The sequence below is a fragment of the Streptomyces sp. NPDC087859 genome, from assembly GCF_044742595.1.
GTDB lineage: Bacteria > Actinomycetota > Actinomycetes > Streptomycetales > Streptomycetaceae > Streptomyces > Streptomyces canus_F.
In genome coordinates this window covers 1-115,343 of record NZ_JBIUUU010000027.1, presented here as the reverse complement: position 1 = coordinate 115,343, position 115,343 = coordinate 1, and the positions used below count along the sequence as shown (strand labels likewise).

Genomic DNA, 115,343 nt, shown 5'->3' with positions numbered 1-115,343 from the left:
GTGTCCGGGGTCCGGGCTGCCGGCGGCGACGAGTGCGGACAGGGTCGTGATGTCGCGGGGGCCGCGGGACATGCCGACATGGGACCCGGTCGACTCGGTGCCCGCCTCGACCAACCCGTGGATCACTTCCTCCAGGCCGGTGGCGAACCCGTCGTCGGCCGAGGGGCCGTGCAGTGCCGGCATCAACTGGGCCCAGGCCGCGACCAGGTGGTCCGGACGGTCCAGGTCCGCCCCCGGCAGCAGCTCCGTCACCTTCGCGGTGAAGGCGGCGGGCAGATCGGCGGAGGTGACCGGACGGTCGAGGAAGTGCTCCTGCTTGTTGATCGTCATGGCCTGGACCGTGCGGTAGATCTGCGGTCCCCGTTCGAGCTTGCCGGGGCGCGACCGCCTGGCGTGCGCCGCGAGCGCGAAGAGCCTGTCCACGAGCGGCAGTTGTTCCGTGGCGGCGGTCACCTCTCCTTCGTAGGAAGTGATCTTGGCGCGTATGAACGCCTCCAGGCGTCCGGCGGTCAGCTGGGTGCCGCTGAACTCCTCGGTCCTGGAAGGGGTTCCCGAGGCGATGAGCGCGGACATGCAGACGACGAAGACGGCGTCGTGGGCCGTCCACCGCTCGACCGGCACGCCGTCGATCCCGTTGAGCCGGCACTGCTCGGAGCCGGCGGAGACCGACTTGCCCACCAGATTGCTGTGTTCCCGGCCGAGGTTCGTGTAGCAGTGGTCGCCGATGTACACACGCATCGGCCCGACATGGGTCAGGGTCCGGCGCAGGTCCGCGACCATGGTGTCCACCGTGCCGGCCGGGCGGGCGCGCAGCCATGCGTGCAGCGTCAGCGACTCGGCGTCCTCGGCGCGCTGTTGCTCGTCCCAGCGCCGGTCGAGGTCCGCGGGGCGGCTGCCGTCCCAGTCGACGCGGCCGATCTCCAGCACCCCTTCCGGCGCGGGCTCGCCGTCGCGCAGAACACGCAGGCGTCCGGTGCCGGTCAGCACCATGCGCTCACCCACCGTGTCCCGCACGAGGGGGAGATGGCGGCGGGCGCCGGTGCTCCGCAGCTCGGCGAGCGCGACCGACTCGCCGCGGCTCAGGGCGCCGAGGCCCACCTCGGCCTTGAGTCGGCCGCCGAGCGTCGCGGCGTGCAGGGCCGCGGTGTACGCCGAATCCAGCGTGTCGGACTCCTCCGCGACGAGCTCCAGAAGCTTCGTGAATCCCTCTGTACGAAGGAGACCCAACGTAAGACACCTCGTTCCAGTGCGGTGACAAACAGTAAGAAAAACGGAGATAAAGGGCGTTGAGGGGCAGTCGTGTGCCCGGGGGTGTGGGGTGTGGTCAGGACTGCGGGGCTCTCGACCGCGTCAGCGCGCGATCGGGACCGGGACCGGGGCCGGGGGCCGGGAGGCGAGCAACGGCAGGGCCGCACCGGTGGCGGACAGCAGGACGGCGAGCCCGGCCCAGCCGGCCCAACCGCCCTCCAGACAGGCGACGACGAGGACGTACGGGGCGACGATCTCGGCCACCCCCATACCGAGCCCGAACACGCCCTGGTACTCGGTCATCCGCTCCTCGGGGGCCAGCCCGTAGCTGAGCTCGGAGGCACCCGCGGCGTGATACAGCTCGCCGGCCGTGTGCAGCCCGACGCCCGCCACCAGCAGGAGCACGGCGGGCACCGCGGCCACCTGCCCGGCGAGCAGCAGTGCGGCCAGGCTGACCAGGAAGAGCGCCCCGGAGACCCGTACCGCGCGGGCGGCCGCCGCGATCGTGCGGGCCCGCCGGCTGACCCGGATCTGGAAGAGCGCCACCAGCACCATGTTGAGCGCGAAGAGGGCGGGGACGACGGCTCGGGGCGCCGAGGTGTGCTCGTCGACCCACAGCGGGAGCACCAGCGTGATGACGAAGTACTCCAGGCACATCACGCCGTCGGCCAGCGTGACCGCCCCGTAGCGGGAGTCCCGCAGCGCCGAGCCGTACCGGTTCCGCCCGGCCGTGGCCAAACGGCCCGTGACCCGTATCGCGGGCACCAGCGCGGCGGCGAGCAGAAAGGTCACCGCGTCGGCGTGGACGAGGAGTTCGTAGGCCCGGTCGGTGCCGCTGACCACGGCCGCGGAGGACAGCAGGGCCCCGGCGGCGGTCCCCAGGTTGTTCACGGACCGCGAGACGGCCCGTACGTCGGCCCGGCGGGCGCCCGCCACCTGTCCGATCAGCGCGTTGTTCACCGCGCGAGCGCTCTTCTGCCCGGCGGCCCCCAGGGCGAGGACGGCGATGAGGACCCCGAACGACCGGACCGTCGGCAACAGGGCCATGGCCACGGCCTGGACCATCAGCAGCACACCGTAGGCGGCGCGCAGCGAGCGGCCGTCCAGGGCCCGGGTCACCGGCACGCTGGCGGCGAGCCCGAAGGCGGCGGCGACGGCCAGGCCCACCCCCATGCGGAGCGGTGACAGGTCCAGGACCTGGACGAAGAACAGCGTGCCGGCGACGGTGAAGAGGCCGTTGCCGACGGCGTTGACGAGGGTGACGGTGTGCAGGACGAGTTCGGCCCGCCGGGGTCCGCGCGCCACCGCGGCCCACCGGGAAACGACGGTCACGGCGCCTCCAGCGGAGCGGAGAACACGTCCAGGCGGGCGGCCGTGGTGTTGCTGAAGCCCGCCTTGAAGTGACCGATCGCCCGGAACTTCTCCGGCAGGTCGGGATACATGCCCGGGTAGAGCTGTTCACCGAGTTCGAAGTGGACACAGCCCAGCGCACGGGCGTGTTCCATGGCCCGCCACAGCACCCGGTGGCTCAGTCCGCTGCCGTAGCTGTCGGCGTCGTTGACGCCGGAGGCGTAGAGGCAGTAGCGGTCCGACACCGCGAAGTAGGCCATCGACACCGGCCTGTCGTCCTGGCGGCCGACCACCATGAACCCCTCGTCGGCACGGACCGAGGCCAGGATCGAGTCCCACGAGGCCCGCGTTCGCAGGGTCTTGCCGAAGAACTCCAGATGCAGCCGGACGAAGTCGTCCAGGTGCGCCCGGGTCACCTCGCGTGCGGTCACCACGTCGAGTGCGAAGCCGCCGCGCTCCCTGCGCAGGATCTTGCGGAAGTTCTTGCGCAGTTCGGCGAAGCGCTCCTCGGCGGGCGGGCGCAGGTCGACGGTCTGGGTGAAGTGGTGCCGGCTGACGCCCCCGTGCCGGAGCAGCACCTCGGTCAGGGGCGAGATCTCCCCGCCGACCAGGTAGTCCCTGGCGTGGTAGCGCTCGGCGCCGTAGTGCTCGGTGAGCTCCTGGAGCCGGGTGTGGATCGCGGCGGCGGCCTGTCTGCGCAGCCGTGCGGGTGCCGTGCGGTCCTCGACCAGCATCAGCGGCCGCCCGTAGGCGGACAGCCGGTGCCGTCCGGGCAGTACCTCGACGGTGAGCGCGAGTCCGGCCACCGGGCCGTCGGGGCCGGACGCCAGCAGGTGGTGCGGAACGAACCGCTCGGCGCACGGCCGGTACTCGCTGACGTCGCGTTCGGCGGGGAGGTAGTAGAGGCGGGTGTAGTGGGCGGCGCCGACCGCCAGTGAGGTGACGGTGTAGTTGGCGTGCTGGTGGTCGTCCGACCGCCACAGCCGCAGCCAGTCCTTGTCGGCGCTCAGGTCGTCGACCTCGGTGAGGATCACCGGCGCTGCCCTCCTCGTGGGTGTCCGACCGCGTCCACGACGTCCTCGAGCTCCGCCATGAGCGCCTCGGCGCGTTCCGGGGCGACGAGGCCGGGGAGGAAGGCGAGTTCGAGCGCGATGTCGGCGCCGTTGTCGCCGGCCCGGAGGCCGAGGGCGAAGGACGGCGTCAGCGCGATGTCGACGCGGACCGCCCGCGAGGTCACTCCGTCGAGCTCCAGCCGGTCCAGGCCCGAGCGGTCCTGGCTGCGGACGTTCAGGAACGCGTAGCGCGCGCTGCCGGCGAGGTCCTCGTGGCCGGGCAGCATCGTGGCGAGCCAGAACGGGAAGGGCACGGCCTCCCGCTGGGCCGCACGGCCCACCTCGCGGGCGGCGCGGTCGATCATCTCGGCGGGCGACAGACCGGCGGCGCGGCCCAGGAACACCGGGACGTTGTTGGCGAAGAAGCCCACCGAGCGGTCCGCGTCCGGGATGGTCCGGTTGGCGAACGTCGAGACCAGGGCGACCTCGTCGCGTCCCGACCAGCGGGCGAACGCGGTCGCGTAGAGCGCGGTGAGCACGGAGCCCATCGGGTGCCCGGTGGTCCGGGCGAGCTCGTGCACGGCCGCCGTGCGGTCAGCGTCGAGCCGTCTGCGGATGAGTGTCTCGCGGGCGTAGTGCGCGGGCGGGCTCGGCTCGATCGCCGGATAGAGCAGGGCGGCGGCCGGGTCCTCGGGCACCCCGGGCCGGCGGCCGAAGTCCGCGCGGAGGCGGGCCGCGAGGTCCTCGCCCAGCCAGGCGTTCTCCGCGCGCGCCCAGTCGAGGAACCTCAGGTCGGGCTCGGCCGCCGGCGGTGCCTCGCCGCGCAGGGCCGCGCGGTAACAGACGGCCAGGTCCTCATTGAGCACCCCCACCGACCAGCCGTCGAACACGATGTGGTCGGCGCACAGGAACAAGTGGTGCTCCCGCTCGGCGATCCGGATCAGCGTCGCCCGCAGCAGTCCGTCGTACGCCGTTCCGCTCCGCACGAAGGGGCGCTCCGCGTCCTCCTGGACGAGGGCCAGGGCCCGCTGCCGGGCGGCTTCGGCGGACAGCTGCGGGTCGAGCCGCACGATGCGCAGCGTGGGCGTCCAGTCGGTGAGCCGCTGGCGGTGCGCGCCCGGAGTCTCGTCGATCTCCAGGGCGAGCGCCGGGTGCCGGGCGACGAAATGCCGCAGCGCGGTCTCCAGGGCACCCGCGTCCAGTTCCCCCTGGAGGTGGTACGCCATGGGGACGTTGCTGATGCTCGGCAGTCCGTGCCGGGCCCGCCAGGCCTCCCGGTTCATCCGGTGCGCCTGGGTGAGGGCGACCGGCAGCCACGCGCCGCGCTCCGCGTCACCGGTGGCGGGACGGGGCCGGAAGTCGTCGTTCGCCTCGGTGGCCTCGAAGAAGGCGACACACGCGTCGAACTCCGGGCGCAGCAGCAGATCACCGACGGAGATCTTCCGCGCGAAGTGCCGGTTGAGCTCGACGACCAGGCGGACCGCGGTGAGCGAGTCGCCGCCCACGTCGAAGAACCGGACGCCGTCGGGCACGGCCCTGCCCAGGGCCCGCTGCCACACCGCGCGCACGGTCTCCCGGGCGCCCAGGGGCGGGCCGTCCTCGCCGGCCGGTGCGGGGGTGGCCCGAGCGGCGAGAGCGCGCCGGTCCACCTTGTTGGTGGCGGTACGGGGCAGCGTGTCAGCCGGCAGGAAACGCCGGGGGACGGCGTGTGCGGGCAGCAGCCGGGCCGTGAAGGCGCGCAGCCCGTCCTCGTCCGGCGTCGTTCCGCGGCGTGCCACCACGAAGGCCACCAGGTGCCGGGTGCCGGGGCCGTCCCCGACGGCGACCACCGCCACCTGGCCGACCTCCGGGTGCGCCGACACGGCGGCCTCGACCTCGCCCGTCTCGATGCGGTGCCCGCTGATCTTCACCTGGTCGTCGCGCCGGCCCCGGTAGTGCAGGACGCCGTCCTCGACGATCCCGAAGTCTCCCGTGCGGTACAGCCGTCGGATCCCGTCGAGATGACCGGCGGCGACGAATCTGCCGCGGGTGCGGTCGTCGTCGACGGCGTACCCGTCGGCGAGGGAGATCCCCGCGACGCAGATCTCCCCCTCGGTGCCCTCGGGCACGGGCGTCAGGGAGTCGTCGAGGAGCAGGACCGAGCAGTTGTCGAGGACCTCGCCGAGCGGCGGCACCCGCGGCCAGTCCCACGGCGATCCGCGCAGCACGCTCTGCGTCGCCGCATGGGTCTCGGTCGGTCCGTACTGGTTGGCGAGGGTGGGGTTGCCGGTGAGCTCGACGAAACGCTCCAGGGCGGGGGTGACGATCGGCTGCTCGCCCGCGGTGATGATCTCCGTCAGACGCGGCAGGTCCTGGTCGCCGTCGAACGCCCAGTCCGCCATGGACTGGAGGACGGCGAAGGGCACGAAGATCCGCTGTACGCCGTGATGGTGGGCCAGTTCGAGGACCCTGGCCGGGTCACGCCGGTCCTGTTCCCCGATGAGCACCAGTTCCCCGCCGCTGCACCAGGTCGAGAAGATCTCCTGGAAGGAGACGTCGAAGCCGATCGGCGCGAACTGGAGGGTGCGGGTGCCGATGCCCGCGGTCGAGGAGGCACGCTGCCACTCGATGAGGTTGACCAGCGGGCGGTGCGGCATCACCACGCCCTTGGGCCTGCCGGTGGATCCGGAGGTGAACAGCACGTACGCCTCGGACGAGGCCTGCGGGCGGGGCCGCCCCGGGTACGCCGCGACGCTCTCCCCGGACGGCCGCGGCGCCGTGATCACGGCGCCCGGCGGCCGCGGGCCCGTGTACGCGTCGTCGCTCACCAGCAGTTTCAGCCCGGCGTCGTCGATCATGCCGCGCAGCCGCTGCTCGGGCAGTGCCGGATCCAGCGGCACATAGCAGCCGCCCGCCATGAGGATGGCGAGGACGGACACCATCTGCGGAATCCCGCGCCGGGTGGCGAGGCCCACGCGCAGCCCGGCCCCCACCCCGTGACCGTCCGCCAGTGCCGTCGCCATCGAGGCGGCGGCGGAAAGGAGTTGGCCGTACGTCAGTGCCCGGTCGCCGTGGCGCACGGCCACCGACTCCGGATGCCTTTCGGCCTGCCGCACCACCAGCTCCACGACCGTGTCCGCCGTGAGCCGCCGGTGCGCTCCCGCGCGCACGGATGCTGTCGTCGTCATCGCCTGTCCCCCCGTCAGAATCGGTCGCCGCCGGCCAGAACCGCCTTCATCACCGAGCCGCCGGCGACGGCCGCCAGTGCCTGCCCGTGGTCCGCCAACGCGTACTCCGTCACGAGGTCCGCCAACGCGAACCGGCGCGTCAGGGCGGGCAACAGCCGTACGTACTCGACGAGATGGGCGCCGGTGAACGCCCAGGAACCGACGACGTCGAGCTGCCGGTACACGATCTGGTGCGGATTGATCAGGGTGTCGCCGCTGTCGGTGTACTGGCCGACGATCAGGTACGAGCCTCCGCGCCGGGCCAGTCCGAGCCCCTGCCCGACGGCCCCGGGCACCCCGGTGCACTCGACGACGAGGTCCGCGCCGGCTCCGCCCGTGAGGCGTTGGACCTCCGCGAGCGCGGTGCCGGTGTCGGCGGCCTCGACCAGATTGACGTGGTGGTCGCCGATGCCCGCCTTCGCCGCGAGCTCCAGCCGCTGCGCGGGGCCGCCGACGAGGATCACCCGGGCGGCTCCGGCGAGTTGGGCGAGCGCGGCGGCGGCGAGGCCGACGGGACCGGATCCCTGGACGACGACCGTCTCGCCGACGCGGACCGGCCTGCGCTCGTAGAAGGCGTGCACCATGGTGGGTCCCGCGCAGGCCAGCGACATCGCGGCCAACGCCCCCACCCCGTCCGGGACCTTGACCACGGTGGTACCGGGGTGCAGCACGATGTGGTCGGCCCAGGACCCGGCGAGGGGATACGTACCGGTCGCCGGCCGGTTCACCCCGTAGGTGCGGCGCTGCTCGCACAGCGTCGGCTCGCGGTGCAGCCGGCAGGGCGGACAGGTGCCGCAGGCGAGCGAGGACGCCCACATCACCTCGTCGCCGGGCGAGAGGGGAGCACCGGAGGCGTCGAGATGAGTGCCGGGGGCGAGGGTGTGCACGGTGCCGAGCCCCTCGTGGCCCAGGACCAGGGGCACCGGTACCGGCAGATGCCCCTGCTGGAGGTGCAGATCCGTACCGCAGATCCCGCCGTACCGGCCGGCCACGACCATGCCGCCCTCGGGCGGTCGCGGCAGCTCGAAGTCGCGCAGGGCGAGCGGGCGTCCGAACTCCTCGAGCACCACGGCGCGACTGCGTCCCCGCTCGGTCACACCGCCTCCCCGACGCCCACGAGAACGGGTGCCTCGTCGAGGACGCGCAGAGGAGTGGTGTCCCGGCACACGACATAGTCCGGCCGGGGCTCGCCCAGCGGCCGGGGCTCGTTGGTCACGTCGTTGTACGTGAGGATCAGCAGCCTGCGGTCGAACGGCGACATGTTGGGCGCGGAGCCGTGGACGATCTCGGGATCGAAGAAGATCACCGAACCCGCGGGGCCCTTGGGGCTGTCCATGCCGTGCTCGGCGGCGAGCGCCACCATGTCGGCGGGCCTGAGCGCGATGTCGTCGGGGTCCAGGTGCTGTGCGGACCTGGCGTCGGACCGGGTGCGGCCGCTGCGCACGAGACCGTCGCGGTGCGAGCCGGGCACGAAGATGACCGGGCCGTTGAACTCCGTGACGTCGTCGAGGAAGACCCCCACGTTCACCAGGCGCGGCGCGGGCAGGTTGTCGGCGATGCGCCAGGCCGCGAAGTCCTGGTGCCAGGCCCAACCGCCGCCGCCCATCGCCGGCTTCGCGTTGATCTTGAATTGGTATACGTAGACCTCCGCCCCCAGCAGCCGGCGTACCGGCCCCAGGACTCCCGGGTGCCGTACCAGGGCCGCGAACTCCGGCTGCCGCCGGTGGGAGGCGTACACCGCGCGGACGGCGCGTCCGTCGTCCTCGACGATGCGGTGCTCGCCGGGTATCTCACCGTCCCTGCGGAAGGACTCGCGCAGCGAATCCACCTCGTCCGGGCTGAACAGGGAGTCGACCACGACGAATCCCCGGTCCCGGTATTCTCTTTCCTGCTCTTCACTGAGAAGCATGTGTCTCCCGCCCCACATTCGTTTTCTGCTCGTCCACGGTGCCTTTCGTGGTGTTACGGCGTGGGCGTGGGCCACGAGGTGTCGAGCAGAACGGCCGACGGCTGCGCGGCCCTTACGTCGGTCGCGGCGGCGGATCCGGAATTCGCCGGAGTGGCCACGGCGAAAATCGCCAGAGCGAGCCCGAAGGCCGCCGTCCACGCCGACTTCTTGCTGTTGTTCTTGTTGCGGCTCTTGCGCTGATCCACGGCAGGCGTCCCTTTGTCTGTCGTACGAATCCTTCGCTCGAAATGCTGGCCGACCGCCGCATCCGCGTCCAGGGATTCGGGTTGACCGCGTGCGGCCATGGCCACTCCAGGTCAGTCCTGCCTTTCATGGCCGGCGCGCATACGGAAGACCCCGGCGGCCCAGTGGGCCGCCGGGGTGCGACGGAGGTGCGAGGGGGTGGCGGGGAGGGGCGGTGAGGGCGCGTCAGTCGTGCGGAGCGGCGTCCAGCCAGCCACGGGCCGTGGCCTCGACACCGGCCTGGAAGCGGCTCTCGCAGTCGAGCCGACGCATCAGGTCGGCGATGAGCCTGCGCAGCGTACGCGGTGAGACGCCCAGGTCGCGGGCGATGGCCTCGTCCTTGAGCCCCTTGGCCATGAGCCGCAGCAGCGCCTGCTCACGGCCGGTCAGCCGGTCGCCGCCGCTCTCCTCGGCCGCCTCGTCCTCCCCCTCCACGGCGCCTTCGACCCCAGGAGTGAGAGGGACCGCCTCATGGTCCCAGAGGTGATCGAAGAAACGGGTCAGGATCTCCAGGAAAGCGCCGCACTCCAGACGTAGCGCGGATCCTTCCTGTTCCATGGAAGGGGTCGAAACCAAAGCCACCCGGCGGTCCGCGATAACCAGCCGGGCGGGAAGTACCGCGGCGATACGGACACTTGCTCCCGCGCTCTCCAGATCCCGCAGATGGGCCGGACCGAACGAGGTGCGCAGCATCGCCGTGAGATGCATGGAACGCATGGCCACACCACGGTCCAGCAGTTTCTTGTTCCGGATCCGGCCTTCCGCGAGCCGTTCCGGAGAAATCGGAATACCGGGATGCATTCCGATCACCTCGGAACGGGCCAGACCCACGGCTTCTTCCAACGCGCGGGATATCTCCGCCGAACCGTTCAGCACGGTCGCCTGCGCCGGATCCGGCTCGCCTACGCGGGCCACCGCCAACCGGTCGACAATGTCGGAGAAGAGGCTGCGCGCGTGCTGCACTTCCGAGAAATGCCGCTCGAGAGAACGCTGCTGGGAGTCGAGCATCTCCCTGAGGGCCACCTCGGGGGACAGGACCGCGCCGTCCTGACGCGCGTCTGTCCAGTTCTGTCGGTGCATGTCCGCCCCATCGCCGAGCCCCCCAGCTCACGGCGACGGTGACGTGATGCTCCGTGGGCACGGCTGCCTCGCCAGGCCCTGCGTAACCATAGGGTTGCCCTCAGGCAACCTCAAGGGGCCGTCTTGTCATACGAGATGGAACGTGTCACTCCGGCCCCGATGATCATCTTCCCTGGCCAGACGGCCTTCACCGGGTCGGTGCCCCGCGCCCTGAACACCGTGTCCGGACCTTGAAGCACTGGTGAAAACCCTGTGGAAGCGGTGTCGGTGGTGCCCTTTATGCTGCACCGGACGATCACGCGGGACCAGGGGAGGGCGCGGCATGTTGGGCAAGCTGTTCGGGAGAAGTGCGGAGAGACAGGCGCACCCGCATGCCCTTCCGTCGCGCAAGCAGAAGCACGGGACGTACGCGTTGCGCGCGCTGGGGGACGCTCGGGTGCTCGCGCTGGTCGAGGCGGCCGACGCGGGTGACTGGGCGGCGGTCAAGGCGGCGCTGGCCCCCTTCGACCTCGGCCGCGAGCAGGCGGTCCTGGGGCAACTGACCGATGTGGACGGTGTGGAGGAGTGGATCGTCCGGGCCGCCGAGGAGGACAAGGACGATGAGGAGCTCCGCGCGACCGCCCTGCTGATATCGGGTGCGCGCCATGTCGCCTGGGGCTGGGAGGCGCGCACGTCCGCCCGTGCCGTGGACGTCGGCCGCGAGCAGTGGCAGACCTTCTACGAGCGGCTGGGCATCGCCGAGGAGCATCTGCTCGAGGCCGCCGAGCTGCGGCCCGGCTGGGTCACACCGTGGCGCCATCTGCTCACCTCGGGACGCGGCATGTCCGTCGACGACAGTGTCCAGGAGGCCCGGCTCGCGGCGGGTCTGCGCCGTGATCCGCTGAACCTGGACATCCATCTGGAGTGGGTGTCGCACCTGCAGCCTCGTTGGGGCGGAGAGCCGGGCCAGGCCACGGAGTTCGCCCAGAAGGCCTTCGCCGCCGCGCCCGACGGGCACCGTCTCGGCTGTGTCATCGCCATGGCACGTATCGAGGAGTGGGTGGAGTCCGATGACCGCGAGTGCCTGCAACAGCCGCGGATCCGGGCCGAGTTGAGAGAGGCCGCGGAGCGCAGCATCCTGCATCACGCGTACGAGCGCCGCCTGGGCTGGCAGGGCGACTACAACATCTTCGCCATGGCCCTCTCGCTGGCGGGCAGCAGCACGGCCTCCAATGTCTTCCGCGAGCTGGAGGGCGTGATCACCGAGTGGCCGTGGACCTTCATGTCGGACCCCGAGAAGGCGTACGCGCGCTTCCGCAAGGCCTTCTGAGCCACCGGCCACACCGGCCACACCGGCCACACCGGCTGGACGGGCCACGCCGTCGACGCCTGTCTCGGCCGGTCCGGCGGACCACCGCCCACCCCTGCCGTTCCCTCGACCCCGGACAACCTCATGCCCCTGCGCGACACCTCCGCCCACCAAGCCGCCACCGACCGCACCTTCCAGGTCGACCTCCGCGGCCTGGTGGACCTCCTCTCCCACCACCTCTACTCCAGCCCCCGCGTCTACCTGCGTGAACTGATGCAGAACGCGGTCGACGCCCTCACCGCACGGCACGCCATCGAGCCCCACGGCGCCTTCGGCATCCGCCTGTACGCGGACGGCTCCGTCGTACGCGTCGAGGACGACGGCGTCGGTCTCACCGAGGACGACGTACACACCTTCCTCGCCACGATCGGCCGCAGCAGCAAGCGCGCCGAGAAGATCGCCGAGCAACGCGCGGACTTCATCGGCCAGTTCGGCATCGGCCTGCTCTCCTGCTTCCTGGTCGCCGACGAGATCCACGTCCTGAGCCGCTCCGCCCGCACCCCGGACGCCCCGGCCGTGGAGTGGCGGGGACGCGGCGACGGCAGCTACACCGTGCGCACGCTCCCCGCCTCCGCCCGCCCCCGGCCGGGCACCACCGTCACACTGACGCCGCGCGCCGACGCGGGCGAGTGGACCCGCCCGGCCCAAGTGCACGCCCTGGCCCGGCACTTCGGTTCCCTGCTGCGCCATCAGGTGACCTTCGACGACGGCACGGGCGAGAGCGCACCGGTCAACCCCGAGCCCGCGCCCTGGTCGCGTACGTACCCCACCCCGGGAGCCCGCTCCCGCGCCCTGGCCGCGTACGGCGAGGAGGTCTTCGGCTTCACGCCGCTGGACACCATCGAACTGGACCTGCCCGCCGTGGGTCTGAAGGGCATCGCGTGCGTGCTGCCCGAGGCGGTCCCGGCCGGACGCCGTCACGGCCACCGGGTGCACGTCAAGGGCATGCTGCTGTCCGAGCAGGCCGAGGAGATCCTGCCCGAGTGGGCCTTCTTCGTCCGCTGCGTCGTCGACGCCGAGAGCCTGCGCCCGACGGCGTCCCGCGAGTCCCTGTACGAGGACGACACCCTCGCCGCCGTCCGCGACGCCCTCGCCGAGCGGCTGCGCGCATGGATCGCCCGGGCCGCCGCCAGCGACCCGGACCTGCTCCACCGCTTCCTCCAGGCCCACCACCTGGCCGTGAAGTCGCTCGCGGTGCACGACGACGAGATCCTGCGGATGCTGCTGCCCTGGCTGCCGTTCGAGACCACCGACGGCCACTGCACCCTCGACGAGTTCGCGCGCACCCACCGCACGGTGCTCGTGACGTCGAGCGTGGAGGAGTTCCGGCAGGTCGCGGCGATCGCCTCGGCGGCCGGACTGGGCGTCGTCAACGGCGGCTACACCTACGACCGTGAACTGGTCCACCGGCTGCCCGAGATCAGGCCCGAGGCCAGTGTTGCCGACCTCGACCCGGCGACCCTCACCGCCCATCTCGACCCCGTCGACCGGGAGACGGAACTGGCCGCCGCGGCCTACCTCGCCCAGGCCCGCGACGCCCTGTCCGTCTTCGACTGCGACGTCGCGCTGCGCACCTTCCAGCCCGCCTCCGCACCCGCCCTGCTGGTGGACAGCCGCGAGGCCCGGCACGAACGCACCCGCTCCCAGCTCGCCCGCGAGCAGGAGGGCGGCCTGTGGGGCGACATCCTCGGCGCCCTGCGCCAGGAGGCGCCGCGGGCCCAGCTGATCCTCAACCAGCTCAACCCGCTCGTCCGCACCGCCGTCACCATCGACGAGCCCGAACTGGCCCGCACCAGCGCCGAAGCCCTCTACGGACAGGCCGCGATGCTGTCCCGGCGTCCGCTCAGGCCCGCCGAGTCGAGCCTGATCAACCGCTCCTTCCTCGACCTTCTCGCCCACGCCCTGCGCAAGGACAGCTGACGATGCCGACCGCACCCCTTCCCCAGAACACGGACGAACTTTTCCAGGCGCTCCAGGAGAACGACCGGCGCCCGTACGGCCGTACCCGCACCGTCACCGCCGAGGAACTCGTCGACGCCGCCGAACAGTTCGATGACCCCGCCGTCCTCGTCCACGCCCTCCTCGAACTCCAGGAGGCGTACACCTACGGCTCCGAACCCCGGAAGTCGCCCGTCGTCTTCGCACGTCTGCTCACCCTCTTCGACGAGCAGCCCGACCTCTTCGACGAGCGCCTGCGTCACATGCTGTTCTGGCGGTTCAAGTGGGTGGCCCACGCCCTGCGCCAACTGCCCGAGATACCCCTGACCAGCCTGCGCCAGTGGCTGACGGAGATGCGCGACCGGTACGAGAAGGCCGACCTCGGCCTCCAGCCCTACTACGGACAGGCGTACCAGCTCGCCGTCCACGTAGGCGAGGACACCGCCCTCGCCTACGAGTTGTGGGCGGGCCGCACCCGCACCCGGCTCAGCGACTGCGAGGCCTGCGAGACCTGCCAGCGCGCCCGGTACCACCTCAGGGCGGGCGACGACGAGCGGGCCCTGCGCACCTGGGAGCCCGTCCTGGCCGGGAAGGAGTCCTGCAAGGAGGAGCCGGCCCGCTCCGCCTCGTACGCGCTGCTGCCCCTGCTGCGTACCGGCCGCACCGACCGGGCCCGCGAACTGCACCTCGTCGGCTACCGCGCCTGCCGCCGCAACCCCTCGATGTCCGAGGAGGTCGGCCGACACCTGGAGTTCTGCGCGCTCACCGGCAACGAGGCACGCGGCCTGGAACTGCTCGCCGAGAACCGGAACCTCTTCGACGAGGTCGACTCGCCGCTGGACCAGTTCGGCTTCCTCACCGGCGTGGAGGTCCTCCTCCAGCGCGTCGACCTCCTCGGCCACGGCGACCTGCCCACCGTCGGATACGCGGGCCGCACCTGGACGGTGTCCGGGCTGCGCGCCGAGGTCCGCAAGCGCGCCGACGACCTCGCCGCCCGCTTCGACACCCGCAACGGAACCACCGCCCACGCCGACCGCCGCAGGGCCCGCCTGGACCGGGCCCCGCTCCTGGACGCGCTGGAACTGACCCTGCGCCCCCGCAGCCTCGACGACGCGGCCCCGGCACCGGTCACCGTGCCCGTCGCCGCCCGTACGCCCGCCGTCGTCCCCGAAGCGCTGCCCGAACTCATCCTCAGGGCGCGAGCGGCGGAGGAGGAGGGGCACCCGGACGCAGTGGCCTGCTGGGCGCGGCTGCGCACGCTCGCGGCCGCCCGCGACTACATCCACCCCGACGACCCGGCCGTGGGCTCGCTCCTGCGGCTGCGCGCGGACCTGCTGGCCGACGAAGGGAACCGGGCGGGCGAGAAGGACGAGTTCGCCGACGCCGCCGCCCTCCACGAGGAGGCCGCGGCCCTGTACGACGACGCCGGGCTGCCGGGTCACGCGGCGCTCGCCCGCGCCTGCGCCCTGCTCGCCACCGCCGAGATCCCCGCGGAGCCGGCGGAGGGGGAGAGCGACGAAGGGGAGAGCAGCGACGGAGCCGAGGCGAAGGCCGCGGCGCTGACCGCCGCGCACGCGTCCATCGTCCGCCTCCATGAGGAGACGCCCGGACTCGCCCCGTACCAGGAGGCCCGCCTGCTGCGGCTGCGGGCGACCGCGCTCGCCCTGCGCCTGCAGACCTCGGGCAGCGAGGATCATGTCGCACCGGTCTTCGCCGAGGTGGACGCGCTGCACGCGCTCGCCGGCCGGCACGCCCTCGACGGGCAGATCTCCGGCGCCCTGCTGCTGCGGGCCAGCACCCACGCCATCTCCGGCAACCTGCCCACCGCCGTCACCGAGATCGACGCGCTCCTGGACCGGCTGAAGGCGCAGGGCCCCGCCTGGCACCTGCCCCGCACGCTCGGACTGCGCGGCCGGTTCCAGTTCGGCCTCCAGGACGCGCAGGCCGCGCACGCGGACCTGTCCGAGGCCCTGCGACTGGCCGCCGACTGGCCCGCCGACACCGTCGACACCGCCCGCCTCCACGGGGATGTGGCCCAGGCCTGCATGTACCTGGGCCGCCCCGACGAGGCACTACGGCATCTGACGCGCTCCGCGGAGCTGGAGCTTCGCCGCGGCAGCCGGACGGACGCGTTCTGCACCTACAGCAACGCCGCCCAGCTCAGCCTCGACCTGGGCCGTGTCGAGGACTGCATCGCGCTGCTCGACTCCCTGCTGGCCGAACCGGACGTCACCGCCGGAGAGCTGAACGACCGGATCGTCGCCCAGCTGCGCCTGACCCGTGCCCGCGCGCTGCACACGGGGGAGGACCTCAAGGCCGCCACGGCGGAGTTCGTCACCCTGTCCGCCGAGTCGGCCGGCTGGGACGACGACCCGGGGAGCCACGCCATGATCGCCGCGGAGACCGCCGTACTCCTCGGCGAGTCCGGCGAGTTCGAGCGGGCCCGCGAGGTCGCGGACCAGGCCCTCGCCGCCCACGCCCGGGCCCCGCGCTTCGAGCACCTCAGCAACTCCCTGCGCGAACTCGCCCGCCTCCAGGCCCAGCAGCAGGGCCCCGACGGCCTGACCGCAGCGCTCGCCTTCCTCACCGACGCGGGCCGCGTCGCCGACGAGGCGCGCGCCGCCGCGTACCAGGCCCAGGGCCGCTCCCTGGACACCGCCCTGGCCTACGAGCACGGCCGGGTCAACGCCTACGCCGGCGCGTACGACGACGCTCTGACCGCCCTGGACAAGGCCCTCGCCCTGCTCGGCGAGCCGGGACGGGACGACGACGCCGGCGAATGGGCCGAGTGCGTCCGCCTCGCGGGCGCCGTGGAAGGCCTCTACCTGGAACGCCCCGCGCCCGCCCTCACCCGCCTCGACGCGGCCGTCTCCCACCTGACCGCCCTGGGCCACACCGAGGAGACCGAGCCCCTGACCGCGTTGGCGGCCCGGCTGCGCGACGAGGAGTGACGCGACGGGCGCCCGGCGGGGACGTGCAGCGGGCACGCCCGAGCCACCGCCGGCCTCCGCGCCCTCCCATGTGAAGGGCTGTGTCCCCAGCCGACCCACAAGGAGCAGGCCGTGAACATCGAGATCGCCCCGCACGTCCGTGAGACCGCTTCCCAGCTCGGACAGGGTGTGACCTATGCGCTGAAGGTCCTGGCCGGCCGGCTGGCGGACGACCCGGACATGGGCGAGCCCTCGGCTCTGCCCGGCATCCTCACCGTGATGATCGACGGCGACCTCTTCGAGGACTGCCCCGCCCTGGCCGTCGGCTACCTTCGCGGGCCCGACCGGCAGGAACGGCAGGGGCGCCATCAGGAGCGGCCTGCCGTTCCCGGTGCCGAGGCGGTCACCGTACGGGAGGTCGCGGACGCCTGGCGGCGCATCACCGGCCGGCTCCGGGCCAACGCCCCCGACTCCACGGAGCCCACGGCTGGGGCTGCCTTCCGGGCAACAAGGCCCTGATGACCCTGGAGGCCGTGAGCGCCCTCCACCGCATGAAGACGACGGCCGCGCAGGCCCAAAGGAACCCCTCACCTCCGGCCGCCCCGAGGAGGAGCGGGTCACGGTGTGGCAGGCCACCTGGATTCCGGTGATCGCCCTCGGCCGACCAATCACACCTCGGGCCTGTATCTGGACGCCGCAACCGGCTTTCTGGGCCGTTGGTCCCGCTACCACGAAGAGCCGGACGAGGAACGCGACACCCTGGTCACCTCTCTGGAAGAGATGGCTGACACGCTGGAGTTCCCGGGCCTGGCCGCGCGGGACAAGCCGGGTCTGATCGGTGGGACGTTGGTGTGGCTCAGCAGCATCGACCCCGTGCGGGGAGACAGGTGTCAGCCCCTGACGGGCTGACACCGGCAGCCGACATCAGATCTCCGCACGTCCGGCCCGACCGAACCCGGGATCGGTAGGAGTCCCGGCAGCGAGAGCCTCGCCGCATGGACCTGCAGAGGATGCTCGGGCTGTGGTGGACGGTGCCCGCGGGGCTGGCATTGGTGGGTTACGCGTGTTCGCTGGCCGGGCTGACGCGGCCGCAGCGGGCGGTGTGGGCGACGGCCCGGGTCGTGGAGGTGCATCCGCCGGGGCACGGTGAGTCGGGGGAGCACGGGATACCGGTGACGATCGTGTACCAGGACCCCGGCACCGGACGGGAGTTCACGCTGCGGCACGAGAACAAGCGTGGCGACCGGGTGCAAGTGGCCTGGGTGGGGCAGGAGTTCCCGGTCCGGTTTCCCCGGCGGCGGCCGGAGCGTTTCTATCTCATGCTGGACAGCGAGGGGCGGACCTCCGGGGTCGGCGGACCGAACTGCACGGTGATCCTGCTGGTGTTGGGACTGGTCGTCCAGTCGTTCTTCGCGTGGGGCTGGCAGTGGGGTCTGATCTGCGTCGGTGGCCTGCTGCTCCTCGTCGTCGCGCTGAGCCGGGACGGCGAGTACGCCCGCGCCCGCGCCGCTCAACTGGCCGAGGGCGTCACCGTCCAGGGCCGCGTGGTCGCCGTCACCAGGGACATCCACTCCGACGGCGAGGGCGGCGAGAGCGTCAGCCACGCCTGCGTCGTCGCCTTCACCACCCACGAGGGCGTCGAGGTCACCGCGCTGTGCACGCAGGGCATCCGGGACATCGCCCGGTCCCTCGGCCGTGACATCCCCCTCCGCTACGCGCCCGCCGACCCGTCCCTGCTGACCGCCGACCCCGACCACGAACGCCGTGAGCGCGCCTGGAACATCAGGTTCATCACCACCCTGCTGGTCACCGGGACCTCCGCGATCGGGGTGGGCGGCTACTGCCTCCACCACCCCTGGCCCTTCACCTGACGATGCAGGTCAGGGCCGCCCACAGCAGGGGCGAGTGCTCGATCCGGCCGTCGGCGCGCCACCGGTCGAGCTGCTGCCGCTGCCAGGCGCCGAGACGGCGGACCGGGTCGTGGTCCTCGTGGGCCGCGTCCACGGCGACCACGGCCTCCGTGAGCGGCCGTACGGACTGAGGCAGACCGGCCAGACGGTGGAAGGCGAAGCTGGTGGGAAGCACCCAGCGGGTGGCGGTGACCAGGTGGGCGCCGTTGTGGATCATCGCCGTCGCCAGGCCGAAGGACTCGGCGAAACGGAGATCACCGCCGCTCTCGCAGGCGATCAGCGCGACGCGCGGCGGTGCGGGCCAGAGGTGAGCGCCCGGCACACCGTCCGCGCGCAGCGGGAGCGTGCCCAGCAGAAGGTCCTTGGCGGACAACGGGCGGTGGGTGCGCACCGGTTCGGTCATCCCCGTGGTCTCCGGGCCGCAGCACAGATGGAGGGTGACGTCCTCGCTCTGCCCGCCCTCGACGGGGGCGCCGCTGACGTGACCGACGTACATCAGGCGACGGGCACCCTTGCGCAACGCCTCGCCCAGCCAGTCGCGGTCGAGGTCGGGGCGGCGGAAGGCCTCGGCGGGGGTGGCGACGGACGGTACGACGGTGCCCGCGTCGAGCCTCCGCTGTACGAGGGACAGCAGCGCCGGGTCCGAGCCGGGCTGTCCCAGGACCGAGCCGAGCGGGGAGTCGGCGCGGAAGCCGGGGACGCGGGGGTCCAGGACGAGAACCACGGCGTCCGAGTCCGGGTCCTGATCGGTCGGCGTGGTGCCTGCCCGTCGTAGCGATGCCGGTGCGGTGGTGGCGATGTCCACGAGGTCGATCAGGCGTACGCCGCTGTCGTCACCGTCCACGGCGAGCAGCTCCCACGGGACCTGGGCGACCCGGGGCGACGGCTGGAGCCGCATCAGCGGACGGCCCAGGTGGGCGGACACCTGGCGGATCTGGTCGGTCAGGCCCGGCGGCCACAGCACCTCGGCCAGCATGCGGGAGAGGCGGCGCTCTCCCTCGTACGTGGCCAGCGCGCCGGACTCGAACACGCGCCGCATGCCTTCCGTGCCGCAGCCCGGCAGTTCGGCGGCCAGCGCGCGGACGGCCTCGTCCACGTCCCGCCCCGGGGCGTACCCGGTGCCGAAGCCCTGGGCCCCACGGACCCACGTCCAGGTCATGTGCAGGTCACCGGCGTCGGCGAGGCGGACCTGGACCACCGGACGGTTCGGGTCGGTCAGAACGTCGGCGGACAGAACGGCACCTCCTCCTCGCTCACGATCCGCCGGTGATAGCGGAACTCGGCTGCCTGGACGTACTCCTGGAGCGCGGTACGGCCGCCCGCCTCCGCCGACATCACGATCTTCGGTGGCGGTGCGACCCGCAGGCCGACGGAGGCGGCGGCCTCGGCCGCGATGCCGCCCAGCGTCAGGGGAGCGTCGTCATCGGGGGCGTACGTCTTCATCGCGGCGTCCGGGAAGACCGCCGCCTTGTCGGCGGTGGACGTACGGCTCAGCGCCAGGGAGGCGCCCGCGCACCGGTGTTCCACCAGCTCGAAGATCAGCCCCTGGTCGTTGCCGCGGAGGGCCAGGCGGAAGACCAACTGCATTGCTTCATCGGCTAGTTGCAGCCACTGGCTGCGGGCGTGGGCGGTGGCGAAGTCGTAGCGGGCCGCTTCCAGCGTCAGGGCTGCGGGCAGGGCCAGCGACAGCGCGTTGGCGAGCGAGGTGCGTTCGTGGACGCCGTGGTCGGTCCGGTTCAGGTTGTCCTCAAGGGTTTGCGCGAGCATCAGGTCCACCTGGGCGCACCGCTCGTACACCCCGCGCTCCTGGTACACGTCCCGTGCGCCCTGAGCGAGCCGCTTCATCTCGTCGATGTCGCCCCGCTCGTAGGCGTGCCGGGCGCCCATCAGCATGGTGTCGGCTGCGGCGATCGCGGCACCGACCTGCTGGAAGCGGGCCAGGCTGGACGCCGTCAGAGCGGCAGCGCCCGCCGCGTCCCCGCGGTGTGCCGCGATGGCGGCACGGGCCTGTTCGCAGACCGCCAAGTCCTCGGCCTGGCCCTGCCGTTCGAAGATCTCGGCGGCCTCCGCGTACAACTCCTCCGCGCGGTCCAGGCGGCCGGCCCGCAGTGCGGCGTACGCCCGGTGGGAGAGCACCTGTTGGCGTCCCGCGTGGTGGCCCAGCGTCAGATAGGCCTCCTCCGCACGGGCGAAGTAGTCCTCCGCCTGCTCGAACCGTACGGTCGAGGCGCAGACGACCCCCAGGCAGTCCAGGAGGTACGGCTCGGTCGGCGGCGCGTCGGTCAGCAGCGCGGAGGCCAGTTCCTCGGCCGCGCCCCACGCGCTGCGGTCCATCAGCAGATGCACCCGGCTCAGGCCGATCTCGGCGGTGCGCAGTCCCTCGAGGTCGTCGAACTCCGACAACAGGGCCGTCGCCTCGTCCATCGCCTCCTGCGCCTCGTCGAACCGACCCGTCCTGCGCAGCAGTTCGACCCTGGCCAGCAGCGTCTTCAGCAGGACCTCCTGCCACAGCCGGCGGCCGTTCGGTCCCATCGGCACGGACGCGATGCCCCGCACCAGATCGAGGGACCGCCCGATGGACAGGGCCGCCCCGGGCAGATCCGTGGCCGCGAGCTGAACCGTTCCGATGTCGGACAACAGGTGCCCGCGCAGCAGCCGTACGTCGGGAGAGTCCTCGAACGACTCTGCCATGGCGAGGAGTTCGCCGTAGACGGCCAGCGCCGCCAGGAGATCCGGGGTGAGTTGATGGCGTTCGGCGAGCGCGAAGCCGCTGTCGAAGGGCTCGCCGTAGCTGAGCCCGGCCGCCTGCCCCTCCCGTTCCGCTGCGTCGTCCGGGTCTGCCAGGTCTCGCGGGTCTTCCGGCATGGGCTAGAAGTCCTCCTCCACGGCAGCGGCGGCCGCGATCTCGGCGAGGAACGGGTCCGGGTGTGCGGCCCCGCCGGCGTGCGGTGCCGCCGCGACGCCGAGCCGGTGCCGGGCCAGGGCTCGTACTGCCTCACGTGCCGCACGGTCATCGGCACCCGGTCCCGGGTCGAACCCCGGCAGCAGGATGCCGACTTCGATGCTCGGTGTCGTCGAGGCCGGGACGTCCAGGTCCGCCCTGCCGGTCCACACGTCGTCCCGCCTGGTCAGGGGAACGCGGTTCGGCGGGCCGCCGTCCACGTGGACCTCCGCCGCGAGGCGCACCCCGCCCGCGGGGGCCGCGATGTCGGCGACGACCTCGACCTCGATCCGCCGCCCGGCGCCGAGCGCGTACGCCGTCCAGGACACGGCGTCCTCGGCCCCGTCGACGAAGCCGGGAGGACAGCGGCACCAGTCGTTGGTCCCCGAACCCCGGGCGATCACGCGGCCGGTCGCAGTGCGGGGGCTTCCTGCCGCGAGGGCGAACTCCTGCTGTCCTGGGAAGAGTTCGGCGAGGTCGAGCGGCCCGGCGGCCGACGTGGGGTCCCGTTCCAGGGCTGACCGGAGGCGTCGCAGCGCCTCCCCGTCCAGTCCGACGCTGTCGGCCGCGTCGTCGATCAGCCGTAGAACGCCGTCCAGTTGGCGAGGCGGGGCCGCCGACTGCCGCCAACGGATCAGCGGGTCGAGCGCGGCAAGGTGCTCCTCCAGCAGTTCGGCACCCTCCAACTCCCCTGACTCGTCCAGGAGTTGCTGGCACTCGTGGGTAAGCGCAGCCAACTCGAGTCCCAGCACGTCCGGTTCGAGTGCGGGAATCCCGTCCAGGTACGACGTCGGCCACCAGCGGGCCGCCCAGTGCCCGAGGGCGAGGCGGCCGGCAGTGTCGGCGAGTGCGGTCGGCCGCTCGGGCAGCGTCAGCTCGGCGGCCGGGGTTCCCGACGCGACGGCGTCGACAGCGGCGGCCGTACGCTCGCCGTAGAGCGCCCACAGCCACTGCTGGGCCTGCCCCACGTCGTGGATCTCCGCCGCCGGCAGACCTGTCGGGCCGAGGACGGGCCAGGTCAGGACGGCACCCGCGACGTCGAGAACGGCCCGGGTGAAGGGGGGACCGGCGGAGGGCCCAGCGATGCGTACGGTGCAGTCCTCGGCTCGCGTGATGGCACAGCGCCGTTCAGGCATCACGCGCTCCTCGGCTCGGCGGCGGGCTCGGCGGACGCCGACAGGGCGCGCAGTGCCGTACGGACTCGTGCGCGGTGGTCCATCATCACCGAGCGGGCGACCCCGTCGAGCACGCTCCAGGCCGATGCCGCGTCGGGCAGTGGCGCGTCGCGGACGTCGCGCCCGTGCAGCCGTACCCAAAGGCGCCGCATGTACGCGGCCCACGGGGTGCGCAGGTCCTGGGCGAGGGCGTTCAGCACGCCGCCGTCCGGATCGGGGCCGGGGGAGACGGTCATCCTGCGGGCTCGGAGGACCGAAGCCTCCCGCTGCCAGCGGCTGTTGACGATACGGTGGGCCGAGGTCGACCCCGCCACGGAGGTCCCGGCGCCCAGCGGATCGAGCCCCACCGCGAGCCGGCCGCCGAGCACGACGGTGACGCGCAGGCTCTCGTCGTACAGGCCAAGCGGGGCGCAGCTGCGGTCGACTTCCCGCCGGACGAGCTCCGGCACGGTCGGCAGTTGCTCGCGGTGGGTCGACGCCTGGAGCACGGTGAAGAGCCGTTCGAAGAGCGTGCGGTCAAAAGGCGCGGGGAGTGTGGCGGTCGAGGCGTTCCGGCCGACCTCGGGGCGCGGGGGCACGCGGTGCGCGGTCAGTCCGAGGTGCGGGGGTACGTCGGCGCGGTCCCAGACGTCGGCCGGGGGCGCCGCCCACAGGGCTCGCCCGAGCAGGCCGCCATGCCCGGCCCGGACCATGGCGGCGAAGGCCGGTGAATCGTCCCCCGCCGCACCGCAGACCTCGAGCACCTCTGCCGCCAGGCCCATATCGGCGGCGGCGCCCGATACCGCTTCGCGTCCGTCCCACGCCGCCGCCAGCTCGGCGTCGAGCCGCGCGCACCGGGCGGCGTCCGCCAGGTGCTCCTTCAGCGCCTGCACTGTGCGTCCGCCGGACGCGTCCACGACGTCTTCGAGCACCGTCCTCGCCACCGCGTCCGCGCCGGACCCCGGCGCCCCGTGCTCGGTCGCCAGCTCGAAGCACCGCTGGAAATACAGGTCCTGGGGGTTGCCCGCCACGATCCCCAGCGCCCGGCGGGTCTTCTTCAGCAGCGTGAACCACTGTGCCGTCGCTTCCAGAACCGCACCGGACTCCCGTATCAGCGCGTCGAGGCGCTCCGCCTCCCGCGCGTCGAGGAAGTCGGCGGCGAGCTCCGGACGCAGCGCGGGCCGGACGATCAGCGGCAGCACGATCAGCTTGACCGTCCGGGTCAGCGGCGCGCCACCGGGCCCGCTCAGCGCCTGGGGACCCGGCCCGAGGCCGCGCCAAGCCGTGTCGATGACCATGGCGCGCGGACGGCGCTCGCCGCTCGACGGCTGGCTCGGGGACGGCATGGGCAGAGCGTACGTCCTGGGGGAACTGGTGGTCGAACCTGGGATCGGTAGGCGCCGCCCGCCTCCTAACGTCCACACCACCAGGCAGAACGGACCGGAAGGGCAGGCACAGCAATGGGAATCTTCGGCAAGGGCAAGAGCCGCGAGGAGAAGGCCGCCAAGATCGCGGAGCAGGTGGCCGGCGGCAAGGGTTTCTACGGCCGCATGACGCGCGCGACGCTCGGCGGCGAGGACTACGCCAAGCTCCAGCAGACGATCGGCGCCTACAACTCCGGTGCCGCTGTGCGGCAGTTGCTCGCCATGGGAGTACCGACGACGCCGGCCGTCGTCGTGTCGATCAGCGACACCGGCAAACTGGTCAACTTCGACCCGGTCGTCGACCTGGTCCTCCAGCTGACCGGGGTCACCGCCGACCCGATCACGCTCCAGACCATCGTCTCGAAACTGCGCATCCCCCGCGCCGGTGACCAGGTACTGCTGATCGCTGACCCCGCCAACCCCGGCGGTTACCTCTACGCGGGAGACGGCGCGACACCGTGACGACACCGCCGTACACGGTGTCCTTGTCGTGTCGGGTTGCCTGGAGCGCAACGACCGGACCAAGCTCCATCGACCGCCGACAGCGGGCTCTTTCAGGGCGGCCTGACGGGTTGAGCATTACTGTCAACCGACGTCGAAGAGATTCGGCAGTCGAAGGAGGTAACGGGTGCGGTCGTGGCGTTTGATCCGCTCGAACTCGGGGGCCCGGTACAGCGGGGTGACGGTGCAGCGTTCCGCGGCCGAACCGATCCCGTCCAGCAGGGCGTTGACGGCCTGCCGGGCCGAGGTGTTGGCGCCTTCCATGGTGGCCAGATCGATGGGCACGGCCACATAGTCGCCGGACAGGAAGAGGTTGGGGATCTTCGTAGCCGATCGCGGACGGTGGTGGAAGGTCCCTGTCGGATGGATGAGCAGCTGCTCCTCGTTGACCGGGTTCGGAGTGCCGAGGCCGTCGACGGCCGGATCGAGGAACCAGGAGTGCAGCACGGAGTCCTTCAGGACCGTACGGCCGCTGTCATTGAGCGCCGCTTTCAACTGCGCCCACACCTCGCGGGCGACTTCGGCGCGGGTGCACTGCTTGGCGGTCTTGCCGTACAGGATGCCCGGCTGGTCCCACTCGGAGACGTCCACGGACAGACAGTCCGCGACCGTGCCGTCGCCGAAGTCGGCAGGGAAGTCGTGGCCCGGCCAGTGCTGGGCCTGGGCGATCGCGGTCAGCGACCAGGGGGAGTCGATAAGGTCGAGGTGGCCGTGCAGTATCGGCGTACGTTCGGTCAGATAGAACTGGATGCCGGTCATCCAGTCCGTCTCCAGCCGGTCGCACTCGGCCAGTTGGGGATCGGCGGCGCGCACGGCGGAGTTCCAGGTCCGGCGCGCGTGCTCGACCGGCATGGCCGAGATGTAGTGGTCGGCGGTGACAGTCCGGCGGGCACCACCCGGGTCCTCCACGACGGCGCCGGCGATCCGGCCCGCGCCCAGGATCAGGTCCCGTACGGTCCAGCCGATGTGGAACTCGACCCCGAGTGACCTCAGGTACGTCACCCAGGGGTCGATCCAGGCCTCGTTGGTGGGCGCGTTGAGGATCCGGTCCAGCGGTCCGTCCGCGCCCCGCCCGAGGAGATTGAAGGCGAAGGCCTCCAGCAGGGTGGCGACGGTACGGGTGCTGGCCTCTTCCGCCTTGGTGGCCACGATGTTGCGGGTGATGCCAATGGCGAGGATCCGCTGGTAGTCGTACGACATCCGTCCGGCCCTTACGAACTCCCACCACGGCATCTGCTCCCAGGCCTCGTCGCGGCGTTCATCGCAGCTGGTGAGGAAGACCAGGAAGCGGTTGGCGAAGTACAGGGCCTCGTGGAGGGGGAGGTTGAAGGCGGTGTCCAGGACCGAGGTGAGGGCGCGGCGGATCTCGTCGGGGGTGAGTTCGGCCGGGGTGTTGCCGGGCCACGGAAGCGGGATCCGGATGTCCTCGCGGCCGCCCGACCGGGCGAACAGCATCTCCTTGGGGGCGACGAGGTTGTCGTGGACACCGTTGGGGTTGCCGGGGAAGGGGATGCGCCGCATGGTGTCGGGCAGGTTGTGGTAGATGCCGGGGATGAAGCGGAAGCCGTGCTCCCCGGGCAGGGGCCCGCGGCCGCCCGTGCCGCTGTCCGGTACGTCCATGCTGCGCGCCTTGCCGCCCAGCGCCTTGCGTTCGTAGACCGTGACCCGGAAGCCGCGTTCGGCGAGTTCGTGGGCGGCCGTGAGCCCGGCGACGCCTCCGCCCAGTACGGCCACGGTCTGTGCGGCGCCGGCGCCGTTCCGGGCCGCGGCCCGTTGGGGGGTCGCGAGGGCGACTCCGCCGCCGGCGGCCGCGGCCGAACCCAGGAACCCTCTGCGTGTGGTGCCGCCCATCGCTACCCCTTACCGTAGGTAACCACCGGCGCACGAGGATATGGGCGACGCACCGATCCCGGAAGACGGCCAACGGAGCTTGGGCCTCTTTGGCTTGATGCCGCATCACCTCGGCGCACCCGACGGCGTGCGGCCAAGGCGTTCCAGATCCCACTGCGGTCAGCCGCATGCCGAGAGGCGGGGAAGTGTGGAGGGAGCGAATTTCACCCTGGAGCGGAGCAACGGACTCATAATCCGCTACGCGTCGAGAATCCGGACCAGCCGCGGGCCAAACGGCACCCCCGTGGCACCAATTCCGAGGGGTGTCCCCAGCGCGACTCAGCCAGGAAGCTGCGCATCACGATGGCGAGTTGCGGATGTCCTTCCCAGGATCGTGATTCGTCGTCGGGGAGACGGTCGTACAGTCCCCAAGTCGACTGCACGCACGTCCCGTGTGCTCAGCGGACAGCGCTAGGTCCCTTTCCAGCGATCGCCAGGCTTGGGCACCATTCCACTGGACCAACTTCAGCCGGAGCTCGAACTGTGACGCGAAGTGACTTGTTGATCGCGTAGGGCGGCCGCCGCGTCGGGTTGCCTGGAGCGCAACGGCGCCTCCAGGCAACCGACTTCAGGCTTTAGAAGAACCCGAGTTTCTTCGGACTGTAGGAAACGAGCAGGTTCTTCGTCTGCTGGTGGTACAGCCTCTGTACGGCCCTGATCAGCGTAAATGGGAGGGTTGGAGGTGGGTCGGCAGGTGCTGGCCCGCATATGGTCCGGATCTTGGGTGAGGGCTTGGGCGGTGGTGCTTGGCTCCGGCAATCGCGGGGCTTGCTGGTCCTGGGGCCTTGCCGTATGCAGGCACCTGCTCCCTAAGTGGTCGCCTGCTGGCCGTCCGTGAGGGCTGCGGCCATGAGCCCCGTCGGCGCCTTGCGCCGCACTGCGGCCAGCTGGTCCGGATCCATTCGACCAGAACATGCGGGACTCGGTAGGTCCGGCCGACTGTGGAGTCTGGGCTTACGGTGCGGTATACGCAAACTACCGGCCAGGACTCGTACTCCTCGTGGTCACCGGTGTGTTCGGCATTGCCCTCAGTGGTTACGGTGACTTCTTCCGGCCCCACCGAGGTGACTCCAGCGGGCCCCAGTTTGTGAAGCCCGCTCCGGGGCGACCTGAATCGGCCCCGCCGGTGACCGGCCAGGAGGGCCAAATGGGGCCACTCGAACCCGCCTTCGCGGGCGGCGGATCTTCACAGATCGGGGCCGATTCGGGACGCCTCGGTGGTCCCAAACGGCGCCGCCGTAGCCAGCCCTCAACGCCGCACAGCTGGTGGTCTACTCCGGACGGGTGGGCTTTGTCTTCCATGGCGGGCTGTGGTCCGTTGTGTACCAGGACGGGCAGGTGACGGTGTGCCGGGTGCCATCCCTGTCGTCGTAGGTCCGAGTGCGATCGGGGCTGTGGCCGTTTCGTTGGTCCGCCCGGCACATGAGGCCAGCGATCTGCTTACGGGCTGCCTCGGGCTCGCCAAGTGCGCGCTGATGTCGCTGATCAGTTCGTCGAACCTCTGCGAGATTGAGCATCGGAAGTCGCCGCCGGCGACGAAGTCCAGGTGGGTGCTTCGTTGTTGATCTGGGCCACGCGGAAGGCCAGGATGCCGTCCTTGTGTGTCTGAGTGCGTTCCTCGACCACCTAGTCGATGGGCACCTTTTTGATCTTCTGGCGCCGACCGAACAGGCCGCGGCGTTCAATGTCGTAGCCGAGTTGGTGCATGGTGCGGTTGACCGGACCTTCCAGCTTGCTCCAGCGCTGTGACGCTGATACCACAGCATCCCGCAGAGCCTTGCGTGTCCCCGTGGGGACAGGATCGGCCAGCTTCCCCATTGCCTGAAGCGCAGATTGTGCTGCGGCCTGGTTGGTCGCCAGCAGTGGCAGCATCACCCCATCCATGAGGCGGCGACGGGACGAGCCGCTGCTGATGTGAGCCTCCTCCCACAGCAACAGCACGGCGTTGCGCGCACCTTGATTGGTCGATTCCTTAAACCGCGCGATTAGCACGTCGGCCGCCGCGGAATTCGGAAGCCGCGCCCAACCCAGGTCGTCGAGCACGGTCCGGGAAGGGATGCTGGGGCCGGGCGTTCCGACCAGCGTCTGCCAGAAATGAGTCTTGTCACGGGCAGGCAAATGATTGAGCTGCTCACCCGCTATGCGAACCATCGCCCGGTCGGGGGCGGGGCGTCCGCTGCACGTTAGCGGAGTCAGGACCGTGAGCAGGTCTGCGGCGGACGGACGGCTCAGCTGGATCCATGCCGCCAGGGCGGGTCCTTCGTGGGCGGGATGCGCGAGGGCGAAGGCCTGCATCGACTGGGAGTTCGGCAAGGGATGGAGTTTCGTGCCAGCGGGCAACTCCCGGATGCTGTGGCGGGCGGTGAGGATGAGCAAGGTACGGTCGGGCTCGGCAATCCAGGAGCATTCGTCGAGGGACGTGAGGAGCTCCTGGACCTGCTCCTGCGACAGCGGATGTCGGCCATGGCTGTCGAATCCGTCGAGGCATTCGACGATCATTTCGTTGAGGTACCGCTGCAGGGGTGATCCGGATGTTGGGCTGTCGACGCCAGCGGACCGGAGCGTTTGCACGAGAGCTAGGGCCTCGTGGCGCAACACGGCGGGGTTGTCCAGCAGTCCGTTGTCGACGAACGGGCGAGACGCTGACAGGATGGCCCGCCGCTCGTCGGCTTCGGCGTCGGTCTCGGCGAACCCCTCCAGGTCGTGGATGACAACTTTAGTGAGGTCGTAGAGGTCGCCTGCAGACCGATCTCCGATGAGCCGGAGGCAGCCGACAGCGATGGGATCGACGTGCTCACCGGCCTGTGGCTCGCTGCTTCTGGCGTCCTGCCACAAGATCTCCAGCAACTGTGTGATGCCATTCGCCAAGGCGCTCGTATCCAGCGGAGCATCCAGTGCTCCGAGCCACCGGGGCCACGTGGAGAAGGGACGGCGGGCCGCGCGGGAGAGCATACTCACAGCCAGGGTGTCTTCACAGATAGCCGGGAGATCCTCCAAGACGTCCTCGATGAGGCGGTCGATTTGCGTCTCGTCCAGGTGCAGCAGCAGGTCAAGTACAGCGTGGGCGGCATTCGGGGCATGCGACGACCATGCTTGGAGAAGAGCCTGCAGCTCCAACAGCGCATCCGTCGGCCACTCTGCTTCGGGGCTGCTGGTGGGAGTGTGACCCGTCGTCGCCGTAGCTGGCGTCGTCATGCCACCGGATTGAGCGGCCTCTTTCGCCGCGTCGATGACCGTGCGCAATTCTTTGCCCAGTGCGGGAGCCAGGGCCACCATCAGCTGGTCAGCGTCGCTGGCCCCCAGGCTCGACAATGCCGCCCTGGCTTGTGCTGCGTTGCCTGACAAGAGGTGCCCACACAGCAGATCTGCCACCCGCTCGGTATCTGCGGCCAGTGCAGCCGGCACGTCCTGCAAAATTGTCGCCACCAGCTCCGCATCCTCTTCAAGAGCCGGGTGTTGGAGAACACGCGCAGCGAGCTGCCCTGCCGCGCCACCACTGCCGGCCAGAGCGAGGCACCACGCCCCACCGAGCACACGCGCATGCAGCTCATGCGGAATCTGCACGAGCACAGGCGTGATCACTCCGAGAGCGGAGTCAGCACGCTCCGGCAACGCGATACCGTCGAAGCCGCAGGCGAGGAGAACCGACTGCGCCACATTCCAGGCCTCCACCCCCATCGCCGCGCGGACTTGCTGAATGAGGAGGGAGAAAGCCGCAGACCGCTCCTCGTGCGACAGCTCCTCCAACAGCTCGTGCAACTGCCCCAATGCGGCGTTTTGCGCATGCTGCTCCAGTGCTTCGGCCGAGGCCGAAGCTAGACCGACGACGCTGCCGGTCGTCTGCATGAAGATCAAATCCTTTTGAGGCCCGGCAACAATGCTGGTCCGGCCTAGATAATCCAACAACTGCTGTCCCTGGGCGGTGCGCACTGCATTCGCATCCTCGGGGTTCTGCGAGCCGTCGACGAGAGACCGGTCCACCGGCGCCTGCTGCCCGGCGTAGCCCAAGGCGGCTTTCCGTACAGCCGGGGGAACATATGAGCCAAGATCCGCGTCAGGATTTTCCACCAGAGCGAGGACGTACTGCGGCATCCTGTGATCCAGCGTCAGGTCCCGGGCGAACAGAGGGAACTCCACTCGCAGGCAGACTAGTCGGGCGATTTCGTCCGCCCGGGCGGCGACATTGGTCTCCAGTAGCCCGGAAGCCTGCCTCAGCTGCGCGAGACGGTATGCCAGAGCGAAGGCGTTGAGGAGCGCCTTCACCCTCCTCGGACTGCGAACATGGGACGGGACGAGGATGCTCACAACGAGATCGACATCCACCTCCTCCCACATCCCGCCCCGCTTCGACACCAGATCTGCGGCGAAACGCGTTACCTGAGGCACGAGCAAGGGAGGCATGTTCACCTGGTACTGGAACACCTTGTCCAGATACCCGCTGCCGCTGCTGTAGTACGGATTGATGACGTCGGCAGGCGTGGCCTGTTCCAGGGCCTCGGTCAGGGCCTGTTCCAGCACCTGTTGATCGGCCGCCACCACGAATACGCAGCGACGCACACCCAGAAAGGTCCGCAACGCATCGAGAGTGGCCACCACGTCTTTCGGTGCACAGCGGTCCAGCTCGTCGACGAACACCACCAGCCGTTCGACCTGGGAGCGGCTGACGAGCTTGTCGAAGATCCTCTCGAACTCCTCATCGCTGTGTGCCGCATCGACCTTGTGCTCCGTCGTCAACGTCCGCGACACCAGGACGCCGAGAGACGTCAGCAAGGCGGCCGGAGCGAGCCCCGCCCGCATTGCCTCGCCAGCCATAGCGGTGAACCCTGGCCAGAACGAAGCATCTCGCACCCCCACCAACAGAGCCACAGCCCCCAATGACACCCCGCACACGAGGGCAAACATCCGCAGATACATCCACAACAGCTGACGCGCATGTTTCGCCGTGAACGAGAACTCCGCCGTGACCTTGCCGCTGTACAGATGCGCGTGGAACTGAGGGTCGGAAATCCCCAGCTCGGTAGCGACAGCAGTGATGAAGTTCCGCCGGAGAGGGTTCTCGGCGTACTTGAAGGCGTCGAACCGAACGAAGCGAGTGCGGTCGCGGCGATCGATTCGCTGTTTGAGAAGATTGGCGACTCCACTCTTGCCGGACCCCCAAGGGCCCCACACAGCAACATTCGTGGGCGTCGGGACAGACAGTACAAGGTGCTGCAGTTGCTCAGCCACGTGTAGGTGCGCGAGCCGGTCGTCCGCAGGGGCGCTCACCTCGCTGTCCTGGATGAGGTCTTCTTGACTGAGCCAGTCACCTGTCGGTGTTGCCATCGTGCCTCGATCCTTCTCTCGCAGCACAAGAGTCAGCAGGAAACGCCTCAGACGCCCCAAGCGGCCTCACAGCACAATAGGGGCACCCACTGACAGTCGGGTTCCCGTGCTACCGCCTGGCTGCCCGGCCTGCGGCCAAGACGGGTCAAAGCGGCAAAGGGGGGACTCTCGGTAGCGGTTGACATCCGCGTTGGTGGCGCCGGTTCCTGCTCGCAGCGGTCATACCGGCTTGACGGGCAAGATCCTGACGAGTTCGCCCAGCCAGTAGTTGCCGGCAGACATTGCAGAGGTGGCCGTGATTCGGCTGGCCAGCAAGTGCGGATTCCTAACGTCCGGCCAGCGGGCATATCAATGGTCCAGATAGTTGATGACCGTCTCGACGGCGGATTCGTCCAGAAGGCGGTCCAGCCCCCTCGTGGTCCAGGAGTCGCCCAGCACAGTTCACCTGGCCAGAAGCATCGTGGAGATCTGGCGGGCAGCGCATGTGCTCCGGACCGAGCGACGACAACCCCAGGCCTATATCTTCCGGCTGCTCCAACCGTGTCGGCGGTCCCAGCAAGGAAACCACTGACCGTTGAACGCCAAGAACAAGGAGGGCCTCGCCGGATTGGGGGACTGCGCGACGAGATCAGGCCGTTGGAGCGCGATCTCACGAAGGAGCAAGCTGATTGCTGCGCTGGGCGCGTACGAGGAGGCGAGGGCGGACCGGCTGGGGACGTCGGCCCGTAGTCGACGCCGTCGCCTTGGTGTCCCATCTGGGCCCGAGGCGCCTGCGGGCGGCCCGGCGAACCAAGCGAGACGCGTGATGACCGTCCACCACGAAGACGTTGCGGGACGGATTGGCAGTGGAGGCGTCAGCTCAGCCGCAGCAGGGGAAGGACCAGCGCGAGGATGAGGAACGTGCCGGAAAACGCGCCTGCGGCGGAGGCCAGTCGCTTCGCCTTGCTCGAGCCGGGTGTGGGGGCGCCTCCGGCGGGTGAAACGCGCGGGCCGGTAACGTCGTACGCAATGTATGCAGCAACGCCTGCGACGAAGACCGTGACGGCGGTAAGTGCGACGCGTGGTCCGCTTGTGGCGCCGTCGGCAAGGTCGAGGGCGGCGGCGGCGATGCATACGTCACCGAACGTGGCAATGATGGCGGCGCCGGCCACACCCCAGGCCAGGGCGTGGGGGGCGCCGTCACTTAGGGCGGTGCGGAAGCCGATGCGTGCGGCAACCGCGGCGGCCAGGACAGTGCACCCTAGAAGCACGGCAACGACGATGGACACGGCGACCCCTTGGGGCGAAGTGCATGGCAGGCACGACGAATGGGCGGGGTCGTCTGTGGTCTTCCCCATACACACTGTCCCAGAATTCCTGAGACAATGAAAACAATGCACGTCAGAGGAGGCGAGTAGTCATGAGCGAGCAGCGCGCGGGGCGTCCGCGCAAGCCTCTTCCCGCCGGCCTCTCGCCTGCGTTCAAGCGATTCACCCTGGAACTTCGTCGCCATGTCGAAGAATCCGCCCTCACAACGCGCCAGTTGGCCGTGCGTGCACGTATCAGTCCGGCTGCTACCTCCCGTGCCCTGAACGGCGAGCGCCGCATCCCTGCGCACGAACTGGACAGCTTTATCAAGGCGCTCGGGCTGAACGGCACACAGCGCGCATCCCTCGTCTTCCTCTACCAGCAGGCAGCGGACGAAGCGCACGGGGCGCGGTCAGGCCCGCGGGAGGACACTGCCGCGGGCATGGCGGGTAGCCTGGCTGAGCTCCGCCGGGAGGCGGCGCTCAGCATCCGGGAGATCTCGCACCGCCTTACCGTGGCGGGCTCCCCCATGGCGAAGTCGACCGTTGAACGTGTCCTCGTAGACCCCGAGAGGTCTCCGCTGCAGGCGCTCCAGGTGGGGTCCATCCTCATCGAGGCTCTGCCGGATCATGTACGGGGCCCGGCAGCCGAGAAGCTCCACCGGACCTTTCTTGGCTCTGTCGGCAGCACCGCCTTCTATGTAATGGGCCAGCCCGGCGCCGGGAAGTCGAAGCTGCTGGCGTCGACTTGGCCTCGCGTGCCGGCGGCGTCCGACGAGACGGTGGCCTCCTTGGCACGCAGGCTGGATCTGCCGTTCGCTGAGCTCGTGGCTCTCCGCGAGACTGCCCAGGCCGATCAGGCGCCGGGCCGGCCGATCAGTGAATGGAGCCCTCTCGAGCTTGGGGTTCATCGTGTGGCAGTGCAGAGCGGAACCAACGAGAGCGAGGAGCCGGAGCTCCCTCCCTACATTCCGCGATCACACGACGAACTGCTCGCTGACGCGGTAGGAGACGCCGCAGCAGGCCGGAGCCAGATGCTGGTGTTGACCGGAAACGCAACCACCGGCAAGACGCGTGCTTGCTGGGAGGCCGTGCAGCCGCTGGCCCAACACGGTTGGCGGCTGTGGCACCCCTTCAATCCCACTCCGGCTGAGGCGGTCTTGGACCGAATCTCCCGAGTCGAGCCGCGCACGGTGGTATGGCTCGACGATGTTGAACGCTACCTGCTGGCACCCGAGTTCGGCGAGCGGGTCGCGTCCGCCCTTCAGCGCTTGCTGCACCAACTTGACCGCGGACCGATCCTGGTCCTGGGCACCATCCCGCCTAGGGATCTGGCCCACCTATCGGCACCGCCTGAGCCTGATGTACCCGACTTGCACGAACACGCCAGACGACTGCTGTCCGGCAGGACCGTCTTGGTCCCAAGGCGTTTCGAACCGACCGCCCTGGACTCGCCCCAGGCTCAAAGCGCCATCAGGCACCCGCTCCTGGCCCAAGCTCTTGAGCAAGCCCGTAGTGATGGCCACATCGCTCAATACCTGGCCGTCGGCCCCCTGCTCATGAACCTCTACAGCACGGCGATGCCAGCCAGCGAGGCCGTATTGGACGCGGCGATGGACGCCTGCCGTCTCGGCACCAGCAATCCATTGCCTCAGTCATTCCTCACGGACGCTGCAATCGACTACCTCAGTGACTCCGCGTTCGACATGCTCACCGAGGACTGGGTGGAGCAAGTCTTCGCCGAACTCACCCGTCCAGTCGCTGAAGGAGCAAGTCTGCTCCGGCGGATTCAGTCGCTCCCGCCATCGCGTACTCCCGGCCCGCCGTCTACTCACGACGTACCCCTCCGGCCGGTCGGCCCGGCTTATCGGCTTGCGGACTACCTTGACCAGGCAGGCCGCACAACCCGCAAGTTCCTGTGTCCGCCCGCTTCCTTCTGGCTTGCCGCCTACAACCACCTCACGTTCCCGGAAGACCTCGAAGCCTTGGCTGAAGCAGCCGACGACCGCGATCGCCGGCAGTGGGCATTCCACCTGCGCCGCCGGGCTGCTGAAGTCGCCGATGGCCAGGGCCTGCTGCGCCTCACGCGACTGCATGAGGAGGCAGGTGACCGCGAGCAGGCCGAGCACTTCGCCCGTTCAGCCGCCAAGGCTGGCTATACCTCGGGGCTGCGGGAACTGGTCCGTATGCGGGAGGAAGCGGGAGACTTCGTAAGCGCGCAGGCCCTCGCGCGGCAGGCTGCTGAGTTCGGCGACAGCCTTGCCCTGGCCGAACTTGCTTGGACGCATGAGGAGCAAGGCGATTCCATTTTTGCCGAACGGCTTGCCCGGCGGGCGGCTGCCGTCGGCGACACCTTCGCATTGCGGGAACTAGCCCGAATGAGAGAGGCCTCCGGAGACATCACCAGCGCCGAGACTTTGTATCGCCAGGCGGCCGTGGACTTCGCCGACACTCCATCCCTTCTCCGCCTTGCCGAAATGCGACAGGAAGCCGGGGACCAGGACGAAGCGGAGCGCTTTGCGCGCGCCGCGGACACCAGTGGCTTCATCCCCCTCCTCGATTCAGCTCGGGCGCGGTTGGAAGAAGGAGACCGGGAAGGGGCCGAAACGCTCTATCGCGAGGCGGCCGACGCAGGTAACGCCTTCGCCCTGGCGGCCCTAGCCCGCATGCGGGAAGAAGCGGGGGACCGAATTAGCGCTGAAGCTCTCTACCGCCAGACCGCGGATGCCGGCTTGGCCTGGCTCGTCAACCCCGCACGGCGGTGGCCGCACGGCCTGGACCCTGACGGTGCTCCCACGCCTCCTTGGGAGCGAGTATGACCTTGCATTGTCAGAACAGTAGCGGTGTGAGCGCCGAGCCGGACCGGGTCATTGCCGCCGCGTTCGACGAGGCAGAGGCCCGTGATCCGCAGCACCGCCGGTGCTGGATGGTCCTGGTCGACGGCGCCGCCCACCAGGTCGAGTTGATCCATGCGGAGGCCGCACGACGAGGCGTCACCATCCATGTCGTCCTCGACATCGTCCACGTGATCGAGAAGTTGTGGGCGGCCTCACGGTGTTTCCATACCGCCACCGACCCCGCTGCCGAGACCTGGGTCGGGGCCAAGGCCGCCCGGATCCTGGTCGGCGACGCCTTGGGCGCCGTCGCCGGCATCCGCACGCAAGCCGACGGCTGGGCCTGTCCACAGATCAACGGGCCGCAGCGGACAGGGCCTGCCGCTACCTGGAGAACAACGCCGCCAATCTCCGCTACGACAAGGCCCTCGGTGCTGGCTGGCCGATCGCCAACGGCATCGTCGAAGGAGCAGCCCGCCATCTGACTGTTGGCCGACCGGCTTGATATCACCGGCAGTAGGTGGACCGTCCCTGGAGCCGAAGCCGTCCTGACCCTCCAGGCCCTCATCAGCAACGGCGACTTCCCGCACTACTGGATCTTCCACACCCACAGAGAACGCGAACGCCTCTACCGCCGGCCCAACCAGCACAACTACGAACTCCTGGCCTGACAGGCGAGCTCACGCCAGAAGACCCGCACCCTGTTCGTTTCTGCGCGCCCTTCCTCTACGCTCAAGGAGGTCATCAACTACCGCATGACATCTGCCTGGTGACGGAGTCGGCGTGGGGTGCGCGTCCCCGCTCCACGCCACCACTGGACGGCTTCAGGCGCAGCCACGGCTCGGCACATCCGGACGCCGACGACGAAGAAGTGTGGCGCGTCCCGCCGGGCGGCGAAAGGGATGCGTCGTGCCTTCGGCTACGGCGAACTACGGCACTCTGCTGCGCTTCGGGTGCTGCGGCCTTCTTCCTTCCGGCCGCTGTAGGGCGTCTGGGCATCGCTATGACGGGGATCGGCATCGTCTGGATGCTACACGCCCGCACCGGGTCGTATGCCGCCGCGGGTCTTGTCACTGGCGGGTTCGCTGTCGCGGACGCTGTCGCCGGGCCCCAACTCGGGCGTCTCACAGACCGGTTCGGGCGGGCGCGGGTGCTTCCGTACGCTCTGGCCGCACATGCCGGAGCCGTGGCGCTGCTGCTCGTCGGCGCCGTTCCGGACCTCGTCGCAGGAGTGCTCGTCGGGGCGACGCTGCCCCAGCTCAGTGCCCTGTCCGCCGCTCGCTGGTCCGCCCTGCTATCCGGCGAACGGGCGACCGTACTGCCCACCGCCTTCGCCCTGGAGGCCCTCGCCAACGGCGTTTCCTACCTGGCCGGCCCGGCCTGGCCCTGGTGAGCGTCCTCGGCGCGGCGGGCCACCCGGGCGCCGGGGTGCTGCTCGCCGCCGCGCTCGTCGTCGGCGGCGCGCTCGCCCTCGCCGCCCAACGCCGCCCCTCGCCGGCCGCGCCGAACGGCAGCACGCGGGTGTGTCATTCCTGTAGGAGTGGGGTCGGTCAAGTGGGTGTCTTGTCCGCGTTTCTTCTGGTTCCTGTCTGCTGTTGGGCAGGCAGAAGTGCGCGGTCAGGCTGAAGTGCCGTGAACACGCGTGGGGTTGAGGGTGAAGTTGTGGGTGGCGCCCCTGATGCGGTTGTGAAGGTGGGCAGGCTCGGCTGCTGGTCATTCCTTCGCAGGCGCCCGTCCGGCATGGGCCGGGCGGGCCTTGGCATGGGGCGGTTCGCGACGGTCGACGGGATCATTCAATTTCACGGCCGCACCACCGAGGCGGGGGCCAGACATACCTCGATCACGCGACGACCGTGTTCCGGCCTGCTCACGCCCTGGTCCGTTCGGCCAGGCAACGGACTTCTCCGTCGCGCAAGGCGTAGTAGACCAGGGTAAGCAGCTTGCGGGCCGCGGCGGTCTTGGCCGTGCTGCGGGCCTGGACGCCGCGGCGATCCACGATGCGGTTCCTCAGCCGGCCCATCGGCGTGTCGGCGCCGCTGCGCTGGATGGCCTCCACACAGGCCCAGCGCAACAGCTTCGATCCCTGTTTTGTGATCGAACCACGGTGGACCTTGGTGTCCGAGGCGCGGTGACGCGGCGTGAGCCCGGCCCAGGAGCACAGCTTTGCGGGTGAGGCGAAGCGATGGACATCGCCGATCTCGGCCACCATGACGGCGGCCAGGACGGGGCCGATGCCCGGAATTGCCTGCACTGCCCGGTAGCCGGGATCATCAGCGAGCAGGCCGGTGGTCTGCTTCTCCACCGCGGCAATCTCTGCGCTGAGGAACGCGATCAGACGCAGCAGCGAGTCGACGCGCAGGCGGTAGGTGCCGTGCAGACCGGCGCGGGCGAGCCACTCGGCACCGGCGCGGCCGAACAGATGATTGACGGGCACCTGGATGCCCGCCTTGCCGAGCACTGCGTGTACCTGGGCCTTGGCGGAGGTCCGCGCACCCAGCAGCCGGTGCCGGTAGCGCACCAACTCTCGCACCTCACGCACGTCTTGCGGAGCGATCCACGCCTCCGCAAGCCGTCCCATGCGCAGGAGGTCCGCCAGGTCGGCGGCGTCCCTCTCGTCAGTCTTCACCCGCCGGTAGGAGAACATCTTGACTCCCAGCGGATGCGCCAGGTGCACCTCCGCGCCCGCTTCGGCCAGGGCGTCGGCCGCCCAGTACCAGCCATAGGTGGCCTCCAACACCACCCTCGGGGCCGGACCCGCCTTGGCGATCTCTGCCTTCAAAGCAGCCGGGCTGTTGTCAATGCGTGTCCGGCCCAACCGCTCGCCCGCGCCGGTCGTCCGCACCAGCACCGAACGACAGCGGTGCAGGTCCATGCCCACGATCTCGGGCCCGGCGTAGCCTGATTGTCGGTCCATCAGGGGCCTCCTACCTGTGGACAGCGTCCTTGTCTCCTGGACCGAGCATCGTCCGCACCCGGCCGGAACGGGAGGCCCCGCTCCTACATCGCATCAATTTAACGGCCCTGTCTCACATTCGGTGGTGACAGAGCGTCATCCTTAATATGCCCGGCCCAAGCTCCGAGGAAAGCAATCGCATATGGGTCGTCAGGCGGAGCGTGCACGGTGTCGACGGTCGCTTCACGCATGCTGGTCTGGGGGTCTTACTGCCAGCCACGGCAGCTACTTACCGTTACCACCGGATGTGAGACAGGACCGTTAGATTTACACTCCCGTTTGCAGTTGTCTTGGCGCGCCCAGGTGCCTGCTACCGGTTCGTGACCCTGCCTCGAGCGGCAGTCGACGTGGCGCGGGACCGCATGCGGGATGGTGCTCCGGCACAGGCTGTCGTTTCACCGTGAGGACTCATCCTTGCCCAGCCAATCCTGTAGGGCGGCTGGTTCGGCGGGTGTGACCAGCTGCATCAGGGTGGTGCCAGGGGATTCGCCTGGGGTGTAAAGATGTGCGGCAAAGGTGGGCAGGTCGAAGTAGTCCCAGGCCTGCTGGCGAGTGAGGGCAGGCCGGCCGTCGGCGGACTTGCTCTCGAAGGTGTAGCGACCTTCGGTGACGGTCAGCAGCGCGATCCCGTGGGCTTGGGCGAAGGCCACAGCGCCGCGTTGGTAGGGCGCGCTAGACACCATCAGCGCCTTCTGCGCGCCGACACTCATGAGCTTTTGGTGCAGGACCTGCACGAGTTCCCGCTTGATGGGATGTCGGTGGTGCTTGGCCTCGACCAGGACGAGAAAGTCCATGCCGAGGAATGCGTAGCGCACTGTCGCATCGATGTCGTAGTCGCCATCCGTACCCCGGACTGTCTCGTGCGACGTCACCGTGAAGTCCAGGCCTGCGGGTTCTACCGAGCGCAGCAGCTCCACCACGAACTCCTCGAACTCCGCAGACGTCATGTCGGGCTGAGGGTAGCGGGCCGTGAAGCGGGCGACGGCGCTCTCATCCTGCTGCGCTGCACGTGCTTCCAAAACCACTCCTATCCTTGCCGGCCGCGCACGCGACCGATGCGGCACCATGGGAACGGCAGCCGTTGAAGTCGGCTTCGCGGTCGAGAAGCGCTCCCATCCTCACACGCCCCCGGAACCAATACCACGAGAGCGAATCTGCCGATGGCTGTGGCATTGCGCGCGTCCTTCCCGCAGCACATGCGCACCTCTGCCTACGCCGAAGCGGACGGCCTCGCTGTCCTCGACGACCTCGCCGATGCACGGACCAGACTGGTCCAGGCATCGGCGCCCCTCGCGCCTTTACGACTTGCGCGGCAGTAGCTCCCGAGAAGTGTCGCGCTTTCTACGGTAAGGCGGCCGGCTCTTCCCTCATATCGCCACTTGCTTCAGTTGGTGGGCATATGGTTCGCGAGGTGGTACTGCATTGGCGGGGCACGGGAGACGTGCTGCCCGGGAGACGCTCAGCAGGGGTATGGCAGTGACCTGGCGGCTGAGGCAGCGGAAGCGGGAAGAGCGGGGAACGTGGCGACGTGGTTTGAGCGAATGGCGGCCGTGCCCGGCATGCATTTCACGGGTAGTCCTGGTGTTGTTCGCGAGGCGCTGCCAGAGGCACGAGTCCGCCCGGAGGTGTCGTACGGATCACCGATGTGGCCGACTGCTGAGGGAAGTACGTCGGCAACGCCGGCCAGTCGGCATGTGCCTATAGAGGCGGGCGGAGCGGACCTGGTCGCCCAGGTCTGGAAGGCGCTGGAGCTTCCCGGTGGGGCAATGGATTACCACTTCGTCCTGCAGGGCGCGGTTGACCGCTTGTGGAGCGGCCGGCGCTCCTATCCTGAAGGGCTTGAGCTGCTTGAGGTGTTCGCGCTGCTGGACCTGGAGTTGATGGAGGCAGCCCCTCAGGCGGTGTCCTTCGACACCGGTCCCGTCCCGGAGTCGTTCGTGCATGTGACGTCCGTGTCCCGGCTCATTGTGCTGCTGGAACGCGAAGGCGCTCTCGAAGAAGCTCTTGGCGTGGCACGGCGGTTGGCCCGTTTCGGACAGGGCGAGGACGCGGTGGCCCGGCTGTCGGAGAAGGCCGGTGCGTTGGTGCAGGAAGCTGCGGTTGGCGGGGCTGCATGAGCACGGGACTTCACCAGGTGATCCCTTCGGCCTCCTATCTGGAAGAGGCGTTCTTGCGCTGGGTGCTCACTCCGGCTGCGGAGCGGGGCATCGTGGCGCACGTGCGCAGCCAGCATCCGGTGACGGTCAATGAACGCACCTACCGGCTGGACTACCTGATCTCAGGCGAGTCGCTGCAACTGGCCGTCGAGTTGGATGGGTTCACCTTCCACAGTGACCGGGGGGCCTTCACCTACGACAGGCTACGGCAGAACGACCTGGCCGCCAGGGGCTGACGGTTCTGCGGTTTTCCTATGATGCGGTGCGCCTGGACACCGCGCGCTGCGTTGCCCAGCTGCAGACGATGCTGCGCCAGGATGCGGCGCTTGCGCCGTTAGTGGTCGCCGTACCGCGCATCGAGGTCCCGGAGATGGCGGGGGATCCCTTGCGGGCGGCCGATCCGCCTCTGGGCGCCCAGCCAGCGGCCGGTGGGTCCTACTTCACCGGTGCGCGCGCTTCGGTGGCGCGGGAGCCGTTGCGGGCGTGCCAGGACGAGGCTCTGGCCGCGCTGGCCAACTACTACGCGTCCGGAGGACGGCATGCGGCCACGGTGATGGCGGTCGGGGCCGGCAAGACCGCACTGGGAGTGGCGGCCGCGTTGTCCTTCAGCAGGCGGCGGGCGCTGGTGGTGACTCCGGGCTCGGTCATCCGCGGCACGTTCGCCAAGGCACTCGATCCGGGTACGCCGGGCAATGTTCTGTACGGACTGGCGGGCGGCCCGCTGCTGCCGGGCGCGCGCCCGCCGGCCACGCTGGTCCTGGACAGGGACGACGGGCAGATCAGCCGGGTGAGCAGACAGCGGCTGCTGGCCGGGGATGTGCTGGTCACGAACTTCCACGCGCTCGGCACCGGCGACAAGGATGGGGACCTGCTGTCTAAGCTGGAGCCGGAGGATGTCGACTTCATCGTCGTGGACGAGGCACACATCGCGGCCAGCGCCTCCTACCAGCGGCTCTTCGCCCACTTCGAGGGTGCACGCACGCTGCTGATGTCGGCGTGCTTCCAGCGCCTGGACGGCAAACCGATCGACGCCGATGTCGTCTACCGCTACCGGCTGGTGGACTCCGTCGCGGACGGCTCGGCGAAGAACCTGCGCGTGCACCGGTTCGCCCCGGAGGCGGCGACGACGGTGTACGAGGCGGTGTGGCCCGACGGACGCCGCGAACAGATCATGGGCCGTGATGCCTTGCTGGCCGCGTTGGGGAACGAGCGGAAGATGGCTCGCATTACGGCGCAGTCCGAGGCGTCGATCCGGCACGTGATGACCGTGACGCGGGCCTGTCTGGATGCCCAGGCCAAGCTGCTGGCCCCGGTCAAACCCCGGGCGCTGTTCGCGGCGATGGGTGAGGCCCATGCGCAGCAGATCGCCCGGATTGCCGAAGAGCACGGCATCCCCTGCGGCACGCTGCACCACAGCATGTCGGCCTCGACGATCAAAGCCACCCGGCGGCGTTTCGAGTCCGACGCGGGAGACCTGCAAGGCATCGTCCAGCTGCGGATGCTCGGCCAGGGCTACGACTTCCCGCCCATCACCGTGGTGGTGCCGGTGCGCCCCTACGGCAGCTTCGGCGAGTTCTACCAGTTCATCGGGCGTGGTGTGCGCGTACTGAGGCATCCCGGCCTGGCTGTCGACCAGCAGTACCTGGACGTGGTCTGCCACGCCGAACTCGGCCTGGAGGACCACCTGGAGGCCATGTGCGCGGACAACGACATGGATCCAGCAGTGCTGCTCGACGTCCCTCTGATTAACCCCGGCACGCTGGAACAGGTACAGGACGGTGACGGCACTGGGGAGGCGGCCTCTGATGGCGCAGTCCCAGGCGGGGTTGATGCGTTCGTGCTGTACGAGCAGGGGCGTGTCGAACAGCGGGTGGTGCACGATCTGGGCCGGGTGGAAGCTCGGCGGGCGGAGCGGGAGATGCAGCTGATGGCCCAGCGCTACGCCGTCTACGCACAAAACACCGCGACGCCGATGCCGTTTGAACAGTTCGTCGAGTACATGCGGAGGCTGACCGGTGGCCAGTGACGAGCCGCGCTGGTGACAGCCTGTCATCGGCGCATCCCCCGAAGACGGGCTTGCCTTGGAGGCGGCTGCCGGGCAGCACCAGCGCTTCGCCGAGCTCGACGCGCTCGCGTCCCGGCTGCTGGCCGCCGCACTGAGCGGCCAGCGAGTGGCCTCGGTGATCAGAGGCAAAGGACCACAGGCTGCGGACAGCGTTGAAGTGCTTGGGCTCAGCGGGCCGGAGAAAGCCTGGTGTGCTGAGAAGTTCGGAGTGCGGGAGCAACAGCAACGCGGTGCGTGGTACCTGCCGCAGAAGCTCTCCGTGAAGGCAGGAGCAGTCAACCTGCCGCATCTGCTGCGCGAACGCGCCGCTCACGCGGTGACGTTGGCCACCGATGACACCGCCCGGGTCAGTGTGGTGGAGGGCACGGACGCGGTACTGCTGTGGGCGCTGCTGGTGCCGTTGTTCGAGACGTTGCTGGAGCCGGTCCGGGTGCGGGCAGCCGGACCGGCCGGGACCGTCGAAGACCAACAGGAACAGTGGGCCGGTATCGAGGAACGCTACCGTCTGCTGGGCTTGGGCCAGGATGAGCTCGAGGAGTTCCGCTTCGGCGGCGGCTGGCACCGGCTAGACCGGCGCGGGCAGCAACGCGCCCGCCTCCGACTCCTGGACACCCTCACCGCCACTGATCCTCTGCAGCTTGTCACCCGTCACCGGATCCAGCAGACGCAGGCACTCATTGCCAGCTTCGCCAAAAAGGCCAAGGCCGGTACCGCTCTGGCCAGACGGGTCCTGACCCGGGCGCTGCAGCCGGTGGTTTCCGGCTACTTCGCCGGCGACTGGCTGACCGTACTGGACTACCTGAAGGCGCTACCGCACCCGGACGAGGAAGTCATTACCGCGCTGCCCGGGCCGCGCCTGTACGTGGGGATGTCTGCTCAGGCAGCCGGCTTGGCCGCCGAGGCGGGCATCCCGGAGGACGAAATCCATGCCATGCTCGCCGCCTTCCTCGGTGGCCCGACCTCCCTTTCCCCCGTCGAAGAACGTGCTGCAGCCCTGCGCGACTGGTGGTCAGCCTTCGACCACACGCACGCTGTCCAAAGCTCCGGCATGCGACCGCTATGGGGACTCGTCGACAACGAGATCATGTCCTTCGCCTGGCAGGACGACCACGGCATCACCCAGCAGCTTTACCGGCAGGTGCTGCCCGCCTCCGTCAACGAGCAGGTGGACCGCCTGTGGCAGACGGTGACGCTGCAGCGCCACCCTGGCGCCATCGTCAGCAATCCCCGGCCCCACCAGGTGATGGCCCAAACGCTCGGACCCGCCCTGGAGTTCTGGCACGGTGTCGCGCTGACCGCCTGGTTCGTGTGCGAAGGCCCCTACTCCCGCGCCCCTCTGTCCGGTGTGGCCGATTACTACAGCCGCACCCTTACCGCGCTGCATGCCGTCGGCTGTCCTGTCTCGACGGATCTGTTCGAGGAACTGCGCATTGCTGAGCAGCATTTGGGGCCGGAGGAGGAGATCGTCCGAGAGCGCAGGGAGCTACCGGTGGACACGGCGATCGGTTCCTTCACCCTGACGATGAGTCACAGCAGCGGCACCCGCCGCGAAGGCTTCGAGCGGGTCCGTAACATCGTCACCCGCCATCGCCGTGCCTGGACGGAGCAGTATCTTGATGCCTACCTGCAGGGGCGGTGGCGCACCGCATTGGAAGACGTTGCCCGTGCCCATCACCGGTTCGTGGCCGCCAAGGGCAAGCCGCCAACCTTGAATCAGTTTGCCCAAATCGCCACCAGCGCGGCCAATCAATGGACCGGTGGTGACCTCGGCGCCCTGTACACCGCGATCGGCGAGCCTGCTGCCGCCCAGCAACAGCGTCCGGCTCGTCTACTGCCGAATGACGGCCACGTCTTCGCCCAGCGCGTCTACACCGCGCTCGGCGGCACCGCCGTCGACAACGACCTCCGCATGAACCAGCCTGAAGAAGCCCAACGGCAGTGGCAGCTCAGCCGCCTGGCCGAGGAAAGCCTGCGCTATGTGCAGCTCTACGAGGCCCTCGGACATCCGCCTACACCTAAACAGTTCGGCGCCCACCGCCTGGCCTGGCCCTGGCCCGGCGAAGAAGCCCAAGGCTGGCTTCTCTTCCAGGACACCCTCGCCGCGCTAACCGGTACCAGCCGACCCGCAGAGGCATCCGACGCGGATGCGGTCAAGGCTGCCCCAGAGTCACACCACGAGGCCGGGAACGCGCTGGGCAAGGGCGCTAATGCCCATCTCGCATCCGAGCGGGTAATGGTGCGCGTCACCGCCACCGGTACGCCCGTTGATGTCTCCGCCGTCCTACTCACCCGCCACGGCAAGGTCCGCAGCGACCAGGACCTCGTCTGCTATAACCATCCCCACCACGACGGAGTCCGCACCGACGGCGACATCATCACCGCGGAGCTGCCCGAGATTCCCGACGACATCCACACCGTGGCAGTCATCGCCAGCATCGACCTCGAATCCCAGCCCATGGCTGTCTTCGACCAGCACTCCACGTGGCGCGCGGACATCACCCAACCCTCCGGTGAAAGATTGTCCTTCGAGCCAGCTCCCTTCGTTTCGCGCGAGACCGTCGCCATCGCTGTGGAGGTCTATCGACATGGTTCGGGCTGGAAGGTGCGTGCTGTCGGCCAGGGCTACGACACCGGGCTGGCGGGCTTGGCCGCGGACTACGGCATCACCGTCGATTCCTAGTGCCGTTTGTCAAGCCGCTCGGGCCATCGGCGGTGTGAGCTCATTACATCGTCTGTCGCGCAGGAGAGCCCAGAGAACGTTGCCCCTGGCGGCGGGAGAGCGCCATGACGGCCTGGGTGTGGCGTTTGCCTTTGGCAGGTTGTGACCGATGGTTACCGAGTCGGACCTTGGGAGCACGTGCCGCACGCGGTACGGCCTCTTCGGATGCTGGTCAGGGTGAGCGTGATATCCGTGTTGCATCCGCAGCGGCAGCGCCACCGGTCGGTGGTTTTCCCCGGATAGGGCTCCAACGGCTCGAACCCGGCGGAGCGCGCCTCCGCGGCGGCTGTCGCGGGATCGGTTCGGCCACCGGATCGGGGGCACTTCTTGCAGCCGGTCGTTCCCGACCGGACGGATGACAGGCGCGTCATGACCTCGCTTCCGCAGGAGCAGCAACAGCGCCAACGGTCCGTGGTACGGCCGGGGTACGGCTCCAGCGGCTCGAACCCGGCAGCTCGCATTTCCGCAGAAGCCCGCTCGCCGGTGGCCGAGTTGAGGGCGCAGAACCGGCAGCCCCTTGAACCACTGTTGACGTTGGAGTAGGTGGGGCTGGTTTTGCGACCGCATGTGGTGCAGCGGCACTGCCACGGTGTACTGCTGCCTGGGTAGGGTTCCAGCGGTTCGAGTCCGGCCGCGCGCATGGTTTCGCCGGCCTTGGGCGCGTTCGTGGCGGCGCGTTTCGCCTGAGTGTCCTTCGCCCGGCAGATGCGACAGCGCTGGCCCGCGTTACGGACGGCGCTGAACGTCGGACGTCCCTCGTGCCCGCAGGTCATGCAGCGCGAGGGCCAAGTCGCGTTGGTGCGGCCGGGATACGGAACGAGTGGTTCGTATCCGCAGGCCCGCATTTCTGCGGCTGCGGCCTCCGCGTCGATGAGGACTGCGGCACGGGGTCGGTCACCGACTCGGGGCGCATAGGGTTCCGCCGAGTTCCGGGTTTCCTCGTCGACCATGGCCCAGACCTCGGCCGCCGTGACGCGGGCCGCGGAGCAGGTTTCGGTCCAGCCGTTCGGCATGACGTCGCTCGTGAGGAAGGGAATGAGCCCGGCCTGGCGCAGGCGTCCCAGCACGGCCTGCTCGACGTCGTAGGCAGCCGCGCCGGTGGCGTATTCACGGGCCTGATGCAGTTGCCAGCCCTGGCGTTCGTGTTGGATGAGGCGCGAGGTGTAGCCGGTGCAGGCACCGATGCCGATCTTGACGGCTCGCCAGTCGCGGTGGGTGATCACGTAGACCTTCGAGGGTCCTGCCAGGTCGATGCCGTGGGTGGCACAGAACTTGCATCCGCCACCAGTACGGATCTTCATGAGGGTCGGGGAGACTTCGTTGCCGCAGGTCGTGCAGCGGCACCGCCACGCCGTCATCGAGGTGGCATAGGGCTCCAGAGGCTCCAGCCCGGCCGCGCGCATGGCAGCCACCGCGATGTCCGGGTCGGTCCTTCTGCCCGCTGCCGCTTTCACGTCCGCGCAGTGTCGGCAGCCTCCCTGACCCGCCAGAATGCCGCCCAGACTCGGTGACGTCTCGCGCCCGCAGCCGTTGCAGCGACACCGCCACGCCACGTCACGACGCCCCGCGTACGGTTCGAGTGGTTCCAGGCCGGCGGCGCGCATGAGAGCCTCGGCTTCGTCCGCAGGCCAGCGGCGTCGGCCACCCGGTGAGGGAGAGCAGTACGGGCAGGCCCGAAGGCCGCGCCTGAGGTTGCTCAACCTGATCTGGACGTCTCGGCCGCACGTGAGATGGCGGCAACGCCACAGGCCGCTCGGTCCCGGGTATGACTCCAGCGGCGCCAGATCGAAATCCTTGGCCTCGACTGCGGCCTGGTCGCCGTCCGTGCGGGGCAGTTCGCGGCGATGCGCCCATGCCTGGCTGATGCCCCGCCCGGCGTTCTTGCGCCCGCACGGGCCGCAGCCCCCTTGTCCGCCCTTGATCGACCCATGAGTGGGCGTCCCGATCGTTCCGCAGGTTGTGCAGCGGCACCGCCAGGGGACGTCGGTGCCGGGGTAGGGCTCCAATGGCTCCAGACCCGCCGACCTCATGAGCGCGGCGGCCTGGGTGGGATCGACCGGAGCGTTCGGCGCGCACCATCGACACGGTCCCCCTCCGCGCCTGATGTACGAGTAGCGCGGCTTGACCTCCCGACCGCACGGCACGTGTCGGCAGCGCCAAGGCGGTGTGGCCCCGGGATACGGCTCAAGCGGTTCCAAGCCTGCCGAGCGCATCAGCGTCACAGCCTCCTCTGGAGGAATCGGCGCCGTGCCTGAGCAGTAGCGACAGCCGCCCTGTCTGCCCGCAGCGATGTTGCCCAGCCGCGGTGTCACTTCTCTCCCGCACGTTTCATGGCGGCAACGCCAGGGCTTATCACCCCCTGGATAGGGCTCCAGCGGTTCGAGCCCGGCTTCCCGCATGATCAACACCGGATCGCGCGGATCCTTCCGAGGACGTCCCGTCGCCACCCGGCCTCCCTCTGCATTGTTCACTTTCGAGGGAGGATCGCATGCGGCACTGACAACGGCCTTGTTCACGCCGGGAATCTGGGGCGGGCCGACTTCACGGCGGCCTTCCCGCCCGGCCATTTCTGCTGTCCTCTCTCGGCGGTTCGGGTGCTGCCTCCGGGCATTGGACGGGTCGCTGCGCCTGTGGGCGGGCGGCTCGCGGGGGTAACGTCCTCCGGCATATATTGGTCCGCGACTGGTCCGAGTGGATCTTCACTGGGCGCCAGAGAGTGACTGGAAGAAACCAACTGATTGCATTGGGTAGCTGTAGTATCGGGCTGCCTGGAGCGCATCGGCACCTCCAGGCAACCGACTTGAGCCTCTAGAAGAACCCAAGTTTCTTCGGGCTGTATGAAACCAAAACGTTCTTCGTCTGCTGGTAGTGCTCCAGCATCATCTTGTGCGTCTCGCGGCCGATCCCGGACTGCTTGTAGCCGCCGAAGGCGGCGTGTGCCGGGTAGGCGTGGTAGCAGTTGGTCCAGACGCGGCCCGCCTGGATGGCGCGGCCGGCGCGGTAGGCGGTGTTGATGTCGCGGGTCCAGACGCCCGCTCCGAGGCCGTACAGGGTGTCGTTCGCGATCTTGATGGCGTCGTCGAAGTCGTCGAAGGACGCGACGGAGACGACCGGTCCGAAGATCTCCTCCTGGAAGATCCGCATCCGGTTGTCGCCCTCGAAGATGGTCGGCTGGACGTAGTACCCGCCCTTCAACTCACCGTCGTACTCGATGCGTTGGCCGCCGGTGAGGATCTTCGCGCCTTCCTGCCGGCCGATGTCGAGGTAGGAGAGGATCTTCTCCAGCTGGTCGTTGGAGGCCTGGGCGCCGATCATCGTGTCGGTGTCGAGGGGATGGCCCGGCTTGATCTGTTCGGTGCGGGCGACCGCCGCCTGAAGGAAGTCGGCGTAATTGCCGCGCTGGACCAGGGCCCGGGACGGGCAGGTGCACACCTCGCCCTGGTTGAGGGCGAACATGGTGAAGCCCTCGAGGGCCTTGTCGCGGAAGTCGTCGTCGTGCGCCCACACATCGTCGAAGAAGATGTTGGGGGACTTGCCGCCGAGTTCGAGTGTGACCGGCTTGATGTTCTCCGAGGCGTACTGCATGATCAGCCGCCCCGTCGTGGTCTCGCCGGTGAAGGCGACCTTCGCGACCCGCGCGCTGGACGCGAGCGGCTTGCCCGCCTCCACGCCGAAGCCGTTGACGATGTTGACCACGCCCGGCGGCAGCAGGTCGGCGATCAGGCTCATCCAGTAGTGGATGGACGCCGGGGTCTGTTCTGCCGGCTTGATGACGACCGCGTTGCCCGCGGCGAGGGCGGGGGCGAGCTTCCACACCGCCATCAGGATCGGGAAGTTCCACGGGATGATCTGCGCGACCACGCCGAGCGGTTCGTGGAAGTGGTACGCCACCGTGTCGTCGTCGACCTCGCCGAGCGAGCCCTCCTGCGCGCGGATCGCTCCCGCGAAATAACGGAAGTGGTCGATGGCGAGGGGGATGTCGGCCGCCAGCGTCTCGCGCACCGGCTTGCCGTTCTCCCAGCTCTCCGCGACGGCCAGCGGCTCCAGATACGCCTCCATACGGTCGGCGATCTTCAGCAGGATGTCGGAGCGCTCGGTCACCGACGTACGGCCCCATGCCGGGGCGGCCGCGTGTGCCGCGTCGAGCGCCCGCTCCACGTCCTCCGCCGTGCCGCGTGCGACCTCGGTGAACGGCTGCCCGTTGACCGGCGAGGGGTTCTCGAAGTACTGCCCGCGGGCCGGCGGGACGTACTCGCCGCCGATGAAGTGGTCGTAGCGCGCCTGGTAGGAGACGATCGCGCCCTCGGTGCCGGGCGCCGCGTAACGGGTCATGCTGGCCTGCCTCCCTGCAGCAGCGCTGCCCGCCGTTGGGCAGCTCTCTGCGCGAGGCTAGGGACGGGGACGTTGCAACTACGTTGCCGTCGGCCTCAGGGGGCGAGACCGGAACGCCTCCGTTGCCGTCGGCCTCAGGGACAGGGCCGGAGTGCCTTCGGTGCCGCGGATCCCCGGCGCCGTACGCCCGGTGCCGACAGCTCCGCCTCCAGCGCCGCCAGGCGCGAGCGCGCTGCCGCCGTCGGGCGGGCCGCCACCAGGGCCCGCCACACCTCGAAGTCGTCCTCGCCCCACGGCGTGTGCGCCCAGTCCGCCAGCAGATCCGGGTCGCGGCGGGCGATCAGCGCGGTACGGAGGCCGTCGGCGAGACGGCGCCTGAGCCGTACCACCGAGGGGGCCTGGGAAGCGGGCAGCAGCGGACCGGAGTACGCCGTCGCCGCCGCCGTGACCGCACCGGTCTCCAGCCGCCGTTCCACGACGGAGACATCGGACTCGACCGGCACGGTGAGCCGGTAGGGGCGCGACGCCAGCAGGCCGGGGCCGAGCACCCTGCGCAGCCGGGCCAGTTCGGCGCGCAGCGTCACCGGTGTCACCGACTCGTCCTCGTACAGCGCGCACAGCAGCTCGTCGCCGGTCAGGCCCTCCGGATGGCGGGTCAGCAGCACCATGATCTCGCTGTGCCGGCGGCTGAGCCTGATCCGGCGGCCCCCGGTGAGCAGCTGGGCCTCGTCCCGGCCCAGCGCGGTCAGCTCGGGCAGGTCGGCCGCGGGCATCTCCGGTGCGAGCAGCGCCAGATGGGACTCCGCGGCCCGCGCGACCGCCTGGACGAAGCCCAGACTGTGCGGATGCGCCAGCCCGTCCCCGCCGGTGATGTCCACGGCGCCCAGCACCCGCCCGGTACGGGGATCGTGCACCGGGGCCGCCGCGCAGGTCCACGGCTGCACCCGCCGGATGAAGTGCTCGGCGGCGAACACCTGCACCGGCCGGTCGAGGGCCACCGCCGTCCCCGGCGCGTTGGTCCCGACCGCGGTCTCCGCCCACCGCGCCCCCGGCACGAAGTTCATCAGCCCCGCCTGCCGCCGGGTCGACGCATGCCCCTCGACCCACAGCAGCCTGCCGTGCGCGTCGCAGACCGCGAGCAGATGCTCCCCGTCGGCCGCGAAGGTGCCCAGCAGTTCACGGAAGAGCGGCATCACCCGCGCCAGCGGATGCTCGGCCCGATAGACACCGAGGTCGCCGTCCATGAGCTCGACGCTCGCGCTCCCGTCCGGCCCGACGCCGGCCCGCGCGGAACGCCGCCACGAGTCCGCCACCACCGGGCGCACCGGCCGCGGCACGGTACCCGCCTCGGTGAACGTCTCGTGCGCGAGGCGCAGCATCCGCGCACGCTCGGCAGGGTCGGCCCCCGGCTCCAGGGCCACCCACGGATCGGTCAACTCGGCCTCCGAAAGGCGATGCGGCTGAAGACATCGTCACTCCCGGTACGCGTGCGGACAACCTTTTCGACCGGCGTCACCCGAACGACATCACCGCCCGGCGCGCTCGACCAGCCTCATATAGCGCTCCCAGTCCCAGTGCGGCCCGGGGTCGGTGTGATCCGAACCCGGCATCTCGTAGTGCGCGATGATGTGCGTCCGGTCTCTCGGGATCGCGTACTTGGCGCAGACGTCGGCAGTCAGCCGCGCCGACTGTTCGTACAGGACGTCGGTGAAGTACGCGGGGCGGTCCACCCACCCCTCGTGCTCGATGCCGATACTGCGCGTGTTGTAGTCCCAGTTCCCCGCGTGCCAGGCGATGTCGGCCTCGCGGACGCACTGCGCGATGTTGCCGTCCCGGGAACGGACCACATAGTGGGCGGACACCTGCTTTGCGGGACTGCGGAAGACACCGAGGGTCTTGCGGTAGCTCGTCTGCGTCACATGGATGATCACGAGGTCGATCGGGTGGCTCGTCGGACGGTTCGCCGAGGTGCGGTTGGCGGACGTCGCGGGCTGCCACTCGGCGAGCGGGTGGTCGACGGCGTGGGTGTCCGCTCCGGCGCGCGCCTCCGGCAGCAGTGCGTACGGGACGACGGTGAGGGCGGCGCCCTTCAGGAGGCGTCGTCTGCTCGGCAGCGGTCTTGCCCGTTCCATGGACGATCGCCTTTCGGTGGTGCGGTGTTGATCGAGACGCGGGTCAGGGACGGACGGTTGCCGCGATCTCCCTCAGTCGCGCGTGCACACCACGGTGCGTCTCCCGGGCGGGCAGCCACTGCTTGCGGATCTTCGCCACGCACGTGTAGTTGGTGTCGCACACATTGGCCAGTGGCGATTCCACGGCCTGGGTCGCGAACTGGTACGCGTCCAGCTCGCTGAACCCGTAGTCGCGCACCAGCCACCGCACCAGATCGAGTTGGGATATCCGGAAGGCGTCCTCCAGCGGTCGTGCGGACCCCGTCGAGATGATGTGGGTGTCCGACTCGATGCGTGGCCAGGGTGTCGCGATCCCCTTCAGCAGCTCCACGATCACGACGGTGTTCATCGCGCACTCGACGGCGACCCCGCAGGTCTCGCCCTCGCCCTGCCGGGCATGTCCGTCACCGAGGCTGAGCAGCGCGCCCTCGACGTTCACACCGAGGTAGCAGGTGACGCCGGCCCGCATCTCCGGTGTGTCCATGTTCCCGCCGTGCGCGTCGGGCACCAGCGCCGAGCGGACCTCCAGGTTGGCGGGGGCCACTCCCACGGTGCCGTGCATCGGGTCCATGGGAAGTTCGGCCTCGAAGTCGCTGTCGTGTGCCCGGAACAGTGCGGTGCGGCGGGTCCGGTCGAGTTGCCAGATCCAGACGGTCTCCGGGAGGGGTGGCTGCAGAGTGGCCGTGGTGTGGGTCGAGGTGAGTGCTCCGAAGAGGGGGACCGTGGTGGACGCGGCCCAGTCCCGGGCCGGCTCGATCGACACGAAGTGCACGGCGACCGTGTCGCCCGGCTCGGCGCCCTCCACGTGGAAGGGACCGGTCTGCGGGTTCAGGAAGGGGAACTCGCAGACTTCGGAGACCAGGTCCTTCTCGGACCGCACCCGTCCGGCGAAGCAGTCCTCGGTGAACAGGTCGAGAACCGTGCCGGGCGCGATGCGCGCCACGGGCGGCGCACCGCCGAACGTCCAGGCGTACTCGCCCGGTTCGGGCCGCACGGTCAGGATCCGGGGGTCGCTCATGGCTGCACTGCTCCGTTTCGCGGAAGGCGGGGAGGGCTCCTTGACGTGGACGCGGGTCGTTCCGGCCGTGCGTCCCGCGTGGCGTCGTATCAGGACGATCAGCACCAGGGGAGGCGGATGCCGCACTGGCAGGAGCGACTCGCGTGCATCACGGTACGGCGCCTGCGGGTTGGGCAGAAGGACGCGGCGGGTTTCGGTGGACGGCCCGCGACCTGTGGACAACTCGCTCACTCGGCCGAGTGAACGAGGCGAGCGGGCCGGAGCGAAGTCGGCCTGGGGTCAGGCCCGTTCGGCCACTGCGGCAGGGTCGTCGAGGACAGCCCGGACCACCGAGTGCGCGGCCCCCAGCAGCGGCCCCTCGGGACCCAGCCGGGACACGGACACCGGGCACGGCGGTCCCGCTGTCCGACTGGCGAGCTCGGCCTCCAGCGAGGGCAGCAGCCACGGGGCGAGCCCGGACAGCTCACCGCCCAGCACCACGTTCTCGGGGTCCAGCAGATTGACCGCCCCGGTCAGCGCGACGCCGAGCGCCCGCCCGGCATCCCGCAGGGCACGGCGTACGTCCTCGTCCCCTTGGGCGGCCCGCGCCGCGAGCAGCCCGACCCTGTCGCCCCCGGGCTCCAGACCGGCCGCACGCAAGACGGCCTCCTCACCGGCGTACTGCTCCAGGCATCCGCGCCCGCCGCACGGGCACTGCGGCCCCTCGGGTTCCACCGGTACGTGCCCCAGCTCGCCCGCGAAGCCGCGGGTCCCGCGCAGCAGACCGCCGGCCACGACGAGGGCCGCACCGATGCCGATCTCCGCCGACACATGCAGGAAGTCGAGCGGGGTGCCGTCGCCGAGCCAGAGTTCGGCGAGGGCGCCGAAGTTGGCCTCGTTGTCCACGGCCAGCGGGAACTCCGTGGGCAGCAGGGCGCCGAGGTCCGTGTCGTGCCAGTCGAGGTTCGGGGCGCGCACGACCGTACGGCCGTCGCGCGCCACCAGGCCGGGCACGGCCACGGCGAGTCCCGCCGGCCACAGGCCGTCGCCCTCCGCCTCGGTGACGACCCGGTCGATCAGCTCGGTGAGTTCCTCGATCACCGGCGCGGGGGAGCGGCCGCGGTTCGCACCGTGCCGTACGGCCCGGGCCCGTACCTGGCCGCGCAGATCGACCGCGCAGACCGCGAGGTGGTCGACGCCGACCTCGGCGCCGATCCCGGCGGGACCGTGCGCGCTGACGGCGAGCGCCGACCCGGGCCGGCCCACTCGGCCCGGCCGCTCGGGGCCGAGCTCCTCGAGCAGGCCCGACCGTATGAGCTCGTCGACGAGGGTCGACACGGCGGCACGGGTCAGCCCGATCCGTGAGGCGACGGCGGCCCGGGAGAGCGGTCCCTCGGCGCTGACGGTGTGCATCACGCGGGCCAGGTTGCGGCGGCGCATGCCCTGCTGGGTGTCGGGCAGCGCGCGCCCCGGTCCGGCCGGGTGGGCGTCGTGCAGCGGTGCGGTCATGCCTCCGTCAGTCCTCTGATGATCGATACGGTTCTCCGCGAGCCCGTCGGGCGGTGGCGGCCTCGGTGGGCCGCCGGGCGCCTGTCCGGCGGCGGACGTCTCAGCCGGTCTCCGCCGGCCTGTCCAGCAGCGGAGCCGCGTCGGAGAGTACCCCGGAGATCCTCGCCATCGTCGCCTCGTCCCGCTCCACGGCCTCCAGTACCGGGCCGGCGGTCGTGTTCCAGCGCCGGGCGACCGCGGCCGGGTCCTCGCCGGTCAGCAGGCCCGCCGCCTGGGCGGCCGCGCCGAGTGCGACGAGCTCCTTGGCCTCGGGGATCCGCACGGGACGGCCCGAGAGCCGGCGTACGGTCTCCTGCCAGGCGCTGCCCCGGGCGCCGCCGCCGATCAGCAGCAGCGGGACCGAACGGTCCGCGTCCTCGTCGAGGACCAGGTCGAGCGCGCCCAGCAGGGCGTGGACGGCACCGTCGTAGGCGGCCTGGAGGAGCTGGCCGCCGGTGGTGTCGTGCCGCAGGCCGTACAGGAGTCCGGAGGCGCCCGGCAGCGCGGGGGTGCGCTCGCCGTCCAGGTAGGGCAGGAGTGTGACACCGGTGGTGGGCTCCACGGCCTCCCGGTCGAGGCCGAGCAGGGCGGCGACGCGGTCGACGGCGAGCGTGCAGTTCAGGGTGCAGGCCAGGGGAAGCCAGTCGCCGTGCGCGTCGGCGAAGCCCGCCACGGTGCCGGTCGGGTCGGAGGGGCGCCGCTCGGAGACCGCGTACACCGTGCCCGACGTGCCCAGGCTCAGCACGGGGGTGCCGGGACGCAGTCCGAGGCCCAGTGCGGCGGCCGCGTTGTCGCCGGTGCCCGGGGCGACCAGGGTGCCCTTGGAGAACGGCAGGTCGTGGCGGTCACGCACGGTCCCCGCCACCTCGCCGGGCCGGACCACGCGGGGCAGCAGTGCGGGGTCGAGGCCGATGTGCGCGAGGGTCTCCTCGTCGTACGCCTCGGTCGCCGACGCCCACCAGCCGGTGCCGGAGGCGTCGCCGCGGTCTGTCGTGCCCTGGCCCGTGAGGCGCTCGGTGAGGTAGTCGTGCGGGAGGCGCACGGCCTTGGTCGCGCGGATCGCGTCCGGCTCGTGCTCGGCGAGCCAGGCCCACTTCGTGACGGTGAAGGACGGGCCCGGGACGCTGCCGGTGCGCTCGGCCCAGGCTTTCGGTCCGCCCAGTTCCTCGATGAGCCGGGCGGCCTGCGGCGCGGAGCGCACGTCGTTCCACAGCAGGGCGGGGCGTACCGGCTCGCCCTGCGCGTCCAGCGTGACGAGGCCGTGCTGCTGCCCGCCGATCGACACGGCGGCGGCCTCGCGGGCCGCGTCACCGCACTGGTGCAGGGCCTCGCACAGCGCGTCCCACCACTGACGCGGGTCGCTCTCGCGCCCCGCCCCGGAGGAGACGGTGTGCGACGCCTGTCCGCTCGCCACCACCCTTCCGGTCGACGCGTCGACGACCAGGGCCTTGGTGGACTGCGTGGACGTGTCCACGCCGACGACGAGCGGACCCTCGGCAGCTGACATCGGGCTCTCCCTTTTGCGTGCTCAAGCGGCTCGTGTCTCCGTCCGAAGACCGTCGGAGACATCTTGTCTCTTCCCAGAGACGCGATCGCATACTAATTTGTAAACGGCCATGACGAAATAGTCGCAAGCGAGCAAGGAGCCGCGACATGAACTACCAGCCCACCCCCGAGGACAGGTTCACCTTCGGCCTGTGGACCGTCGGCTGGCAGGGAAGGGACCCGTTCGGCGACGCCACGCGGCCTGCCCTCGACCCTGTCGAGACCGTGCGGCGCCTGGCCGAGCTCGGCGCCCACGGTGTGACCTTCCACGACGACGACCTGATCCCCTTCGGGTCCTCGGACACCGAGCGCGAGGGCCACATCAAGCGCTTCCGGGAGGCCCTCGACGCGACCGGCATGAAGGTGCCGATGGCCACCACCAACCTCTTCACGCACCCCGTCTTCAAGGACGGCGCGTTCACGGCGAACGACCGTGACGTGCGTCGCTACGCCCTGCGCAAGACGATCCGCAACATCGACCTGGCGGTCGAGCTCGGCGCCGAGACCTACGTCGCCTGGGGCGGCCGCGAGGGCGCGGAGTCCGGTGCCGCCAAGGACGTACGCGTGGCCCTGGACCGCATGAAGGAGGGCTTCGACCTCCTCGGCGAGTACGTGACCGAGCAGGGCTACGACCTGAAGTTCGCGATCGAGCCCAAGCCGAACGAGCCGCGCGGCGACATCCTGCTCCCCACGGTCGGGCACGCCCTGGCGTTCATCGAGCGCCTGGAGCGCCCGGAGCTCTACGGCGTCAACCCGGAGGTCGGCCACGAGCAGATGGCCGGGCTGAACTTCCCGCACGGCATCGCGCAGGCCCTGTGGGCGGGCAAGCTCTTCCACATCGACCTCAACGGACAGTCCGGCATCAAGTACGACCAGGACCTGCGCTTCGGCGCGGGTGACCTGCGGTCCGCCTTCTGGCTGGTCGACCTGCTGGAGACCGCCGGTTACGCGGGTCCGAAGCACTTCGACTTCAAGCCGCCGCGGACCGAGGACTTCGACGGTGTCTGGGCGTCGGCCGCGGGCTGCATGCGCAACTACCTCATCCTCAAGGAGCGGGCGGCCGCCTTCCGTGCCGACCCGCAGGTCCAGGAGGCGCTGCGGGCCGCGCGTCTGGACGAGCTGGCGCAGCCCACGGCGGCGGACGGCCTGAAGTCGCTGCTCGCGGACCGTACGGCCTTCGAGGAGTTCGACGTGGAGGCCGCCGCCGCGCGCGGTATGGCCTTCGAGCACCTCGACCAGCTGGCGATGGACCACCTGCTGGGCGCCCGCGGCTGAACGCACGCGCGCGTGCGTGTGTGATCGGTCTCCATGTCTGACCGGCCCCCGTGCGGAATGCTCCGGAACGATGCCGTCCACGGCATGAGTCGGTATCAACTTCCGTACGGGGGTCGCGCCGTGCCCCGGGCCCGGCGACCCTGGACGGTATGGCCATGCCGCCCGTACCGCCTCAGCCGCCCGGGCCGCCGGACGACACGCCGCCCTACGGCGGCGGCTTCGGCCCCCCTCCTGAAGGCTTCGGCTCCTCGGGAGGGGGCTATGGGCCGCCGGGCGGGTACGGCCCGCCTCCCGGAGGCAACGGACCGCCCTCGTACGGGGGATGGGAGCCGCCTCCTCCGCCGGAACCGCCCGGTGGCCCGGGCCGGGGCCGCAATCCGCTGTTCATCCTGCTCACCGTGCTCGTGGTCGGTGCCGCCGTCGCCGCCGTCGTGCTGATGGCGTCGGGCAACGACGACGACTCGCCGGGCGGCAAGCCCAGCGCGAGCGCGAGCAGCTCACCCCGCCCCACGCTGAGCCTGCCGAGCGGACTGCCCAGCGAGCTCCCGACGAAGCTGCCGACCCGGCTGCCCTCGGAGTTCCCCACCAACCTGCCGAGCGAGTTCCCGAGCGGCCTCGAATCACTGTTCCCGTCCTTCGCGTCCGACGAAGTGCCCTACTACCTGCTGCGGACCGGCGACTGCTTCGACACCGACGGCGACCGGCCCGGGCAGGCGGCCAAGCGCCCCTGCGGGAAACCGCACGACGCCGAGGTCGTGAAGATCGCGGAACTCCAGGGCGACTACACGACCGACGCGGCCCTGAAGAAGGCCGCGTCCGACCTGTGCGAGCGGACCCTGGACAGCAAGGCGGCGGACCAGCCCGACGGTGCCGTGCGCGGCACCCTGGTGCAGTACCCGGACCCCGCCGGCTACCGGCTCGGCATCGACAACGTCGCCTGCAGCCTGGCCGCCGACCCCCAGGGCACCCGCAAGCTCACCGCGCCCCTGACGTGATCGGACGCCGTGCGGCGGCCGCACGCGCGTCACCGTCGGCAGGGGCTCGTCCGGGCGTGGGTGAGGATGGGGCCCATGACGCGAGAGGTACTGGAAGTCGTGGCGGCCGCGATCGTCCGCGAGGGGCGGCTCCTGGTGGTGAGCAAGCAGGCGGCTCCCGAGGTCTTCTATGTGCCGGGCGGCAAACCGGACCCGGGCGAGGCGCCCCTGGAGACCCTGTACCGCGAGCTGGACGAGGAGTTGGGGGTACGGCCCCTGGAACCGCGCTTCCTGGCCGACGTCGAGGCCGTGGCGGCCCTCGAAGGCGTGCCCATGCGGATGTCCCTCTACGGCGCCCGCCTGGCCCAGGTGCCCCGCCCCGCCGCCGAACTCGCGCATCTGCGCTGGATCACCGGGCACGAGGACGACATCCGGATCGCGCCCGCGGTCAGGGACCACGTCCTGCCGATGCTGTGGCAGGGCCGCCTCACGGAGTCGTAGCAGGCTTCGCGGGTGCCAGGAACACGACCACGTCCGTCTCCCGGCCGGGCAGCGGTTCGGGCTCCGTCCAGCCGGTACGCCGGTAGAACGCGAGCGTGTCGTGCGCCTGGTCCCAGGTCAGCAACCACGCCCGGCCCTCGGGCACGCCGGCGGTCAGGGCCGACAGCAGCCGACGGCCCAGACCCGTGCCGCGGGCACGCGACCGTACGCCCAACTCATCGACCTCGAAGGCGCCGACCAGCAGCTCGTCGACCCGGTCGGCGCCGAGCCGTCGGGTGACCTTGCCGTACGCGCGGTCGCTGCGGAAGGGGGACGGCGTGGTCCAGCCCGTGACGAAGCCGTCCACCCCACCGCTGTCCGAGAGCGCCAGGACGGCACGGAAACCGGGGCGGTGCGCGTCCGTCTCCAGCCGCTCCCGGAACGCCGAGCGGGTCTCCTCGGCGTTCCGGTGCTCCCAGGGCGGGGCGGTGAAGATCTCGGCGTACGCCTCGGTGAGCTCGTCCGCGACGGTGAGGATGTCCTGGCCGAAGTGCCTCATGGCACGTCAACCTATCTCCAGGGCCTCCTGAGCCGCGGCCAGCGCCGTCGCGGGATCCTGGACGGCGACCCCCGCCGGCACCCAACGGCCCCGCTCCTTCCGGTACGGCCACCAGCGGCCGTCCCGTCCGAGGCGCAACTGGCTCGAAGAGCCCACGACCGTCCACCGGTTGCCCCTCGCCCGCAACGAGGGCCGCTCCTCCTCGTCCCACGCCGAGTCGATCGCGGCACGCGCGCGTACGAGCGTCTCACCCCCGACCGTCCATTCCTCCTCGAGCACGTCCAGCGCGGCCACGCCTCCGTCCCGCCACGCGCGCAGGGCGAGCGCCAACTCCTCCATGGTGCGCCCCGATCCCTCCGACAGCCGCTCCAGCACGGCCGTCCCGGGAGTGCCCACCGCGAGGCGGACGGCGTCCTGGGTGAGCGTCAACTCCTCGTCGAGAGCGTCCTGTCCGGCCAGCAGACGGTGTGCCTGGGCCGCGGTCCGGGCGGCCAGGAACTCCAGGGCGGCCGGATCGACATCGGAGGGGGCCGGCGTCTCGGTGTCCAGGGAGGGCGGTACGCCGGGCTCCTCGGGGAGTTCCGGCAGGGCGGGCAGCGGCGGAAGGATGTCCCCGGCCGCGTACGCCTCGGCAGCGTCCACCCCCTCCTGCTCCTGGAGGGCCGGCGCCTCATCGGGTACGGCGGTGCGGTCCTGGAGCGCCTCCAGCAGGGCGCGTTCACCGCGGCCCCGCATCAGCAGCAGGACGAAGGGGTCCTCGTCCAGCAGCCGCGCCACCTGGTAGCAGAGCGCCGCCGTGTGCCCGCAGTGGTCCCAGGCACCGCAGTCGCACCGCGGCTCCAGGTCGCCCATCCCGGGCAGGAGTTCGACACCAGCGGCCGCCGCGTCCTCGACCAGATGCGGGGGCATGTCACGGTCCAGGAGAGCCGCGACATGGCCGGCACGCTCGACGGTCATGTCCAGGAAACTGTCCCACTGGTCGTCGGACAGCTGCTCGAGCAGTACATCGGCCCGGTGCGGTGTGCGGTCGCGGTCTTGGACGACGGCCGTGATCCGCCCCGGCCGTACCGACACCGCGCCGACGGCACCCGCGCGCGCGAGCCTTCGGCCGGTCTTCACCTGCGCGGTGTCGAGCGCGGCGTCCTCCAGCGCCTTCAGCCAGGCCTGGCCCCACCAGCTCTGCGCGAAGCCCCTCCCGTGCGGGGGAGGGAACGCGGCGAACGTGCGCTCCGTCTCGTCACTCATCGTGTGCCCCCTCGCAGTTCGACCAGATCCGCCAGCTCCGCGTCCGTCAGTTCCGTCAGCGCCGCCTCCCCGGCACCGAGCACCGCGTCGGCCAACTCCCGTTTGCGGCTCAGCATGTCGGCGATGCGGTCCTCGATGGTGCCCTCGGCGATCAGCCGGTGCACCTGCACCGGCCGGTTCTGCCCGATCCGGTACGCACGGTCGGTGGCCTGCGCCTCCACGGCCGGGTTCCACCAGCGGTCGTAGTGCACGACATGTTCGGCCCGGGTCAGGTTCAGCCCCGTGCCCGCCGCCTTCAACGACAGCAGGAAGACCGGGACCTCGCCGTCCTGGAAGTGCTGGACCATCGCCTCCCGCCGGGCGACGGGCGTGCCGCCGTGCAGGAACTGCGAGGGCACCCCGCGGGAGGCCAGGTGCCGCTCGATGAGGCGGGCCATCTGCACGTACTGCGTGAAGACCAGCACGCTCGCCCCCTCGGAGAGGATGGTGTCGAGCAACTCGTCCAGGAGCTCCAGCTTTCCGGACCGTCCGACGATCCTCGGCCGGTCCTCCTTGAGGTACTGCGCCGGGTGGTTGCAGATCTGCTTCAGCCCGGTCAGCAGCTTCACGATCAGCCCCCGCCGCGCCATGTCGTCGGCGCCGGAGATCTCCGCGAGCGTCTCGCGCACCACCGCCTCGTACAGGCCCGTCTGCTCCTTGGTGAGCGACACCGCGCGGTCCGTCTCCGTCTTCGGCGGCAGCTCCGGAGCGATGCCCGGATCCGACTTGCGGCGGCGCAGCAGGAACGGGCTCACCAGCCGGGCCAGCCGCTCGGCGGCCCTCGGGTCCCGGCCGCCCTCGATGGCCCGCGCGTACCGCGCGCGGAACGTGCCGAGGCGGCCCAGCAGGCCGGGAGTCGTCCAGTCGAGGATGGCCCACAGCTCCGACAGGTTGTTCTCCACCGGGGTGCCGGTGAGCGCCACGCGTGCGCGTGCGCCGATGGAACGCAGCTGCCGTGCCGTCGCCGAGTACGGGTTCTTGACGTGCTGCGCCTCGTCCGCCACGACCATGCCCCACGACACGTCGGCCAGCCGGTCGGCGTCGAGTCGCATCGTGCCGTACGTGGTGAGCACGAACTCCCCCTCGGCCAGGGCGCCCAGGTCCCGGCGCGGCCCGTGGAAGCGGCGCACGCGCGTGCCGGGGGCGAACTTCTCGATCTCGCGCTGCCAGTTGCCCATGAGGGACGTCGGGCACACCACGAGCGTGGGTCCGGCGGTGGAGGCGTCCGTCTGCCGGTGCAGATGCAGGGCGATGAGCGTGATCGTCTTGCCGAGTCCCATGTCGTCGGCGAGACAGCAGCCCAGCCCCAGGGAGGTCATCCGCGCCAGCCAGTTGAGGCCGCGCCGCTGGTAGTCCCGGAGCGTGGCCGCGAGCTCCGCCGGCTGCTCGACCGGCTGTTGCGCCTCGGGGTCCGCGAGCCGTTCCCGTAGGGCCGCGAGCCATCCTGTGGGGTGCACCTCGACCCGGTGGCCGTCGATCTCCGTGGAGCCCGTGAGAGCGGCGCCGAGCGCGTCGACGGGGGTGATCTTGCGGTCCTGCTGGGCGCGGGCCCGGCGCACCTCCTGCGGGTCGATCAGGACCCACTGGTCGCGCAGCCGCACGACAGGGCGGCTCGACTCGGCCAGTCGGTCGAGCTCCTCGCGGGTGAGCTGTTGGTCGCCGAGCGCGAACCGCCAGTTGAAGGCCAGCAGCGCGTCGGCGGAGAGGAACGACGGGGTGTCCGAGGAGAGTCTGCCGGGCTCCTGCGCGTCGTCCGGCGGGCCGACCACCGCGCGGGCCGTCAGTTCGCGGGCGAGCTCCTTGGGCCAGTGCACGTCGACGCCGGCGACGGCGAGGGTCCGGGCGCCGGCCGAGAGGAGATCGACGACCTCCTCGTCGGCGAGTTCGATCTCGTCCGGCACGGCCGCCGAGAGCAGGGGCGCGAGCGGCGGCCAGGCGCGGGCGGCGCGGCGCAGCGCGAGCAGGGCGTCCATCCGCGCACGGGGGCCGAACGCCCCGCCCGGCCCTGCCCACACCTCGGCGGCGTCCGCGACCAGTGCCGGATCGCTCACGTCGTGCACCTGCAACACGGCCCGGAAAGCCGGGGCGGCCTCGTCCTGCGCCGCGCTCGAGAGACCGGCTACCTCGATCCGCAGCGACAGCCGTACGCCTGCATCGTGGCCGGCCGCCACATCGGCCGCCCAGGCCCGGTGCCCGGGCACGTGCTGCGGTTCCGGCGTCGCGTAGGCGGGACCGCCGGTCACGAGCGACGCGGCGGGGGAGCGGGGCAGGGTGTCGGCGATGGCGTCGAGGAAGGCGCGCAGCAGCCGCTCGGGGTCGGGCAGCCGCAGCGGTGTGCCGCCGTCGAGCGGTACGGCGTGTGCCTCGGGCGGCATCGCCGCGGCCAGCGCCCGGACGCGCTCGACGTCCTCGGGGCGCAACGGACCCACGCGCCAGGCGTCGTGGTCGCCCTCGGACAGGCCGGGAAGCAGCAGTCCGCGGGCCGCGAGCTGCAGTGCGTGCACGGCGGCCGTGCCCCAGAACACGGTCGCCCGATGGCCGTTGGTGGCGGCACGCGCACGCGTGAGGACGGGCAGGGCCGCTCGCACCGGCAGCAGCACGGCCGGCACGGCCACCGTCTCCACCCCTTCCTCGCCGGGCACGACGACGGTCAGGTCCTCGACGGACCCCGACGCGACGGCCGGCGGCATGTCACCCTCGGGGTCCCAGAAGGCCACCGAACCGGTGCGGGCGGGGTCGCCGGGGACGAACACGGCACAGCAACGGGCCAGTTCAGCGATCTCGGTCGGTGTTGCCGCGGGAATCCTCGGCACAGGAATGCGACACTCCTCAAACTTGACTACTCAGCGCGGAGTGGCCGAGGGTACAGCACGTGCCCAGCCGACCCGGAATGGCCGGGCCGTGATCTGGGTCACCTCATGGAGAGGGTGGGTATCCCTGTCTCAGGGACGCCTGGGGGTAGCGACTCAGGGATGTCTCAGGGTCGTGGTGCGGAACCGTGGAGAGCGCGGGCCCGTTCTCAGGACAGAGAGCGGCAGTGGCCGCGGAGGAGGCGACACATGTCGAAGAGAGCGAAGATCGCCGCAGGAGGTGTGGCGGTCGGCATCCTTCTGCTGATCTGGCTGCCGTGGTGGGCCGCACTCCTGATCGTCCTGGGAGTACCGGCCGCCGCGTACCTCACGCTGGACCCCTCGCAGCGGCGCAGGTTGCGCCGTGTCACACGCAAGGAGCTCGGTCGCTGAGACCCCTTGGGCTACCGGGCCGCCTCGGCCCGGCCGGCCAGGGGGCAGGAGTCGACCACGTCGCCGCTCGCGGGCCTGCTCACGGCATGGTCCGCGGGCGGCGGGGTGCCCCGCTCCCCCCATGACACGAGCGCGTCGAAGGCCGACCGGTAGCAGGGCAGGATCGGCCGCAGCCGGTCCGGATAGGTGTCGTACAGGCCGTCGACGTGCGTGCCGCCCTCGACCGTGTAGTAGCGATGCAGACGGCCCCTGCCGCTCGCGTCGATCATGCGCGCGTACACGTCGGAGTCGGCGGCCTCGGGCAGCAGCGCGTCCAGGTCGCCGTGCAGGGTGATCAGCGGGCGCCCGATCCGTCCGGTCAGCGCCACCCGGGCCACGGCGCGATGGACGGACGCCGGGCGCGCGGCGTAGTCGTAGCCCGCGTCGCCGGCACAGGGCGCCAGCACCTGTTCCGTGGTGGTCCCGGCGGTCGGGCCGGGGCAGGCGGGGTCGTAGGCCGGGTCGAACTCGGCGCGGTAGATCTTCTGCGTGACTCCCCAATAGGCCTTCTCGTGGTACGGCCACAGGAACTCCGAGCCGCGCGCGAAGCCCACCGCGTACAGGTCCTCGTCCCGCGCCGAACCGGTCATTCGGGCCACCGCCGCGGGCAGCGAGGTGAGCAGATTCGGGCCGTCCGCGGTCCACAGCGCCCCCTCCCAGTCCACGCCGCCGTCGTACAGCTCCGGACGATTCTCCAGCTGCCAGCGCGTCAGATAGCCACCGTTGGAGATCCCCGTCATGTACGTGCGCCTCGGCGCGTGTCCGTAACGCTGGGCCACCGCACGCTTGGCCGCGCGCGTGAGCTGGGTGGTGCGCGCGTTCCACTCCGCGACCGCGTCACCGGGGCGGGTGCCGTCGCGGTAGAAGTCGGCGCCGTTGTTGCCCTTGTCGGTCGCGGCGTAGGCGTAGCCCTGCGCGAGCACTCGGTCGGAGATCGCCGTGTCCGTGGCGTACTGCCTGCGCGTACCCGGTGCGCCGGTGACGACGAGTCCGCCGTTCCAGCGGTCCGGCAGCCTGATCACGAACTGGGCGTCGTGCTGCCATCCGTGGGTGGCGTTGAACCGGGAGGAGTCCGGGAAGTAGCCGTCGATCTGCACACCCGGAACGCCGGACGGGGTGCGGGTCGCCCTGACCGTCAGCCCCGCCTGGTCGGCCATGTCGGTGTACGGGGTGCCGGCCAGCCCGGTGGTTGTCAGGTCCGTGAGGCACGCGCTCCGTTGGAAGGCCGCGCCCGGCACGTGGACGCGGTCCTGTCGTGCGCAGTGACCATCTGCCGTGCCTGCGGCGGGAGTCGGCCAGCTGAGAGTGGTCGCCACCAGTGTGGCGGCGAGGAGCGGGACGCCTCGGGACAGGCGCATGAGGGCCTCCATGACGGGTCGGGGAGTCGCGGGCTGCCTCATGGTGCGAGTGCTGTACGACGCCATCCATGGGGCGGGGCCACATGGAATGAGGGCGCCGTATGTGAAGTGCCGTGCGGAGGAAGGAGATCGAAGAGGCGCGACAAATCCGGTTGCGCGGGTGATCGGCGGCACCCCACCATGACCGACATGACTTTCGGAAAGGGGGCCCAGCGACTCCACGGTGAGCGCTGATGGCCGCATACGAGGCGTCCCCGACGCCGTCCCGACAGCCCCAGAACCCGCCGGCACCTTTGACGTCCGCCTGGCTGAGGGCCCACTTCGACACCCTGCCCTTCCCGGCCCGTACCAGCGCCCTGGCGCGGTACGCCCGCACCCTCGCTCCGGGCGCCTACGAGACGCTCCACCGCGCCCTCGACCACGGCGATCCCGCCGACCGGCACACCGCCCTGTTCCTCGCGGTGGTCCGCCGCGACCTGGAACGGGTGGCGGAGGCTCTCGCGGACCCGCTGCTGGGACGCCGGGCCCGCTCGGCGGCCATCCGGCTGCCCGTACCCGAACAGGCCCTGGAACGCCTGGCCCTGAGCGACATCAGGGCCGTGCGCCACGACACCTATCGCCTCCTCAAACTGAGCCGCCGCACGGCACTGGCGGCCAGGCTGCTGCCGCGGATCCACGAACGCCACGGCGGTCGCGAGGCGGCCGCACTCCTGCCCGCCTGCCCTCCCGAGACGGTGGCCGCATGGCTGCCCCGCGTCGAACCGGCACCCGGCCTCCTCAACTCCCTGGCCCGTACCGCCCCCTACGCCGTCGCCGCACACGTGACGGATCAATGCGCGCACCGGCCCCAGCACTCGACCCGCCAGTTCCGTGCCGTTGCGTCGCTCGCCGCCCGGCGTGACCCACACGCGGCGCTCCTGCTGCTGGAACGGACACCGCTGCTGCTCACTCCCGCAGCCGTCCTCTCCGCCCTGACCCGGCCCGCCGAAGCACTGGCCGTGCTGCGCACCCCAGCCCCCGGCCCCGGCGACCGCGGCCGTGAGCGCCTCGTTCCCGTGGGCCCACTGCCGCCCTCACTGCGCCGCAAGCTCCTCGCCCTGCCCGCACACGACCTGGTGGAACTCGCCGAGCACTGCCGCTGCACCGGACGCCGCCCCACCGCACCCGGCCGCACCGACGTCACCCCGGACGGTCTGCTCGGTCTCCTCCCACCCGCCGAGCGGCGCCGCATCGTCGAGAAGCACACCGGCACGACGTCCCGGCCCGTCCCGGCACTGGTGGGCGCGCTGGCCGCCCTCGAACCCGTCGACCGGGCAGATCTGGTCCGCCCCTCGGCGGCGGGCAGCGAACGCCGCCCGTGGAGCCTGGTCCGAGCGGCACAGGCCCTGCCGCTCGCAGAGGGTGAACCGTTGCTGAAGGCGCTCGCGGACAACCACCGCCTCCAACACCGCTCCCTGGCATGGCCCGCCCTGCTGGTCTGCGCCGAACTCGAAGGCGACCCCGAACAGTTCGCACGCGTCGCCGCCGACTGCGAACGGGCCTGGCACGACCAGGACGCCGTGCGCCGTCCCGCGCTGGAACAACTCGCGGGCGCCGCAGGACACTTGCTCGCCGCACTGCCCGAACGCGTCCTGCGTGACGCCGTCCTCACCACCGTCCAGGCACGCGACGCGACGGAAGGCACCGTCAGGGCCGCGCGACGACTGCTTTACCGGGTCGCCGCGCGGGCGGCGGCGACCGGCCGGCCGGACCGGGCTGCCTCCGCGGCCGGACTGCTCGGCGAACTCGTCACACGGCCGGAACAGACCGAGGCGCTGGCCCCGTTGCACGTCGGCGAGACGACCGCCCGGGCCATCTGGACGGCGATCGCACCGACGGCCCTGCGCCGACCCGAGGTGGGCACCGCCCTCGCCGAACTCCTCGCGGCACACCTCACCGCACTGCCGGAACTCGACGCCGAGGCGCGACGGGTCGCCGTCGAGTGCGACGATCCGGACCTCGCGACGCGTGCCGCGGCGGCATGGGTGCGGCCGCCGCGGGTGCGCGAGCAGCGCTGCGCCGAACTGATCGCCCTGGACCCGACCTTCGTCACCGTTCCCGTCGTCCTTCGGACCGTCGCCACCCGTCGCACCGATCTGCTCGCCCCGGTCCTGGCCGCCGCACGCGAGGGCCTCACGGGCCGGCTGCGGACCCGCCGTACCGCGTGGACACCGCACCTCGCGCCCGGCGTCGCCGGAAGGTGGCTGCCTGCCCAGCGGGACGCCTGGGAGGAGCATCACGCGCGCGTGGTGCTCGACGAATCGGCTCCGCTGCGCGTGCGGACCGATGCGGCGCGGCTGCTGAGGGACCCCGAACGTCTGACGGCTCTCGCGCGGGACGCCCCGCAACCGGTGGCAGCGGCGGCCCTCGTGGCCCTCGGTGACGTCCCGGGCCGCGATCCCGTGACCCTCCTGCTGCGGCACGCGGGAACCGGGGGCGTGCGCGGCCGCGCCGCGATGGCCTCGGTGCGGCGGCTCATCGCACGGCTGCCGGACGACGACGCGGTACCCCTGCTGGCACCGGTGGCCTGCGCCGCGGACAGCCCGGTGGGCGCCCGCAAGGAAGCCGTACGGGCGCTGGCCGACCTCCCACGGCAGGACGCCTTCCAAGCCCTCCTGGCGGCCTGGGACGTGCCGCACCAGCATCGGGACGTACGCGCCGTCCTCGCCCGCGTCCTGCTGCCGGCGATCGACCGCGGGGACGTGGCCGACCGTCTGACGGGGGCCGTCCATGAGGCCGCCGTGCGCGACGAGGTCGTGCACGCGCGCGTGGGCCTCGGGTTCACGGTGCCGAGGGAGGCTTACGCCGCCTTCCTGGTGCGGCTGGTGGAGACGGGCGACGAGGACACCGTGGTCGCCGCGTGCCAGGTGCTTCCGACGTGGCCGGCGCCCGCCGGGCCGGGCGGTGCCCATGCGCTCGCGGAGGCCCTCGCGGCCCCCACCCGCCCGCGCAGGGTGTGGGACGCGGCCGCGCGCCAACTCGTCCGGCTGCCGCCCGGACCGCTGACCGAGGCGGCGCTCCGACGCGCCTTCGACGATCTGGCCGCACGAGCCGTGGACCCACGCACGCGTGCCGACGCGCTGCGGCGCCTGCACGCGTGCGCCGAGTACTCGGACGCGGGAGCCGGCGAGGAGCCGTCGGCGGTGCTGGACGCGCTCGCCGACACACTGGAGGCCGTGGGACTCCACGCCGACGCCGCGCGGGTGAGCTGGGACAGCGCCATGGCACGCGTACGCAACGGCGAACACGACGAGCACCGGTGGGAAAGGGTCGCGCGGCAGTGCGAGGCAGGGGCGGGACGGCTGCCGACGCGGCACGACGTACCGGCCGATCTGCACCGGCCACGCGTGCGTGCCGCCCTGCTCGCCGCCGCGCGGACCCTCCGCGCCCGAGGCTCCGCCGTGACCGGCCGCCTCGCGCTGGACCTCGTCCGGGCAGGCGGCCGGGCGGCGTCCTGGGACGAACCCTGGCGGGCCGAACTCGACGCGCTCAGAGCCCACCAGGACGCGGACACCGTCGTGGACGCCCTGCTGGTGGACCCGGACGGCCGCGGCCGTCGATGACCCGGCTCAGAGGGGACGTACGGCCATCTTGTCGAGCGCCTCCAGCAGCCCCGGCAGCTCCGGGCCGCGGCCGACCGGCAGCACCTCGCCGGGCTCGTCGTCGAGCAGCACGAACGCGATGTCGTCGGTCCTGGCCACGAGCGACCAGCCGGGGCCGTCGGCGCGCAGGGTGCGGGCGTCGCCCGGCGCGAAGGACGACCGGACCCGGCCCAGGGGCGGCGGCGTGTCCACGTACCCGCGGGCCTCCGCGAGGACACGCCGGATGCCGCTGTGGCCCCCGGGAGCGTCCTCCTGGCCCTTCTCGGCCGACTCGACCGGTTCCGGCACCGGGAAGTCGGCGTCGTCGATCTGCTCACGCCACGTGGCCCACTGGAGGGCGATCTCGTCGGCCCCCAGCCGGCGCTGGGCCGGCCCCCACGTGCTGGTGTCCGGCGGTGTCAGCGGGGGACCGTCGATCTCCGGCGCGGGATCGTGCGGCGCGGGCACGTTCGGAGCCGCGACGGCGACCGCGAGAGGCCAGCCCGGCAGGGCGGCCACAACCGTGCGTTCGTCGGGCGACAGGTCGTACTCCATGCCGCAGTCCCAGGACGCGATGGCGACGGCGACCAGCGAGACGTCGTCGATGACGACCGTCCAGCGGGAGCCGTCGCCGTCCTGGCCGAGCACCAGGCCGTACCCGTCGGCAAGCGGCGCGAGACCGAGCGCCGCACAGGCCTCCGGATAGTCGTCGCCCAGCACGCTCGGGAACTTCGCCGGCGTCAACAGCACCGCCGTCAGCACATAGAGCGCGTCGTCCGCGGCGGCGACGGTGTCCTCGTCCGTCCCGGCCATCCCAGCCTCCCCATCGGTATGTCCAACGGCGCGCACCCTAGTGTGCGCGGAAGCCGCTTGTCACGACTCCCCAGCCCACCCGGAGCTGCTGTTTTCCGGCCGGACAGGGCGAATCGGCCTCTTTGGACCGTCGATCAGGCCGCCGGAAGCCCCAGGAGGGCACGGGCCACGGTCTGCGGCGACTCGTCGCGTTCCCGCGCGAGCGCGATGACCGCCCGGCACGCCAGCTCGCTCACCCCGAACGACAACGCCTCCGGAGACACCCAGCCGACGGCTTCGTCGATCTGGTCCTGGTCGTCCTCGGCACATGCCGAGACGTAGGCCGCCGCGGCCTCGAACAGGTTGTGCGTGCGTTTGTCCCGGTCGTTGCCCTTATCGGCGCGAGCGGTGTCGAAGAATCTGGCGAAGGACTTGCGGACCCTGCCGAACATGCTGACCACCTTCCCCCTGCGTGGTTGGCTGACCGATCGTTCATCTCCCCCTACTCAACGTAGGGTTGGATCTCCGGCGACAGAAGGGGGGCGGCGCGTCTCCCCCTGGCGGACGGGCCCTCACGGGATGGCGGGTTCGAGATGCCCTGAAGGGCCGGAACACGGTCAACGCTCCTTGCGGCGAAGGATACTTGTGCCTTCTCACCACATGGCGACCAAGGGAGCGGATCGGTGAACTCTGCCGTAGGAACGGGCCGTCGGAGCGAGGGCGGCGGTCGGGGCGAGCGACATGCGGTCGTCGTGGGCGGCAGCCTGGCGGGGCTGCTCGCGGCGCACGTCCTGGCCGGGCACTGCGACCGGGTGACCGTCGTCGAGCGTGACCGGTTCCCGGAGGTCGCCGCGTCACGGCCGGGCGTACCCCAGGGTCGGCATCCCCATGTCCTGCTGGAGGGCGGGCAGACGGCCCTGGAGTCGCTGCTGCCGGGCTTCCTGACGGAACTGGACATGGCGGGGGCGCCGCGGGTGGGGATGCCGTCGGACATGGTGCTGTGGCAGAACGGCCGCTGGCTCCGCCGGTGGCCCGCGTCGACGCACATCTACACCGGCTCCCGCGCGCAGCTGGAGGAGCTGATCCGGCGGCGGGTTCTCGCCAATCCGGTGATCGGCGTCGTGGAGGGGGCCGAGGCCGTCGGGCTTCTCGGTGATGCCTCGCGCGTACGGGGCGTACTCCTGCGGGAGCGTTCCGGTGACGTCGGCGCGGAATCCCGGGCCCTGGAGGCCGACCTGGTGGTCGACGCCTCCGGCAGCGGCACCAAGGCGCCGCAGTGGCTCGCGGCGATCGGCGCCGAGAGCGCGCACGAGGAGACCATCGACACCGGGCTCGCCTACGCCTCGCGCGTCTACCGCGGGCGGAAGGGCACCCTCGACGGCGAGACCCTCGGCCACTACGTCTATCCCGGGCCCGACCAGGTCAACGGCGGTGGTGCGCTGCCCCTGGAGGACGGCAGTCATCTGGTCATCGTCTCGGGGCTGCGCGGCGACGAACCGCCCACGGGCGACGACGAGTTCGAGGCGTACGCCAAGCGACTGTCGCACCCGCTCCTGGACCGCTGGCTGGACGAGGCCGAACCGCTCTCGCCGGCGTTCGGCTACCGGCGGACCGCGAACATCCGGCGCCGCTACGACCTGCCCGGCCGCCGCCCGGCCGGATTCCTCGCCACCGGCGACGCCCTGTGCACCTTCAACCCGATCTACGGACAGGGCATGGCCATCGCCGCGATGAGCGCGGTCGCCCTGCGTGACACGCTCGCCGACCGCCGCCGCACCCCCACCACGCGCCGCGTGCAGCGGGCGCTGCTCGCGGCATCCCGGCAGGCGTGGGACATCTCCGCCGGAGCGGACCGCGGGATGCCGGGCGCGGTCGGCACCGCGGTCGCGGCCGGCCCCGCGGACCGTGTCGCGGGGTGGTACCTGCGCCGCGTCACGGAACGGTCGCCCGGCGACCCCGTCGTGGGGCGTGCCTTCCGTGCCGTGCTGGTCCTCGCCGAGCCGGTCACCGCCCTGTTCGCCCCCTCCGTCGCGCGGGCCGTTCTCTTCGGCCGGCCCGGGCCGACGCCCGCCGAGCCGCCGGCCAACCCGGAGCCGCAGGAGCGGTGAGCGTCAGAGCCCGGTCCCGTCGCGGCGGCAGTACAGGAAGAGATGGGGCTCGGGCCCCGCGGCGGGGTGGTCCGGGGTGAAGGTGAGGCTGTGCCGGGACAGCACCGTCAGCCCGGCCGCCTCCACCATGCCGATCACGTCGTCCTCGGCGAAGCTCGTCGCGCGGACCGGTTGGCCCATGAAGACCACCTCGACGTCCTCCACGTCCGCCGGCACGGTGGCCAGCACCAGATGCCCACCGGGCCTCAGGGCCAGGGCCAGGCGCCGCACCAGGGCCGACTGCTGGGCACGGGTCATCTGGAGCAGCGAGAAGAACACGCATACGCCGTCCAACGAGTCCGCGGCCAGCGGGACATCCCGGATGTCGGCGCTGCGGAACTCGGCCCCGGGCACCTGACGGGCGGCGAGTTCCACCATGACGGGGGAGACGTCGACGCCCAGCACCGAGTGCCCCGCCCCGACGAGCGCCGCCGCGGTGGGCCGCCCGGTGCCGCTGCCCACGTCCAGTGTCCGCGCGGCGGGCGGCAGCCGCTCGATCAGCCACTCCAGTGCGGACAGGTGCGCGGGGGCATGGGCGAACGCCTTCTCGTAGTCGGCGCCCAGCGCGTCGAACAGCACGGCGGCGGGCGGCCGTTGGTCCTCGTGCGTCACGTCCGTGTCCCTTCGCTCGCCGACCCGCATCGTCGCATCCGTCGTACGCGTGCCACAACGGTCGCCCGGTGCGCGTCCCGGCGCACCGGACAGGGGAGAATGGGGCCGTAACCCCACGATCGACTCTTGCGGAGGAGCGGGCACATGCAGGACGCGCGAGCGGGACAGGTCGCCGGGCCCGAGGACCTCATCGATGTGGCCCGCCTGGTCACGGCGTACTACGCGCTGCACCCCGACCCGGCCGAACCCGGGCAGCGAGTGGCGTTCGGTACCTCCGGACATCGCGGCTCGTCGCTCGCGGCGGCCTTCAACGAGGACCACATCGCCGCCACCAGCCAGGCCATCTGCGAGTACCGCGCCGCCCAGCGCACCGACGGCCCGCTCTTCCTCGGCGCCGACACCCACGCCCTGTCCGAGCCCGCGCGGATCACGGCACTGGAGGTGTTCGCCGCCAACGACGTGAGCGTCCTCATCGACGTGGCCGACGGCTACACACCCACGCCGGCGGTCTCGCACGCCATCCTCGCCCACAACCGGAACCGCACCTCCGGCTTCGCGGACGGCGTGGTGGTCACCCCCTCGCACAACCCGCCCGCCGACGGCGGCTTCAAGTACAACCCGCCGAACGGCGGCCCCGCCGGGTCCGAGGCGACCTCCTGGATCCAGGACCGCGCCAACGAGATCATCACCGGCGGTCTGAAGGACGTACGGCGCATCCCCTACGCCCGTGCCCTGGCCGCACCCGGCACCGGCCGCTACGACTTCCTCGGCACGTACGTGGCCGACCTGCCGAGCGTGCTGGACCTGAACGCGATCCGGGCCGCCGGTGTGCGGATCGGCGCCGACCCGCTGGGCGGTGCCTCGGTCGCCTACTGGGGCCGGATCGCCGAACAGCACCGGCTCGACCTGACGGTGGTCAACCCGCTCACCGACCCCACCTGGCGCTTCATGACGCTGGACTGGGACGGCAAGATCCGCATGGACTGCTCCTCGCCGTACGCCATGGCCTCGCTCATCGAGCAGCGCGACCGGTTCGACATCGCCACCGGCAACGACGCCGACGCCGACCGCCACGGCATCGTCACGCCGGACGGGGGCCTCATGAACCCCAACCACTATCTGGCGGTGGCGATCTCGTATCTGTTCTCGCACCGGGAGCAGTGGCCCGCGAGCGCCGGGATCGGCAAGACCCTGGTGTCGTCCAGCATGATCGACCGGGTCGCGGCGGACGTCGGCCGGCCGCTGGTCGAGGTCCCGGTCGGCTTCAAGTGGTTCGTGGACGGCCTGTCGGACGGCTCGCTCGGCTTCGGCGGCGAGGAGTCGGCGGGAGCGTCCTTCCTGCGCCGGGACGGCTCGGTGTGGACCACCGACAAGGACGGCATCATCCTGGCGCTGCTCGCCTCCGAGATCACGGCGGTCACGGGCAGGACCCCGTCGCAGCACTACGCCGGTCTCACGGACCGCTTCGGCGCCCCCGCCTACGCGCGCGTGGACGCCCCGGCCTCCCGTGAGGAGAAGGCGCTGCTCGCCAAGTTGTCCCCGCGCCAGGTCACCGCCGACACCCTCGCCGGCGAGCCGGTCACCACGGTGCTCACCGAGGCCCCCGGCAACGGCGCCGCCCTCGGCGGCATCAAGGTCGCCACTGCCAACGCCTGGTTCGCGGCCCGCCCTTCGGGCACGGAGGACGTCTACAAGATCTACGGTGAGTCCTTCCTCGGCGCGGACCATCTGCGGCAGGTCCAGGAGGAGGCCCGGTCCGTGGTGCTCGCCGCGCTGGGCGCGTGACGCCCACGACCGGCGGTGAGGTGTTCTCAGCCGTCCAGTGAGGCGAGGGTGTCCCGCAGCCAGGTGAGTTCCGCCTGGGACGTGGCGCGCGCGATCGTCAGGATTCCGCGCCGGAAGGGATCGTCCAGTTCCTCGGCGCGCAGCGGCCGGTCACCCTCGTAGAAGAAGCTCGCGGGTTCCTCCAGGAACGCCAGCCTGCGCCGCAGTACGGCCGCCTGCGGCGCGGCGTCGTCCAGGTGCCGGAGGAACGCGAGCAGGGTGAACCAGCGGTTCTCGTCGGTGATGTCGCGCTGTACGGGCTGGGCGAGCCGGCGGCGCAGATCGCGGCGGCCGTCCTGGGTGAGCGTCAGGACGTGTCGTGGCGCGGCGACGGAACCGGGCTCCGTCGCGCGCTCCAGCAGCCCTGCCTTCTCCAGGCGCTTGATGGCCGGATAGAGCGTGCTCTCCGCGATGGGCTTCACATGCCCCGTCAGCGCCGCGATGCGTTTGCGCAGCTCGTAGCCGTGCAGGGGGGCGTCGTACAGGAATCCGAGGATGGCGAGCTCCAGCATGCCCGCATTCTGCCGTACGTCCGGTGTACATCGCCTGATTAATACATCGCATTCTCAATACCTCGCAACCGAGGTATTGTCGGGGCGATGGTTCGCAAGGGCGGCGCGCGAAGGTGCCGCCAGGGACGCCGCCACGCCGCTCAGGGAGGACGCGATGAAGCAGGCCGAGTTCGACGGCAAGGGAAGCTGCATCCGCTGGACGGAGGTGCCCGGCGAGGAGCCCGCGCGCGTGTACGTGCACGGACTGGGGTCGGTCTCGTCCGTGTACCACGCCCATATCGCGGCCCGGCCCGAACTCGCGGGCAACCGAAGCCTGTTCGTGGATCTGCCCGGACACGGCATCAGCGACCGGCCCGAACACTTCGGTTACACGCTCGACGACCACGCCGGCGCGCTGGCGGCGGCACTGGACACTGCGGGTGTCACGGGGGCCGAGCTCATCGCGCACAGCATGGGCGGCGCCGTCGCCCTGGTGCTCGCCCACCGGCGGCCCGAACTGGTCTCCCGGCTGGTGCTCACGGAGGCCAACCTGGACGCGTTCCCACCGCCCGCCGCGGGCAGCAGCGGCATCGCCTCCCACGAGGAGCAGGCCTTCGTCGACGGTGGCTACGCGCGCGTGCTGGAACAGGTCGGGCCGCTGTGGGCGGCGACCATGCGACTGGCCGACCCGCGCGCCCTGCACCGGACGGCCGTCGGGCTGAGGTGCGGCTCAGACCCTGTCATGCGGGACATTCTCGAAGACCTCACCGTGGAGCGCGTGTATCTGCAGGGCGAGTTGAGCGGTGAGCTCGAGGGCAGGGGCGATCTGGAGGCCGCGGGGGTGCGCGTGGTGACCGTGCCCGGCGCGGGTCACAACGTCATGTTCGACAACCCCGACGCCTTCGTGGCGGAGGTCGCCGGGCGGGGCTGAAGGGGCGGTGCCGCAGGTCAGGCGTCCCGCACGGCCAGTGCCAGGAACCGGGTGTCCTCGTCGGCGTACGACGTCATGCGCCACCCGGAACCGGCCAGCAGAGGCCGGAGGTTGGGCTCTGCGCGCAGGTCGTCCGGCGTGATCTGCCGGCCCTGTCGTGCCGCGAGCGCCGCCCTGCCGATCGGGTGGAAGAGCGCCAGCGTGCCGCCCGGCCGCACTACACGCGCCAACTCCCGCAGGTTCTCGGCCGGATCGGGCAGATGGGAGATCAGCCCCGCCCCGAACACCGCGTCGAGCGACTGCGCACGCAGCGGCAGCGCGGCCACGTCCGCCAGCAGCAACTGCCCGTCCCGGTCCCGCCCGGCCCGTACGGCGGCCTGGAGCATGGCCGGGGTCAGATCGGCCCCGAGAACCACTCCCGAGGGCCCCACGGCCGTACGCAGGGGCGGCAGGGCGCGCCCGGTGCCGCAGCCGGCGTCGAGCACGCGATCCCCCTCACGCAGCCCGAGGACGGCGACCGCGGCGGCGTAGGCGGGGCCGTCGTCGGGGAAGCGGGCATCCCAGTCGGCGGCTCGGGCGCCGAAGAACTCCTGGACATGTGTGTGGTCGTCGCTCATGTTCCGCATGATCTCTCACCGACAAGGATGATGCTCCTGTGCACACGTTCGAGCGCGGCGCGATCGTTCAGGTGCATCTCTGCGTCATATTGCAACACCTTTCGAACTGCGCCCCCTTTGTGCGCCCATGCCCCGACTAGCGTCCCGGAGCCATGGGACACCTGGACCACGCCGCACTCGGCTGGCTGACCCCCGTGCTGTCGTACGTGATGGCGTGCATCGGCGCCGCACTCGGGCTGCGCTGCACCGTCCGCGCGCTCGGCGCCACGGGGCGTTCACGCCGTAACTGGCTCATCACCGCCGCCTCCGCGATCGGAACCGGCATCTGGACCATGCACTTCGTGGCCATGCTCGGCTTCAGCGTCACCGGCACCGACATCCGCTACGACGTGCCGCTCACCATCGTGAGCCTGCTCGTCGCCATGATCGTCGTCTGTGCCGGCGTCTTCGCCGTCGGCTACAGCAAGGACCGCGCGCGGGCGCTCTTCCTGGGCGGGCTCACCACCGGACTCGGCGTGGCGAGCATGCACTACCTGGGCATGGCCGCCGTCCGTCTGCACGGCGACGTGAGGTACGACCCGGCCCTCGTCGGACTGTCCGTGCTGATCGCCGTCGTCGCCGCGACGGCCGCCCTGTGGGCCGCGCTCAACATCAAGTCGCCCGTCGCCGTCACCGTCGCCTCGCTCATCATGGGAGCCGCGGTGACCAGCATGCACTACACCGGAATGTTCTCGGTGAGCGTGCGCGTCAGCCCTTCCGGCGCGGCCCTGCCCGGGGCCACCGCGATGCAGTTCATCTTCCCCCTCGCCGTCGGCCTCGGGTCCTATCTCTTCCTGACCTCCGCCTTCGTCGCGCTGTCGCCGACATCGGGGGAGCGCGAGGCGTCCGCCTCGGCCCAGCGGCCGGTCGAGAGCGCCGTCCGCTGACGGGCCGCCGGGCCCGCCCACCGACCACTTCCGAGGCAGGAGGCCATGCGTACACCCCGTAGGACCCACACGAACGGCGCCGAGGCATCGGCTCCGTCCCCCGCCCGCGGCCGCCGCGCCCACGCCGGACCACCGGCCGACGAACGCCTGGACGACCCGGTGGGCGCCGTACCGGACGAGACGCCCAAGCGCGCGGGACGGTGGCTGATACGCCCGCGCACCGTGCGCGCCAAGATCGTCTGCCTGCTGATGGTGCCGGTGGTCTCGCTGCTGGCCCTGTGGGCGTACGCCACCGTCACCACCGCCCAGGACGTCTCCCGGCTGCGGCAGTTGCAGCGGGTGGACGCCGAGATCAGGGCCCCTGTCGCGACCGCCGTCGCCGCGCTCCAGGCGGAACGCGCGGCCGCTGTGCGCTATGCGATCGCCCCGACCGGCGGCCGCGGCGCAGACCTCAAGACCCTCGCGGAACGCACGGACGAAGCCCTGGACAAGCTCCGGCTCGGCGACGACAACACCGTCGCCGACGGCGAGGAACTGCCCGCCGGAGTGGCCCAGCGTCTCGAGACCTTCGTGACCGGCGGCGAGCAACTGCGCTCCGTGCGGACCGCGGTGCTCGACCGCCGCGCCGGCTGGGACGAGACGTACGGGCGCTATACACGGACCATCGCCACGGCCTTCGGTGTCGGCGGCGCCCTCACCGGCATCCAGGACGCCGAACTGGGCTCCGACGCGCGCGTGCTGCTCGAGTTCTCCCGCGCGGGAGAGTCGTTGGCCCAGGAGGACGTCCTGCTGGCCGGAGCACGTCTCGCCGGGCGCATCGACGGTGAGCGGCTGAGGCTGTTCATTGGCGCCGTCGAAACCCGCCGGACCCTCACCGAGTCCGCCGTCGCCGACCTGCGCGGCCCCGAACGCGCCGCCTGGCAGGACCTCGCCGACGGCAGCGACTACGCGGCGGTGGACACCGTCGAGGACAAGGTCCTCGCGAGCCGGGCGGGCGCGTCGGCGATCGCCGCGGCACCCGAGGCCACCTGGAGCAAGGCACACGCGCGCGTGCAGGACGCGATGCGGACCATCGAGGAGGACGCCGGACGGGACGTCGCGGACCAGGCGGACCCGTTCACCCGCGGTCTGCTCACCCCGGCCGGTGCCGCCGTCCTGTTCGGCCTCGCCGCCGTCCTCGCCTCGCTCGTCATCTCCGTACGCATCGGACGCGGCCTGGTCGTCGAGCTGGAGGGGCTGCGTAACCTCGCCCTGGAGATCGCGCGGCGCAAACTCCCCGAGGCGATGCGGAAGTTGCGCGCCGGCGAGGAGATCGATGTCCAGGCCGAGGCCCCGCCCGGACCCCCCTCGGAGGACGAGACGGGACAGGTCGCCGAGGCCCTCGGGACCGTGCACCGCGCCGCGCTGCGGGCCGCCGTGGAACGCGCCGAACTCGCCAGCGGCATCTCCGGGGTGTTCGTCAACCTCGCCCGCCGCAGCCAGGTCCTCGTGCATCGCCAGCTGAGCCTGCTGGACAACATGGAACGCCGCTCCGAGGACCCCAACGAGCTGAGCGACCTCTTCCGGCTCGACCACCTCACCACCCGTATGCGGCGGCACGCGGAGAGCCTGATCATCCTCTCCGGAGCGGCACCCGGCCGGGCCTGGCGCATGCCGGTCTCCCTGACCAACGTGGTGCGCGCGGCCGTCTCCGAGGTGGAGGACTACGCGCGCGTGGAGGTACGACAGCTCCCCGAGGCGTCCGTCATCGGCGGGGCCGTCGCCGACGTCACCCACCTCCTGGCCGAGATCGTCGAGAACGCCGCGCAGTTCTCGCCCCCGCACACGCGCGTGCGCGTCACCGGTGAACCGGTGGGCAACGGCTACGCGATCGAGGTCGAGGACCGGGGGCTCGGCATGGGCAAGGAGTCCCTCGCCGAGGCCAACCACCGCATCGAGCAGTCCGAGGCACTCGACCTGTTCGACAGCGACCGGCTCGGACTCTTCGTGGTCAGCAGGCTCGCCGCCCGGCACGGCATCAAGGTCCACCTGCGCACCTCGCCCTACGGCGGCACCACGGCCGTCGTCCTTCTGCCCACCTCCCTGCTGCACAGCGGTTCGGAGGAACGTTCCCCCCGCAAGGCCGTGGACCAGGAACACGTGTACGCGCGCGTGCCCGGAGCGGCCAGGCCGCAGGAGTCCGTGCACGCCCCGGCCGACCGGCCGGCACTCGTGGCCCCCGCACCGGTCGCGGCGGAGGCCAGGGCGGAGGTCGCGGCGCCGGCGAGGGCGGAGTCAGGGTCCGACACCCCACCCCCCGGAGTCACCACCTTGCGACTGCACCGTCCCCCGGACGACTCCGAGGAATCGGACGACCTCCCACGCCGCGTACGCCAGGCGAACCTCGCCCCTCAGCTGCGCGAACCACGTACGGAGGAAACGGAACCACACTCCGACCCACGGGGTGAGGACGGGCGCACCCCCGAGCTCGTACGGGACCGGATGGCGGCCTACCGCGAAGGCTGGGCGCGCGGCGGCGGCCGCCGGCCCGGTCGCGGTGCCACCCCGGATTCCGCCGCGGTCAGCGACAGCAGCGAAGGAGACCCCGCATGATCCAGGACCCCAGCATGAGGGACGGCGTGGGGGTCCCCCCGCGCGAGCGGAGCCGAGAGTGGGGGCGGTCCGGTGAACTCGACTGGCTGCTGGACGACTTGGTGCTGCGCGTCAGCGAGGTACGGCACGCCGTCGTGCTGTCCAACGACGGTCTGGCCGTGGGGGCGTCGACCGATCTGCGCCGCGAGGACGCGGAGCACCTGGCCGCGGTGGCCTCCGGCTTCCACAGCCTGGCCAAGGGTGCCGGCCGCCACTTCGGGGCGGGCGGAGTGCGCCAGACCATGGTCGAGATGGACGACGGCTTCCTGTTCGTGGCCGCCGCCGGTGACGGCTCGTGCCTCGCGCTGCTCACCGCCGTGACCGCCGACATCGGTCTGGTGGCCTACGAGATGGCACGGCTCGTCAAGCGCGTCGGCGAGCACCTGTACACGGCGCCGCGCGTCGCCGCGCGGCCTCCCGCCGGATGAGACGAGAAGGCGGTCCACGCTCATGACGGAGGACATGACGGACGCCCCGCGGGAGCAGGGCAGTCAGTGGTACGACGGTGAGGCGGGGCCTCTCGTCCGCCCGTACGCCATGACGGGCGGACGCACCAAACCCGGCCCCACCGGGGTGCGTTTCGACCTCATCGCCCTGGTCACCCTGGACGCGGCCGCGCCCGGCGTCGACGACGACACCGCGCTCGGACCCGAACACCGGACCCTGATCGAACTGTGCCGTATCGAGACCCAGTCGGTCGCCGAACTCGCCGCGGACGCCGACCTGCCCGTCGGCGTGGTCAGGGTGCTCCTCGGCGACCTGCTGGAACTCGGCTGCGTCACCGTCAGCCGCCCGGTACCGCCCGCGCAGCTTCCTGACGAACGGATTCTGCGCGAGGTGATCGAAGGACTGCGGGCACTGTAGATGAAACTTCGTAACCGAACGCGCGCGAACCGGCCACATCGGTCAAATAGCGGTGCAACCCCGCGAAGGGGTGCCGCAGTTGTCATCATGCTGACTTCGCACACCTGCACCGTCGGCCGTTGCCGGTACTCCCGAGAGAAGTGATCAATGGTCTCCGAGACTTCCGATGCCCAGGGCGGCGGCGACTCGACCGCGCTGGCGTTGAAGATACTGGTCGCCGGCGGATTCGGCGTGGGCAAGACCACCCTGGTGGGCGCGGTCAGTGAGATCAGGCCGCTGCGCACCGAGGAACTCCTCAGCGAGGCAGGTCAGTTGGTGGACGACACCGGCGGTGTGGACCAGAAGGTCACGACGACGGTCGCCATGGACTTCGGCCGCATCACCATCCGCTCCGGTCTCTCCCTCTACCTCTTCGGCACGCCCGGCCAGGACCGCTTCTGGTTCCTGTGGGACGAGTTGTCGCAAGGCGCCCTGGGCGCCGTGGTCCTCGCGGACACCCGGCGCCTGGAGGACTGCTTCCCGGCGGTCGACTACTTCGAGCACCGGCACATCCCGTTCGTCGTGGCCGTCAACTGCTTCACGGGCGCCCGCACCTACAACGCCGGCGACGTCTCCCGCGCCCTCGACCTCGACCGCGGCACCCCCGTGGTGCTCTGTGACGCCCGGGACCGTGACTCGGGCAAGGAAGTGCTCATCCGGCTCGTCGAGTACGCGGGACGGATGCACACCGCCCGACTGCTCGACTCGGTGGGATGACCGTCGGTAACCGTGCAAAGGTTCGGCCATCTTCGGCGGCTTGGCCCGTCCTCCTTGCCGAGTCCCTGGCCGTCGGGAAGGGTGGCCAGGAGATCCTCCGGCCAGGGGGAGACGTCACACGGGGAGACGGAAACATGGCGCAGAACCAGGGACTCGGCTGGTTGCTGGACGATCTGACGGAGCGTGTCGACCACGTACGGCACGCACTGGTCCTGTCCAACGACGGGCTGGTGGCGGCAGCGAGCACGGGGCTGCGCCGCGAGGACGCGGAGCACCTCGCCGCCGTCGCGTCCGGACTGCACAGCCTGGCCAAGGGGTCCGGACGCCACTTCGGCGCCGGCAGAGTGCGCCAGACGATGGTCGAGTTCGACGACGCGGTGCTGTTCGTCACCGCGGCGGGGACCGGCAGCTGTCTGTGCGTGCTCAGCGGCGCGGAGGCCGACATCGGGCAGATCGCCTATGAGATGACCCTGCTCGTCAATCGCGTGGGCGAGCACATCGGAGTGGACGTCCGCCGACCCGAACAGAGCTCGGCCATGGACCTCTGACCTGCTCCTTCTTCCTCCCCCGCGGAGTTGTCCACAGGCTCACCCGAAGATCCGCCGGACCGGTTACGGTTTCTTCACGGCGAGCGCACACAGCGTGAGCGACCGACTCCACGGGGGAGTACGACCATGTCAGGCAGCACCATCAACGCATCCCACCAGCTCTCCTGCGCGCCGAACCGCGCGGCACGGGAACTGGGCCTCAAACGCAGTGAGTTCGACCTCGCCGTCCACCTCGGCCACATCTGGACCGTCCCCGACGAAGGCGGTGGGGGCCGCCGCGTCACCCGCTCCGAGATCGACCGGCTGCGCACGGAGGACGGCTTCCCCGACACACTGCGGGAACGTGTGCGGGTCGTGGGCACCAGCGAGTGCGCGGCCGTCATGGATGTGCCCGTCAGCAGGTTCACGCGCCTGGCGCGACTGGGCGCGGTGGCGCCGGTGCGCTTCTATCTGAACCGGTACCGGGCGGTGGTCTGGCTGTATCTGGCCGAGGAACTCCGGCAGTTCGCGGCCGATGAGGAGAACGCCACCCTGCTGAACGCCCGTCGTACGCCCGAGGGGATGCGCGACCTGCTGGACGCGGGGCTGGATCTGAGGGCGCGCAACTGGCGCGGACGTCACCGCGAGTTCCTGCTGCGCGTGGCCGACGGTCCCTGGGAGAGTGCCGGGGCCCTGGCCGCCTTCCTCGACCCCGTCCAGATCTCGGAGATCGTGCCGGACCCCTACGAGCGCTCGCATCTCATCCGCTTCCGGCCGGGCCCGCCGGCCCAGGGCGCGCAGGGTTCACCCGCCGCCTACCTCGCCGAGAGGATCATGACGGCGGACGACCCGGACGAGATCAGCCGGCTGAGGGCCGATCTGACCCGGACGCTGGAGGACGCCCGCAGGCTCCGGCCCGCGCCACGACCCGCCGCGAAGCAAACGACGCCCGTGCCGGAGCAGAGGGCCACCGCCTGCGAGCAGCCGTTCGCCGCCGTCCCCGAGCAGCCGTCCCGAGGCCTGCTCGGCTGGCTGCGCCGCAAAAGCGCGTGACCCGCCGCAGAGACCGGACGACCTACAGCGCCCGGAACAGCCCTTCCTGGACGACCGACACCAACAGCCGCCCCTCCACGTCGTAGATCCGCCCGCGGGCCAGGCCTCGGCCGCCCGTCGCGACGGGCGACTCCTGGTCGTACAGGAACCACTCGTCCGCGCGGAACGGCCGATGGAACCACATGGCGTGGTCCAACGACGCGATGTCGAAGCTCCGCGGGCCCCACAGGGGCTCGACCGGGATACGGACGGCGTCCAGGAGGGTCATGTCACTGGCGTAGGTGAGCGCGCACGTGTGCACGACCGGATCGTCGCCGAGCGGCCCGACCGCGCGCATCCACACCGCGCTGCGCGGCTCGGCGTCCTTGACCTCCTCGGGCGTCCAGCGCAGCCGGTCCACATAGCGGATGTCGAAGGGCTGGCGGCGCGCCATCCGCTCCAGCTGTTCCGGCAGCGCGCCCAGATGCTCCCGGATCTCGTCGGTGACCGACGGCAGCGACTCCGGGTCCGGGACCTTGCGGGCCGGCGGCAGCTGGTGCTCGAAGGAACCTTCCTCAGGCTTGTGAAAGGAGGCGGTGAGATTGAAGATCGTGCGGCCCTGCTGCACGGCGGTGACCCGGCGGGTCGTGAACGACCTGCCGTCCCGCACCCGTTCGACCTGGTACACGATCGGCACACCCGGCCGGCCCGGGCGCAGGAAGTACGCGTGCAGCGAGTGCACCGGGCGGTCGCCCTCGGTGGTGCGGTTGGCGGCGACCAGTGCCTGGCCCGCCACCTGGCCGCCGAAGACCCGCTGCAGGGATTCGTTCGGGCTCAGGCCGCGGAAGATGTTGAGCTCGATCTGCTCCAGGTCGAGCAGGTCGACCAGCTTTTCGGCCGGGTTCGTCATGGGTGGGATTCTCCTGTGCTCACAGCTGACCGACATCGGAGACGCGGACGACCGCGCGGCCCTCCGCGTCGGAGGCCGTCAGATCGACCTCCGCGCTGATGCCCCAGTCATGATCGTCGTTCGGGTCGTCGAAGATCTGGCGGACCCGCCACAGACGGTTCTCCGGCTCCTCCTCGATCAGGAGCAGCTTGGGGCCGCGGGCGTCGGGACCGGTGCCGAGGTCGTCGTACTCGTCCCAGTACTTGTCCATCGCCTCGCCCCAGGCGTCGGCGTCCCAGCCGGCCTCGGCGTCCAGCTCGCCCAGCTCCTCGACCTGGTCCAGGGCGGCGAGCTCGACACGGCGGAACATGGCGTTGCGGACGAGGACCCGGAAGGCGCGCGCGTTGGTGGTGACCGGCTTGACCTCGTCGGCCTTCTCCTGGGCCTCCTCGGCGGTCATCTCCTCCGGGTTGGCGAGCTGCTCCCACTCGTCCAGCAGGCTGGAGTCGACCTGGCGCACCATCTCGCCGAGCCACTCGATGAGGTCCTGGAGGTCCTCCGACTTGAGGTCGTCCGGGATGTTGTGGTCGAGCGTCTTGTAGGCACTGGCGAGGTAACGCAGGACGATGCCCTCGGTGCGGGCGAGCTCGTAGAAGGACACCAACTCCGTGAAGGACATGGCCCGTTCGTACATGTCCCGGATGACGGACTTCGGGGAGAGCGGATGGTCGCCGACCCAGGGGTGGCTCTTGCGGTACGTGTCGTACGCGTGGAAGAGGAGCTCTTCCAGAGGCTTCGGGTAGCTGATGTCCTGGAGGCGCTCCATGCGCTCCTCGTACTCGATGCCGTCCGCCTTCATCGCGGCCACGGCCTCGCCCTTCGCCTTGTTCAGCTGGGCGACGAGGATCTGACGCGGATCGTCCAGCGTCGACTCGACGACGGAGACCATGTCCAGCGCGTAGGAAGGCGATTCGGGGTCGAGGAGTTCGAACGCGGCGAGCGCGAAGGTGGACAGCGGCTGGTTGAGCGCGAAGTCCTGCTGGAGGTCCACGGTGAGGCGGACGATGCGACCGCTGGCGTCCGGCTCGTCGAGCTTCTCGACGATGCCGCCGTCCAGCAGCGAGCGGTAGATCGCGATCGCCCGCCGGATGTGCTTCAGCTGCTGCTTGCGCGGCTCGTGGTTGTCCTCCAACAGGTGCCGCATCGCCTCGAAGGCGTTGCCGGGACGGGCGATCACCGACAGCAGCATCGTGTGCGTGACCCGGAAGCGGGACGTCAGCGGCTCGGGGTCCGAGGAGATGAGCTTGTCGAAGGTGTTCTGCGTCCAGGCGACGAAGCCCTCCGGAGCCTTCTTGCGGACCACCTTGCGGCGCTTCTTCGGGTCGTCGCCCGCCTTGGCGAGCGCCTTCTCGTTCTCGACGACATGCTCGGGCGCCTGGGCGACGACGTAGCCCGCCGTGTCGTAGCCGGCCCGCCCGGCGCGTCCGGCGATCTGGTGGAATTCACGGTTGCGCAGGGTGCGGACGCGGTTTCCGTCGTACTTGGTGAGAGCCGTGAACAGCACCGTGCGGATGGGGACGTTGACGCCCACGCCGAGCGTGTCCGTGCCGCAGATGACCTTCAGCAGACCGGCCTGCGCGAGCTTCTCCACCAGACGCCGGTACTTGGGCAGCATGCCGGCGTGGTGGACGCCGATGCCGTGCCGCACGTAACGGGAGAGGTTGCGGCCGAACTTGGTGGTGAAGCGGAAGTTGCCGATCAGGGCGGCGATCTGCTCCTTCTCCTCCTTCGAGCACATGTTGATGCTCATCAGCGCCTGTGCCCGCTCCACGGCCTGCGCCTGCGTGAAGTGCACGATGTAGACCGGCGCCTGCCGGGTCTGCAAAAGCTCGGTCAGGGTCTCGGTGAGCGGGGTGAACTTGTACTCGTAGTACAGCGGCACCGGACGGGTCGCCGAGCGGACCACCGCCGTGGGGCGGCCGGTGCGCCGGGTGAGGTCCTCCTCGAACATCGAGACATCGCCGAGCGTGGCCGACATCAGGATGAACTGCGCCTGGGGCAGCTCCAGGATGGGGATCTGCCAGGCCCAGCCGCGGTCCCCCTCCGCGTAGAAGTGGAACTCGTCCATGACGACCTGGCCGACGTCCGCCTGCTTGCCGTCGCGCAGCGCGATCGAGGCGAGCACCTCGGCGGTGCAGCAGATGACGGGGGCGTCGGCGTTGACGGACGCGTCGCCGGTCAGCATGCCCACGTTCTCGGTGCCGAAGATCTTGCACAGCTCGAAGAACTTCTCCGAGACCAGCGCCTTGATCGGCGCGGTGTAGAAGGTGACCTCGTCCCGGGCCAGCGCGGCGAAGTGCGCGGCCGCCGCGATCATGCTCTTGCCGGAGCCGGTGGGCGTCGACACGATCACGTTCGCACCGGAGACCACCTCGATCAGCGCCTCCTCCTGATGGGGGTAGAGCGTGAGACCGCGCTCCACGGCCCACGACTCGAAGGCTTCGTAGAGGGCGTCGGGGTCTGCGGTCTGCGGCAGCTGATCGATGAGGGTCACCCACCCATCTTGCCTGCCCTCCTGCTCCATAGGGGAATCGGATGCGGCGGCGAAGATCACGAGCAGTACGCTGTGTCGCCGACAGAGCGTCAGCACGGCCGTTCAACTGGACAGCGGCACAAGAGGAATGGGGCGGGCCACGGCGATGATGGGACCAGCACACTCACTGTCGGGGGCTGCCGCCTGGCTCGGCGTCGGAGCCGCGGCCGCCGCGACGGGCCACACGATGCCCTGGCCGGTCCTGCTGGCCGGCGCGCTGATCTGCGCGGGGGCGGCGCTCGCCCCCGACCTCGACCACAAGGCGGCCACCATCTCGCGGGCCTTCGGCCCGATCTCACGGGGCCTGTGCGAGATCGTCGACAAGCTGTCGTACGCCGTCTACAAGGCGACGAAGAAGCAGGGCGACTCCCGTCGCTCCGGCGGCCACCGCACCCTCACCCACACCTGGCTGTGGGCCGTGCTGATCGGTGCGGGCGCTTCGGTCGCGGCGATCACGGGCGGGCGCTGGGCGGTCCTCGCGCTGCTCTTCGTGCACATGGTGCTGGCCATCGAGGGTCTGCTGTGGCGGGCGACCCGCGGCTCCAGCGCCGACATCCTGGTGTGGCTGCTGGCCGCGACCAGCTCGTGGATCCTCGCCGGCGTCCTGGACAAGCCGGGCAACGGCTCGGACTGGCTGTTCACGGCGCCGGGCCAGGAATACCTGTGGCTGGGCCTGCCCGTCCTGCTGGGCGCGCTGGTCCACGACATCGGGGACGCGCTGACGGTCTCCGGCTGCCCGATCCTGTGGCCGATCCCGGTGGGCCGCAAGCGCTGGTACCCGATCGGGCCGCCCAAGGCCCTGCGGTTCCGGGCGGGCAGCTGGGTCGAGCTGAAGGTGCTGATGCCGGCGTTCATGCTGCTCGGTGGCGTGGGCTGCGCGGCGGCGCTGAACTTCATCTGAGGAAGAGGAAGGGGCCGGGAGCAGGCGACCGGGGCGGCCTCAAGGGGCGCTCGCCCCGTACCGTCCCGTCCCGGCTCGGCCGACGCTCACCCTTCGGCGCCCTGCCCGGTCCCACCGCCGTACCGTCGCTCGAACTGCGCGATCCGCCCCTCCGAGTCCACCGTCCGGGCCTTGCCGGTGTAGAAGGGGTGGCTCTCCGAGGAGATCTCCACGTCCACGACGGGGTAGGTCTCGCCGTCGTCCCACTCGATGGTCCGGTCGCTCGTGGCGGTGGACCGGGTCAGGAAGGCGTAACCGGCGGCGCGGTCGCGGAAGACGACCTCGCGGTAGTCGGGGTGCTTGTCCTGCCGCATGTGTGCTCCTCGGGGTCAGCCGGACAGGGCGTCCTCGTCGACGATGTGCATCGCGGCCTCCTCGGCCGACGCCGCAGCACCGTCGATGCCCACGTCCGTGGCGATCAGGCCACTCTCGTCGTCCTCGTGGGCGCCCTCGTCGGGGGCCACGAGCCGGCCGGAGCGGCGGGCGCCCACCTCGTTGTCCAGGAGTTCGCCGTCGCCGCCGTCGTAGTCGCCGATGCCGTCACCCTCGGGTACGGGGGACTCCGGCATCTCCTCGGCGAGTCGCTGGTCCAGGGTCTCGCGTTCGGCCGCCGTCACACCGGTGTGCTCGACCGCCCAGGGACGCTCCGGAGGAGACCAGCCCCGGTCGAGGGGGTCGCCGACACCGTCGTCTTCGAGGGTGTCCTCCGCGTCCAGCAGGCCGGCGTCGTCCTGGACCTCGGACCCGTCGGGCTGGTAGACGTCGTCTCCCCATCCGTCGGCGCTGTTCACGGATACCTCCAGGTGGTGGGGCCGGGCCCGTGGCCACCGCGGCCGTCCGCGGTGCGGGCACAAGCTGCGTCCGGCGCGAAACGCGTGGTTTCCGGACGCTCCCCGAACCGGTGCCGCTCTCCAGCCTTCCACCCCTTTTCCCCCCGGCGCAACGGCACGGAGCGTGGACGGGCCGCGGAGCATGAGGTTCGGGTCACGTCGTGCCTGGTCGGTGACGGGTCCGGTCCGCCGGGACGGGCCACGCCTGACCAGGCCGGCGGAGGGCCCGAGGCCCGGGGACGCTCCGCCGCCTCGCACCGGAGCGCCGCACGGACTCCGGAGCGAGCGGGTCGCAACTCCGTCACCGGATCGCCCGCGCGGCTCACACCGCCCGGGCCACACCCCACCCCGTCGCCGGACGGCGACGTGAGGGCGTACCCGCCCACCGAACGGCCAGGGAGCCGCCGCACCGGAGTACGACGGCTCCCGACACGGGCCGGGCTGCGGTGTCAGCCGTGCCACGACCTCCACAGCGACGCGTACGCCCCGTCCGCCGCCACCAGCTCGTCGTGGCTGCCCAGCTCGCTGATGCGGCCGTTCTCCACGACCGCGATGACATCCGCGTCATGGGCGGTGTGCAGACGGTGGGCGATGGCGACGACCGTGCGGCCGTCGAGGACACGGGCCAGGGACCGCTCCAGGTGCCGGGCCGCGCGCGGGTCCAGCAGGGACGTCGCCTCGTCGAGGACCAGCGTGTGCGGGTCGGCAAGCACCAGACGGGCCAGCGCGATCTGCTGCGCCTGGGCCGGGGTGAGGGCGAGACCGCCCGAGCCGACCTCCGTGTCCAACCCCTCGTCCAGGGCCCGCGCCCAGCCGTCCGCGTCGACCGCGCCCAAAGCCGCCCACAGTTCGGCCTCGACGGCGGAGGTACGGGCCAGGAGCAGGTTGTCGCGGAGCGAGCCCACGAAGACGTGGTGCTCCTGGTTCACCAGGGCCACGTGCGTACGGACCCGCTCGGCCGGCATCCGGGACAGTTCCGCACCGCCCAGGGTGATCCGGCCGTCCCGGGGCGCGTAGATCCCCGCGAGCAGCCTGCCCAGGGTGGACTTGCCCGCCCCGGACGGGCCGACCAGCGCGAGCCGGGTGCCGGGAGCGACCTCCAGGGACACCTTGCGCAGCACGTCCACGCCCTCGAGGTAGCCGAAGTGCACCCGGTCCGCGTGCACCTCGCGCCCGTCGGGACTCACCGAGTCGTCGCCGGCGTCCGGCTCGACGTCCCGGACACCGACCAGCCGGGCCAGCGACACCTGGGCCACCTGGAGCTCGTCGTACCAGCGCAGGATCAGCCCGACCGGGTCGACGAGCATCTGCGCGATCAGCGCACCGGTCGTCAGCTGACCGACGTCGATCCAGCCCCGCAGGACGAACACACCGCCGACCATCAGGACCGAGGAGAGGATCAGCACGTGGGTGACGTTGATGAACGGGAAGAGCACCGACCGCAGATAGAGCGTGTAGCGCTCCCACGCCGTCCACTCCTTGATCCGCTGCTCCGACAGTTCGACGCGGCGCGTGCCGAGGCGATGTGCCTCGACGGTGTGCCCGGCGTCCACGGTCTCGGCGAGCGCGGCGGCGACGGCCGCGTACCCGGCGGCCTCCGAGCGGTAGGCGGACGGCGCCCGCTTGAAGTACCAGCGGCACCCGATCACCAGCACCGGCAGGGCGAGCAGCACGGCGGCGGCCAGCGGCGGCGCGGTGACGACGAGCCCGCCGAGCAGCAGGACGACCCACACCACACCGATGGACAGCTGGGGCACGGCCTCGCGCATCGCATTGGCCAGCCGGTCGATGTCGGTCGTGATCCGGGACAGCAGATCACCCGTGCCGGCCCGCTCCAGGACACCCGGCGGCAGCCCGACCGACCGCACGAGGAAGTCCTCGCGCAGGTCGGCCAGCATCCGCTCGCCGAGCATCGCGCCGCGCAGCCGTACCTGCCGCACGAACACGGCCTGGACGACGAGCGCGAGCACGAACAGCCCGGCGGTCAGCTCCAGATGAAGTTCACGAGCCTCTTCCGAGACCCGCTCCACGAGCCCGCCGAGGAGCCACGGCCCCACCATCGACGCCAGCACGGACACCGTGTTGACGGCGATCAGGACGAGAAAGGCACGGCGGTGCCGGTGGAACAGTTCGGTCACGTACGCGCGCACGGTCGCGGAGCCACCGACGGGCAGGGTGTTCGCCGTCGTCGGGGCCGCCGGATCGTACGCCGGTGGCGCCACGCCGATCATGCCGTCTCCTCGATCTCTTCCAGTACGCCTGTCAGGGCGTCGTCGTCGGTGGATGGGGTCTCGCGGGTCACGACCGCGCGGTACCGGGATTCCTTGTGCACCAGTTCGCGGTGCACGCCCACGGCCACGACCTCGCCCTCGTGCACCAGCACGACCCGGTCGGCACGGTCCAGGAGCAGCGGCGACGAGGTGAAGACCACGGTCGTGCGGCCGGAGCGCAGGTTCCGGACGCCCTCGGCGATCCGGGCCTCGGTGTGCGAGTCGACGGCGGAGGTCGGCTCGTCCAGGACCAGCACCTCCGGGTCCGTGAACAGCGACCGGGCCAGGGCGAGCCGCTGGCGCTGGCCGCCCGACAGAGAGCGTCCGCGTTCGGTGATCCGGGCGTCCATCGGGTCCTCGGCGCCCAGCGAGCCCTGCACGAGCGCGGCGAGGACGTCGTCGCACTGCGCCGCCGCCAGCGCCTCCCCCGGGTCGATGTCACCCGAGGCGGGCACGTCGAGCAGCTCGCGCAGCGTGCCGGACAACAGGACCGGGTCCTTGTCCTGGACGAGGACGGCGGTCCGCGCGACCGAGAGCGGCAGCTCGTCCAGCGGCACCCCGCCCAGCAGCACGGACGTCCCCTCCTCGGCGGGGTGGCCGCCGAGGCGTTCCGCCAGCTGTCCCGCCGCGTCCGGGTCGCCGCACACCACCGCGGTGAGCCGGCCGGACGGCGCGAGCACACCGGTCGCCGGGTCGTACAGGTCTCCGGACGGCGCGTCACCGGCCAGCGAACCCTCCTCGGACGTGGCGCGCTCCAGCGACAGCACCCGCGCGGCCCGGCGGGCCGAGGGACGCGAGAAGGAGTACGCCATGGCGATCTCCTCGAAGTGCCGCAGCGGATAGGTGAGGATCATGACCGAGCTGTAGGTGGCGACGAGTTCACCGATGGTGATCCGGCCCTCGCGGGCCAGCCCGACGCCGTGCCAGACGACCGCGATCAGCAGCAGCCCCGGCAGCAGCACCTGGATCGCGGAGATCAGGGACCACATGCGGGCGCTGCGCACGGCGGCATGGCGCACCTCCTGGGAGGCGCTGCGGTAGCGGTCGAGGAAGAGCTCCTCGCCGCCGATGCCGCGCAGCACTCGCAGTCCGGCGACCGTGTCCGAGGCCAGCTCGGTGGCACGGCCCGCCTTCTCCCGCTGGAAGTCGGCACGCCGGGTGGCGCGGGGCAGCAGCGGCAGTACGGCGACCGCGAGTACCGGCAGCCCCACGGCGACCACGACGCCGAGCGCCGGCTGGTAGACCACCAGGCCCACGCAGACGATCACGATGGTGAGCGCCGCGGCGGTGAACCGGGAGACGGCCTCCACGAACCAGCCGATCTTCTCGATGTCACCCGTGGAGACGGCGACGACCTCGCCGGCCGAGACCCGTCGGGTGAGCCCCGAGCCCAGCGAGGAGGCCTTGCGGGCCAGCAGTTGCTGGACGCGGGCGGCGGCGGTGATCCAGTTGGTGATGGCGGTGCGGTGCAGGAAGGTGTCGCCGATCGCGTTGCCGGCGCAGGCTAGTGCCAGCAGTGCGCCCGCGAGCGCGAGCCGGCTGCCGGACCGGTCGATGACGGCCTGTACGGCGAAGCCCACACAGAACGGCAGGGCGGAGACGGACACGAAGTGCACCAGTCCCCAGGCCAGGGATCTGAGTTGGCCGCCCAGCTGATTCCTGAAGAGCCACCACAGGAACCGGGGGCCCGAGCGCGCGTCCGGCACACCCGGGTCGGGATAAGGAAGGTCGTGAATCTGCATGACGGATGACGTCCCAGTGGCTCGTGTCAGGGGGGTGGGGGGACCGCGGACGGCGGTAGCAAACCGTGAAAGGTTCGCGTCATCGCGGGGTCGGAGGCAAACGGTTTTACGGTCGGACGGATGCGACCATGGCGGGGTGGCGAGCGATGGACGACGTGCGGTGGCCTGCGGGATCCTCCTGGCGGCCCTGGCCGCCTGCGCGAGCCCCCGCACCGAACCGGCGAAACCGGCGGCGAGGCCGACGACCGCCGCCCCCGCCGCCGCCCCCACCGGCGTCCCGGACATCGGCGACCGCTTCCGACGCCGCGTCCCCGACGACTCCCGCCAGGTCGTCGCGGTCTACGGCGACGGGAGGAACTCGCCCGATTCCACGGTCGTTCTCTACACGAAGCACGGCTCCGCCTGGGAGCGCGCCCGCAGTTGGCCCGCGCACAACGGCAAGAAGGGCTGGACCACCGACCATCGCGAGGGCGACAAGCGCAGCCCTGTCGGCGTGTTCACCCTCACCGACGCGGGCGGCGTCCTGAAGAACCCCGGCTCGAAACTCCCCTACACCCGCTCCGCCGCGTTCGCGGCGCCGCGCTGGTGGGCCGAGTCCCACTGGCACGACTTCGACTATGTCATCGCCATCGACTACAACCGGGTCAGAGGCACCCCGCCGAACGACCCCACCCGGCCCGGCGGCGACGCCAAGGGCGGCGGTATCTGGCTGCACATGGACCACGGCAGCGGTACGTCCGCCTGCGTCAGCCTGTCCAGATCGGCGATGCGGTACCTGCTGCGCACGCTCGACCCGGACCGGCATCCTGTGGTGGTGATGGGGGACAGGGACGGCCTGGCGAGCTAGCACTCGCGGGGGAGGCCTCATTGCGGAGGGCGCCCGACTGGCCGTAGAACACCGGCCATGAAGAGACGGATCATCATGTCCATGCTCGCCGGAGCGACCCTCCTGGCGAGCACCCTCCTCGGGGCGACCCCCGCCCAGTCGACCGACGCGTTCGTCCGGTCGAGCGGCACGCCCGCCCGATCCGCCGACGTCCCGGCCGAGTTCGGCTCCGACTGGCACGATCCCCTCACCGCCGCCCCGCCCGTCACCAGACCTTCCGGCAGGCCCTGCGAAGTCACGCTCGCCGAGGCGCAGTTCCGTGACTTCACGCCGTACAAGGGCACTTACACCCCGCCCGAGGGCTGCGGCGACCGCTGGAGCAAGGTCGTGCTGCGGATGGACGGCAAGGTGAAGGGGCGTCAGTACGACCGGCTCGGTTATCTGCACGTCGGCGGGATCGAGATCTTCCGTACGTCGACCCCGCAGCCGTCGCCCGACGGGATCGAGTGGGCGGTCGAGAAGGACGTCACGCGCTACAGCGACACCCTCCGCGCCGGCCACGACGTCGAGATGCTCATCGGGAACGTCGTCGACGACACGTACACCGGCATCATCGACGTCAAGGTCACCCTGACGTTCTACGCCGGCCGCCCCGCCGCGACCCCCGACCGGGTCCTCACCCCGACCGACGGCACCGTCACCACCCCGCGCAACAGCGAACGCATCGTCGCCGAGGTGTACGCCACCGGATCCGGCGGCGGCTGCGAGGAGTACTGGTATCTGACGGTGCCCGACGAGGCGCCGTACTCCTGCAAGGCGACGGGCGGCCCCTACCGCGAGGTGCAGATCAAGGTCGACGGCCGACTCGCCGGGATCGCCGCGCCGTTCCCGCACGTGTGGACCGGCGGCTGGTCCAACCCCTTCCTCTGGTACGTCGTTCCGGGACCGCGCGCCTTCGACGTCAAGCCGATCGAATACGACCTGACGCCGTTCGCCGGGATGCTCAACGACGGCCGCCCCCACCGCGTAGAGGTCGACGTCGTCGGTGTCCCCGAGGGACAGACCGGCTGGAGCGCCCCCGTGAACGTGCTCGTCTGGCAGGACGCGAAGAGCACGCGGGTCACCGGCAAGCTCACCACGCACACCGTCGGCGACCTCGCCGACTCCTCGACGTACACCCCCGGTTCGGAGCACCGCCTGGACACCGAGGGCGCGCACCGGATCACCGTCGCCGGATACGTCGACACCTCGCACGGCCGGGTGACCACCACCGTCCGGCGCGCGCTCACCAACACCTCCACCCACCGCTGGACCGACGGCGAGAACGTCGACGCGCTCCAGGCCACCTGGGCGGACGACGAGTCGGTCACCGTCGACGGACGGGGCCCCGCCCGCACCACGCGTACGCATCGGACGTACACCATGGACGGCACCACCACGCTCGGCGCGGACGACCGGCTGCGGACCGTGCTGACGCTCGGCGACCGGGCCGCGGTCACCGTCACGCGCGATGACCGCCGAACAGCGTGGTCGCGGCTCGACGACACCTACACCGGCGACGCCACCTGGACCGTCAACGTCCCGCGCGACCAGCGGCACGCGGTCGGCACGACGAGCGAGCGCTACCGGCTGTACGGATCGGACGGCTGCCACGACCGCTCCCTGACCAGTGTTCAGGGGGTGCTCACCGAGGATCGCCGAGGCTGCTGAGGCCAGTTGTGTGCGATGCGTCACTCAGGGACGTGATTTACGCGGCGGAAACACGGCGGTTTCGCGGGAGATCAACGGCGCCTTCAAAGTGATCGCCACGGAAGCCGCTTTCCGTATCGCAGAAGTCTCCGACGTCCCCTCGGGGCCTCTGCGCACCGACGTCCCCCACAAGGAGTGCCCGTGCCGCCGTCCGTCCCGTCCCTGCCGCGACGCGTCGCACGCATACTGCGTACCTCACTCTTCGCCCAGGTCGCCGTCGCGCTGGTCCTCGGCATCGTTGTCGGAAAGCTCTGGCCCGACTTCGCCTCCGACCTCCAGCCGCTCGGCGACGGCTTCACTCGGCTCATCAAGACGATCATCTCGCCGCTCGTGTTCTGCGTGGTCGTCGTCGGTATCGCCAAGGCCGGTGACCTCAAGGCCTTCGGCCGGATCGGGCTCAAGGCCCTGATCTGGTTCGAGGTCGCGAGCACGCTGGCCCTGATCATCGGTCTCCTCGCGGCCAACCTCGTCCAGCCCGGCTCGGGGATGAACGTCGACCCGTCCACGCTGAACAGCGCGGCGGTCGACGCGAAGACCGGCGGCGGCTCGCTGCCCACGACGACCGAGTTCATCGTCAACGCGATCCCCACCAGTTTCATCGGCGCCTTCGCCGAGAACCAGCTCCTCCAGGTGCTGATCCTGGCCTGTCTGGTGGGTGCCGCGCTGCTCCACCTCGGCCACACCAAGGTGCCGAAGGTGCTGCCCGCCATCGAGCAGGCCCAGGAGATCATCTTCGCGGTCGTCGGCTTCATCATGCGCCTCGCCCCGATCGCGGTGTTCGGTGCGATGGCCGTCCTGATCGGCCAGTACGGCCTCGGGGTCATCGAGACCTACGCCAAGCTGATCATCCTGTGCTACGCGGCCGCCGCGCTCTTCATCGCGCTGCTCGCCGTCGCCCTCAAGATGGTCACCGGGCTCAGCCTCTGGAAGTTCCTGCGCTACATCCGCGAGGAGATGCTCCTGGCCCTCGGCACGGCGTCCACCGAGTCCGTCATGCCGCGCGTGATGCAGAAGCTGCGCAAGGCCGGCGCCCGCGACGACGCCGTCGGTCTGGTGCTGCCGACCGGCTACTCCTTCAACCTCGACGGCGCCTCGCTCTACCTGTCCATCGGCACGCTGTTCATCGCCCAGGCCGTCGGTGTCGACCTCAGCCTCGGTCAGCAGATCACCGTGGTCCTGGTGCTGATGCTGACCAGCAAGGGCATGGCGGGCATCCCCGGCTCGGCCTTCCTCGCCCTGTCCGCGACCGCCTCCTCGCTGGGCGCGATCCCGGCCGGTGCCGTCGCCCTGCTGCTCGGCGTGGACCGCATCATGGACTCGATGCGCGTCGTGACCAACCTCCTCGGCAACTGTGTCGCCGTCTTCGCGGTGTCCCGCTGGGAGGGTGCGCTGGACCTGGAGAAGGCGAAGAGGCTGCTGGACGCAGGGAAGGTCGACCCCGACCCCGAGCCCGACTCCGGCTCCGAGCCCGGCCCCGAGCCGGAAGAGGCCGAGAAGGCGATCGCCGCGGTACCCACCCAGAAGGCCAAGGAGACCGCCTCCGACGCCAGTTGACAGCAGCTGCACGAAAAAGGAGGGCCGCGGCGACCAGCCGCGGCCCTCCTTCATGCCCTCAACAGCGTTTGCCCAGCTCGGGCACGGCCCCGTCCACCAACGTGTCCAGCAACCCGCCCAGCACCTCGCGCTGCTCCTTTGTCAGCGGCGCCAGGATCTCGGCCGCCGCCGACCTCCGAGCCCCCCGCAGCTCGCGCAGCGCCTTGTGCCCGTCGTCCGTGAGCTCGATCCGGATGACCCGCCGGTTCGTCGGATCCGGCACCCGTCGCACCTTGCCGCTCGCCTCGAGACCATCGACCAGCGACGTCACCGCGCGCGGCACGACCTCCAGATGCTCCGCCAGATCGGCCATGCGCGGCGGCGAGCCGTAGTGCGCGAGGGTGCGCAGCAACCGCGACTGGGCAGGAGTGACACCCAGGCCGCTCTGCTCGATGTGCCGCTTCTGGATGCGGTGCACGCGCCGCGTGAACCGCAGCAGCTGCTCGGCGAGCGGGCCGTCGGAATCGGGGGTGGTCATACGGGAACAATAACAGGACCATGTTCATTGTGAGTATAGGTAACAATGAGCTAAGGTCCGTGAGTCCCTCACGACGAGTCTCCCGAAGGAGCCCATGCACCCCGACAACGAACTCGCCAGGCCGTCGCCCGGCGACTCCGAGGAACAGCCCCGGCAGGTGCGCCGCATCCTGAGGCTGTTCCGCCCCTACCGCAGCCGACTGGCCGTGGTCGGCCTCCTGGTCGGCGCCGCGTCGCTGGTCTCGGTCGCCACTCCCTTCATGCTGAAGGAAACGCTGGACGTCGCGATCCCGGAGGGCCGCACCGGCCTGCTCAGCCTGCTCGCGCTCGGCATGATCCTCAGCGCCGTGCTGACCAGCGTCTTCGGCGTCCTGCAGACCCTGATCTCCACGACGGTCGGCCAGCGCGTCATGCACGACCTGCGCACCGCCGTCTACGACCGCCTCCAGCGCATGTCGCTCGCGTTCTTCACGCGCACCCGCACCGGCGAGGTCCAGTCCCGCATCGCCAACGACATCGGCGGCATGCAGGCGACCGTCACCTCCACCGCCACCTCGCTGGTCTCCAACGCCACGAGCGTGGTCGCCACGATCGTCGCGATGATCGCCCTCGACTGGCGCCTGACCGTGGTCTCCCTGCTTCTGCTGCCGGTCTTCGTGTGGATCAGCCGCCGCGTCGGCAACGAACGCAAGAAGATCACCACCCAGCGCCAGAAACAGATGGCCGCGATGGCCGCCACGGTCACCGAGTCCCTCTCGGTCAGCGGCATCCTCCTGGGCCGCACCATGGGCCGCTCCGATTCGCTCACCCAGTCCTTCTCGGACGAGTCCGAGCGCCTGGTCGACCTCGAAGTCCGCGCGAGCATGGCCGGCCGCTGGCGCATGGCCGTCATCACGATCGTCATGGCCGCGATGCCCGCCGTCATCTACTGGACCGCGGGCCTCGCGCTCCAGATGGGCGGCCCGGACGTCTCGATCGGCACGATCGTCGCCTTCGTCTCGCTCCAGCAGGGCCTGTTCCGCCCAGCGGTCAGCCTGCTCGGCACCGGCGTCCAGATCCAGGCCTCGCTCGCGCTCTTCCAGCGCATCTTCGAGTACCTCGACCTGCCGATGGACATCACCGAGCGGGAGCGTCCGGTCCACCTCGACACCATCAAGGGCGAGGTCCGCTTCGAGGACGTCGAGTTCGGATACGACGGCAAGGGCGCCCCCATCCTCGACGGCATCGACATCACCGTCCCCGCGGGTGGCAGCCTCGCGGTCGTCGGCCCGACCGGCGCCGGAAAGTCGACGCTCGGCCACCTGGTCCCGCGGCTGTACGACGTCACGGGCGGCCGCGTCACCCTCGACGGGATCGACGTGCGCGACCTCGACTTCGACACGCTCGCCCGCGCGGTCGGCGTCGTCTCCCAGGAGACGTACCTCTTCCACGCCACCGTCGCCGACAACCTGCGCTTCGCCAAGCCCGACGCCACCGACGAGGAACTGCACGCGGCGGCGAAGGCGGCCCAGATCCACGAGCACATCGCCGGTCTGCCCGACGGCTACGACACGGTCGTCGGCGAGCGCGGCCATCGCTTCTCCGGTGGCGAGAAACAGCGCCTGGCCATCGCCCGTACGATCCTGCGCGACCCGCCGGTCCTGATCCTGGACGAGGCGACCAGCGCCCTGGACACCCGTACCGAAGCGGCCGTGCAGGACGCCATCGACGCCCTGTCCGCCAACCGCACCACGCTCACCATCGCGCACCGGCTGTCCACCGTCCGGGGCGCCGACCAGATCGTGGTCCTGGACTCCGGGAGCGTGGCCGAGCGCGGCACGCACGAGGAACTGCTGGAGAAGGACGGACGGTACGCCGCCCTCGTACGCCGGGATGCTCAACTGGAACCGACAAGCTGAAGATATGCCGGGTTAGTAACGATATGGGGGTTACCGTGCCCGCATGTACCAGAACACTCCGTCACGGAGCTCGATTCGACTGACCCGCCGGGGCCGCCTCGTCCTCATCGCGACCGGGGCCGTCGTGGCCGGCACCGCCGTGGCGGTGCCGCTGCTGGGCCTGGACAGCGACAAGGACGCCAAGCCCACTTCGCTGGTGATCCCGGAGGGCTGGCGCGCGAGCCAGATCTACGACGCCGTCGACAAGGTCCTCGCCCGCCCGGCCGGCACCACCAAGAAGGCCCTCGCCAAGGCGAACCTGAAGCTGCCGACCGACGCCGAGGGCAATCCGGAGGGCTACCTCTTCCCGGCGACGTATCCGCTGAACGACAAGACCACGCCCGAGGCGCTGCTGACGTTCATGGCCGACACGGCCCACCAGAAGTTCAACGGCGCCCCGATCGCCGCCGGCGCCCAGCGCAACGCCATGAACGTCTACCAGGCCGTCACCATCGCGAGCATCGTCCAGGCCGAGGCCGCCACCAAGGCCGACATGGGCAAGGTGGCCCGGGTCATCTTCAACCGCCTCGAGCGCGGGATGCCCCTCCAGATGGACTCCACCATCAACTACGCGCTGGGCCGCTCCACGCTCCGGACGAGCGAGGCGGACACGCGGATCGACAGTCCTTACAACTCGTACCAGCGCATGGGCCTGCCCCCGACCCCGATCGACAACCCGGGCGAGGAGGCCGTACGCGCGGCGATCACCCCGACGCCCGGTGACTGGCTGTACTTCGTCACGGTCAAGCCGGGCGACACCCGCTTCACGGCCGACTACCAGGAGCACCTGCGCAACGTGGCCGAGTTCAACGCCCAGCACAAGAGCGGCGGTTCGTCCGCTTCGCAGCAGCCGCCGAAGTGACCGTGCGGGGCCTCAGGCGGCGACCGTTTCCCCTTCCAGCAGCCGCCTGATGTCTCGTACGGCCGCGCGGCCCGCCCTGTTGGCGCCGATGGTGCTGGCCGACGGGCCGTAACCGACGAGGTGGATACGGGGGTCGGCGACCGCGCGCGTCCCCTCGACGCGGATCCCACCACCCGGCTCGCGCAGTTTCAGCGGACTCAGATGATCGACGGCGGCCCGGAAACCGGTCGCCCACAGGATGACGTCGACGTCCGCACGCCGCCCGTCGTTCCACTCCACACCGTCCGGAGTGATCCGGTCGAACATGGGCTGACGGTCCAGGACTCCGTCCTCGATGCCCTGCCGGATCGCGTCGTTGAGCGGCAGCCCGGTCACCGAGACCACACTCCTCGGCGGCAGCCCCTGCCGCACCCGTTCCTCGACGAGCGCGACGGCCTCCCGGCCGATCTCCTCGGTGAACGGGCCCTCGCGGAAGACCGGCGGACGCCGCGTGACCCACGTCGTGGAGGCCGCGTACGGGGCGATCTCCAGCAGGTGCTGGGTGCCCGACGCGCCCCCGCCCACCACGAGGACCCGCTGACCCGCGAACTCCTCGGGCCCCGGGTACTGCGCGGTGTGCAACTGCCGCCCCCGGAACGTCTCCTGGCCGGGATAGCGCGGCCAGAAGGGCCGGTCCCAGGTGCCGGTCGCGTTGATCAGCGCCCGAGTCGCCCACGTCCCGGCCGAGGTCTCCACCAGGAGGCGCCGGTCCGTGCCCTCCCGCACCGCGTGCACATCGACGGGCCGTCGCACCCGCAGGTCGAAGGTGCGCTCGTAGCTGTCGAAGTACTCGGCGATCACCTCGGAGGACGCGCGCGAGGGATCGGCGTCGGTGAGCTCCATGCCCGGCAGAGCGTGCATCCCGTGCACCTTGCCGTACGTCAGCGAGGGCCACCGGAACTGCCAGGCGCCGCCCGGGCCGGGGGAGTGGTCCAGGACGACGAAGTCCCGCTCCGGCTCGAAACCGGTCCGGCGCAGGTGATAGGCGCTGGACAGACCGGCCTGACCAGCGCCTATGACGACGACCTCGATGTTGTTCACGCTTCTACCAACTGCGCCGAGGTCGCAGATCTTCCCCGTCGTCGGCCTACGACTTCTCGCCGCGCGCGGGGGTCGTGGACGGCGGCAGATCCGCGTTGAAACGCGTGTCCACGTAGTCCGCGAAGTCGACCTTGTTCGGGATCAGCTTCAGCTCGGTGAAGGCGTCCGCGATCTCCTGCTCGGAGGCGATGAGCGGCTTGTCGACCGCGACCGAGATCCGGCTGGCATTGGTGCGCCTCACCGACGCCAGCGCCACCTCGTACGGCAGGCCGGTGTCCTTCGCCCACACCTCGGCCCACTCCTCCTGATGGTCGTGGACCCAGGCGGTCGCCCGGCGCAGCCGCTCCAGGTAGTCCCTGATCGCGGCGGCCTTCTTCTTGTCCTGCAACGCGCTCGGCGCCGCCACCTGGAAGGTGAGGCCGTTGGTGATGTCCTCGCCGGTGGTGAGGACGCGGCCCTGCTTGCCCTGGAGGATCTGGGAGGTGTACGGGTCCCAGACCGCCCACGCGTCGACCTTGCCGGAGGTGAACGCGGCCAGCGCGTCGGCCGGCTGGAGGTACTTGACCTTGACGTCGCTCAGACTCAGACCGGCCTCCTTGAGGGAGGCGACCAACTGGTAGTTGGCGGAGGAACCCTGAGCCACGGCGACCGACCTGCCCTTGAGCTGCTCGGCCTTCGTCAGCTTCGAGTCGTTCGGTACGAGGATGGCGTCACCCTTGGACGTGCCGTGGAAGGCGGCCACGACCTTGATCCTGGAGCCGGCTCCGGCGGCGAACACCGGCGGGGTGTTGCCGACGCCGCCGATGTCGACGGCCTTGGCGTTGACGGCCTCCAGCAGGGGAGGGCCGGAGGTGAACGTCGACCACTTGATCTTGTAGTCGAGGTTCTTGAGTTCGCCCGCGGCACGCAGGATCGCCTCCGAACCACCCTTCTGGTCACCGACGTCGAGCGTGAGGGAGCCCTGGCCGTCGGTGTCGGTCCCCGTACCGGCGGTCGCGTCGCCGCCGCAGGCGGTGAGCAGGAGGGCGAGGGGGAGGAGCAGTGCGGCGGGGGCGAGACGTCGTCGCATGGGGGTTCCGTTCTGTGGTGTCGCTGTGGTCGTGAGGGGTTTCAGGCGGCTTCGGCGGCGGTGTCGACGCCCAGGCGTTCCAGGAGGCCGGCGCGCAGTTCCGCGAAGCGGGGGTCGGTGATGTCGCGCGGGCGGTCGAGGTCGATCCGCTGCTCGTGGGCGATGACCCCGTCGTCCATCACCAGGACACGGTCGGCGAGCAGGACGGCCTCCTCGACGTCGTGCGTGACGAGCAGCACGGCGCAGCCGCGGCGCTGCCACAACTCGCCCACCAGACGCTGGGCCTTGATACGGGTGAGTGCGTCGAGCGCGCCGAACGGCTCGTCGAGCAGCAGGAGATCGGGCTCCCGCACCAACGCCCTGGCCAGCGAGGCGCGTTGGGCCTCGCCGCCGGAGAGGGTCTTGGGCCAGGCGTCCGAGCGGTGGCTCAGTCCGACCTCGTCCAGGGCCTTGTCGGCGACGGTGCGTGCGGGCTTGCCCGGCAGACCGAGCAGGACGTTGCGCCACACCTTCTTCCACGGCATCAGCCGGGGTGCCTGGAAGGCGACGGCCTTGCGGCGCGGCACCAGGACGGTGCCCTCGATGTCCCGGTCGAGACCGGCGAGGATGCGCAGCAGGGTGGACTTGCCGCAGCCGCTGCGGCCGAGGAGCGCCACGAACTCGCCCGGCCGGACGTCGAGTTCGAGGTCGTCGATGACGGCGCGGCCGTCGAAGGAGCGGGTCAGCCCCTCGACACGGACCGCGTGCGGGGTGCGGGGAGCCGGGGGCGTGTCCGGCCCCTTGGTGGTCACCGGCCGGTGAACGTCGGTCGCCATTGCAGCAGCAGCCTTTCGAGGGAGCGGACGATGAAGTCGGCGAGCAGGCCGAGGAAGGCGTAGACGATCAGGCAGACCACGATCACGTCGGTCCGCAGGAAGTCCCGTGCCTGGACCATGAGGAATCCGATCCCGGAGTCCGCGTTGACCTGCTCGGCGAAGACCAGCGCCAGCCAGGCGATGCCGAGGGAGTAGCGCAGACCGGTCAGGGCGCCGGGCAGCGCTCCCGGCAGGACGACGTGCCGCACCAGCCCCCATCGCGAGAGGCCGAGGGACTCGCCCGCCTCGATCAACTGGGCGTCGACACCGCGGATCCCGGCGTAGACATTGAGATAGAGCGGGAACGTCACGCCGAGCGTGATGATCGCGACCTTGGGCGCCTCGCCGATGCCGAACCAGATGATGAACAACGGGATGAGACCGACGAACGGCACGGTCCGCAGCATCTGGACAGGGGCGTCCACGAGGTCCTCGCCGATCCGGAACAGGCCCGAGACGAGGGCGAGTCCGGTGCCGACGAGGGTGCCGAGGAGCAGACCGGCGGCGACGCGCTGGAGCGAGGTGGTCATGGCGGAGGCCAGCGAGCCGTCGGAGATCAGATCGCTCCCGACCTGCGCGATCCGGCCCGGTGAGGCGAGTACGTCGGCGGCCAGCACACCTGTGGCGCTGAGGAGTTGCCAGAGCACCAGCAGGAGGACCGGGCCGGTGGTGCGGCGCAGCCAGCGGGGGACGCGGGTGCGCCGGGAGGAGATGGGGACGATGGGTTCGAGGTCGAGAGGGGCGCCCGACTCGGACTTGACCGAAATATCGGGTTCGTGGGGGTGTGGCGGGGCATGGCTGATGCTCATGAGTGCTCCACGGAGGGGAGAGCGGCCGATGAGGGGGCGTTGGGGGCCGCGACCGTGCGCCGTCGTCTCAGGCGTGCACCGAGGTGAGGGGGTGCGCGCGGATCAGACGTGCGGGCAGAGGGGAGCGCAGGCGCGAGGGGGTGTGAAGAAGGGCGTCAGCAGCCGCGGCGACACGCGGCGGAGGCCACCCGCAGCAGGTCGATGTGACCGCGCGTGGTGAGCAGAGCTGAACGCAACATGCCGCCGAAAGTAGCCAGATGGCGTGGCCATGGTCAATGGTGTCTCGCGGAGTGGACCGGCCGTATCAACCGTCGGGCGGCCGGTCGCTCGCGACACCGGGCGAATGGGCGAGGATGGGTGTATGTCAGATGCGTTCACCACCCGGGTTCTGAACATCACTTCCGGTTCGACGGAGCGGGTCGTCGACCTGACCGCCGACTGCGAGACGTTCCTGCGGGAGGCGGCCGACGGTCGCGACGGCCTCCTCAACATCTTCGTCCCGCATGCCACCGCGGGCATCGCGATCATCGAGACGGGCGCCGGCAGCGACAACGACCTCCTCGCCGCCCTGCACACCCTCCTCCCCTCCGACGACCGCTGGCAGCACCGCCACGGCAGCCCCGGCCACGGCCGCGACCATGTCCTCCCCGCGTTCGTGCCACCGCACGCGACACTGCCGGTGGTGGACGGGCGGCTGGAGCTGGGGACGTGGCAGTCGGTGTGCCTGGTGGATACGAACCGGGACAACCCGGACAGGAAGGTCCGTTTGTCCTTCCTTGGGTGAGGCCCTGATCGCGAGGTCGCCTGAGGCTGCCCTGTCCGTCAGTTGCCGTACGCCTGCTTCCAGCGCGCCCGGTGGCGGGAATCTCCCTGTCCACGGCCGCTCACGCCGCTCAACGACAAGAGGGAAGCACCGTTGTTCCACAATCCGAGGTGATCCCGGTGCACGGCGAGGATTCCGTGCTCCACCGCGAACCTCTCCGAGGGACGACTGAATCGCGTAGTCGTCACGAACACGGCCACATCCGCCCGGAAGTGCACCCTGGCTCCCAGCAGATCGCGCAACTCCCGACTCGCGATGGTGCTGCTCGGTGCGTACCGCTTGCACTGGACCACCATGGTCCGGCCGTCCGGGAGACGCCCCAGGACGTCAGCACCGTTGTCGTGCGAACCGCCCACCCGCCGGACCTCCGTGCACCCGTCGCGGCGGCACAAGCTCGCTACCAGCTCCTCGAACTCCGTGCCCGTCATGGCATCCACCTCGGCGAGGGTCCGGCGGCCGGCCCTCACCTCCTCGTCCTGTCGCCAACGATGGTCCCGTGCACGCACACTCCGGTCCGTGCGCCACAGCCACCAGCTGATCGTCCCGATGCCGCCGAGGAGCAGGGCCGCCGTGACATACGGCCACACGGCCGACCAGTACGCCACGAGGAAGGCAAGCAGCACACCGCCGCCGATCACGGCCGACTTCAGCCGAGCCTTCCGCCTCCTACGAGCAGTTGTGCCCCGTCCGCGCCGAGCAGCCATCCCAGCCTCCCCCTGCCATTCCTGATGGGCAGTCTGGGCAGTTCAGAGCCGTGCGAGAAGGGCGCGAGTCAGCCATGGCCCGATCGGCTCACGGCACGGGAAGCGCGCCGCGTGCACCACGCGACACTCCGGCGTCACCACCCGAGCCTTCGTCCAGCAGTTCTCGAACCAGTCAGGAAAACCGAGGCCACTGACTGTGAACCCCCTTGCACGCGAGCGGGAGCGCCCCAGTTCGGCGCCGACCGCGTCGCGGTCAGTAGACCGACAGTCCGTAGGCGCTCAGCGCTTCCTGGATGGGCTGGTAGAACGTGGTCCCTCCCGAGGTGCAGTTGCCGGAGCCGCCGGAGAGGATGCCGATGACCTTGTCGCCGGCGTAGAGCGGGCCGCCGCTGTCGCCGGGTTCGGCGCAGATGTTGGTCTGGATCAGGCCGTAGACGATGTATCCGCTCGCGTAGTTGACGGTCGCGTTGAGCGCGGTGACCCTGCCGCAGCGGACGCCGGTGGTCGCTCCCCGACGGCAGACGGCCTGGCCGACATAGGCGGTCGCGGTTCCGGTGATGTCCACGGATCCGATGGTGCCGGGGTGCGGTACGGCCGGGTTGGAGTACCGGACGACACCGAAGTCGTTGCCGGGGAAGCTGGTGGCGGTGGTGGAGCCGATCGTCGTGGTCTGGGCGGAGCTGGTGTACCAGGTGGTCGCGCCGTCGGTGCAGTGGCCCGCGGTGACGAAGTAGTAGGTGGATCCGCTCTGCACGTTGACCCCGGCCGAACAGCGCCAGGCGGACGTGTAGATGCCGTCGCCGCCCGAGAGGAGGGTGCGGAGCGGGCCGTCGAGCCGTTCGACGCTCACGGCTCCGGGGAAACGCCCGGTGGTGCGCCGCAGTTGTGCCAGGCCGGTCTCCGTGACCGTGGAGTCGGCGAGCACCCGCAACGTCCCGGTGCGCTCGTCGACGGCCCAGCTCGTCCCCGCGATGCCCAGGGAACCGACGGCCGAGGCTGCGTCGGACACCGAGGTGGCCGAGGGCGCGGCGCCGGTCGTGGGCTCTGTGGCCGCGCCGGCGTCGGACACCGCGAGCGCGGTCACGACGAGCAGGCTCAGCGCCGAGGCGATCAGCCGTGGACGTCCGGTGGTGGTACGGCGTGCTCTGATCACCGAAGTCTCCCCGAGGTCGGTAGGCCGGGTTCGCGGCAGGCCCGAACGGTCGTCGGGCGTGCCGTACTTCCGTGCGTGGTGCTCCGGCGCCGTGATGCGGTGGGCGAGTGCCCAGGGCGCTTTTGTGGCGGGACGCGGCCTCAGTGTGCCCGGCCGCGCCCGGCGGGGGTAGGCGGTCGTCGGCCGACCTGGAACCGGCGGGTCAGCCGTCGGCCCGGAGGTGTTCGAGCAGCAGACGGTTCAGCGACTCGGGTGCCTCCTCCGGGATCCAGTGGCTGACACCTCGCAGGGTCTCGAACCGGTACGGTCCCTTGACCCACTGCGCGGTCTCCCGCGCGGCCACCGGTCCGAACGCGAGGTCCGCCGTGCTCCAGACGTACAGCGTGGGTACGTCGACGACGCCGATGGCGCGTTCGGGGCGGCCGGCCCGGTACCAGTTCAGCGCCGCCGTGAGGGCGCCCGGTCGGGACAGATGCCGTACGTAGGCCTCGGCACTGGCCCGCGGGACCTTTCCGGCGTAGAAGGCGCGCAGCTTCTCGGCGTCGTGGGCCAGCATCTCGTTCTCGGTGGCGGGAGTCTCGCGCCAGTCGATCATGTAGCGCGACCGTGCACGCTGGTCGTCGTCGGTGCGCAGGGCGTGGGCGAGGGCGCCGGGATGCGGGGTCGAGACGACCGTCAGCGTGCGTACGCGGGCGGGATGGGTGTCGGCGGTCCACCAGGCCACCGCGCCTCCCCAGTCGTGGCCGACCAGGTCGAACGTCGTCCAGCCCAGTCGCTCCGTGATCGCGACGACGTCGTCGACCAGGATGTCGACGCGGTAGTCCTCGGGCCGCTCGGGGCGGACCCCGGGGGAGTATCCGCGCTGGTCGGGCGCGACCACGCGGTAGCCGTGCGCGGCCAGTGTCGCGATCTGGTGCCGCCACGCCGGCCTCGTCTGCGGGAATCCGTGCAGGAGCAGTACCGGACGGCCGTCCGGTGGGCCCGCCACGGTGGCGTCGAACGCGCCCGCGGGGGTGGGGATGCTCAGCTCGGCCACGGCCGACTCCTTCATACCGACTGGTCGGTCAGCCTTCTGGCGCAGGGCCGGGATGTCAAGGCGGAGGGGGCCGAGCGACGGCACGGACTCACGCCGAGGCCGGTCGGGCGGTCTCCGCTGCCGGAGAGGGGCCGCTGCGACCACCGGGGCGTCGCCGGACGGCGGGAAGGGGCTCGCCGAACGACAAGGGCAGAAAGCGCTCGGCCATGCGGGCATAGCCGGCCGCGTTCGGATGCAGGCCGTCCGGAAGGTCGGCGATGTCCTCGGGCCCGAACAATGCCGTTCCGTCGATGAGCCGGAGTCGGTCGTCGCCGTCCTTGCGGCGCTGTTCGACGTGCTGTGCGAGCAGCTCGCGGACGCGGGTGAGGGTGAGCGCCCCCAGGGAGAGTTCGACGGGGCGGTCCACGGTGCGCACGCGCAGGTCGGGGCCCACGAGGGTGGGGCCGGGCCGGTTTTCGGCGGCCGGGCAGACGATGGGGGTGATGATCAGGATCGGGGTGTCCGGGTGCCCGTCGCGGATGGTGTCGAGGAAGCCGTGGAAGGCCGGGACGAAGGCGCGCTCCCGCATGCTGTCGGCGTTCAGGACGTTGATGCCGAGTTCGAGACTGATCGTGTCCGCGGGCAGGTCCCGGATGGCGCGGGCCATGAAGGGGTCGAGATGGCACTGCCCGCCCAGGGCGAGGTTGAGCAGGGACAGACCCGCGGAGCGGGCGACGATCGCCGGCCAGGTGCCGGTCGGCCGGTCCGCCTCCGCGCACTGGCTGATCGAGCTGCCGTGATGCACCCACAGCGGACCGCTCGCGGGAGCCGCACGCACCGACGCCCCGTCCGGCACGCGTACGTCGAGCAGTTCGAGCGTCGAGGCGACAGGGAGCCAGATCTCGACATGGCGCTCACGGGAATCGGGGCCGACGGGGAAGCGGACGGTGGCGGGTTCGGCCGGCCGGGTCTCCTGGTCCCCGGAGACGGGGTCGAGGAAGACCAGGGACTGTCGCGTGGCCACGACCGGTTCGCGCAGTTCGCCGTCGACCACCAGGTCGAAGACAGTGCCGTCGGCCGGCATTCCCGGCGGCAGGACCACGGTCAGCCGGACATCGAGCTCGATGTCGGTGGCGTCGGTGAGCAGGTCGAACCGGACACCTGAAGGCACGGCACTGTTGAACTCGAACGCTTCGTCGGCCAGTTGGGCACGCCCCGCATCCGGTGACCGGTGCAGGGTCACTCCGGACGGGCCGGCGGTCTTCCCGAGGGCGCCGACGACACACTCGAGCGCGAGACCGAGGACGGATTGCACAGCTGGGCCTTTCGGTCGTGGTCCTCGATCCGCCGGGTCACCTCGGACGGAGCGTCCTCGCCGGGCGGCGCGGTGACCTCGGCGACCTCATCGGCCACCGTGTTCCCCGAGAAGCCGCGGACAATCGCGAATCCTCACCGACCGGTGACGGCCGGGCGCGGGGGAGCCGTCGAGGCGCGGACGACGAGGTCGACCGGCGGGGCGCTCGCCGGCAGGGGGCCGGCGTCCGGGTTCTCGATGGCGTGCACCAGACGCTTGAGCCCCTCCTGTGCCACGGCGTCGAACGGCTGCCGCACCGTGGTCAGGGGCGGAGTGACGTAGGCGGCGACCGGAATGTCGTCGAAGCCCACCACGCTGACGTCGCCGGGCACGTGCCGCCCGGCCTCCGTCAGTGCGCGGACCAGCCCGATCGCCATGTCGTCGTTGGCGGCGAACACAGCGGTGACCTCGGGGTCCTGAGCGAACGCGCGGCCCGCCGCATACCCGGACGCGGCCGACCAGTCGCCCTCGACGACGGAGGGCACGTCCCTCCCGTGCGAGGCCAGTGTGGTCCGCCACCCTTCCAGCCGGTCCCGGGCGGCGAACCACCGCTGCGGGCCCGCCAGATGATGGACCGTCACATGACCCAGCCCCAGCAGGTGTTCGGTGGCGGCCCGGGCCATCAGATCGGCACCCCCGCCCGCGGCCAGCACCGCCGGGGAGTCGAGAGGCGGCGGCGGAGCGCCGATCACCAGGACCGGGACGCCGACGCGGAGGGGTCCGGCTTCGCCGCCTGGCTCGTCGATCGGCTCGGAGACGACGATGCCGTCCACGCCCTGGTCGAGAAGCGAGTCCACGGCACCGGCGAGCCCGGCCGGGTCGCCCTCCATCGTGTTGACCACGCGCAGCGCGTACCCCGTGTCCCGGACGACCCGTTCGACGCCCATGAGGAGGGACGCGGGCCCGTACAGGGCGGTGCCCAGCGTGATCACACCGATCGAGCGCGTCCGTCCCGACGCCAGTGCCCGGGCGGCGTTGTTGCGCCGGTAACCGAGCTGTTCCGCGGCTTCGAGGACGCGTCTGCGTGCCTCGGCGGAGACGTAGGGCTCTTCGTTGAAGACTCTCGACACCGTCTTCTGGGAGACCCCGGCGAGACGCGCCACATCCACGCTGTTCGGCGCCGCGGAGCTGCTGCTCCGTCCTGTGCCTCGCTTCATGGTGTCTCCCGATGACCACACGATCGAGCCGCAATGATGCCAGACGCCACTGCCGGGCTACGGGGACGTCGTACCGGCGCAGGATCCCGCGGCCCGGACAGTACTGCGGTTTCAGTAGAAGGTCCTGCGGATGCGGTGGTCGGGAGTGCCAGTAGCCGCACGACGACGGGAGGGGGTCCGCCAGGACAGCCTGATCGGGTAAACGAGAGCAGATGCGGAGTTCCCTGACGTGGCTGATTTTCTGTATCGACTGGGCCGTCTGGCCTTCCGGCGGCGCGGTTACGTCGCCCTGATATGGCTGGCGGTGCTGACCGCCGTAGGACTGGGCGCCCTCCAGGCGCCGGGGGCCTCCGACGAGGAGTTCTCGATGCCGGGCATCGAGTCGCAGAAGGCGTACGACCTGATGCAGGAGCGCTTCCCCGGAGCCGCCGCCGACGGCGCCACCGCCCGGGTGGTGTTCGTCGCCCCCGACGGGCGGAAGGTCACCGCGACCGCCACCAGACAGGCGATCGAGGAGGCGGTGACCACCCTCGGTGACGGCTCGCAGGTGGCCGGCGTCGTCGATCCCTTCGAGGCGAAGGCGGTCAGCCAAGACGGTTCGACCGCGTACGCCACCGTCACCTACAAGGTGAAGTCGTCCGAGGTCACCGACGCCAGCCGGACGGCGGTGGAGAAGGCCGTCGACCAGGCCCGGGAGAGCGGTCTGACCGTGGAGACGGGCGGCAGCGCCATGGACAGCGGGGGTGGTCCCGGCGGGGTCGCCGAGATCATCGGCATCGCGGTGGCCGCCCTCGTCCTGCTGATCACCTTCGGCTCGTCGGCCGCCGCCGGACTGCCACTGCTGACGGCGATCCTCGGCGTCGGCGTCAGCATGTTCACCATCACCATGACGGCCGACGCGTTCGGGCTGTCCACGAGCACCGGCACCCTGGCGATGATGCTGGGCCTCGCGGTCGGCATCGACTACGCCCTGTTCGTCGTGTCCCGCTACCGCGAGGAACGCGGCGAGGGACACACACCCGAGGAAGCGGCCGGTCTCGCGGTCGGCACGGCCGGTTCGGCGGTCGTCTTCGCGGGCCTGACCGTCGTCATCGCCCTGGCCGGTCTGACGGTCGTCGGCATTCCGATGCTGACCAAGATGGGCCTGACCGCCGCCGGTGCCGTGATCGTCGCCGTGCTCATCGCCCTGACCGTCGTGCCCGCGCTCGTCGGCTTCTGGCCGAACGCCGTGCTGTCGGGCGCGGTGCGCGGGCAGGGACGGGACGGCCGCCCGTCCCTGCCCCGCCTACTCCGGTTCCGGATGCTCCGGTTCCGTCCGCTCCGCTCCAGGAAGCCGTCGGAGCGGCACGAGTCCGACAACCGCGGAACCCGCTGGGCCCGGTTCGTGCTGCGCCGCCCGATCCCCGTCCTGCTGCTGGGCGTCGTGGGCCTCGGTGCCCTCGCCATCCCGATGACCCAGTTGCAGCTCGGCATGCCCGGCGACGAGGCCAAGTCCACCTCCACCACCGAGCGTCGCGCCTACGACGCACTCGCGGAGGGCTTCGGCCCCGGCTTCAACGGGCCGCTCACCATCGTTGTCGACGCCGAGGGCACCGACGACGCCAAGGCGGCGGTGGACGCGGTCCACCAGGACATCAGCGACACGAAGGGTGTCGTCTCGGTCGCCACGCCCCGCTTCAACGAGGCCGGGGACACGGCCGTGTTCACCGCGACACCGGCCACCAGCCCGACCGACGAGAAGACCAAGACCCTCGTGAAGACCATTCGGGGCGAACGCCCGCGGATCGAGTCGGCGACCGGCGCGTCCTTCGAGGTCACCGGCACCACCGCGCTGAACATCGACATCGCGACGAAGGTACAGGCCGCGCTGGTGCCGTATCTGATCACCGTCGTCGGTCTGGCCGTCGTCCTCCTGCTGGCGGTCTTCCGGTCCCTGCTCGTCCCCCTCAAGGCGGCGCTCGGCTTCCTGCTCTCGGTCCTCGCGGCCCTGGGTGCGGTCGTCCTGGTCTTCCAACAGGGCCACGGGGCAGGTGTGTTCGGGGTGGAACAGACGGGTCCGATCATGAGCCTGATGCCGATCTTCCTGGTGGGCATCGTGTTCGGGCTGGCGATGGACTACGAGGTCTTCCTCGTCTCGCGGATGCGGGAGGCGTACGTCCATGGCGAACCGGCCGACCGGGCGATCGTCTCGGGGTTCCGGCACAGCGCCCGGGTCGTCGTGGCCGCCGCGCTCATCATGATCGCCGTCTTCGCGGGCTTCATCGGCGAGAGCGACTCCATGATCAAGATGATCGGTTTCGGCATGGCCACCGCCGTGCTTCTCGACGCCTTCGTCGTCCGCATGGCGATCGTGCCCGCCGTCCTCGCCCTGCTGGGCGACCGGGCCTGGTGGCTGCCGAAGTGGCTGGACCGGCGGCTGCCCCGGGTCGACGTGGAGGGCGAGGCCCTCACCCGGCGCCCGGCCGCCGACACGGCCGACCGGGACTCCGACCCCGATGCCGAGCCTGTCGAGGCGCGCGTCTGACCGGGGCCACCGTCCCTCCCGGGGCCGCCCGTGGCGAAGGCCGCGGGCGGCCCGCACGCCGTACGTCGTCCACCATGGGGCTCAGGCCCTTCACCCGGAGAGACAGATGACCACCAGCCCGGACCGCCGCACAGGGCGCCGATACACCGCCACGGACGTCATCCTGGTCCTGGGGCTGCTCGGCACCGTGACCCTCGGCGCGTCCATCGCCATCCCCGGCGTCAGCCAGCCGCGCGAGGACTGGCCCGCCGAAGCCCTCGCGGCCGTCTCCTGCCTCGCCCAGCTGAGGGCCCGCACCTACCCGCGCAGCGCACTCGTCGTCGCCACCGTCGCGACAGTGATCACCGTGGCGCTGGGCTACCTGGTGACACCCCTGATCCTCGCCCCCCTGATGATCGCCCTGTTCCGGCTGGCCGCCGGCACCGACACCAGGACCACGCGGGTGTGGGGGGCCCTGACCATTGCCGTGGTGGTCGCCACCGCCGTGTTCGACATGGACACTTATGAGACGGGGATGATCCTGCTGCGCACGCTCGGCCCCGTGCTGTGGCTGATGCTGCCCCTGGTCGGCGGCAGCCGGGACCGGCTGCGCCGTGCCCACACGGAGTCGGTGCAGGCACGTGCCGCGTACGCCGAGCGCACCCGTGAGGAGGAGGCCCGGCTGCGGGTCGCCGAGGAGCGGCTACGGATCGCCCGCGAACTCCACGACGTCGTCGCCCACCACATGGCCGTCGCCAACGCACAGGCCGGAACCGCCCGCCACCTCGCCCCCACCCACCCCGAACAGGCGATGAAACTGCTCGACGAGCTGACCGCCACCACCTCCTCCGCGCTCCTCGAACTCCGTGCCACGGTAGGGGTGTTGCGCCAGATCGGCGACGACCTCGGCGACGACTCCCTGGAGCCAGCCCCCGGCCTGGACCGCCTCCCCGAGCTGATCGCGACCTGCGAGAGCGCCGGCGTCGAGGTCACCGTCGTCACCGAGGGCGAGCCCCGGCCGCTGTCACCGGGTGTGGACCTGACGGCGTACCGGATCATCCAGGAGGCCCTCACCAACGTAACCAAGCACGGCGCGGGGACGGGGGCGAGCGTGCGGCTGACGTACTCGGACTCCCGTGTGCTGATCTCGGTCACCAACGACGCGGCCACCACGTCGTCGGTCCCGGGCGGAGGTTACGGTCTGATGGGCATGCGTGAACGCGCGCACTCCATCGGAGGCGATCTGCACGCCGGCCCTCGCCCCGGGGGCGGCTTCGAGGTCGCCACCGCGCTGCCGCTGCACCCCCTCGCCCCGGACGAGAACGAGGCAATCCTGTGACCATCCGTGTCCTGCTCGCCGACGACCAGGCCCTGCTGCGCGGCACGTTCCGGCTGCTGATCGACTCCTGCGAGGACATGGAGGTGGTCGGCGAGGCCGCCAACGGCCAGGAGGCGGTGGACCTCGCCCGCGCCCACCGCCCCGACATCGTCCTGATGGACATCCGCATGCCCGGCACGGACGGCCTCGCCGCCACCGCCACGATCTGCGAGGACCCCGAACTCGCCGGCACCCGGGTGCTGGTGCTGACGATGTTCGAGACCGACGAGTACGTCGCCAAGGCGCTGCGCGTCGGCGCCAGCGGTTTCCTCGGCAAGTACGTCACCACCGACGCCCTCCTGGCGGGCATCCGCACGGTGGCCGCGGGCGAAGCCCTCCTCTCGCCCGGCGCCACCCGCGCCCTCATCACCCGCTTCCTCACCGCCCCGGCCCCCGGCGCCCTCCTCGCACCCCCGGAGCGCCTCAACGACCTCACCCCCCGCGAACGCGAGGTCACCTGCCTCGCCGCCCGAGGCAGGTCCAACGACCAGATCGCCGAGGAACTCGTCCTCAGCGTCCTGACCGTCCGCAGCCACATCCAGCGCGCCCTGACGAAGCTGGGCGCCCGCGATCGTGCGCAACTCGTGGTGATCGCGTACCAGACCGGGCTCGTACGACCTGCCTCCCCCTCGGGGCCCGGCGGGCATGCTCGGGTCCCCACCCCCAAGGGAAGATGACGTCATGACCGACAAGCTCACCGTGAGCGTCCTCGGCACCGGAATCATGGGTGCCGCGATGGCCCGCAACCTCGCCCGCGCCGGACACACCGTCCGCGCCTGGAACCGAAGCCGCGCCAAGGCCGAACCGCTCGCCGCCGACGGCATCGCCGTCGCCGGCACCCCCGCCGAGGCCGTCGAGGGCGCGGACGTCGTCCTGACCATGCTCTACGACGGTTCCGCCGCCCTCGACGTCATGCGGCAGGCCGCCGCCGCGCTGCGCCCCGGCACCGCCTGGGTGCAGTCCACCACCGCCGGTATCGAGGGCGTCGCCGACCTGGCCGCCTTCGCCCGCGAGCAGGACCTCGTCTTCTACGACGCCCCCGTGCTCGGCACCCGCCAGCCCGCGGAGGCCGGACAGCTCCTCGTCCTCGCCGCGGGGCCGGTGGACGGACGGCACAAGGTGATGCCCGTCCTCGACGCCGTCGGCGCCCGCACGGTGTGGACCGGCGAGGACGGCGCCGAAGGCAGCGCCACCCGGCTGAAGCTGGTCGCCAACAGCTGGGTCATCGCGACCACCAACGCGATGGGCGAGGTCCTGGCCCTGTCGAAGGCGCTCGACGTCGACCCGCAGAACTTCTTCGACGCCATCGCCGGCGGCCCGCTGGACATGGGCTACCTGCGCGCCAAGTCCGCGCTGATCCTCGACGACAAGCTGTCCCCGCCCCAGTTCGCCGTGTCGACCGCCGCCAAGGACGCCCGGCTGATCGTCGAGGCCGGCGAACGAGGCGGCGTCCGGCTCGACGTGGCCGCCGCGAGCGCGGAGCGCCTGGAGCGGGCCGCCGCGCAGGGCCACGGGGACGAGGACATGGCCGCCGCGTACTTCGCCAGCTTCGACGAGAAGGCCTGATGCGGGGGGGTGCCCCTATGTCTTTGGTCAAGGTGGTCGGGTCGGTGTCTGGTGGGTCTGGCAGTGTGGCTGTCGTGAGTGATGACGTGTCTGTTCGG

General features: G+C 70.9%; 92 protein-coding genes (1 of these 92 running past the window's edge). 41 read left to right on the top strand and 51 right to left on the bottom strand.

Going from position 1 to position 115,343, the window contains the following annotated elements; genetic code table 11:
- From ACIOHP_RS44750 to ACIOHP_RS44715, 8 genes are all read right to left on the bottom strand, one after another.
- On the bottom strand, positions 1-1,227 hold the 5' portion of the coding sequence (locus tag ACIOHP_RS44750; RefSeq protein WP_401896781.1) for a hypothetical protein. It extends 528 nt beyond the left edge of the window; only the first 1,227 of its 1,755 coding nucleotides appear in the window; the start codon lies at positions 1,225-1,227; its stop codon lies beyond the left edge, outside the window.
- 123 nt (positions 1,228-1,350) lie between these two features.
- The gene (locus ACIOHP_RS44745) at positions 1,351-2,580 is read right to left on the bottom strand and encodes a hypothetical protein (RefSeq protein ID WP_401896778.1); all 1,230 of its coding nucleotides are present in this window, start codon (positions 2,578-2,580) and stop codon (positions 1,351-1,353) included.
- Positions 2,577-3,632: a GNAT family N-acetyltransferase gene (locus tag ACIOHP_RS44740; RefSeq protein WP_401896775.1), complete on the bottom strand. Its 1,056-nt coding sequence runs from the start codon at positions 3,630-3,632 to the stop codon at positions 2,577-2,579. The genes ACIOHP_RS44745 and ACIOHP_RS44740 overlap by 4 nt, the downstream gene beginning before the upstream one ends.
- Positions 3,629-6,817 (bottom strand): amino acid adenylation domain-containing protein, encoded by a 3,189-nt coding sequence (locus ACIOHP_RS44735; protein ID WP_401896772.1) that lies wholly within the window; start codon positions 6,815-6,817, stop codon positions 3,629-3,631. Before ACIOHP_RS44735 ends, ACIOHP_RS44740 begins: the two co-directional genes overlap by 4 nt.
- Before the next feature lie 14 nt (positions 6,818-6,831).
- On the bottom strand, positions 6,832-7,953 hold the full coding sequence (locus ACIOHP_RS44730) for a zinc-binding dehydrogenase (RefSeq protein ID WP_401896770.1): 1,122 nt from the start codon (positions 7,951-7,953) through the stop codon (positions 6,832-6,834).
- Positions 7,950-8,765: a phytanoyl-CoA dioxygenase family protein gene (locus ACIOHP_RS44725; RefSeq protein ID WP_401896768.1), complete on the bottom strand. Its 816-nt coding sequence runs from the start codon at positions 8,763-8,765 to the stop codon at positions 7,950-7,952. Before ACIOHP_RS44725 ends, ACIOHP_RS44730 begins: the two co-directional genes overlap by 4 nt.
- A 53-nt stretch (positions 8,766-8,818) precedes the next feature.
- Complete coding sequence (locus ACIOHP_RS44720) at positions 8,819-9,109, bottom strand: hypothetical protein (RefSeq protein ID WP_361549443.1); 291 nt, start codon at positions 9,107-9,109, stop codon at positions 8,819-8,821.
- 124 nt (positions 9,110-9,233) lie between these two features.
- Positions 9,234-10,055: a LuxR C-terminal-related transcriptional regulator gene (locus tag ACIOHP_RS44715; protein WP_401896766.1), complete on the bottom strand. Its 822-nt coding sequence runs from the start codon at positions 10,053-10,055 to the stop codon at positions 9,234-9,236.
- A gap of 394 nt (positions 10,056-10,449) precedes the next feature.
- Between ACIOHP_RS44715 and ACIOHP_RS44710 the strand changes: the two genes are divergently transcribed.
- The 6 genes from ACIOHP_RS44710 to ACIOHP_RS44685 all read left to right on the top strand — a co-directional run bounded on the left by ACIOHP_RS44710 (position 10,450) and on the right by ACIOHP_RS44685 (position 18,214).
- The gene (locus ACIOHP_RS44710; RefSeq protein ID WP_401896764.1) at positions 10,450-11,436 is read left to right on the top strand and encodes a hypothetical protein; all 987 of its coding nucleotides are present in this window, start codon (positions 10,450-10,452) and stop codon (positions 11,434-11,436) included.
- Positions 11,437-11,559: 123 nt separating this feature from the next.
- Positions 11,560-13,395, top strand: a complete 1,836-nt coding sequence (locus tag ACIOHP_RS44705) for an HSP90 family protein (RefSeq protein WP_401896762.1) — start codon at positions 11,560-11,562, stop codon at positions 13,393-13,395.
- A 2-nt stretch (positions 13,396-13,397) separates the two neighbouring features.
- The gene (locus ACIOHP_RS44700) at positions 13,398-16,364 is read left to right on the top strand and encodes a hypothetical protein (protein WP_401896761.1); all 2,967 of its coding nucleotides are present in this window, start codon (positions 13,398-13,400) and stop codon (positions 16,362-16,364) included.
- A 111-nt stretch (positions 16,365-16,475) separates the two neighbouring features.
- Positions 16,476-16,862 (top strand): hypothetical protein, encoded by a 387-nt coding sequence (locus tag ACIOHP_RS44695; RefSeq protein ID WP_401896758.1) that lies wholly within the window; start codon positions 16,476-16,478, stop codon positions 16,860-16,862.
- Between the two features lie 105 nt (positions 16,863-16,967).
- Entirely contained in the window at positions 16,968-17,252 is a 285-nt protein-coding gene (locus ACIOHP_RS44690; RefSeq protein WP_401896757.1) for a hypothetical protein, read from the top strand.
- 86 nt (positions 17,253-17,338) lie between these two features.
- Entirely contained in the window at positions 17,339-18,214 is an 876-nt protein-coding gene (locus tag ACIOHP_RS44685) for a DUF3592 domain-containing protein (RefSeq protein ID WP_401896756.1), read from the top strand.
- Here ACIOHP_RS44685 and ACIOHP_RS44680 read toward each other — a convergent pair.
- From ACIOHP_RS44680 to ACIOHP_RS44665, 4 genes are read right to left on the bottom strand one after another with little or no spacing between them, the layout of a single operon-like run.
- The gene (locus tag ACIOHP_RS44680; RefSeq protein ID WP_401896754.1) at positions 18,207-19,451 is read right to left on the bottom strand and encodes a CHAT domain-containing protein; all 1,245 of its coding nucleotides are present in this window, start codon (positions 19,449-19,451) and stop codon (positions 18,207-18,209) included. The genes ACIOHP_RS44685 and ACIOHP_RS44680 overlap by 8 nt on opposite strands.
- 17 nt (positions 19,452-19,468) lie before the next feature.
- Positions 19,469-21,118: a hypothetical protein gene (locus ACIOHP_RS44675; protein ID WP_401896752.1), complete on the bottom strand. Its 1,650-nt coding sequence runs from the start codon at positions 21,116-21,118 to the stop codon at positions 19,469-19,471.
- 3 nt (positions 21,119-21,121) lie between these two features.
- Entirely contained in the window at positions 21,122-22,330 is a 1,209-nt protein-coding gene (locus ACIOHP_RS44670; RefSeq protein ID WP_401896750.1) for a hypothetical protein, read from the bottom strand.
- Positions 22,330-23,694: a hypothetical protein gene (locus ACIOHP_RS44665; protein WP_401896748.1), complete on the bottom strand. Its 1,365-nt coding sequence runs from the start codon at positions 23,692-23,694 to the stop codon at positions 22,330-22,332. The genes ACIOHP_RS44670 and ACIOHP_RS44665 overlap by 1 nt, the downstream gene beginning before the upstream one ends.
- A gap of 114 nt (positions 23,695-23,808) precedes the next feature.
- On the opposite strand from ACIOHP_RS44665, the gene ACIOHP_RS44660 reads away from it, so the two are divergent.
- A complete protein-coding gene (locus ACIOHP_RS44660; RefSeq protein WP_361549467.1) occupies positions 23,809-24,234 on the top strand; it encodes a hypothetical protein in 426 nt (141 codons plus the stop codon).
- A 123-nt stretch (positions 24,235-24,357) separates the two neighbouring features.
- On the opposite strand, the gene ACIOHP_RS44655 is transcribed toward ACIOHP_RS44660, so the two are convergent.
- From ACIOHP_RS44655 to ACIOHP_RS44645, 3 genes are all read right to left on the bottom strand, one after another.
- The gene (locus tag ACIOHP_RS44655; RefSeq protein WP_401896746.1) at positions 24,358-26,124 is read right to left on the bottom strand and encodes an FAD-dependent oxidoreductase; all 1,767 of its coding nucleotides are present in this window, start codon (positions 26,122-26,124) and stop codon (positions 24,358-24,360) included.
- A 1,665-nt stretch (positions 26,125-27,789) separates the two neighbouring features.
- Positions 27,790-31,485 carry a P-loop NTPase fold protein gene (locus ACIOHP_RS44650; protein ID WP_401896743.1) on the bottom strand — a complete coding sequence of 1,232 codons (3,696 nt, stop codon included), beginning with the start codon at positions 31,483-31,485 and terminating at the stop codon, positions 27,790-27,792.
- An 854-nt stretch (positions 31,486-32,339) separates the two neighbouring features.
- Positions 32,340-32,753 carry a hypothetical protein gene (locus ACIOHP_RS44645; protein ID WP_401896742.1) on the bottom strand — a complete coding sequence of 138 codons (414 nt, stop codon included), beginning with the start codon at positions 32,751-32,753 and terminating at the stop codon, positions 32,340-32,342.
- Between the two features lie 131 nt (positions 32,754-32,884).
- On the opposite strand from ACIOHP_RS44645, the gene ACIOHP_RS44640 reads away from it, so the two are divergent.
- The 4 genes from ACIOHP_RS44640 (at position 32,885) to ACIOHP_RS44625 (ending at position 36,998) form a co-directional block, all read left to right on the top strand.
- A complete protein-coding gene (locus ACIOHP_RS44640; protein ID WP_401896741.1) occupies positions 32,885-35,590 on the top strand; it encodes a helix-turn-helix domain-containing protein in 2,706 nt (901 codons plus the stop codon).
- 26 nt (positions 35,591-35,616) lie between these two features.
- Positions 35,617-36,090: a hypothetical protein gene (locus tag ACIOHP_RS44635; protein ID WP_401896739.1), complete on the top strand. Its 474-nt coding sequence runs from the start codon at positions 35,617-35,619 to the stop codon at positions 36,088-36,090.
- A gap of 3 nt (positions 36,091-36,093) precedes the next feature.
- Positions 36,094-36,276 (top strand): hypothetical protein, encoded by a 183-nt coding sequence (locus tag ACIOHP_RS44630; protein WP_401896737.1) that lies wholly within the window; start codon positions 36,094-36,096, stop codon positions 36,274-36,276.
- 479 nt (positions 36,277-36,755) lie between these two features.
- Complete coding sequence (locus ACIOHP_RS44625) at positions 36,756-36,998, top strand: hypothetical protein (protein ID WP_401896735.1); 243 nt, start codon at positions 36,756-36,758, stop codon at positions 36,996-36,998.
- On the opposite strand, the gene ACIOHP_RS44620 is transcribed toward ACIOHP_RS44625, so the two are convergent.
- From ACIOHP_RS44620 to ACIOHP_RS44610, 3 genes are all read right to left on the bottom strand, one after another.
- Entirely contained in the window at positions 36,968-37,135 is a 168-nt protein-coding gene (locus ACIOHP_RS44620) for a hypothetical protein (RefSeq protein ID WP_401896733.1), read from the bottom strand. The genes ACIOHP_RS44625 and ACIOHP_RS44620 overlap by 31 nt on opposite strands.
- A 337-nt stretch (positions 37,136-37,472) precedes the next feature.
- Complete coding sequence (locus ACIOHP_RS44615; protein WP_401896731.1) at positions 37,473-38,519, bottom strand: IS110 family transposase; 1,047 nt, start codon at positions 38,517-38,519, stop codon at positions 37,473-37,475.
- A gap of 434 nt (positions 38,520-38,953) precedes the next feature.
- Positions 38,954-39,577 (bottom strand): restriction endonuclease, encoded by a 624-nt coding sequence (locus ACIOHP_RS44610; protein ID WP_401896728.1) that lies wholly within the window; start codon positions 39,575-39,577, stop codon positions 38,954-38,956.
- Between the two features lie 675 nt (positions 39,578-40,252).
- Between ACIOHP_RS44610 and ACIOHP_RS44605 the strand changes: the two genes are divergently transcribed.
- From ACIOHP_RS44605 to ACIOHP_RS44590, 4 genes are read left to right on the top strand one after another with little or no spacing between them, the layout of a single operon-like run.
- Positions 40,253-40,675 (top strand): hypothetical protein, encoded by a 423-nt coding sequence (locus tag ACIOHP_RS44605; protein WP_401896726.1) that lies wholly within the window; start codon positions 40,253-40,255, stop codon positions 40,673-40,675.
- The gene (locus ACIOHP_RS44600) at positions 40,672-40,950 is read left to right on the top strand and encodes a hypothetical protein (RefSeq protein ID WP_401896724.1); all 279 of its coding nucleotides are present in this window, start codon (positions 40,672-40,674) and stop codon (positions 40,948-40,950) included. Before ACIOHP_RS44605 ends, ACIOHP_RS44600 begins: the two co-directional genes overlap by 4 nt.
- Positions 40,951-40,976: 26 nt before the next feature.
- Positions 40,977-42,740, top strand: a complete 1,764-nt coding sequence (locus ACIOHP_RS44595) for a DEAD/DEAH box helicase (RefSeq protein WP_401896721.1) — start codon at positions 40,977-40,979, stop codon at positions 42,738-42,740.
- Between the two features lie 55 nt (positions 42,741-42,795).
- The gene (locus ACIOHP_RS44590) at positions 42,796-45,459 is read left to right on the top strand and encodes a TerD family protein (RefSeq protein ID WP_401896719.1); all 2,664 of its coding nucleotides are present in this window, start codon (positions 42,796-42,798) and stop codon (positions 45,457-45,459) included.
- A 152-nt stretch (positions 45,460-45,611) separates the two neighbouring features.
- Here ACIOHP_RS44590 and ACIOHP_RS44585 read toward each other — a convergent pair whose 3' ends face one another.
- From ACIOHP_RS44585 to xylB, 7 genes are all read right to left on the bottom strand, one after another.
- Entirely contained in the window at positions 45,612-46,952 is a 1,341-nt protein-coding gene (locus tag ACIOHP_RS44585) for a hypothetical protein (RefSeq protein WP_401896718.1), read from the bottom strand.
- Positions 46,953-48,306: 1,354 nt separating this feature from the next.
- Entirely contained in the window at positions 48,307-49,830 is a 1,524-nt protein-coding gene (locus tag ACIOHP_RS44580) for an aldehyde dehydrogenase family protein (protein WP_401896716.1), read from the bottom strand.
- Positions 49,831-49,964: 134 nt separating this feature from the next.
- Entirely contained in the window at positions 49,965-51,266 is a 1,302-nt protein-coding gene (locus tag ACIOHP_RS44575) for a GAF domain-containing protein (RefSeq protein WP_401896713.1), read from the bottom strand.
- A 90-nt stretch (positions 51,267-51,356) separates the two neighbouring features.
- Positions 51,357-51,962: an N-acetylmuramoyl-L-alanine amidase gene (locus ACIOHP_RS44570; RefSeq protein WP_401896711.1), complete on the bottom strand. Its 606-nt coding sequence runs from the start codon at positions 51,960-51,962 to the stop codon at positions 51,357-51,359.
- Between the two features lie 43 nt (positions 51,963-52,005).
- Positions 52,006-53,019 carry an acetamidase/formamidase family protein gene (locus tag ACIOHP_RS44565; protein ID WP_361492590.1) on the bottom strand — a complete coding sequence of 338 codons (1,014 nt, stop codon included), beginning with the start codon at positions 53,017-53,019 and terminating at the stop codon, positions 52,006-52,008.
- 279 nt (positions 53,020-53,298) lie between these two features.
- Positions 53,299-54,507 carry an ROK family protein gene (locus tag ACIOHP_RS44560; protein ID WP_401896709.1) on the bottom strand — a complete coding sequence of 403 codons (1,209 nt, stop codon included), beginning with the start codon at positions 54,505-54,507 and terminating at the stop codon, positions 53,299-53,301.
- Positions 54,508-54,607: 100 nt separating this feature from the next.
- The gene (gene xylB, locus ACIOHP_RS44555) at positions 54,608-56,053 is read right to left on the bottom strand and encodes a xylulokinase (RefSeq protein WP_361549512.1); all 1,446 of its coding nucleotides are present in this window, start codon (positions 56,051-56,053) and stop codon (positions 54,608-54,610) included.
- 146 nt (positions 56,054-56,199) lie between these two features.
- On the opposite strand from xylB, the gene xylA reads away from it, so the two are divergent.
- The 3 genes from xylA (at position 56,200) to ACIOHP_RS44540 (ending at position 58,841) form a co-directional block, all read left to right on the top strand.
- Positions 56,200-57,366: a xylose isomerase gene (xylA, locus tag ACIOHP_RS44550; protein WP_361549514.1), complete on the top strand. Its 1,167-nt coding sequence runs from the start codon at positions 56,200-56,202 to the stop codon at positions 57,364-57,366.
- Positions 57,367-57,515: 149 nt separating this feature from the next.
- Positions 57,516-58,361 carry a hypothetical protein gene (locus ACIOHP_RS44545; RefSeq protein ID WP_401896708.1) on the top strand — a complete coding sequence of 282 codons (846 nt, stop codon included), beginning with the start codon at positions 57,516-57,518 and terminating at the stop codon, positions 58,359-58,361.
- Positions 58,362-58,436: 75 nt separating this feature from the next.
- Positions 58,437-58,841, top strand: coding sequence for an NUDIX domain-containing protein (locus ACIOHP_RS44540; RefSeq protein ID WP_327715588.1), 405 nt, complete (start codon positions 58,437-58,439; stop codon positions 58,839-58,841).
- Here ACIOHP_RS44540 and ACIOHP_RS44535 read toward each other — a convergent pair.
- From ACIOHP_RS44535 to ACIOHP_RS44525, 3 genes are read right to left on the bottom strand one after another with little or no spacing between them, the layout of a single operon-like run.
- Positions 58,828-59,379, bottom strand: a complete 552-nt coding sequence (locus ACIOHP_RS44535; protein ID WP_401896705.1) for a GNAT family N-acetyltransferase — start codon at positions 59,377-59,379, stop codon at positions 58,828-58,830. The two genes, ACIOHP_RS44540 and ACIOHP_RS44535, sit on opposite strands and share 14 nt — an antisense overlap.
- 6 nt (positions 59,380-59,385) lie before the next feature.
- Positions 59,386-60,624 carry an SWF or SNF family helicase gene (locus ACIOHP_RS44530; RefSeq protein ID WP_401896702.1) on the bottom strand — a complete coding sequence of 413 codons (1,239 nt, stop codon included), beginning with the start codon at positions 60,622-60,624 and terminating at the stop codon, positions 59,386-59,388.
- On the bottom strand, positions 60,621-63,476 hold the full coding sequence (locus ACIOHP_RS44525) for an SNF2-related protein (RefSeq protein WP_401896700.1): 2,856 nt from the start codon (positions 63,474-63,476) through the stop codon (positions 60,621-60,623). The genes ACIOHP_RS44530 and ACIOHP_RS44525 overlap by 4 nt, the downstream gene beginning before the upstream one ends.
- 246 nt (positions 63,477-63,722) lie before the next feature.
- Here ACIOHP_RS44525 and ACIOHP_RS44520 point away from each other — a divergent pair, with 246 nt between their 5' ends.
- On the top strand, positions 63,723-63,905 hold the full coding sequence (locus tag ACIOHP_RS44520) for a hypothetical protein (protein ID WP_327715584.1): 183 nt from the start codon (positions 63,723-63,725) through the stop codon (positions 63,903-63,905).
- Positions 63,906-63,916: 11 nt separating this feature from the next.
- Here ACIOHP_RS44520 and ACIOHP_RS44515 read toward each other — a convergent pair whose 3' ends face one another.
- Positions 63,917-65,302, bottom strand: a complete 1,386-nt coding sequence (locus ACIOHP_RS44515) for a tannase/feruloyl esterase family alpha/beta hydrolase (protein WP_401896697.1) — start codon at positions 65,300-65,302, stop codon at positions 63,917-63,919.
- A gap of 233 nt (positions 65,303-65,535) precedes the next feature.
- On the opposite strand from ACIOHP_RS44515, the gene ACIOHP_RS44510 reads away from it, so the two are divergent.
- Entirely contained in the window at positions 65,536-68,904 is a 3,369-nt protein-coding gene (locus tag ACIOHP_RS44510; protein ID WP_401896695.1) for a hypothetical protein, read from the top strand.
- Between the two features lie 6 nt (positions 68,905-68,910).
- On the opposite strand, the gene ACIOHP_RS44505 is transcribed toward ACIOHP_RS44510, so the two are convergent.
- Together ACIOHP_RS44505 and ACIOHP_RS44500 are read right to left on the bottom strand one after the other, a co-directional pair.
- Positions 68,911-69,735, bottom strand: coding sequence for a hypothetical protein (locus ACIOHP_RS44505; protein ID WP_401896693.1), 825 nt, complete (start codon positions 69,733-69,735; stop codon positions 68,911-68,913).
- Positions 69,736-69,869: 134 nt separating this feature from the next.
- Positions 69,870-70,166, bottom strand: coding sequence for a hypothetical protein (locus ACIOHP_RS44500; RefSeq protein WP_401896691.1), 297 nt, complete (start codon positions 70,164-70,166; stop codon positions 69,870-69,872).
- 300 nt (positions 70,167-70,466) lie between these two features.
- Between ACIOHP_RS44500 and ACIOHP_RS44495 the strand changes: the two genes are divergently transcribed.
- Positions 70,467-71,822 carry an NAD(P)/FAD-dependent oxidoreductase gene (locus ACIOHP_RS44495; RefSeq protein ID WP_401896796.1) on the top strand — a complete coding sequence of 452 codons (1,356 nt, stop codon included), beginning with the start codon at positions 70,467-70,469 and terminating at the stop codon, positions 71,820-71,822.
- Positions 71,823-71,825: 3 nt separating this feature from the next.
- Here the strand turns inward: ACIOHP_RS44495 and ACIOHP_RS44490 are convergent, their stop codons facing one another.
- Positions 71,826-72,503 carry a class I SAM-dependent methyltransferase gene (locus ACIOHP_RS44490; protein WP_401896689.1) on the bottom strand — a complete coding sequence of 226 codons (678 nt, stop codon included), beginning with the start codon at positions 72,501-72,503 and terminating at the stop codon, positions 71,826-71,828.
- Between the two features lie 114 nt (positions 72,504-72,617).
- Here ACIOHP_RS44490 and pgm point away from each other — a divergent pair, with 114 nt between their 5' ends.
- A complete protein-coding gene (pgm, locus tag ACIOHP_RS44485; protein WP_401896686.1) occupies positions 72,618-74,258 on the top strand; it encodes a phosphoglucomutase (alpha-D-glucose-1,6-bisphosphate-dependent) in 1,641 nt (546 codons plus the stop codon).
- Between the two features lie 26 nt (positions 74,259-74,284).
- Here the strand turns inward: pgm and ACIOHP_RS44480 are convergent, their stop codons facing one another.
- Positions 74,285-74,809, bottom strand: coding sequence for a PadR family transcriptional regulator (locus ACIOHP_RS44480; RefSeq protein ID WP_401896685.1), 525 nt, complete (start codon positions 74,807-74,809; stop codon positions 74,285-74,287).
- Between the two features lie 154 nt (positions 74,810-74,963).
- On the opposite strand from ACIOHP_RS44480, the gene ACIOHP_RS44475 reads away from it, so the two are divergent.
- Positions 74,964-75,719, top strand: coding sequence for an alpha/beta fold hydrolase (locus ACIOHP_RS44475; protein WP_401896683.1), 756 nt, complete (start codon positions 74,964-74,966; stop codon positions 75,717-75,719).
- Positions 75,720-75,736: 17 nt separating this feature from the next.
- Here the strand turns inward: ACIOHP_RS44475 and ACIOHP_RS44470 are convergent, their stop codons facing one another.
- Positions 75,737-76,336: a class I SAM-dependent methyltransferase gene (locus ACIOHP_RS44470; RefSeq protein ID WP_401896681.1), complete on the bottom strand. Its 600-nt coding sequence runs from the start codon at positions 76,334-76,336 to the stop codon at positions 75,737-75,739.
- Between the two features lie 152 nt (positions 76,337-76,488).
- Between ACIOHP_RS44470 and ACIOHP_RS44465 the strand changes: the two genes are divergently transcribed.
- From ACIOHP_RS44465 to ACIOHP_RS44435, 7 genes are all read left to right on the top strand, one after another.
- Positions 76,489-77,262: an MHYT domain-containing protein gene (locus ACIOHP_RS44465; protein ID WP_361549544.1), complete on the top strand. Its 774-nt coding sequence runs from the start codon at positions 76,489-76,491 to the stop codon at positions 77,260-77,262.
- Positions 77,263-77,307: 45 nt separating this feature from the next.
- Positions 77,308-79,854 (top strand): nitrate- and nitrite sensing domain-containing protein, encoded by a 2,547-nt coding sequence (locus tag ACIOHP_RS44460; protein ID WP_401896678.1) that lies wholly within the window; start codon positions 77,308-77,310, stop codon positions 79,852-79,854.
- Positions 79,851-80,321: a roadblock/LC7 domain-containing protein gene (locus ACIOHP_RS44455; protein ID WP_373463870.1), complete on the top strand. Its 471-nt coding sequence runs from the start codon at positions 79,851-79,853 to the stop codon at positions 80,319-80,321. The genes ACIOHP_RS44460 and ACIOHP_RS44455 overlap by 4 nt, the downstream gene beginning before the upstream one ends.
- Positions 80,322-80,343: 22 nt before the next feature.
- Entirely contained in the window at positions 80,344-80,757 is a 414-nt protein-coding gene (locus tag ACIOHP_RS44450) for a DUF742 domain-containing protein (protein WP_361492560.1), read from the top strand.
- 147 nt (positions 80,758-80,904) lie between these two features.
- The gene (locus ACIOHP_RS44445; protein WP_401896675.1) at positions 80,905-81,513 is read left to right on the top strand and encodes a GTP-binding protein; all 609 of its coding nucleotides are present in this window, start codon (positions 80,905-80,907) and stop codon (positions 81,511-81,513) included.
- A gap of 134 nt (positions 81,514-81,647) precedes the next feature.
- A complete protein-coding gene (locus ACIOHP_RS44440; RefSeq protein WP_361549549.1) occupies positions 81,648-82,061 on the top strand; it encodes a roadblock/LC7 domain-containing protein in 414 nt (137 codons plus the stop codon).
- A 126-nt stretch (positions 82,062-82,187) separates the two neighbouring features.
- Complete coding sequence (locus ACIOHP_RS44435; protein WP_401896673.1) at positions 82,188-83,093, top strand: DUF6397 family protein; 906 nt, start codon at positions 82,188-82,190, stop codon at positions 83,091-83,093.
- Between the two features lie 22 nt (positions 83,094-83,115).
- Here the strand turns inward: ACIOHP_RS44435 and ACIOHP_RS44430 are convergent, their stop codons facing one another.
- On the bottom strand, positions 83,116-83,982 hold the full coding sequence (locus ACIOHP_RS44430) for an acyl-CoA thioesterase II (protein WP_307033901.1): 867 nt from the start codon (positions 83,980-83,982) through the stop codon (positions 83,116-83,118).
- A gap of 19 nt (positions 83,983-84,001) precedes the next feature.
- A complete protein-coding gene (locus ACIOHP_RS44425) occupies positions 84,002-86,515 on the bottom strand; it encodes a DEAD/DEAH box helicase (RefSeq protein WP_401896671.1) in 2,514 nt (837 codons plus the stop codon).
- 145 nt (positions 86,516-86,660) lie between these two features.
- On the opposite strand from ACIOHP_RS44425, the gene ACIOHP_RS44420 reads away from it, so the two are divergent.
- Positions 86,661-87,455 (top strand): metal-dependent hydrolase, encoded by a 795-nt coding sequence (locus tag ACIOHP_RS44420; protein ID WP_361549555.1) that lies wholly within the window; start codon positions 86,661-86,663, stop codon positions 87,453-87,455.
- A gap of 86 nt (positions 87,456-87,541) precedes the next feature.
- Here the strand turns inward: ACIOHP_RS44420 and ACIOHP_RS44415 are convergent, their stop codons facing one another.
- The 4 genes from ACIOHP_RS44415 to ACIOHP_RS44400 form a co-directional block, all read right to left on the bottom strand.
- The gene (locus ACIOHP_RS44415; protein WP_401896670.1) at positions 87,542-87,808 is read right to left on the bottom strand and encodes a type B 50S ribosomal protein L31; all 267 of its coding nucleotides are present in this window, start codon (positions 87,806-87,808) and stop codon (positions 87,542-87,544) included.
- 15 nt (positions 87,809-87,823) lie between these two features.
- Complete coding sequence (locus tag ACIOHP_RS44410) at positions 87,824-88,285, bottom strand: DUF5709 domain-containing protein (protein ID WP_361549559.1); 462 nt, start codon at positions 88,283-88,285, stop codon at positions 87,824-87,826.
- Between the two features lie 488 nt (positions 88,286-88,773).
- Entirely contained in the window at positions 88,774-90,555 is a 1,782-nt protein-coding gene (locus tag ACIOHP_RS44405) for an ABC transporter ATP-binding protein (RefSeq protein ID WP_401896668.1), read from the bottom strand.
- Positions 90,552-92,336: an ABC transporter ATP-binding protein gene (locus tag ACIOHP_RS44400; RefSeq protein WP_401896666.1), complete on the bottom strand. Its 1,785-nt coding sequence runs from the start codon at positions 92,334-92,336 to the stop codon at positions 90,552-90,554. Before ACIOHP_RS44400 ends, ACIOHP_RS44405 begins: the two co-directional genes overlap by 4 nt.
- A gap of 136 nt (positions 92,337-92,472) precedes the next feature.
- On the opposite strand from ACIOHP_RS44400, the gene ACIOHP_RS44395 reads away from it, so the two are divergent.
- From ACIOHP_RS44395 to ACIOHP_RS44385, 3 genes are all read left to right on the top strand, one after another.
- Positions 92,473-93,183, top strand: a complete 711-nt coding sequence (locus ACIOHP_RS44395; protein ID WP_401896664.1) for a L,D-transpeptidase family protein — start codon at positions 92,473-92,475, stop codon at positions 93,181-93,183.
- Positions 93,184-93,240: 57 nt separating this feature from the next.
- Positions 93,241-94,872, top strand: a complete 1,632-nt coding sequence (locus ACIOHP_RS44390; protein WP_401896663.1) for a peptide-N4-asparagine amidase — start codon at positions 93,241-93,243, stop codon at positions 94,870-94,872.
- A gap of 180 nt (positions 94,873-95,052) precedes the next feature.
- Positions 95,053-96,465: a cation:dicarboxylate symporter family transporter gene (locus tag ACIOHP_RS44385; protein ID WP_401896662.1), complete on the top strand. Its 1,413-nt coding sequence runs from the start codon at positions 95,053-95,055 to the stop codon at positions 96,463-96,465.
- 58 nt (positions 96,466-96,523) lie between these two features.
- On the opposite strand, the gene ACIOHP_RS44380 is transcribed toward ACIOHP_RS44385, so the two are convergent.
- Positions 96,524-96,982 carry a MarR family winged helix-turn-helix transcriptional regulator gene (locus ACIOHP_RS44380; RefSeq protein WP_401896660.1) on the bottom strand — a complete coding sequence of 153 codons (459 nt, stop codon included), beginning with the start codon at positions 96,980-96,982 and terminating at the stop codon, positions 96,524-96,526.
- A 94-nt stretch (positions 96,983-97,076) separates the two neighbouring features.
- On the opposite strand from ACIOHP_RS44380, the gene ACIOHP_RS44375 reads away from it, so the two are divergent.
- On the top strand, positions 97,077-98,879 hold the full coding sequence (locus ACIOHP_RS44375; RefSeq protein ID WP_401896659.1) for an ABC transporter ATP-binding protein: 1,803 nt from the start codon (positions 97,077-97,079) through the stop codon (positions 98,877-98,879).
- A gap of 43 nt (positions 98,880-98,922) precedes the next feature.
- On the top strand, positions 98,923-99,780 hold the full coding sequence (gene mltG / locus ACIOHP_RS44370; RefSeq protein WP_361549575.1) for an endolytic transglycosylase MltG: 858 nt from the start codon (positions 98,923-98,925) through the stop codon (positions 99,778-99,780).
- A gap of 12 nt (positions 99,781-99,792) precedes the next feature.
- Here mltG and ACIOHP_RS44365 read toward each other — a convergent pair whose 3' ends face one another.
- From ACIOHP_RS44365 to ACIOHP_RS44345, 5 genes are all read right to left on the bottom strand, one after another.
- On the bottom strand, positions 99,793-100,860 hold the full coding sequence (locus ACIOHP_RS44365) for an NAD(P)-binding domain-containing protein (protein ID WP_401896657.1): 1,068 nt from the start codon (positions 100,858-100,860) through the stop codon (positions 99,793-99,795).
- Positions 100,861-100,906: 46 nt separating this feature from the next.
- On the bottom strand, positions 100,907-101,929 hold the full coding sequence (locus ACIOHP_RS44360; protein WP_401896654.1) for an ABC transporter substrate-binding protein: 1,023 nt from the start codon (positions 101,927-101,929) through the stop codon (positions 100,907-100,909).
- Between the two features lie 41 nt (positions 101,930-101,970).
- The gene (locus ACIOHP_RS44355; protein WP_361549581.1) at positions 101,971-102,744 is read right to left on the bottom strand and encodes an ABC transporter ATP-binding protein; all 774 of its coding nucleotides are present in this window, start codon (positions 102,742-102,744) and stop codon (positions 101,971-101,973) included.
- Entirely contained in the window at positions 102,717-103,592 is an 876-nt protein-coding gene (locus ACIOHP_RS44350) for an ABC transporter permease (RefSeq protein WP_401896652.1), read from the bottom strand. Before ACIOHP_RS44350 ends, ACIOHP_RS44355 begins: the two co-directional genes overlap by 28 nt.
- Positions 103,593-103,747: 155 nt before the next feature.
- The gene (locus ACIOHP_RS44345; RefSeq protein ID WP_349817350.1) at positions 103,748-103,831 is read right to left on the bottom strand and encodes a putative leader peptide; all 84 of its coding nucleotides are present in this window, start codon (positions 103,829-103,831) and stop codon (positions 103,748-103,750) included.
- 122 nt (positions 103,832-103,953) lie between these two features.
- On the opposite strand from ACIOHP_RS44345, the gene ACIOHP_RS44340 reads away from it, so the two are divergent.
- Positions 103,954-104,376 carry a secondary thiamine-phosphate synthase enzyme YjbQ gene (locus tag ACIOHP_RS44340; RefSeq protein ID WP_401896650.1) on the top strand — a complete coding sequence of 141 codons (423 nt, stop codon included), beginning with the start codon at positions 103,954-103,956 and terminating at the stop codon, positions 104,374-104,376.
- 38 nt (positions 104,377-104,414) lie between these two features.
- Here the strand turns inward: ACIOHP_RS44340 and ACIOHP_RS44335 are convergent, their stop codons facing one another.
- The 5 genes from ACIOHP_RS44335 to ACIOHP_RS44315 all read right to left on the bottom strand — a co-directional run bounded on the left by ACIOHP_RS44335 (position 104,415) and on the right by ACIOHP_RS44315 (position 109,798).
- Complete coding sequence (locus tag ACIOHP_RS44335; protein ID WP_401896649.1) at positions 104,415-105,053, bottom strand: restriction endonuclease; 639 nt, start codon at positions 105,051-105,053, stop codon at positions 104,415-104,417.
- A gap of 319 nt (positions 105,054-105,372) precedes the next feature.
- Positions 105,373-106,269, bottom strand: a complete 897-nt coding sequence (locus ACIOHP_RS44330; RefSeq protein ID WP_401896794.1) for a S1 family peptidase — start codon at positions 106,267-106,269, stop codon at positions 105,373-105,375.
- A gap of 205 nt (positions 106,270-106,474) precedes the next feature.
- Positions 106,475-107,308: an alpha/beta fold hydrolase gene (locus ACIOHP_RS44325; protein WP_401896647.1), complete on the bottom strand. Its 834-nt coding sequence runs from the start codon at positions 107,306-107,308 to the stop codon at positions 106,475-106,477.
- A gap of 88 nt (positions 107,309-107,396) precedes the next feature.
- Positions 107,397-108,602: an SGNH/GDSL hydrolase family protein gene (locus ACIOHP_RS44320; protein ID WP_401896645.1), complete on the bottom strand. Its 1,206-nt coding sequence runs from the start codon at positions 108,600-108,602 to the stop codon at positions 107,397-107,399.
- 134 nt (positions 108,603-108,736) lie between these two features.
- Entirely contained in the window at positions 108,737-109,798 is a 1,062-nt protein-coding gene (locus ACIOHP_RS44315; RefSeq protein ID WP_401896642.1) for a LacI family DNA-binding transcriptional regulator, read from the bottom strand.
- Positions 109,799-110,027: 229 nt separating this feature from the next.
- Between ACIOHP_RS44315 and ACIOHP_RS44310 the strand changes: the two genes are divergently transcribed.
- The 4 genes from ACIOHP_RS44310 to ACIOHP_RS44295 all read left to right on the top strand — a co-directional run bounded on the left by ACIOHP_RS44310 (position 110,028) and on the right by ACIOHP_RS44295 (position 115,245).
- Positions 110,028-112,322 carry an MMPL family transporter gene (locus tag ACIOHP_RS44310; RefSeq protein ID WP_401896640.1) on the top strand — a complete coding sequence of 765 codons (2,295 nt, stop codon included), beginning with the start codon at positions 110,028-110,030 and terminating at the stop codon, positions 112,320-112,322.
- A 106-nt stretch (positions 112,323-112,428) separates the two neighbouring features.
- Complete coding sequence (locus ACIOHP_RS44305) at positions 112,429-113,640, top strand: sensor histidine kinase (protein WP_401896639.1); 1,212 nt, start codon at positions 112,429-112,431, stop codon at positions 113,638-113,640.
- A complete protein-coding gene (locus tag ACIOHP_RS44300; protein ID WP_401896636.1) occupies positions 113,637-114,356 on the top strand; it encodes a response regulator in 720 nt (239 codons plus the stop codon). The genes ACIOHP_RS44305 and ACIOHP_RS44300 overlap by 4 nt, the downstream gene beginning before the upstream one ends.
- 4 nt (positions 114,357-114,360) lie before the next feature.
- The gene (locus ACIOHP_RS44295; RefSeq protein ID WP_401896634.1) at positions 114,361-115,245 is read left to right on the top strand and encodes an NAD(P)-dependent oxidoreductase; all 885 of its coding nucleotides are present in this window, start codon (positions 114,361-114,363) and stop codon (positions 115,243-115,245) included.
- Positions 115,246-115,343 lie beyond the last annotated feature (98 nt).

Bases quoted from the DNA above. Each gene is read 5' to 3' on its own strand.
- ACIOHP_RS44735 (WP_401896772.1), bottom strand. From the start codon at position 6,817: ATGACGACGACAGCATCCGTGCGCGCGGGAGCGCACCGGCGGCTCACG.
- ACIOHP_RS44725 (WP_401896768.1), bottom strand. From the start codon at position 8,765: ATGCTTCTCAGTGAAGAGCAGGAAAGAGAATACCGGGACCGGGGATTC.
- ACIOHP_RS44720 (WP_361549443.1), bottom strand. From the start codon at position 9,109: ATGGCCGCACGCGGTCAACCCGAATCCCTGGACGCGGATGCGGCGGTC.
- ACIOHP_RS44715 (WP_401896766.1), bottom strand. From the start codon at position 10,055: ATGCTCGACTCCCAGCAGCGTTCTCTCGAGCGGCATTTCTCGGAAGTG.
- ACIOHP_RS44710 (WP_401896764.1), top strand. From the start codon at position 10,450: ATGTTGGGCAAGCTGTTCGGGAGAAGTGCGGAGAGACAGGCGCACCCG.
- ACIOHP_RS44705 (WP_401896762.1), top strand. From the start codon at position 11,560: ATGCCCCTGCGCGACACCTCCGCCCACCAAGCCGCCACCGACCGCACC.
- ACIOHP_RS44700 (WP_401896761.1), top strand. From the start codon at position 13,398: ATGCCGACCGCACCCCTTCCCCAGAACACGGACGAACTTTTCCAGGCG.
- ACIOHP_RS44685 (WP_401896756.1), top strand. From the start codon at position 17,339: ATGGACCTGCAGAGGATGCTCGGGCTGTGGTGGACGGTGCCCGCGGGG.
- ACIOHP_RS44675 (WP_401896752.1), bottom strand. From the start codon at position 21,118: ATGCCGGAAGACCCGCGAGACCTGGCAGACCCGGACGACGCAGCGGAA.
- ACIOHP_RS44670 (WP_401896750.1), bottom strand. From the start codon at position 22,330: ATGCCTGAACGGCGCTGTGCCATCACGCGAGCCGAGGACTGCACCGTA.
- ACIOHP_RS44665 (WP_401896748.1), bottom strand. From the start codon at position 23,694: ATGCCGTCCCCGAGCCAGCCGTCGAGCGGCGAGCGCCGTCCGCGCGCC.
- ACIOHP_RS44660 (WP_361549467.1), top strand. From the start codon at position 23,809: ATGGGAATCTTCGGCAAGGGCAAGAGCCGCGAGGAGAAGGCCGCCAAG.
- ACIOHP_RS44655 (WP_401896746.1), bottom strand. From the start codon at position 26,124: ATGGGCGGCACCACACGCAGAGGGTTCCTGGGTTCGGCCGCGGCCGCC.
- ACIOHP_RS44650 (WP_401896743.1), bottom strand. From the start codon at position 31,485: ATGGCAACACCGACAGGTGACTGGCTCAGTCAAGAAGACCTCATCCAG.
- ACIOHP_RS44640 (WP_401896741.1), top strand. From the start codon at position 32,885: ATGAGCGAGCAGCGCGCGGGGCGTCCGCGCAAGCCTCTTCCCGCCGGC.
- ACIOHP_RS44620 (WP_401896733.1), bottom strand. From the start codon at position 37,135: ATGACACACCCGCGTGCTGCCGTTCGGCGCGGCCGGCGAGGGGCGGCG.
- ACIOHP_RS44615 (WP_401896731.1), bottom strand. From the start codon at position 38,519: ATGGACCGACAATCAGGCTACGCCGGGCCCGAGATCGTGGGCATGGAC.
- ACIOHP_RS44600 (WP_401896724.1), top strand. From the start codon at position 40,672: ATGAGCACGGGACTTCACCAGGTGATCCCTTCGGCCTCCTATCTGGAA.
- ACIOHP_RS44580 (WP_401896716.1), bottom strand. From the start codon at position 49,830: ATGACCCGTTACGCGGCGCCCGGCACCGAGGGCGCGATCGTCTCCTAC.
- ACIOHP_RS44570 (WP_401896711.1), bottom strand. From the start codon at position 51,962: ATGGAACGGGCAAGACCGCTGCCGAGCAGACGACGCCTCCTGAAGGGC.
- ACIOHP_RS44565 (WP_361492590.1), bottom strand. From the start codon at position 53,019: ATGAGCGACCCCCGGATCCTGACCGTGCGGCCCGAACCGGGCGAGTAC.
- ACIOHP_RS44560 (WP_401896709.1), bottom strand. From the start codon at position 54,507: ATGACCGCACCGCTGCACGACGCCCACCCGGCCGGACCGGGGCGCGCG.
- xylB (WP_361549512.1), bottom strand. From the start codon at position 56,053: ATGTCAGCTGCCGAGGGTCCGCTCGTCGTCGGCGTGGACACGTCCACG.
- xylA (WP_361549514.1), top strand. From the start codon at position 56,200: ATGAACTACCAGCCCACCCCCGAGGACAGGTTCACCTTCGGCCTGTGG.
- ACIOHP_RS44545 (WP_401896708.1), top strand. From the start codon at position 57,516: ATGGCCATGCCGCCCGTACCGCCTCAGCCGCCCGGGCCGCCGGACGAC.
- ACIOHP_RS44540 (WP_327715588.1), top strand. From the start codon at position 58,437: ATGACGCGAGAGGTACTGGAAGTCGTGGCGGCCGCGATCGTCCGCGAG.
- ACIOHP_RS44535 (WP_401896705.1), bottom strand. From the start codon at position 59,379: ATGAGGCACTTCGGCCAGGACATCCTCACCGTCGCGGACGAGCTCACC.
- ACIOHP_RS44530 (WP_401896702.1), bottom strand. From the start codon at position 60,624: ATGAGTGACGAGACGGAGCGCACGTTCGCCGCGTTCCCTCCCCCGCAC.
- ACIOHP_RS44520 (WP_327715584.1), top strand. From the start codon at position 63,723: ATGTCGAAGAGAGCGAAGATCGCCGCAGGAGGTGTGGCGGTCGGCATC.
- ACIOHP_RS44515 (WP_401896697.1), bottom strand. From the start codon at position 65,302: ATGCGCCTGTCCCGAGGCGTCCCGCTCCTCGCCGCCACACTGGTGGCG.
- ACIOHP_RS44510 (WP_401896695.1), top strand. From the start codon at position 65,536: ATGGCCGCATACGAGGCGTCCCCGACGCCGTCCCGACAGCCCCAGAAC.
- ACIOHP_RS44505 (WP_401896693.1), bottom strand. From the start codon at position 69,735: ATGGCCGGGACGGACGAGGACACCGTCGCCGCCGCGGACGACGCGCTC.
- ACIOHP_RS44500 (WP_401896691.1), bottom strand. From the start codon at position 70,166: ATGTTCGGCAGGGTCCGCAAGTCCTTCGCCAGATTCTTCGACACCGCT.
- ACIOHP_RS44490 (WP_401896689.1), bottom strand. From the start codon at position 72,503: ATGCGGGTCGGCGAGCGAAGGGACACGGACGTGACGCACGAGGACCAA.
- pgm (WP_401896686.1), top strand. From the start codon at position 72,618: ATGCAGGACGCGCGAGCGGGACAGGTCGCCGGGCCCGAGGACCTCATC.
- ACIOHP_RS44480 (WP_401896685.1), bottom strand. From the start codon at position 74,809: ATGCTGGAGCTCGCCATCCTCGGATTCCTGTACGACGCCCCCCTGCAC.
- ACIOHP_RS44475 (WP_401896683.1), top strand. From the start codon at position 74,964: ATGAAGCAGGCCGAGTTCGACGGCAAGGGAAGCTGCATCCGCTGGACG.
- ACIOHP_RS44470 (WP_401896681.1), bottom strand. From the start codon at position 76,336: ATGAGCGACGACCACACACATGTCCAGGAGTTCTTCGGCGCCCGAGCC.
- ACIOHP_RS44465 (WP_361549544.1), top strand. From the start codon at position 76,489: ATGGGACACCTGGACCACGCCGCACTCGGCTGGCTGACCCCCGTGCTG.
- ACIOHP_RS44460 (WP_401896678.1), top strand. From the start codon at position 77,308: ATGCGTACACCCCGTAGGACCCACACGAACGGCGCCGAGGCATCGGCT.
- ACIOHP_RS44455 (WP_373463870.1), top strand. From the start codon at position 79,851: ATGATCCAGGACCCCAGCATGAGGGACGGCGTGGGGGTCCCCCCGCGC.
- ACIOHP_RS44450 (WP_361492560.1), top strand. From the start codon at position 80,344: ATGACGGAGGACATGACGGACGCCCCGCGGGAGCAGGGCAGTCAGTGG.
- ACIOHP_RS44445 (WP_401896675.1), top strand. From the start codon at position 80,905: ATGGTCTCCGAGACTTCCGATGCCCAGGGCGGCGGCGACTCGACCGCG.
- ACIOHP_RS44440 (WP_361549549.1), top strand. From the start codon at position 81,648: ATGGCGCAGAACCAGGGACTCGGCTGGTTGCTGGACGATCTGACGGAG.
- ACIOHP_RS44435 (WP_401896673.1), top strand. From the start codon at position 82,188: ATGTCAGGCAGCACCATCAACGCATCCCACCAGCTCTCCTGCGCGCCG.
- ACIOHP_RS44430 (WP_307033901.1), bottom strand. From the start codon at position 83,982: ATGACGAACCCGGCCGAAAAGCTGGTCGACCTGCTCGACCTGGAGCAG.
- ACIOHP_RS44420 (WP_361549555.1), top strand. From the start codon at position 86,661: ATGATGGGACCAGCACACTCACTGTCGGGGGCTGCCGCCTGGCTCGGC.
- ACIOHP_RS44415 (WP_401896670.1), bottom strand. From the start codon at position 87,808: ATGCGGCAGGACAAGCACCCCGACTACCGCGAGGTCGTCTTCCGCGAC.
- ACIOHP_RS44405 (WP_401896668.1), bottom strand. From the start codon at position 90,555: ATGATCGGCGTGGCGCCACCGGCGTACGATCCGGCGGCCCCGACGACG.
- ACIOHP_RS44400 (WP_401896666.1), bottom strand. From the start codon at position 92,336: ATGCAGATTCACGACCTTCCTTATCCCGACCCGGGTGTGCCGGACGCG.
- ACIOHP_RS44390 (WP_401896663.1), top strand. From the start codon at position 93,241: ATGAAGAGACGGATCATCATGTCCATGCTCGCCGGAGCGACCCTCCTG.
- ACIOHP_RS44380 (WP_401896660.1), bottom strand. From the start codon at position 96,982: ATGACCACCCCCGATTCCGACGGCCCGCTCGCCGAGCAGCTGCTGCGG.
- ACIOHP_RS44375 (WP_401896659.1), top strand. From the start codon at position 97,077: ATGCACCCCGACAACGAACTCGCCAGGCCGTCGCCCGGCGACTCCGAG.
- mltG (WP_361549575.1), top strand. From the start codon at position 98,923: ATGTACCAGAACACTCCGTCACGGAGCTCGATTCGACTGACCCGCCGG.
- ACIOHP_RS44360 (WP_401896654.1), bottom strand. From the start codon at position 101,929: ATGCGACGACGTCTCGCCCCCGCCGCACTGCTCCTCCCCCTCGCCCTC.
- ACIOHP_RS44355 (WP_361549581.1), bottom strand. From the start codon at position 102,744: ATGGCGACCGACGTTCACCGGCCGGTGACCACCAAGGGGCCGGACACG.
- ACIOHP_RS44350 (WP_401896652.1), bottom strand. From the start codon at position 103,592: ATGAGCATCAGCCATGCCCCGCCACACCCCCACGAACCCGATATTTCG.
- ACIOHP_RS44345 (WP_349817350.1), bottom strand. From the start codon at position 103,831: ATGTTGCGTTCAGCTCTGCTCACCACGCGCGGTCACATCGACCTGCTG.
- ACIOHP_RS44340 (WP_401896650.1), top strand. From the start codon at position 103,954: ATGTCAGATGCGTTCACCACCCGGGTTCTGAACATCACTTCCGGTTCG.
- ACIOHP_RS44315 (WP_401896642.1), bottom strand. From the start codon at position 109,798: ATGAAGCGAGGCACAGGACGGAGCAGCAGCTCCGCGGCGCCGAACAGC.
- ACIOHP_RS44305 (WP_401896639.1), top strand. From the start codon at position 112,429: ATGACCACCAGCCCGGACCGCCGCACAGGGCGCCGATACACCGCCACG.
- ACIOHP_RS44295 (WP_401896634.1), top strand. From the start codon at position 114,361: ATGACCGACAAGCTCACCGTGAGCGTCCTCGGCACCGGAATCATGGGT.